General features: G+C 51.8%; 108 protein-coding genes and 3 tRNA genes (2 of these 111 running past the window's edge). 49 read left to right on the top strand and 62 right to left on the bottom strand.

What is annotated here, in order from left to right; all coding sequences use genetic code 11:
• On the top strand, positions 1 to 269 hold the final stretch of the coding sequence (locus SC127_RS12255) for a U32 family peptidase (RefSeq protein ID WP_243078709.1). It extends 616 nt beyond the left edge of the window; 269 of the gene's 885 nt are visible here — the last part of the coding sequence; the start codon falls outside the window, past its left edge; it ends in the stop codon at positions 267 to 269.
• A gap of 113 nt (positions 270 to 382) precedes the next feature.
• Positions 383 to 1,393 carry a luciferase-like monooxygenase gene (locus tag SC127_RS12250; protein WP_243078710.1) on the top strand — a complete coding sequence of 337 codons (1,011 nt, stop codon included), beginning with the start codon at positions 383 to 385 and terminating at the stop codon, positions 1,391 to 1,393.
• A 271-nt stretch (positions 1,394 to 1,664) separates the two neighbouring features.
• Here the strand turns inward: SC127_RS12250 and SC127_RS12245 are convergent, their stop codons facing one another.
• The 17 genes from SC127_RS12245 to rlmE all read right to left on the bottom strand — a co-directional run bounded on the left by SC127_RS12245 (position 1,665) and on the right by rlmE (position 19,668).
• Positions 1,665 to 3,590: a DEAD/DEAH family ATP-dependent RNA helicase gene (locus SC127_RS12245; protein WP_215847789.1), complete on the bottom strand. Its 1,926-nt coding sequence runs from the start codon at positions 3,588 to 3,590 to the stop codon at positions 1,665 to 1,667.
• Positions 3,591 to 3,606: 16 nt separating this feature from the next.
• Positions 3,607 to 3,663, bottom strand: a complete 57-nt coding sequence (yrbN, locus tag SC127_RS22595; RefSeq protein ID WP_139810663.1) for a protein YrbN — start codon at positions 3,661 to 3,663, stop codon at positions 3,607 to 3,609.
• Between the two features lie 104 nt (positions 3,664 to 3,767).
• Entirely contained in the window at positions 3,768 to 4,652 is an 885-nt protein-coding gene (nlpI, locus tag SC127_RS12240; RefSeq protein ID WP_243078711.1) for a lipoprotein NlpI, read from the bottom strand.
• Between the two features lie 129 nt (positions 4,653 to 4,781).
• A complete protein-coding gene (gene pnp, locus SC127_RS12235) occupies positions 4,782 to 6,917 on the bottom strand; it encodes a polyribonucleotide nucleotidyltransferase (protein WP_243078712.1) in 2,136 nt (711 codons plus the stop codon).
• 305 nt (positions 6,918 to 7,222) lie between these two features.
• Positions 7,223 to 7,492: a 30S ribosomal protein S15 gene (gene rpsO / locus SC127_RS12230; RefSeq protein ID WP_006121766.1), complete on the bottom strand. Its 270-nt coding sequence runs from the start codon at positions 7,490 to 7,492 to the stop codon at positions 7,223 to 7,225.
• Between the two features lie 126 nt (positions 7,493 to 7,618).
• Entirely contained in the window at positions 7,619 to 8,563 is a 945-nt protein-coding gene (truB, locus tag SC127_RS12225) for a tRNA pseudouridine(55) synthase TruB (protein WP_243078713.1), read from the bottom strand.
• Positions 8,563 to 8,970, bottom strand: coding sequence for a 30S ribosome-binding factor RbfA (gene rbfA, locus SC127_RS12220; RefSeq protein WP_215847791.1), 408 nt, complete (start codon positions 8,968 to 8,970; stop codon positions 8,563 to 8,565). The genes truB and rbfA overlap by 1 nt, the downstream gene beginning before the upstream one ends.
• Before the next feature lie 61 nt (positions 8,971 to 9,031).
• On the bottom strand, positions 9,032 to 11,725 hold the full coding sequence (gene infB, locus SC127_RS12215; protein WP_215847792.1) for a translation initiation factor IF-2: 2,694 nt from the start codon (positions 11,723 to 11,725) through the stop codon (positions 9,032 to 9,034).
• A gap of 17 nt (positions 11,726 to 11,742) precedes the next feature.
• Positions 11,743 to 13,230 carry a transcription termination factor NusA gene (gene nusA, locus SC127_RS12210; RefSeq protein WP_243078714.1) on the bottom strand — a complete coding sequence of 496 codons (1,488 nt, stop codon included), beginning with the start codon at positions 13,228 to 13,230 and terminating at the stop codon, positions 11,743 to 11,745.
• A gap of 24 nt (positions 13,231 to 13,254) precedes the next feature.
• Complete coding sequence (gene rimP / locus SC127_RS12205) at positions 13,255 to 13,707, bottom strand: ribosome maturation factor RimP (protein ID WP_243078715.1); 453 nt, start codon at positions 13,705 to 13,707, stop codon at positions 13,255 to 13,257.
• Between the two features lie 209 nt (positions 13,708 to 13,916).
• A tRNA-Met gene (locus SC127_RS12200) sits at positions 13,917 to 13,993 on the bottom strand.
• A gap of 59 nt (positions 13,994 to 14,052) precedes the next feature.
• A tRNA-Leu gene (locus SC127_RS12195) sits at positions 14,053 to 14,139 on the bottom strand.
• A 49-nt stretch (positions 14,140 to 14,188) separates the two neighbouring features.
• Positions 14,189 to 14,524, bottom strand: coding sequence for a preprotein translocase subunit SecG (gene secG, locus SC127_RS12190; RefSeq protein WP_215848349.1), 336 nt, complete (start codon positions 14,522 to 14,524; stop codon positions 14,189 to 14,191).
• 217 nt (positions 14,525 to 14,741) lie between these two features.
• Positions 14,742 to 16,076 (bottom strand): phosphoglucosamine mutase, encoded by a 1,335-nt coding sequence (glmM, locus tag SC127_RS12185; RefSeq protein ID WP_243078716.1) that lies wholly within the window; start codon positions 16,074 to 16,076, stop codon positions 14,742 to 14,744.
• A gap of 6 nt (positions 16,077 to 16,082) precedes the next feature.
• Positions 16,083 to 16,916: a dihydropteroate synthase gene (folP, locus tag SC127_RS12180; RefSeq protein WP_332626654.1), complete on the bottom strand. Its 834-nt coding sequence runs from the start codon at positions 16,914 to 16,916 to the stop codon at positions 16,083 to 16,085.
• A gap of 80 nt (positions 16,917 to 16,996) precedes the next feature.
• Complete coding sequence (gene ftsH, locus SC127_RS12175; RefSeq protein ID WP_215847795.1) at positions 16,997 to 18,925, bottom strand: ATP-dependent zinc metalloprotease FtsH; 1,929 nt, start codon at positions 18,923 to 18,925, stop codon at positions 16,997 to 16,999.
• Positions 18,926 to 19,038: 113 nt separating this feature from the next.
• Positions 19,039 to 19,668, bottom strand: coding sequence for a 23S rRNA (uridine(2552)-2'-O)-methyltransferase RlmE (rlmE, locus tag SC127_RS12170; protein ID WP_243078718.1), 630 nt, complete (start codon positions 19,666 to 19,668; stop codon positions 19,039 to 19,041).
• Between the two features lie 126 nt (positions 19,669 to 19,794).
• Here rlmE and yhbY point away from each other — a divergent pair, with 126 nt between their 5' ends.
• Positions 19,795 to 20,088, top strand: coding sequence for a ribosome assembly RNA-binding protein YhbY (gene yhbY / locus SC127_RS12165; protein WP_215847796.1), 294 nt, complete (start codon positions 19,795 to 19,797; stop codon positions 20,086 to 20,088).
• 106 nt (positions 20,089 to 20,194) lie between these two features.
• Here yhbY and greA read toward each other — a convergent pair whose 3' ends face one another.
• Positions 20,195 to 20,671, bottom strand: coding sequence for a transcription elongation factor GreA (gene greA, locus SC127_RS12160; protein WP_215847797.1), 477 nt, complete (start codon positions 20,669 to 20,671; stop codon positions 20,195 to 20,197).
• Positions 20,672 to 20,918: 247 nt separating this feature from the next.
• On the opposite strand from greA, the gene dacB reads away from it, so the two are divergent.
• Positions 20,919 to 22,352: a serine-type D-Ala-D-Ala carboxypeptidase gene (gene dacB, locus SC127_RS12155; RefSeq protein ID WP_243078823.1), complete on the top strand. Its 1,434-nt coding sequence runs from the start codon at positions 20,919 to 20,921 to the stop codon at positions 22,350 to 22,352.
• Positions 22,353 to 22,412: 60 nt separating this feature from the next.
• On the opposite strand, the gene SC127_RS12150 is transcribed toward dacB, so the two are convergent.
• Entirely contained in the window at positions 22,413 to 24,680 is a 2,268-nt protein-coding gene (locus SC127_RS12150; protein WP_243078719.1) for a TonB-dependent siderophore receptor, read from the bottom strand.
• A 252-nt stretch (positions 24,681 to 24,932) separates the two neighbouring features.
• Here SC127_RS12150 and fes point away from each other — a divergent pair, with 252 nt between their 5' ends.
• The 3 genes from fes to SC127_RS12135 are packed head-to-tail and all read left to right on the top strand — an operon-like array spanning position 24,933 to position 30,325.
• Complete coding sequence (gene fes / locus SC127_RS12145; protein WP_332626652.1) at positions 24,933 to 26,150, top strand: enterochelin esterase; 1,218 nt, start codon at positions 24,933 to 24,935, stop codon at positions 26,148 to 26,150.
• A gap of 40 nt (positions 26,151 to 26,190) precedes the next feature.
• Positions 26,191 to 26,412 carry an MbtH family protein gene (locus tag SC127_RS12140; protein ID WP_215847799.1) on the top strand — a complete coding sequence of 74 codons (222 nt, stop codon included), beginning with the start codon at positions 26,191 to 26,193 and terminating at the stop codon, positions 26,410 to 26,412.
• The gene (locus SC127_RS12135) at positions 26,405 to 30,325 is read left to right on the top strand and encodes an enterobactin synthase subunit F (RefSeq protein WP_332626651.1); all 3,921 of its coding nucleotides are present in this window, start codon (positions 26,405 to 26,407) and stop codon (positions 30,323 to 30,325) included. Before SC127_RS12140 ends, SC127_RS12135 begins: the two co-directional genes overlap by 8 nt.
• Positions 30,326 to 30,465: 140 nt before the next feature.
• Here SC127_RS12135 and SC127_RS12130 read toward each other — a convergent pair whose 3' ends face one another.
• Genes SC127_RS12130 through fepD form a run of 3 tightly spaced genes read right to left on the bottom strand, consistent with a single transcriptional unit; the run spans position 30,466 to position 33,226 of the window.
• Positions 30,466 to 31,263: an ATP-binding cassette domain-containing protein gene (locus SC127_RS12130; protein WP_215847800.1), complete on the bottom strand. Its 798-nt coding sequence runs from the start codon at positions 31,261 to 31,263 to the stop codon at positions 30,466 to 30,468.
• Positions 31,260 to 32,240 carry an iron-enterobactin ABC transporter permease gene (gene fepG, locus SC127_RS12125; RefSeq protein ID WP_332626650.1) on the bottom strand — a complete coding sequence of 327 codons (981 nt, stop codon included), beginning with the start codon at positions 32,238 to 32,240 and terminating at the stop codon, positions 31,260 to 31,262. Before fepG ends, SC127_RS12130 begins: the two co-directional genes overlap by 4 nt.
• Positions 32,237 to 33,226, bottom strand: a complete 990-nt coding sequence (gene fepD, locus SC127_RS12120; RefSeq protein WP_332626648.1) for a Fe(3+)-siderophore ABC transporter permease — start codon at positions 33,224 to 33,226, stop codon at positions 32,237 to 32,239. The genes fepG and fepD overlap by 4 nt, the downstream gene beginning before the upstream one ends.
• Before the next feature lie 145 nt (positions 33,227 to 33,371).
• On the opposite strand from fepD, the gene entS reads away from it, so the two are divergent.
• The gene (entS, locus tag SC127_RS12115) at positions 33,372 to 34,622 is read left to right on the top strand and encodes an enterobactin transporter EntS (RefSeq protein ID WP_332626646.1); all 1,251 of its coding nucleotides are present in this window, start codon (positions 33,372 to 33,374) and stop codon (positions 34,620 to 34,622) included.
• Here the strand turns inward: entS and fepB are convergent.
• A complete protein-coding gene (fepB, locus tag SC127_RS12110) occupies positions 34,617 to 35,585 on the bottom strand; it encodes a Fe2+-enterobactin ABC transporter substrate-binding protein (protein ID WP_332626644.1) in 969 nt (322 codons plus the stop codon). The genes entS and fepB overlap by 6 nt on opposite strands.
• Positions 35,586 to 35,762: 177 nt before the next feature.
• Here fepB and SC127_RS12105 point away from each other — a divergent pair, with 177 nt between their 5' ends.
• The 5 genes from SC127_RS12105 to SC127_RS12085 are packed head-to-tail and all read left to right on the top strand — an operon-like array spanning position 35,763 to position 40,619.
• Positions 35,763 to 36,941 (top strand): isochorismate synthase, encoded by a 1,179-nt coding sequence (locus SC127_RS12105; protein ID WP_243078725.1) that lies wholly within the window; start codon positions 35,763 to 35,765, stop codon positions 36,939 to 36,941.
• A gap of 10 nt (positions 36,942 to 36,951) precedes the next feature.
• Positions 36,952 to 38,568 carry a (2,3-dihydroxybenzoyl)adenylate synthase gene (locus SC127_RS12100; protein WP_215847804.1) on the top strand — a complete coding sequence of 539 codons (1,617 nt, stop codon included), beginning with the start codon at positions 36,952 to 36,954 and terminating at the stop codon, positions 38,566 to 38,568.
• Positions 38,569 to 38,586: 18 nt separating this feature from the next.
• Positions 38,587 to 39,438, top strand: a complete 852-nt coding sequence (locus SC127_RS12095; RefSeq protein ID WP_243078726.1) for an isochorismatase family protein — start codon at positions 38,587 to 38,589, stop codon at positions 39,436 to 39,438.
• Complete coding sequence (gene dhbA, locus SC127_RS12090; protein ID WP_215847806.1) at positions 39,438 to 40,196, top strand: 2,3-dihydro-2,3-dihydroxybenzoate dehydrogenase; 759 nt, start codon at positions 39,438 to 39,440, stop codon at positions 40,194 to 40,196. Before SC127_RS12095 ends, dhbA begins: the two co-directional genes overlap by 1 nt.
• Before the next feature lie 3 nt (positions 40,197 to 40,199).
• Complete coding sequence (locus tag SC127_RS12085) at positions 40,200 to 40,619, top strand: hotdog fold thioesterase (protein WP_215847807.1); 420 nt, start codon at positions 40,200 to 40,202, stop codon at positions 40,617 to 40,619.
• 46 nt (positions 40,620 to 40,665) lie between these two features.
• Here the strand turns inward: SC127_RS12085 and cgtA are convergent, their stop codons facing one another.
• The 3 genes from cgtA to rplU form a co-directional block, all read right to left on the bottom strand.
• Positions 40,666 to 41,838 (bottom strand): Obg family GTPase CgtA, encoded by a 1,173-nt coding sequence (gene cgtA / locus SC127_RS12080; RefSeq protein WP_243078728.1) that lies wholly within the window; start codon positions 41,836 to 41,838, stop codon positions 40,666 to 40,668.
• A gap of 243 nt (positions 41,839 to 42,081) precedes the next feature.
• Complete coding sequence (rpmA, locus tag SC127_RS12075) at positions 42,082 to 42,339, bottom strand: 50S ribosomal protein L27 (protein ID WP_243078729.1); 258 nt, start codon at positions 42,337 to 42,339, stop codon at positions 42,082 to 42,084.
• A gap of 15 nt (positions 42,340 to 42,354) precedes the next feature.
• Complete coding sequence (gene rplU, locus SC127_RS12070; protein ID WP_193405201.1) at positions 42,355 to 42,666, bottom strand: 50S ribosomal protein L21; 312 nt, start codon at positions 42,664 to 42,666, stop codon at positions 42,355 to 42,357.
• A 257-nt stretch (positions 42,667 to 42,923) separates the two neighbouring features.
• On the opposite strand from rplU, the gene ispB reads away from it, so the two are divergent.
• Positions 42,924 to 43,895 carry an octaprenyl diphosphate synthase gene (gene ispB / locus SC127_RS12065; RefSeq protein ID WP_215847809.1) on the top strand — a complete coding sequence of 324 codons (972 nt, stop codon included), beginning with the start codon at positions 42,924 to 42,926 and terminating at the stop codon, positions 43,893 to 43,895.
• Between the two features lie 239 nt (positions 43,896 to 44,134).
• Positions 44,135 to 44,437 carry a helix-turn-helix domain-containing protein gene (locus SC127_RS12060; RefSeq protein WP_243078730.1) on the top strand — a complete coding sequence of 101 codons (303 nt, stop codon included), beginning with the start codon at positions 44,135 to 44,137 and terminating at the stop codon, positions 44,435 to 44,437.
• A gap of 75 nt (positions 44,438 to 44,512) precedes the next feature.
• On the opposite strand, the gene murA is transcribed toward SC127_RS12060, so the two are convergent.
• The 7 genes from murA to mlaF all read right to left on the bottom strand — a co-directional run bounded on the left by murA (position 44,513) and on the right by mlaF (position 49,315).
• Positions 44,513 to 45,772, bottom strand: coding sequence for a UDP-N-acetylglucosamine 1-carboxyvinyltransferase (gene murA / locus SC127_RS12055; RefSeq protein WP_215847810.1), 1,260 nt, complete (start codon positions 45,770 to 45,772; stop codon positions 44,513 to 44,515).
• 67 nt (positions 45,773 to 45,839) lie between these two features.
• Complete coding sequence (gene ibaG / locus SC127_RS12050) at positions 45,840 to 46,097, bottom strand: BolA family iron metabolism protein IbaG (protein WP_215847811.1); 258 nt, start codon at positions 46,095 to 46,097, stop codon at positions 45,840 to 45,842.
• A 113-nt stretch (positions 46,098 to 46,210) separates the two neighbouring features.
• Positions 46,211 to 46,516, bottom strand: a complete 306-nt coding sequence (gene mlaB / locus SC127_RS12045; protein ID WP_215847812.1) for a lipid asymmetry maintenance protein MlaB — start codon at positions 46,514 to 46,516, stop codon at positions 46,211 to 46,213.
• Positions 46,517 to 46,518: 2 nt separating this feature from the next.
• Entirely contained in the window at positions 46,519 to 47,148 is a 630-nt protein-coding gene (gene mlaC, locus SC127_RS12040; protein WP_332626640.1) for a phospholipid-binding protein MlaC, read from the bottom strand.
• A 17-nt stretch (positions 47,149 to 47,165) separates the two neighbouring features.
• Positions 47,166 to 47,708: an outer membrane lipid asymmetry maintenance protein MlaD gene (gene mlaD / locus SC127_RS12035; RefSeq protein WP_215847814.1), complete on the bottom strand. Its 543-nt coding sequence runs from the start codon at positions 47,706 to 47,708 to the stop codon at positions 47,166 to 47,168.
• Positions 47,709 to 47,712: 4 nt separating this feature from the next.
• Positions 47,713 to 48,495, bottom strand: a complete 783-nt coding sequence (gene mlaE, locus SC127_RS12030) for a lipid asymmetry maintenance ABC transporter permease subunit MlaE (protein WP_215847815.1) — start codon at positions 48,493 to 48,495, stop codon at positions 47,713 to 47,715.
• A gap of 4 nt (positions 48,496 to 48,499) precedes the next feature.
• The gene (mlaF, locus tag SC127_RS12025; RefSeq protein ID WP_215847816.1) at positions 48,500 to 49,315 is read right to left on the bottom strand and encodes a phospholipid ABC transporter ATP-binding protein MlaF; all 816 of its coding nucleotides are present in this window, start codon (positions 49,313 to 49,315) and stop codon (positions 48,500 to 48,502) included.
• A 226-nt stretch (positions 49,316 to 49,541) separates the two neighbouring features.
• On the opposite strand from mlaF, the gene SC127_RS12020 reads away from it, so the two are divergent.
• The 11 genes from SC127_RS12020 to npr all read left to right on the top strand — a co-directional run bounded on the left by SC127_RS12020 (position 49,542) and on the right by npr (position 57,526).
• Positions 49,542 to 50,522, top strand: coding sequence for a calcium/sodium antiporter (locus SC127_RS12020; protein WP_215847817.1), 981 nt, complete (start codon positions 49,542 to 49,544; stop codon positions 50,520 to 50,522).
• A gap of 16 nt (positions 50,523 to 50,538) precedes the next feature.
• The gene (gene kdsD / locus SC127_RS12015) at positions 50,539 to 51,525 is read left to right on the top strand and encodes an arabinose-5-phosphate isomerase KdsD (RefSeq protein WP_215847818.1); all 987 of its coding nucleotides are present in this window, start codon (positions 50,539 to 50,541) and stop codon (positions 51,523 to 51,525) included.
• A 13-nt stretch (positions 51,526 to 51,538) separates the two neighbouring features.
• Positions 51,539 to 52,105 (top strand): 3-deoxy-manno-octulosonate-8-phosphatase KdsC, encoded by a 567-nt coding sequence (gene kdsC / locus SC127_RS12010; protein ID WP_332626637.1) that lies wholly within the window; start codon positions 51,539 to 51,541, stop codon positions 52,103 to 52,105.
• Positions 52,102 to 52,677 carry an LPS export ABC transporter periplasmic protein LptC gene (gene lptC / locus SC127_RS12005; protein WP_215847820.1) on the top strand — a complete coding sequence of 192 codons (576 nt, stop codon included), beginning with the start codon at positions 52,102 to 52,104 and terminating at the stop codon, positions 52,675 to 52,677. Before kdsC ends, lptC begins: the two co-directional genes overlap by 4 nt.
• The gene (lptA, locus tag SC127_RS12000) at positions 52,646 to 53,200 is read left to right on the top strand and encodes a lipopolysaccharide ABC transporter substrate-binding protein LptA (protein WP_243078732.1); all 555 of its coding nucleotides are present in this window, start codon (positions 52,646 to 52,648) and stop codon (positions 53,198 to 53,200) included. The genes lptC and lptA overlap by 32 nt, the downstream gene beginning before the upstream one ends.
• Before the next feature lie 5 nt (positions 53,201 to 53,205).
• Positions 53,206 to 53,931 (top strand): LPS export ABC transporter ATP-binding protein, encoded by a 726-nt coding sequence (lptB, locus tag SC127_RS11995; RefSeq protein ID WP_243078733.1) that lies wholly within the window; start codon positions 53,206 to 53,208, stop codon positions 53,929 to 53,931.
• Between the two features lie 48 nt (positions 53,932 to 53,979).
• Complete coding sequence (gene rpoN / locus SC127_RS11990) at positions 53,980 to 55,413, top strand: RNA polymerase factor sigma-54 (protein WP_332626634.1); 1,434 nt, start codon at positions 53,980 to 53,982, stop codon at positions 55,411 to 55,413.
• 21 nt (positions 55,414 to 55,434) lie between these two features.
• The gene (gene hpf, locus SC127_RS11985) at positions 55,435 to 55,722 is read left to right on the top strand and encodes a ribosome hibernation promoting factor (protein WP_215847822.1); all 288 of its coding nucleotides are present in this window, start codon (positions 55,435 to 55,437) and stop codon (positions 55,720 to 55,722) included.
• A gap of 153 nt (positions 55,723 to 55,875) precedes the next feature.
• The gene (gene ptsN, locus SC127_RS11980) at positions 55,876 to 56,355 is read left to right on the top strand and encodes a PTS IIA-like nitrogen regulatory protein PtsN (protein ID WP_215848351.1); all 480 of its coding nucleotides are present in this window, start codon (positions 55,876 to 55,878) and stop codon (positions 56,353 to 56,355) included.
• 47 nt (positions 56,356 to 56,402) lie between these two features.
• A complete protein-coding gene (gene rapZ / locus SC127_RS11975; protein ID WP_010251920.1) occupies positions 56,403 to 57,257 on the top strand; it encodes an RNase adapter RapZ in 855 nt (284 codons plus the stop codon).
• Positions 57,254 to 57,526, top strand: coding sequence for a PTS phosphocarrier protein NPr (npr, locus tag SC127_RS11970; RefSeq protein ID WP_243078735.1), 273 nt, complete (start codon positions 57,254 to 57,256; stop codon positions 57,524 to 57,526). The genes rapZ and npr overlap by 4 nt, the downstream gene beginning before the upstream one ends.
• Here npr and mtgA read toward each other — a convergent pair whose 3' ends face one another.
• A complete protein-coding gene (gene mtgA, locus SC127_RS11965; protein ID WP_215847824.1) occupies positions 57,527 to 58,246 on the bottom strand; it encodes a monofunctional biosynthetic peptidoglycan transglycosylase in 720 nt (239 codons plus the stop codon).
• A gap of 869 nt (positions 58,247 to 59,115) precedes the next feature.
• Complete coding sequence (gene arcB / locus SC127_RS11960; protein ID WP_332626611.1) at positions 59,116 to 61,467, bottom strand: aerobic respiration two-component sensor histidine kinase ArcB; 2,352 nt, start codon at positions 61,465 to 61,467, stop codon at positions 59,116 to 59,118.
• An 889-nt stretch (positions 61,468 to 62,356) separates the two neighbouring features.
• Here arcB and SC127_RS11955 point away from each other — a divergent pair.
• The gene (locus SC127_RS11955) at positions 62,357 to 67,888 is read left to right on the top strand and encodes a glutamate synthase-related protein (RefSeq protein WP_332626609.1); all 5,532 of its coding nucleotides are present in this window, start codon (positions 62,357 to 62,359) and stop codon (positions 67,886 to 67,888) included.
• 56 nt (positions 67,889 to 67,944) lie between these two features.
• Here SC127_RS11955 and SC127_RS11950 read toward each other — a convergent pair whose 3' ends face one another.
• Positions 67,945 to 68,073, bottom strand: a complete 129-nt coding sequence (locus SC127_RS11950) for a hypothetical protein (RefSeq protein ID WP_332626607.1) — start codon at positions 68,071 to 68,073, stop codon at positions 67,945 to 67,947.
• Between SC127_RS11950 and SC127_RS11945 the strand changes: the two genes are divergently transcribed.
• Positions 68,072 to 69,829: a sulfite reductase subunit alpha gene (locus SC127_RS11945; protein WP_332626606.1), complete on the top strand. Its 1,758-nt coding sequence runs from the start codon at positions 68,072 to 68,074 to the stop codon at positions 69,827 to 69,829. The genes SC127_RS11950 and SC127_RS11945 overlap by 2 nt on opposite strands.
• Positions 69,830 to 69,964: 135 nt before the next feature.
• On the opposite strand, the gene sspB is transcribed toward SC127_RS11945, so the two are convergent.
• From sspB to zapE, 5 genes are all read right to left on the bottom strand, one after another.
• On the bottom strand, positions 69,965 to 70,450 hold the full coding sequence (gene sspB, locus SC127_RS11940; RefSeq protein ID WP_332626604.1) for a ClpXP protease specificity-enhancing factor: 486 nt from the start codon (positions 70,448 to 70,450) through the stop codon (positions 69,965 to 69,967).
• A 3-nt stretch (positions 70,451 to 70,453) separates the two neighbouring features.
• Positions 70,454 to 71,095, bottom strand: a complete 642-nt coding sequence (sspA, locus tag SC127_RS11935; RefSeq protein WP_215847828.1) for a stringent starvation protein SspA — start codon at positions 71,093 to 71,095, stop codon at positions 70,454 to 70,456.
• A 331-nt stretch (positions 71,096 to 71,426) separates the two neighbouring features.
• On the bottom strand, positions 71,427 to 71,819 hold the full coding sequence (gene rpsI, locus SC127_RS11930; protein ID WP_215847829.1) for a 30S ribosomal protein S9: 393 nt from the start codon (positions 71,817 to 71,819) through the stop codon (positions 71,427 to 71,429).
• A 15-nt stretch (positions 71,820 to 71,834) separates the two neighbouring features.
• Positions 71,835 to 72,263, bottom strand: a complete 429-nt coding sequence (gene rplM / locus SC127_RS11925; protein ID WP_067427471.1) for a 50S ribosomal protein L13 — start codon at positions 72,261 to 72,263, stop codon at positions 71,835 to 71,837.
• Positions 72,264 to 72,491: 228 nt separating this feature from the next.
• On the bottom strand, positions 72,492 to 73,619 hold the full coding sequence (gene zapE / locus SC127_RS11920) for a cell division protein ZapE (protein WP_243078741.1): 1,128 nt from the start codon (positions 73,617 to 73,619) through the stop codon (positions 72,492 to 72,494).
• A gap of 177 nt (positions 73,620 to 73,796) precedes the next feature.
• Here zapE and zapG point away from each other — a divergent pair, with 177 nt between their 5' ends.
• The 3 genes from zapG (at position 73,797) to degS (ending at position 76,888) form a co-directional block, all read left to right on the top strand.
• Positions 73,797 to 74,198 carry a Z-ring associated protein ZapG gene (gene zapG / locus SC127_RS11915; RefSeq protein ID WP_215847830.1) on the top strand — a complete coding sequence of 134 codons (402 nt, stop codon included), beginning with the start codon at positions 73,797 to 73,799 and terminating at the stop codon, positions 74,196 to 74,198.
• 111 nt (positions 74,199 to 74,309) lie between these two features.
• The gene (degQ, locus tag SC127_RS11910) at positions 74,310 to 75,683 is read left to right on the top strand and encodes a serine endoprotease DegQ (RefSeq protein WP_215847831.1); all 1,374 of its coding nucleotides are present in this window, start codon (positions 74,310 to 74,312) and stop codon (positions 75,681 to 75,683) included.
• Positions 75,684 to 75,826: 143 nt separating this feature from the next.
• Positions 75,827 to 76,888, top strand: coding sequence for an outer membrane-stress sensor serine endopeptidase DegS (gene degS / locus SC127_RS11905; protein ID WP_215847832.1), 1,062 nt, complete (start codon positions 75,827 to 75,829; stop codon positions 76,886 to 76,888).
• 148 nt (positions 76,889 to 77,036) lie between these two features.
• Here the strand turns inward: degS and epmA are convergent, their stop codons facing one another.
• Positions 77,037 to 78,014 (bottom strand): elongation factor P--(R)-beta-lysine ligase, encoded by a 978-nt coding sequence (epmA, locus tag SC127_RS11900; RefSeq protein WP_215847833.1) that lies wholly within the window; start codon positions 78,012 to 78,014, stop codon positions 77,037 to 77,039.
• Positions 78,015 to 78,148: 134 nt separating this feature from the next.
• On the opposite strand from epmA, the gene SC127_RS11895 reads away from it, so the two are divergent.
• On the top strand, positions 78,149 to 78,676 hold the full coding sequence (locus SC127_RS11895; RefSeq protein ID WP_332626598.1) for a lipocalin family protein: 528 nt from the start codon (positions 78,149 to 78,151) through the stop codon (positions 78,674 to 78,676).
• A 41-nt stretch (positions 78,677 to 78,717) separates the two neighbouring features.
• On the opposite strand, the gene SC127_RS11890 is transcribed toward SC127_RS11895, so the two are convergent.
• From SC127_RS11890 to efp, 3 genes are all read right to left on the bottom strand, one after another.
• Positions 78,718 to 78,852 (bottom strand): entericidin A/B family lipoprotein, encoded by a 135-nt coding sequence (locus tag SC127_RS11890; protein ID WP_215847835.1) that lies wholly within the window; start codon positions 78,850 to 78,852, stop codon positions 78,718 to 78,720.
• A gap of 104 nt (positions 78,853 to 78,956) precedes the next feature.
• Positions 78,957 to 79,088 (bottom strand): entericidin A/B family lipoprotein, encoded by a 132-nt coding sequence (locus tag SC127_RS11885; RefSeq protein ID WP_193405234.1) that lies wholly within the window; start codon positions 79,086 to 79,088, stop codon positions 78,957 to 78,959.
• A 54-nt stretch (positions 79,089 to 79,142) separates the two neighbouring features.
• On the bottom strand, positions 79,143 to 79,709 hold the full coding sequence (efp, locus tag SC127_RS11880; protein ID WP_215847836.1) for an elongation factor P: 567 nt from the start codon (positions 79,707 to 79,709) through the stop codon (positions 79,143 to 79,145).
• A gap of 43 nt (positions 79,710 to 79,752) precedes the next feature.
• On the opposite strand from efp, the gene epmB reads away from it, so the two are divergent.
• Entirely contained in the window at positions 79,753 to 80,781 is a 1,029-nt protein-coding gene (epmB, locus tag SC127_RS11875; RefSeq protein ID WP_243078742.1) for an EF-P beta-lysylation protein EpmB, read from the top strand.
• Between the two features lie 55 nt (positions 80,782 to 80,836).
• On the opposite strand, the gene SC127_RS11870 is transcribed toward epmB, so the two are convergent.
• From SC127_RS11870 to SC127_RS11855, 4 genes are all read right to left on the bottom strand, one after another.
• Entirely contained in the window at positions 80,837 to 81,190 is a 354-nt protein-coding gene (locus SC127_RS11870; RefSeq protein ID WP_215847837.1) for a DUF4156 domain-containing protein, read from the bottom strand.
• 193 nt (positions 81,191 to 81,383) lie between these two features.
• Positions 81,384 to 83,033 (bottom strand): chaperonin GroEL, encoded by a 1,650-nt coding sequence (gene groL / locus SC127_RS11865; protein ID WP_243078743.1) that lies wholly within the window; start codon positions 83,031 to 83,033, stop codon positions 81,384 to 81,386.
• Positions 83,034 to 83,082: 49 nt separating this feature from the next.
• A complete protein-coding gene (locus SC127_RS11860) occupies positions 83,083 to 83,376 on the bottom strand; it encodes a co-chaperone GroES (protein ID WP_052898812.1) in 294 nt (97 codons plus the stop codon).
• Between the two features lie 245 nt (positions 83,377 to 83,621).
• A complete protein-coding gene (locus SC127_RS11855) occupies positions 83,622 to 84,083 on the bottom strand; it encodes an FxsA family protein (RefSeq protein ID WP_215848352.1) in 462 nt (153 codons plus the stop codon).
• Between the two features lie 343 nt (positions 84,084 to 84,426).
• Here SC127_RS11855 and aspA point away from each other — a divergent pair, with 343 nt between their 5' ends.
• The 6 genes from aspA (at position 84,427) to SC127_RS11825 (ending at position 90,165) form a co-directional block, all read left to right on the top strand.
• Positions 84,427 to 85,863: an aspartate ammonia-lyase gene (gene aspA / locus SC127_RS11850; protein ID WP_243078744.1), complete on the top strand. Its 1,437-nt coding sequence runs from the start codon at positions 84,427 to 84,429 to the stop codon at positions 85,861 to 85,863.
• A gap of 108 nt (positions 85,864 to 85,971) precedes the next feature.
• Positions 85,972 to 87,273: an anaerobic C4-dicarboxylate transporter gene (locus SC127_RS11845; RefSeq protein WP_215847838.1), complete on the top strand. Its 1,302-nt coding sequence runs from the start codon at positions 85,972 to 85,974 to the stop codon at positions 87,271 to 87,273.
• Between the two features lie 75 nt (positions 87,274 to 87,348).
• Positions 87,349 to 87,663 (top strand): divalent cation tolerance protein CutA, encoded by a 315-nt coding sequence (cutA, locus tag SC127_RS11840; protein WP_332626588.1) that lies wholly within the window; start codon positions 87,349 to 87,351, stop codon positions 87,661 to 87,663.
• The gene (locus SC127_RS11835; RefSeq protein WP_332626586.1) at positions 87,639 to 89,339 is read left to right on the top strand and encodes a protein-disulfide reductase DsbD; all 1,701 of its coding nucleotides are present in this window, start codon (positions 87,639 to 87,641) and stop codon (positions 89,337 to 89,339) included. Before cutA ends, SC127_RS11835 begins: the two co-directional genes overlap by 25 nt.
• 64 nt (positions 89,340 to 89,403) lie before the next feature.
• The gene (gene dicD, locus SC127_RS11830) at positions 89,404 to 89,982 is read left to right on the top strand and encodes a division control transcriptional repressor DicD (protein WP_215847841.1); all 579 of its coding nucleotides are present in this window, start codon (positions 89,404 to 89,406) and stop codon (positions 89,980 to 89,982) included.
• 107 nt (positions 89,983 to 90,089) lie between these two features.
• Positions 90,090 to 90,165: transfer RNA gene (locus tag SC127_RS11825), tRNA-Phe, on the top strand.
• Between the two features lie 237 nt (positions 90,166 to 90,402).
• Here the strand turns inward: SC127_RS11825 and SC127_RS11820 are convergent.
• From SC127_RS11820 to SC127_RS11810, 3 genes are all read right to left on the bottom strand, one after another.
• Positions 90,403 to 91,572 (bottom strand): Gfo/Idh/MocA family protein, encoded by a 1,170-nt coding sequence (locus SC127_RS11820; protein WP_332626584.1) that lies wholly within the window; start codon positions 91,570 to 91,572, stop codon positions 90,403 to 90,405.
• 10 nt (positions 91,573 to 91,582) lie between these two features.
• On the bottom strand, positions 91,583 to 92,506 hold the full coding sequence (locus SC127_RS11815; RefSeq protein ID WP_243078747.1) for a TIM barrel protein: 924 nt from the start codon (positions 92,504 to 92,506) through the stop codon (positions 91,583 to 91,585).
• A gap of 150 nt (positions 92,507 to 92,656) precedes the next feature.
• Positions 92,657 to 93,685, bottom strand: a complete 1,029-nt coding sequence (locus tag SC127_RS11810) for a LacI family DNA-binding transcriptional regulator (RefSeq protein WP_332626583.1) — start codon at positions 93,683 to 93,685, stop codon at positions 92,657 to 92,659.
• Between the two features lie 354 nt (positions 93,686 to 94,039).
• On the opposite strand from SC127_RS11810, the gene SC127_RS11805 reads away from it, so the two are divergent.
• From SC127_RS11805 to SC127_RS11790, 4 genes are all read left to right on the top strand, one after another.
• Positions 94,040 to 95,074 carry a Gfo/Idh/MocA family protein gene (locus SC127_RS11805; protein ID WP_243078749.1) on the top strand — a complete coding sequence of 345 codons (1,035 nt, stop codon included), beginning with the start codon at positions 94,040 to 94,042 and terminating at the stop codon, positions 95,072 to 95,074.
• A 38-nt stretch (positions 95,075 to 95,112) separates the two neighbouring features.
• Positions 95,113 to 95,994, top strand: coding sequence for a sugar phosphate isomerase/epimerase family protein (locus SC127_RS11800; protein ID WP_215847844.1), 882 nt, complete (start codon positions 95,113 to 95,115; stop codon positions 95,992 to 95,994).
• A 335-nt stretch (positions 95,995 to 96,329) separates the two neighbouring features.
• Positions 96,330 to 97,193, top strand: a complete 864-nt coding sequence (yghU, locus tag SC127_RS11795) for a glutathione-dependent disulfide-bond oxidoreductase (protein ID WP_332626582.1) — start codon at positions 96,330 to 96,332, stop codon at positions 97,191 to 97,193.
• Between the two features lie 11 nt (positions 97,194 to 97,204).
• Positions 97,205 to 97,498: a DUF1330 domain-containing protein gene (locus SC127_RS11790; protein ID WP_215847845.1), complete on the top strand. Its 294-nt coding sequence runs from the start codon at positions 97,205 to 97,207 to the stop codon at positions 97,496 to 97,498.
• A gap of 51 nt (positions 97,499 to 97,549) precedes the next feature.
• Here SC127_RS11790 and SC127_RS11785 read toward each other — a convergent pair whose 3' ends face one another.
• The 3 genes from SC127_RS11785 to SC127_RS11775 all read right to left on the bottom strand — a co-directional run bounded on the left by SC127_RS11785 (position 97,550) and on the right by SC127_RS11775 (position 100,398).
• A complete protein-coding gene (locus tag SC127_RS11785) occupies positions 97,550 to 98,644 on the bottom strand; it encodes a YncE family protein (protein WP_332626581.1) in 1,095 nt (364 codons plus the stop codon).
• 331 nt (positions 98,645 to 98,975) lie between these two features.
• Positions 98,976 to 99,287, bottom strand: coding sequence for a hypothetical protein (locus SC127_RS11780; protein ID WP_332626580.1), 312 nt, complete (start codon positions 99,285 to 99,287; stop codon positions 98,976 to 98,978).
• Between the two features lie 154 nt (positions 99,288 to 99,441).
• Positions 99,442 to 100,398 (bottom strand): LysR family transcriptional regulator, encoded by a 957-nt coding sequence (locus tag SC127_RS11775; protein WP_332626578.1) that lies wholly within the window; start codon positions 100,396 to 100,398, stop codon positions 99,442 to 99,444.
• Positions 100,399 to 100,483: 85 nt separating this feature from the next.
• Between SC127_RS11775 and SC127_RS11770 the strand changes: the two genes are divergently transcribed.
• Positions 100,484 to 101,554, top strand: a complete 1,071-nt coding sequence (locus tag SC127_RS11770) for a tartrate dehydrogenase (RefSeq protein WP_243078754.1) — start codon at positions 100,484 to 100,486, stop codon at positions 101,552 to 101,554.
• 15 nt (positions 101,555 to 101,569) lie between these two features.
• On the opposite strand, the gene SC127_RS11765 is transcribed toward SC127_RS11770, so the two are convergent.
• From SC127_RS11765 to SC127_RS11750, 4 genes are all read right to left on the bottom strand, one after another.
• Positions 101,570 to 102,901, bottom strand: coding sequence for a glycoside hydrolase family 28 protein (locus SC127_RS11765; protein ID WP_332626574.1), 1,332 nt, complete (start codon positions 102,899 to 102,901; stop codon positions 101,570 to 101,572).
• A 124-nt stretch (positions 102,902 to 103,025) separates the two neighbouring features.
• Positions 103,026 to 103,841 (bottom strand): carbohydrate ABC transporter permease, encoded by an 816-nt coding sequence (locus SC127_RS11760; RefSeq protein WP_332626572.1) that lies wholly within the window; start codon positions 103,839 to 103,841, stop codon positions 103,026 to 103,028.
• Entirely contained in the window at positions 103,841 to 104,713 is an 873-nt protein-coding gene (locus SC127_RS11755; RefSeq protein WP_215847848.1) for a carbohydrate ABC transporter permease, read from the bottom strand. The genes SC127_RS11760 and SC127_RS11755 overlap by 1 nt, the downstream gene beginning before the upstream one ends.
• Positions 104,714 to 104,770: 57 nt before the next feature.
• Positions 104,771 to 106,108 carry an ABC transporter substrate-binding protein gene (locus SC127_RS11750; protein ID WP_332626569.1) on the bottom strand — a complete coding sequence of 446 codons (1,338 nt, stop codon included), beginning with the start codon at positions 106,106 to 106,108 and terminating at the stop codon, positions 104,771 to 104,773.
• A 529-nt stretch (positions 106,109 to 106,637) separates the two neighbouring features.
• Here SC127_RS11750 and SC127_RS11745 point away from each other — a divergent pair.
• Complete coding sequence (locus SC127_RS11745) at positions 106,638 to 107,237, top strand: GNAT family N-acetyltransferase (protein ID WP_332626770.1); 600 nt, start codon at positions 106,638 to 106,640, stop codon at positions 107,235 to 107,237.
• 12 nt (positions 107,238 to 107,249) lie between these two features.
• Positions 107,250 to 108,341, top strand: a complete 1,092-nt coding sequence (locus SC127_RS11740; RefSeq protein ID WP_332626567.1) for an ABC transporter ATP-binding protein — start codon at positions 107,250 to 107,252, stop codon at positions 108,339 to 108,341.
• A gap of 61 nt (positions 108,342 to 108,402) precedes the next feature.
• Here the strand turns inward: SC127_RS11740 and SC127_RS11735 are convergent, their stop codons facing one another.
• Positions 108,403 to 109,521, bottom strand: coding sequence for an ROK family transcriptional regulator (locus SC127_RS11735; protein WP_215847851.1), 1,119 nt, complete (start codon positions 109,519 to 109,521; stop codon positions 108,403 to 108,405).
• Between the two features lie 12 nt (positions 109,522 to 109,533).
• The gene (locus tag SC127_RS11730; RefSeq protein ID WP_332626564.1) at positions 109,534 to 110,400 is read right to left on the bottom strand and encodes a BadF/BadG/BcrA/BcrD ATPase family protein; all 867 of its coding nucleotides are present in this window, start codon (positions 110,398 to 110,400) and stop codon (positions 109,534 to 109,536) included.
• 287 nt (positions 110,401 to 110,687) lie between these two features.
• Between SC127_RS11730 and SC127_RS11725 the strand changes: the two genes are divergently transcribed.
• The gene (locus SC127_RS11725) at positions 110,688 to 111,836 is read left to right on the top strand and encodes a Gfo/Idh/MocA family protein (protein ID WP_215847853.1); all 1,149 of its coding nucleotides are present in this window, start codon (positions 110,688 to 110,690) and stop codon (positions 111,834 to 111,836) included.
• Positions 111,837 to 111,931: 95 nt separating this feature from the next.
• On the opposite strand, the gene SC127_RS11720 is transcribed toward SC127_RS11725, so the two are convergent.
• On the bottom strand, positions 111,932 to 113,170 hold the full coding sequence (locus SC127_RS11720; RefSeq protein WP_332626562.1) for an MFS transporter: 1,239 nt from the start codon (positions 113,168 to 113,170) through the stop codon (positions 111,932 to 111,934).
• Between the two features lie 414 nt (positions 113,171 to 113,584).
• On the opposite strand from SC127_RS11720, the gene SC127_RS11715 reads away from it, so the two are divergent.
• Together SC127_RS11715 and SC127_RS11710 are read left to right on the top strand one after the other, a co-directional pair.
• A complete protein-coding gene (locus SC127_RS11715; RefSeq protein WP_332626560.1) occupies positions 113,585 to 114,193 on the top strand; it encodes a hypothetical protein in 609 nt (202 codons plus the stop codon).
• Between the two features lie 272 nt (positions 114,194 to 114,465).
• Positions 114,466 to 115,343, top strand: the start of a protein-coding gene (locus SC127_RS11710; protein WP_215847856.1) for a glucose/quinate/shikimate family membrane-bound PQQ-dependent dehydrogenase. It continues 1,513 nt past the right edge of the window; the window shows 878 of its 2,391 coding nt (coding positions 1-878); the start codon lies at positions 114,466 to 114,468; its stop codon lies beyond the right edge, outside the window.

Raw genomic sequence — 115,343 nt, 5'->3', positions numbered from 1 at the left:
TGATGTCACAAGAACGCCAGCAGGTGTTTGTGCTTAACGGCATTCAGACCATGAGCGGCTACTGCTATAACCTCGGCAACGATCTGGTTGGCATGCATAATTGGGTTGATATCGTGCGCTTATCGCCGCAAAACGTCGGTACGCTTTCAGAAATTAAGCGCTTTCGCGCTAATGAAGAGGGCCAGAGTCCATTGCTGCTAGCAAAAGGCAATGACTGTAACGGTTACTGGCGCAAGCTCGCCGGTATGGCATTAACGCCGCAACCCTGAAAGGCACATAGAGGCTATATTTCGGTCAGTGTTAACAGTTTTAATATGGGTAATGATGCGTAATACTGGTTGGAGAAGGGTTTAACGCCTGCGCCATACACTTTGGAGTACCCATGTCTGAGAAAAAAAACGTCCGCCTTTCCGTATTGGATCTGGCCCCAATTCCGCAAGACGCCACGGCGCGTGACGCTTTCCATAATTCGCTGGCGCTGGCCCGCCAGGCTGAAACTTTAGGCTTCCAGCGTTACTGGCTGGCTGAGCACCACAATATGACCGGCATTGCCAGCGCAGCAACCGCTGTGCTGATTGGCTATCTTGCCGCGAATACCGAAACACTGCAGTTAGGTTCCGGTGGCATCATGTTACCTAACCATGCGCCATTGGTGATCGCTGAGCAGTTCGGTACGCTCGCTTCACTTTATCCTGGCCGTATAGATTTGGGACTGGGCCGAGCGCCAGGTTCGGATCAGCGGACCATGATGGCGCTGCGTCGCCACCTTTCGGGGATTCATGCTGATACTTTCCCGGAAGATGTACAGGAATTGATCAACTGGTTCGATGCAGAAGAAGGCGAACATCCCGCTGTACAGCCCGTACCCGGTTTAGGGATGAAGATTCCCGTCTGGTTACTCGGTTCCAGCCTGTATAGCGCGCAGCTTTCTGCCAAAATGGGTTTGCCGTTTGCTTTTGCCTCGCATTTTGCGCCCGATCAGTTATTCCAGGCTTTGCATGTTTATCGCGAGAACTTCCAACCTTCTGCGCGACTGGCCAAACCTTACGCGACAGTGTGCATTAACATCGTCGCTGCTGATAGCGACAGCGACGCACGCTTCCTGTTTACGTCACAACAGCAGCAGTTTATAAATCTGCGTCGCGGTAAACCAGGTCCGCTGCCTGCTCCAGTTAAGAACATGGATAATCTGTGGTCGCCTTCTGAACAGTATGGCGTGCAACAAGCACTGAGCATGTCTTTGGTGGGTGACGTTGACAAAATACGTCACGGATTAGCAGCCTTGCAGCGTGAAACGCAGGCAGATGAAATTATGGTTAACGGCCAGATTCATGATCCTCAAGCACGTTTGCGGTCGTTTGCCATTGCCATGGAAGCCGCTCGAACCCTGTAATTATTCTGGTGGTGGCGCTTTTTATCGCCGCTTATTGACGAAAGTTTGGACCGGGATTTTCTCGTTGAAATGCTTGAAGGCTGCTGAAGTGCAATGCGCTTTGTTTGCTGGGGAATGAAGCGCTGATCAGAATGATGCTGGATTTTAAAAAGGTTCGCGTCGTCAGCAGGCGACCAGCGCTATTCCGGACGGGTTAAATGCATAAAAAAAGGAAGCCACATGGGCTTCCTTTTTTATTGCAACTCAGTGGGCGTTACCGCCCAGCAAAGTCTTATGCATCACGACGACGTGGTGCTACTGCGGCACCGTCTTCACGACGTGGGCCACGGCTACCTTCACGGTTGAAAGTGCGTCCGCCTGCTTCACGACCGCCAGCTGGGCGCTCGGAAGAGAAACGACGACCGCCTTCACGACCTTCACGGTTTGCACCGGCTGGACCGCCACGACGCTCGCCACCGCCATCACGACCGCCTGGACGACGTTCGCCGCCACGGCCTTCGTTTGGCTGTGCATCACCCAGCAACTGCATATTCATCGGCTTGTTCAGAATACGCGTACGAGTGAAGTGCTGAAGCACATCGCCAGGCATGCCTTTCGGCAGCTCGATTGTTGAGTGCGTACCAAACAGCTTGATGTTACCGATGTAACGACTGCTGATATCGCCTTCATTAGCAATAGCACCAACGATGTGACGAACTTCAACACCATCATCACGGCCTACTTCGATACGATACAGCTGCATCTCACCGACATCACGACGCTCGCGACGTGGACGATCGCCACCTTCACGGTTTTCGCGTGGACCACGTGAATCACGGCTGTCACGGCGGCCATCACGCTCATCACGATCGCGGAACTCACGACGTGCTGGACGCGGTGCTTCTGGTGGCAGAATCAGTGGACGTTCACCCTGTGCCATTTTCAGCAGCGCAGCAGCCAACGTTTCTAAATCCATCTCATCTTCCGGCTGCATCTTAGCCAGCAGCGCGCGATACAGATCCAGATCGCTGCTTTCCAGCTGCTGCTGAACTTTAGCAGCAAATTTAGCCAGACGACGTTCACCCAGCAGCTCTGCGTTAGGCAGCTCAACTTCTGGAATAGTCAACTTCATGGTGCGTTCGATGTTGCGCAGCAGACGACGCTCGCGGTTCTCAACGAACAGCAGCGCGCGGCCAGCACGACCCGCACGACCGGTACGGCCGATACGGTGAACGTAAGATTCTGCGTCCATCGGGATGTCGTAGTTGACAACCAGGCTGATGCGCTCAACATCCAGACCACGTGCAGCAACGTCGGTTGCAATCAGGATATCCAAACGACCATCTTTCAGGCGCTCCAGAGTCTGCTCACGCAGCGCCTGGTTCATGTCACCGTTCAATGCAGCACTGTTGTAACCGCTACGCTCCAGCGCTTCGGCCACTTCCAGTGTTGCGTTTTTGGTGCGCACAAAGATGATAGCGGCATCAAAATCTTCAGACTCAAGGAAACGAACCAGCGCGTCGGTTTTACGACCGTAAGCGGTCCAGTAAGACTGGCTGATGTCCGGGCGCGTGGTCAGGCTTGACTGAATACGCACTTCCTGAGGATCTTTCATGAAGCGTTTAGTAATACGACGAATCGCTTCTGGCATGGTTGCAGAGAACAGAGCGGTCTGATGACCGGCTGGAATCTGAGCCATGATGGTTTCAACGTCTTCGATGAAGCCCATACGCAGCATTTCGTCAGCTTCGTCCAACACCAGACCGCGCAGGTTAGAAAGATCTAACGTGCCGCGCTTCAGGTGGTCCAGCAGACGGCCAGGTGTACCCACAACGACTTGTGGTCCCTGACGCAAAGCGCGCAGCTGTACGTCATAACGTTGGCCGCCGTAAAGGGCCACAACGTTCAGTCCACGCATGTGTTTAGCAAAATCAGTTACAGCTTCAGCAACCTGAACCGCCAATTCGCGGGTCGGTGCCAGCACCAGAATTTGTGGTGCTTTGACGGTTGGATCAATGTTGTTTAACAGCGGCAGAGAAAAGGCCGCGGTTTTACCACTCCCGGTCTGCGCCATGCCTAACACGTCACGGCCCGCCAGCAGGTGAGGAATACACTCAGCCTGGATAGGGGATGGCTTAACGTAGCCCATACCGTTCAGTGATTCGAGGATGTCGGCGTTCAGGCCAAGGTCAGCAAAAGTGGTTTGAATATCAGTCATGTAGTACACGTGCCTCTTAGATTGCGGCGGCCAGTCTACATAACTCGTCGTGAAAACTTTCAGTTATTTTCATCAAAAAGTGTGAACCGGCTCAAATTAGAAGTTTTGACGAACAGGAAAGCCCTCACCTATCAAGATGATGACTTTACAGGTTTTTAGGCAATAAAAGTTCGTCAGCTATTGCTGGTCAGATTCTGATAAATCGTCTTGTGCCTGGCCGAGTTGCGCCAGTTCCAACAATGCGTATCGGTGTTCAACAAAGTTATTTACATTGTTGGCCACCGCCAGTTTGAACAACGCTTTCGCGTCGTCCTTCTCCCCCAGACTTAGGTAGTACTTACCTAAATAGAAGTTGGTTTCACTGAGATGTTCAGCGAGCGAGGTGTTATCCGTTGCGTCCATCTTGAGACGTTCCATCAGCGTTTTTTCGCTGATATCGCCCAAGTAGAACTCGACAATGTTCCATCCCCATTGATCTCGAACCGCTTTGTCGTAACGCTGTTGCAAAGTTACTTTTGCTTTGTCGACATCCATCTCGCGTTCAACGAGATAAAGCCACAAACTGCGGAAAGGATCGTTAGGATCGTCTTGATAAAACGCCAGCAGATCATCTTGCGCTAACTTGTATCGACCGCCGTAATAGAGGGCGATACCACGGTTTAAATGCGCATAGTTGTAAGTTGGATCAAGCTCAAGTACAGAATCAAACGCTTCATAGGCGGCATCAAAGTTGCCAGCCTGCGTTAAGTATATGCCGAGGTAATTAAATACTTCTGGCATATCCGGTCTTATAGACAGCGCTTGCGAAAAATCGTTTCGCGCTAATGCCCTCAGACCTAAACTATCATACAACACTCCGCGCTCATATAACAGCTGTGCGCGTTCATCATCGGTGAGGGCTCGACTGGCAAGAATTTGTTCCATGCGCGCCAGAATCACTTCTTGCTGCAGTGTGGGCTGTAAAGGTACTGCAAGAACTTCGTTCTTACGCCAATTGGAGTTGCTGCATCCTGCCAGCGTCAAAGCTGTCGCAACAAAACACCAGCGCAAAAAAGGCTTCATTTCCCACTCCCGAATACAAACATTAGGATAACCGTCCTGTCATCCGCCTGCTGCGCACAAGGATTCCCGCCCTCGCGATAACACAAACGCCTCTCCCTGCTAAGCAAGGAGAGGCAAATCAGGAACGTCTTACTCTGCGTCAGGTGTGCTCACAGCTGCAGCTTCTTCAACCTGCGGTTTTGTCTCTGTGGCTTCTTTGATGCTCAGACGTACGCGGCCTTGGCGATCAACTTCCATCACTTTAACGGGCACTTCTTGACCCATCTGCAGATAATCGGTGACTTTCTCAACGCGCTTGTCAGCAATTTGAGAAATATGCACCAGACCTTCTTTACCACCACCGATAGCGACGAAGGCACCAAAATCTACGATGCGGGTGACTTTACCGCTGTAGATACGGCCTACTTCGATTTCAGCTGTAATCTCTTCGATACGGCGAATCGCTTCTTTCGCTTTCAGACCGTCGGTTGCCGCGATTTTCACGGTGCCGTCGTCTTCAATTTCAATGGTAGTGCCGGTTTCTTCAGTCAATGCACGAATTACTGAGCCGCCTTTACCGATGACATCTTTGATCTTGTCTGAACTGATCTTGATGGTGTAAATGCGTGGCGCAAATTCAGAGATTTCAGTACGCGGCGTGCTGATAGCCTGTTCCATCACGCCCAGAATGTGCAGACGCGCACCCTTAGCTTGATTCAAAGCCACTTGCATGATTTCGCGCGTGATACCTTCGATTTTGATATCCATTTGCAGCGCAGTGATACCTTCACGGCTACCCGCTACTTTGAAGTCCATGTCGCCAAGGTGATCTTCGTCACCCAGGATGTCTGACAGCACGACAAATTTTTCGTCTTCTTTAACCAAGCCCATCGCGATACCCGCAACGGCCGCTTTGATCGGTACACCCGCATCCATCAGGGCCAGCGATGCACCACATACAGAAGCCATTGAAGATGAACCGTTAGATTCGGTGATTTCAGACACAACGCGAACGGTGTAAGGGAAATCTTCCGCTTTTGGCATAACTGCCAACACACCGCGTTTTGCCAGACGACCGTGACCAATTTCACGACGCTTAGGCGATCCCACCATACCGGTTTCACCTACGGAGTACGGAGGGAAGTTATAGTGGAACAGGAAGCTGTCGGTACGTTCACCCATCAGCTCATCCAGATTCTGCGCATCACGTGTCGTACCCAGCGTGGCTGTTACCAGCGCCTGAGTTTCACCACGGGTAAACAGAGAGGAGCCATGAGTACGCGGCAGTACGCCAGTGCGCACATCCAGACCACGAATCATATCTTTTTCGCGACCATCGATACGCAATTCACCGTTCAGGATGCGAGTACGTACAACGTTTTTCTCGATAGCGTGCAGCAGATCGCTGATTTCACCTTCATCCAGCGTTTCTTCTTCAGCGAGCAGAGCAGCCGTAGTTTCGCTCTTGATCAGGTTAACCTGCTCATAACGCTGCTGTTTTTCAGTGATGCGATAAGCATCGCTCAGGCGAGTTTCAGCCAGAGCTGCAATGCGTGCATTCAGTGAAACGTTTGGCGCTTCTGGCTGCCAATCCCAACGTGGTTTACCTGCTTCAGCAACCAGTGAGTTAATGTTTTCGATAACGATTTGCTGCTGATCGTGGCCAAATACTACGGCACCCAGCATTTGCTCTTCAGACAGGATCTCTGCTTCAGATTCAACCATCAGTACAGCATTCTGCGTACCTGCAACCACCAGATCCAGACGAGATTCTTTGAGCTCATCTGCAGTTGGGTTCAGCACATACTGATCGTTAATGTAGCCTACGCGTGCAGAACCGATCGGGCCGTTGAAAGGCAGACCAGACAGCGACAGCGCTGCTGACGCACCGATCATCGCAACGATGTCAGGGTGAACTTGTGGGTTTACAGAAACAACAGTCGCGATAACCTGAACTTCGTTAACGAAACCTTCTGGGAACAGCGGGCGAATCGGACGGTCAATCAGACGCGCGATCAGCGTTTCGCCTTCGCTTGGACGGCCTTCACGACGGAAGAAACTGCCCGGGATGCGACCTGCTGCATAGGTACGTTCTTGATAGTTTACAGTCAGCGGGAAGAAATCCTGGCCTGGTTTAGATTTTTTCTGGCCTACAACGGTAACAAATACCGCAGTGTCATCCATGCTTACCATAACAGCTGCAGTGGCCTGGCGTGCCATCATGCCAGTTTCCAGCGTGACGGTATGCTGACCATATTGGAATTTGCGTACGATCGGGTTCAGCAAAATTAAAATCCTTAACTTCGGGGCAAGCCATCTTTAGCCTGCCATTGATTACCGATCTTCTGTTGCATCCTCGCGACTAATGACAACCTTAACCGCCCATGCGGTAAAGCCTCTCATTAGCCGCGCGAACCTCTGCAATCGAAGATCACTCTAAGCAACAATACATGAGTTTGGCCCGGATTGCTGCGGATTGCTCGAAAAAAGGGGCCATAAAGGCCCCCTTTTCGCGAAACTCGCACAAATCTGATCGTATGAGATGTTCTTTGCAAATTACTGCGCAGCACCTTCGATCAGATTCTTCAGACTTAGCGACGCAGACCGAGACTTTCGATCAGGCTGCTGTAGCGTGCAACGTCTTTACGCTTCAGGTAATCCAGCAGCTTACGACGCTGTGATACCATACGCAGCAGACCGCGACGGCTGTGGTGGTCTTTTTTGTGCTCAGAGAAGTGGCCCTGCAGATGGCTGATCTGCGCGGTCAACAGAGCAACCTGAACTTCAGTTGAACCGCTGTCGTTAGCACCACGACCATATTTAGCAACGATCTCTGCTTTAGCTTCTACGCTTAGAGACATAATAAACTCCAGTTAAATGAATGTATGGGTGCCGATCTCTAATTCAGCATCCCGCTTTAAAGCCGCTCCATTCTACTCTTCGTCCGATAGCAACGCAAATCCCCTCAGACAAAAACAGGGCGTGGCTTAATCTTGATACTCAACCACCAAACGACGTGGCGCCACGCGCCCGTCATCGGCAATTTCAGCCATGCCGATGAATTTGCGCTCATCACCTTCGTAGACGCGAACCAATCCCGAGGCAGGCGAATTGCTGGCGTGCACAGGCTGGCCCTGCTTGAAGTAGGCCGCAGCAGCCAGGGGCAAATTCACTTCAGGAAAATCAGATGCCGGGCTGTCCATCGGTAACAACAGAGGATCAAGCTGTTCTTCTAAAGAAAGACCGGATTCTGTTGCTGCGGTAGCCAGCGCAGTGAGCTGCTCCAGCGTGACCATTTTCTCAAAGGGATAACGCGCAACCTGTACACGACGCAGCATGATGACATGCGCACCACAGCCAAGCTTTTCACCTAAATCGTCGATAATGGTGCGAATATAAGTGCCTTTAGAACAGTGTATTTCCAGCTCAAGCTCATCATCTTGCCAGCGAATAAACTGCAGTTCGTAAACAGTGATGGGACGTGCTTCACGCTCAATCTCAATGCCTTGACGTGCATATTCATAGAGCGGGCGACCTTGATGCTTCAATGCTGAAAACATTGAAGGTACCTGCAAAGTATCACCGCGGAAACTCTCTAGCGCGCTATCGAGTTCAGACTGACTAAATTCTACTGGGCGCGTTTGCACTACGCTTCCGTCAGCATCCGACGTGTCTGTTCGCTCACCAAGACGAGCAATAACACGATAACGCTTATCGGAATCCAACAGGTATTGAGAAAACTTGGTGGCTTCGCCCAAGCAAATCGGCAGCATACCGGTTGCCAGTGGATCGAGCGCGCCAGTGTGTCCTGCGCGGTTGGCGTTGAAGATACGCTTCACTTTTTGCAAGACATCATTGGAAGAGGCACCTTGCGGCTTGTCCAGTAACAGAACGCCATGGACATCGCGGCCGCGACGACGAGGACGACTCATTACGCTTCCTCGTCCTCATCCTTTGCATCTGTACCACGACGTTCAACGTCGCTTTTCACTACGCTGCTGACGAGATTCGACATGCGCATCCCTTCGATCAACGAGTTGTCGTAGAAGAAAGTCAGTTCAGGCACGATTCGCAGACGCATGGCTTTGCCCAGCAGAATACGAATATAGCCAGAGGCTTCTTTTAATGCCTTCAGGCCATTCTTGACCGCTTCTTCATCTTTATCATTGAGGAAGGTAACAAACACTTTGGCATAAGCGAGATCGCGGGAAACCTCAACGCCGGAGACAGTAACCATCATGCCCAGACGTGGATCTTTAATTTCGCGTTGCAAAATCATCGCGATCTCTTTTTGCAGCTCTTGTGACACACGCTGCGGGCGACCAAATTCTTTCGCCATAATTATTTCTCCCAAATAATTCGGGAGGCCAGCGGCCTCCCAAATTGCATCACATCGTCTATTACTCGATGGTGCGTTTAACTTCAATCACTTCAAAGACTTCAATCATGTCGCCGGTACGTACGTCATTGTAGTTCTTAACGCCGATACCACACTCCATGCCGTTACGTACTTCGTTAACGTCATCTTTAAAGCGACGCAGTGATTCGAGCTCACCCTCGTAAATCACCACGTTGTCACGCAGAACGCGAATTGGATTGTGACGTTTAATGTTACCTTCCGTCACCATACAACCTGCGATAGCGCCAAATTTCGGTGATTTGAACACGTCACGTACTTCAGCCAGACCAATAATCTGCTGTTTGTACTCAGGTGCCAACATGCCGCTCATCGCTGCTTTAACTTCATCGATCAAGCTATAGATGACCGAGTAGTAACGCAGATCTACGCTTTCAGCGTCGATGACACGACGTGCTGATGCATCGGCACGTACGTTAAAGCCAAGGATGATTGCGTTAGAAGCTGCAGCCAGCGTTGCGTCGGTTTCGGTGATACCACCCACGCCAGAGCCAACAATCTTCACCTTCACTTCGTCGGTGGAGAGTTTCAGCAAGGAGTCGGAGATCGCTTCCACTGAACCCTGTACATCGGCTTTCAGCACGATGTTCAGTTCGGACACTTCGCCTTCGGTCATGTTGGCGAACATGTTCTCCAACTTCGACTTCTGCTGACGCGCCAGTTTCACTTCGCGGAATTTACCCTGACGATACAGTGCAACTTCACGCGCTTTCTTCTCGTCACGTACAACAGTCGCTTCGTCGCCTGCTGCTGGCACACCAGAAAGGCCCAGGATCTCAACAGGAATCGAAGGACCTGCTTCCATCACTTCGCGGCCCAGTTCGTCACGCATCGCACGTACGCGGCCATATTCGAAGCCACACAGTACGATATCGCCTTTGTTCAGCGTACCTTCACGTACCAGCACGGTTGCAACCGGACCACGACCTTTGTCGAGGAACGATTCGATAACCACGCCGCTCGCCATACCTTCACGGATAGCGGTTAATTCTAATACTTCTGCCTGCAGCAGAATCGCATTCAACAGATCATCAATGCCGGTACCTGCTTTAGCAGAGACATTAACGAACATGTTTTCGCCGCCCCACTCTTCCGGAATGATTCCGTACTGAGTCAGTTCGTTTTTAACGCGATCTGGATCGGCTTCTGGCTTATCAACCTTGTTCACCGCAACAACAACCGGCACTTTCGCTGCTTTGGCGTGCTGGATTGCTTCGATGGTCTGTGGCATTACGCCATCATCGGCTGCAACAACCAGGATTACGATATCCGTAGCCTGAGCACCACGTGCACGCATTGCGGTAAACGCGGCGTGTCCCGGGGTATCAAGGAAGGTCACCATACCGTTGTCAGTTTCGACGTGATAAGCACCGATATGCTGAGTAATGCCGCCCGCTTCGCCAGAGGCGATTTTGGTAGAGCGGATGTAATCCAGCAAAGAGGTTTTACCGTGGTCAACGTGGCCCATGATGGTCACAACCGGTGCACGAGATTCCTGTGCAGCATCGGTGTCACGATCGTCCATTACCGCTTCTTCCAGCTCGTTCTCACGACGAAGGGTAACTTTATGGCCCATTTCTTCAGCAACCAGCTGAGCGGTTTCCTGATCGATAACCTGGTTGATGGTCGCCATAGCGCCCATTCGCATCATCGCTTTGATGACCAGAGAACCTTTCACCGCCATTTTGTTAGCCAGTTCAGCTACAGTAATGGTTTCACCGATGACAACATCGCGGTTCACGGCCTGAGCTGGCTTGTTAAAGCCCTGCTGCAGAGCACTTGGCTTGCGATGTTTTCCGCCTTTACCACCACGAATAGCGGCACGCGCTTCTTCACGGTCAGTTTTGGCTTCAGAATGCTTGTTGCCTTTTTTAGCCGGACGCGTTGCTTTAGCAGTAGTACGCGCACGTGCACGACCCGCTTCAACCTGACGATCATTCTCGTCTTCCGCCTGACGGGCGTGAGTCGAGGTGGTGACGTGATAGTCGCCTTTATCCTCTTCTTCTGGTTTCTCCCATTCGGCCGATTTCTCTTCGGCCAGACGGCGGGCTTCTTCTGCTACGAGGCGGGCAGCCTCTTCGAGTTTACGACGTGCTTCTTCTTCAGCTTTACGCTTAAGTTCGGCAGCTTCTGCTTCGCGACGGGCTTTGTCAGATTGCGCAGCCTTGGTCACGTCATCGGTAGGTTGATTATTCACTTTCTCATTTTCCGCTGCTGCACGTTTGGCCTTGTCAGCGGCTTCGCGCTTGGCTTTTTCTTCGGCTTCACGTTGCGCTTTCTGTTCAGCATCGCGACGGGCTTTTTCTTCAGCCTCGCGTTGCGCCTGCTCTTCCGCTACACGCTGTGCCTCGGCTTCAGCTTCTGCCTGAGCTTGCTCAGCATCTGCATCGCCTTTCACGTATGTACGCTTTTTGCGGACTTCAATTTGCACCGACTTACTTTTACCCCCGGTGCCAGGAATATTCAAGGTGCTACGCGTTTTACGCTGCAACGTCAGCTTGCTTGAACCGGCCTGACCATGCTCACGATTCAAGTGAGACAGTAAGGTTTCTTTCTCGTGCTGGGATACGGCGTCGTTTTCAGACTTAGGGATCCCCGCATCAGCAAATTGCTGTACCAGGCGATCGACCGGAGTCTGAATTTCTGCGGCCAGCGATTTTACGGTTACATCTGTCATGCTGTTCCTTCCTGTTATTACGCGTCATCGCCGAACCAGCAGATATTTCGTGCGGCCATAATTAGCGAGCCTGCTTGCTCATCAGTCATGCCTTCAATATCCGTCAGATCGTCAACACCTTGCTCAGCGAGATCTTCCAGCGTGCAAACGCCTTTTGCTGCCAGGCGATAAGCCAGCGCACGATCCAAGCCCTCAAGATTCAGAAGATCCTCAGCGGGCTCCTGATTACCAAGGCTCTCTTCTTTCGCTAATGCCAGGGTGGTTAACGCATTTTTTGCTCGTTCACGCAGGGCTTCAATGGTCTCTTCGTCGAGGCCGTCAATTTCCAACAGCTCGTCGATAGGCACATAAGCCAATTCTTCCAGCGAAGAGAATCCTTCTTCCACCAGAATGGTAGCGAATTCTTCATCAACGTCGAGATGTTTGGTGAACATATCGATAGCTGCATGTGCTTCAGCCTGATGCTTAGCTTGCAGATCATCGACGGTCATCACGTTCAGTTCCCAACCACTTAATTGGGAAGCCAGACGCACGTTTTGGCCGTTACGGCCGATCGCCTGAGCCAGATTTCCAGCTTCTACAGCGATATCCATGGTGTGATTATCTTCATCAACCACGATTGATGCCACATCAGCCGGAGCCATGGCATTAATAACAAACTGTGCCGGATTGTCATCCCACAGCACGATATCGATACGCTCGCCACCCAGTTCGCTGGATACAGCCTGAACACGCGCACCGCGCATACCCACACAAGCACCTACCGGATCGATACGTTTGTCATTGGTTTTTACAGCAATTTTGGCACGCGAGCCCGGATCACGAGCAGCGGCTTTAATTTCAATCACTTCTTCGCCAATTTCTGGCACTTCGATGCGGAACAGTTCGATCAACATTTCCGGTTTGGAACGCGTCACAAACAGCTGCGCGCCACGCGCTTCAGGTCGTACTGAATAGAGTACGCCACGAATGCGGTCGCCTGGGCGGAAGTTTTCACGCGGCAGCATATCTTCACGCAGAATCACCGCTTCGGCATTGCTGCCTAAGTCTAACGAAATATTGTCGCGGTTAACTTTTTTTACCACGCCAGTAATGATTTCGCCTTCCTGCTCGCGGAATTGATCAACCACCATCGCACGCTCAGCTTCACGTACTTTTTGTACGATAACCTGCTTCGCGGTTTGAGTAGTAATGCGGTCAAAAGTAACCGATTCAATCTGATCTTCAACATATTCGCCCAGATTGAATGCTTCGTCTTCGAAGCGGGCCGCATCCAGTGTGATCTCGCGCGTTGGCTGTGTAACCTCGTTTACGATCTCCCAACGGCGGAAAGTATCGAAATCGCCACTTCTGCGATCAATGCTTACGCGCACCTCAATTTCTTGCTCGTACTTTTTCTTGGTCGCAGTAGCCAGCGCGCTCTCCAGCGCTTCGAAGATTTTCTCACGCGGCAGGGCTTTTTCGTTAGAAACGGCTTCTACAACAGCTAAGATCTCTTTATTCATCCTGGTTAGCCTCAATCCGGACTTTTAAAAGTGGGGGACCAGGTTCGCTTTCTGAATATTACTCAGCGCGAACACTTCATCTTTACCCTCAACGTTTACCGTGATCATCTCGCCTTCTACAGACTTGATGATTCCCTGCCATTTACGGCGGTTTTGAACGGCCATACGCAGCACCAGAGTCACTTCATCACCTGCATAGCGCTCATAATGTTCAGCGGTAAACAGCGGACGATCGAGTCCCGGTGAGGACACCTCAAGGTTGTAAGGCACGGTAATGGGATCTTCAACATCCATTACTGCGCTCACCTGGTGGCTGACATCCGCGCAATCATCGACATTGATGCCATCTTCACTATCAATATAGATGCGCAGGATTGATGTGCGACTCCGAACGAATTCAATTCCCACCAGTTCGTAGCCCAGTGCTTCTACCGGAGCCGATATCAAATCTGTCAATTTTTGCTCTAATGTGGACAAGCCCACCCCCAAGACATAAAAAAAGGGCCTAAAGCCCAGTATTACGATTCGCTAATAACAAAAAACCCCGAAAATTCGGGGCTTTTTATCACTGGACCCTGTATGCCGCGAAGCGGCTCGGACCCAATCCAAAAGAATTTTTTTAAAATTCGCTGCGAATGCGCCCGTGGATGCATACAGTATATTTGAAAAAGAACTCTAAGGGAAAGTGGTTGCGGGGGCCGGATTTGAACCGACGACCTTCGGGTTATGAGCCCGACGAGCTACCAGGCTGCTCCACCCCGCGTCCGAAAACGTGGCGAATATTACGCCGAACATGCATTAAATGCAAGTAATACTAAGATTTGGTACCGAGGACGGGACTTGAACCCGTAAGCCCAATCGGGCACTACCACCTCAAGGTAGCGTGTCTACCAATTCCACCACCTCGGCACTTTTCAGACCGCAACGTGAATCAGTTGCGTCGCAAGCGTTGACGAATTTACTTAGGAATATCGTTACCCGGCGTTGCCGGTTGCGCTGGCTGTTCAGTCTGCTGAGACTGCGCTGGCGCAGAAAGATTTTCCCACTCGCTTCCTTTCGAAGTTTTATTGCTGTTCAAATTACCCAGAACCAAGCTGATGATGAAGAACAATGCCGCTAAGATGCCAGTCATACGAGTCATGAAGTTTCCTGACCCATTTGAACCAAACAACGTACCGGATGCGCCTGCACCGAATGAGGCTCCCATATCAGCGCCTTTGCCTTGCTGCAGCATGATCATACCCACGAGGGCGATAGCTACAATAAGGAAAACAACTAAAAGAGCTTCGTACATATTCAACCTGTTCCTTGCACGGTAATCGTACAGTTAAAGCTTCAACCAGTATTGATGGGATATCTCGTCATCACCCATCAGAAGCGGGTGTGAATACTAACCAAAGGCGCATACCTCTGCAAGTGCAATTTGCAACAGACACGCTGATTGCAGAAAAAAGCGCCATCCCGGTGATTTTACAGGCGGTTCGGCCTATTGCCTACCGCCTTTAAACAGCTTAAACAGCCTTCACTTGATCGGCGATACGATTGGCTAATTCAATTACCTGTGCCTCGTTTTCACCTTCAACCATGACGCGAATCAGAGGTTCAGTTCCTGATTTTCGGAGCAATACGCGACCACGTCCAGCCAGGGCTTTTTCCACTTCTACGGTTACCGCTTTCACTGCTTCGCTTTCCAGCGGATCGTGTTCACCCGTAAAGCGTACATTGACTAATACCTGAGGCAGCATTTTCATACCGCTGCACAAATCGTGCAGGCTCATATGGTTACGCACCATTGCAGTGAGTACTTGCAAACTTGCTACGATGCCATCACCCGTCGTGGTTTTATCCAGCAAAATGACATGACCAGAGTTCTCTGCTCCTAAGCGCCAGCCTTTTTCCTGCATTTTTTCCAGCACATAGCGATCACCGACTTTAGCCCGAACAAAAGGAATGCCTAACTGCTTAAGCGCCAACTCTAAGCCCATATTACTCATCAGCGTGCCGACTACACCGCCGCGCAATTGGCCTTGACGCAAGCCTTCACGCGCGATGATGTAGAGAATCTGGTCGCCATCCACTTTTTCGCCAAGATGATCAACCATCATGATGCGATCGCCGTCGCCGTCATAGGCTAAGCCGATGTCCGCTTTTTCGGCGAGTACACGCTGCTGAAGCATTTTCAGATCGGTCGCGCCGCACTCTTTGTTGATGTTCATCCCATCCGGCTGGGTGGCAATAGCAATAACCGTCGCACCCAATTCGCGCAATACGTTAGGAGCAATGTGATACGTCGCGCCATTCGCGCAATCCACCACAATTTTCAGTCCGTTGAGATTGAGTTCGCTTGGAAAGGTGCCTTTGCAAAATTCAATGTAACGTCCGGCAGCATCGACAATACGGCTTGCGCGCCCTAATGCAGCTGACTCGACACAGGTAATCGGCTTTTCCATTTCTAATTCAATGGCTTCCTCTACTTCGTCAGGCAATTTAGTGCCCTCAGATGAGAAAAATTTAATGCCATTATCGTCAAAAGGATTATGCGACGCGGAGATCACAATGCCAGCTTCGGCACGAAAAGTGCGAGTCAGATAAGCGATGGCGGGCGTAGGCATTGGCCCTGTAAAGGCTGCGGATAATCCTGCCGCGGCTAAACCCGCTTCTAATGCTGATTCCAGCATGTAACCCGAAATACGCGTATCTTTGCCGATAATAATTTTTTTTGAGCCGTGTCGCGCCAGCACTTTACCGGCCGCCCAGCCCAATTTCAGTACAAAATCAGGTGTAATAGGTGCTTCACCCACTTTGCCGCGAATGCCATCTGTACCGAAATATTTACGATTACTCATGCCTAATTATCCTTTTGCTCTACGCGTTGCTTCAACTACGCGCATCGCTTCGACAGTTTCTTTGACGTCGTGTACGCGAATGATTTGTGCGCCTTGCATAGCAGCAATAACCGCACAGGCAAGGCTGCCAGTTAAACGTTGGCCAGGACCGACATTTAATAATTGGCCAATCATCGATTTACGCGACATACCCACCAATAGCGGTAAACCAAAATGGTGATAATCGCTAAGGTGAGCCAGCAGCTCATAGTTGTGGCTCAGATTTTTACCGAAACCAAAGCCTGGGTCGAGTATCAGATTCTCTTTTTTAATCCCTGCGGCTTCACAGCGTGCGATCTGATTAACGAAGTAAGCGTCTACTTCGCTTAAAATGTTTTCATATTCTGGTGCCTGCTGCATAGTACGCGGCTCGCCCTGCATGTGCATCAGACACACAGGTAGTCCCGTTTCAGCCGCTGCTTCAAGTGCACCCGGTTCAGATAATGAACGAATGTCATTGATGATGTGAGCCCCTACACGTGCAGATTCACGAATAACTTCAGGTTTTGAGGTATCGACTGAAATCCAAACTTCAAAACGCTGGGCAATCGCTTCAACAACCGGAATAACACGCTCCAGCTCTTCTTCAACACTGACTTCATCTGCGCCGGGACGTGTCGATTCTCCACCAACATCAATAATGGTGGCACCTGCATTGACCATTTCGTTGGTATGCGTGAGCGCATCAACCAAGACGTTATGTTTACCGCCATCTGAAAAGGAATCCGGCGTGACATTTAAAATACCCATCACATGGGGAAAAGATAAATCGAGATGGGAATCACGAGCGAACAACTTCATGGCGAAAAACTCCTTGAGTAACAATTTCAGAATATAAAAAACCCCGGACCAGCCGGGGTTTTATTTGACGACGTTACAGCTTATTTGTCGAGCTGCTCTGACATAGTATTACCAGGATTTGGCGTACGCGGTTCATCAACCGGACGTGGCGCCTTTGGCGTACCGTTGCTGTCAGAATTGCTGCTGCCTGGATCTTCCCAGCCCGCTGGTGGACGCACTTCGCGGCGTGCCATCAGGTCGTCGATCTGTGGTGCATCAATGGTTTCATACTTCATCAGCGCGTCTTTCATCGCATGAAGGATGTCCATGTTTTCACCCAGAATGCGGCGAGCACGTTGGTAGTTGCTGTCAATCAGGTGCTTAACTTCCTGATCAATGATGCGCGCGGTTTCATCAGACATGTGTTTCGCTTTAGCAACTGAACGCCCAAGGAACACTTCACCCTCTTCTTCCGCATACAGCAATGGACCGAGTTTCTCCGAGAAGCCCCACTGTGTAACCATGTTGCGTGCCAGATTTGTCGCGACTTTGATGTCATTCGACGCACCGGTAGAAACACGTTCAGCACCGTAGATAATCTCTTCAGCCAAACGACCGCCGTATAGCGTAGAGATCTGACTTTCCAGTTTCTGACGGCTGGCGCTGATTGCATCGCCTTCCGGTAAGAAGAAGGTCACACCCAACGCGCGGCCACGTGGAATAATTGTTACTTTGTGAACCGGATCGTGTTCTGGAACCAGACGACCAATAATTGCATGGCCTGCTTCATGATATGCGGTTGATTCTTTCTGCGATTCCGTCATCACCATAGAGCGACGTTCCGCACCCATCATGATTTTGTCTTTCGCTTTTTCGAACTCAACCATCGACACAACACGTTTGTTAGAGCGAGCAGCAAACAGCGCAGCTTCATTCACAAGGTTAGCAAGATCCGCACCGGAGAAGCCTGGCGTACCACGAGCAATGATTGCAGCATCAATATCGGTCGCTAATGGAACGCGACGCATATGTACTTTCAGAATCTGCTCACGTCCACGTACGTCTGGCAAACCAACCACAACCTGACGGTCGAAGCGACCCGGACGCAGCAGCGCTGGGTCAAGCACATCAGGACGGTTAGTTGCTGCGATAACGATAATGCCTTCATTACCTTCGAAACCATCCATCTCAACCAACATCTGGTTAAGCGTCTGCTCACGCTCATCGTGACCGCCGCCTAAACCGGCACCACGTTGACGACCTACAGCATCGATCTCATCGATAAAGATGATGCAAGGTGCAGCTTTCTTCGCTTGTTCAAACATGTCGCGCACACGAGATGCACCCACACCTACGAACATTTCTACGAAGTCAGAACCTGAGATAGTAAAGAAAGGTACTTTAGCTTCACCGGCAATCGCTTTTGCCAACAACGTTTTACCTGTACCTGGCGGGCCAACCATCAAAACGCCTTTCGGAATTTTACCACCCAGTTTTTGGAAGCGGCTTGGTTCGCGCAGGTATTCCACCAGTTCAGCAACTTCTTCCTTCGCTTCATCGCAACCAGCGACGTCAGAGAACGTGGTTTTGATCTGATCTTCTGTCAACATGCGGGCTTTGCTTTTGCCAAAGGACATCGCGCCTTTGCCACCGCCGCCCTGCATCTGCCGCATAAAGAAGATCCACACGCCAATCAGTAGCAGCATCGGGAACCACGAAATGAAGATTGAAGCCAACAGGCTCGGTTCTTCCGGCGGTTCGCCAACCACTTTGACGTTTTTGGTCAAGAGGTTATCGAGCAACTTGGGGTCATTGACAGGAATGTAAGTGGTGTATTTATTGCTGTCTTTTTTAACTACGTTAATTTCACGCCCGTTAATACGTGCCTCGCGGACCTGATCCTGGTTCACTTCCGACAGGAAGGTTGAATAATCAACCCTTCGGCCATTCGACTCGCTGGGCCCAAAGCTCTGGAATACAGACATCAGCACGACCGCGATGACTAACCAGAGAATCAGGTTTTTCGCCATGTCACTCAAGGGATTAACCTCATATTACAACGGTGTTAACAGATAGCGTAGGGTACTATATATCCTTCATACATGGAATCGCAGCGATCTAGCCTACTTCTCCAGCAATTTGGTTATAGTTTGCGCCCAGTCGCCACAATGTACACTTCACGCGAACGTGAACGCGAAGCGTCTGGCTTCCGAATTTTCACTTTCGTAAAAAGGGAGCGAATTTCCCGTAGGTATTCATCGAAGCCATCTCCCTGAAACACTTTCACTACAAAGCTGCCGCCGGGTGCCAGGATATCCCGACTCATTTCCAGCGCCAGTTCCACTAAATACATCGACCGGGGAATATCTACGGCAGGTGTACCACTCATGTTAGGTGCCATATCGGACATGACAACCTGGACTTTCTGATCACCAACGCGTTCAAGCAGCGCTTTGATCACCGATTCTTCACGAAAATCACCTTGAAGGAAATCGACACCGACAATCGGATCCATCGGCAGAATATCACAAGCGATGACCCGACCTTTTGCACCTATCTGCTGTACAACGTATTGCGACCAGCCACCGGGTGCTGCACCCAGATCTACCACGGTCATACCGGGTTTGAAAAGCTTGTCACCCTGCTGTATTTCCTCAAGTTTAAACCAGGCGCGCGAGCGCAACCCTTTTTTCTGTGCCTGAAGCACATATTTATCGCTAAAGTGTTCCTGGAGCCAGCGGCTAGAACTGGCTGAACGCTTTTTACCCGTCATAATTTTTCCAACTAAATCGTCATCGTAGCGATAAACCTGCACGCAATGGGTTGCGTCGATTTGGCGATATACCCGAGATGGCGGTAGAATGAACCGTTTTCAATCCCTGAGTAAGTAAAAAATACGATGAATCTAAGTACCAAACAAAAACAGCACCTGAAAGGTCTTGCCCATCCGCTCAAGCCGGTCGTGATGATCGGTGGAAATGGCCTTACCGAAGGCGTGCTGGCCGAAATCGAATACGCATTAGGACATCACGAATTGATCAAGGTGAAAATTGCCTCGGAAGATCGTGAAACCAAACTGCTGATCGTTGAAGCAATCGTGCGTGAAACACGCGCCAACAACGTTCAGGTGATCGGCAAAACGCTGGTGCTGTATCGCCCTGCTAAAGAGAGCAAAATTTCTCTGCCACGATAATCGGGCAGTGAAAGTGCCATGCTCTCACATAGGATAAAAGGCCGCAGTGCGGCCTTTTTCCTTTCTTTACATTGTGCTTCTGTGCTTTTCAAAGCGTAGCAACATCTTAAAGGTATTCCACCTTCAGGATTTCATATTCCACATCGCCGCCAGGCGTTTTGATGATAGCAACATCATCGGCCTCTTTACCCACCAGCCCGCGTGCCATTGGCGAGTTCACCGAAATCAGATTTTGTTTAAAATCCGCTTCGTCATCGCCCACAATGCGATAGGTTGACTCTTCATCGGTATCAAGGTTCAGCACGCTAACCGTTGAACCAAAAATCACGCGACCGGTTTTAGGCATTTGGGTGATGTCGATCACCTGTGCATTGGAGAGTTTTGCTTCGATCTCCTGAATGCGGCCTTCACAAAAGCCCTGCTCTTCACGCGCAGCGTGATATTCAGCATTTTCTTTCAAATCGCCATGCTCGCGAGCATCAGCAATCGAGGCGATGATGCGCGGGCGCTTCACGGTTTTCAGCTCGTTCAGCTCTTCGCGCAATCTTTCAGCGCCTCTTAACGTCATCGGAATCTGATTCATTTAAGCTCCTCGTCATCTTTCCTGTTTAACGGTGTCATCCTGACCGGTGATTGCAGAAAAAAGCGTTCTGCGACACGTTGTGCCGTTTTGAAAACAAAAGAATCCTGACCCAGATAAGTTTCCAGGCCAGAAAAGGTTTTGCAATTTGATACGTATTTTACCCCAGAGTTCCCTGCGGGTCATCGTTTACTTTGCACCGTCCAGGGACGTAGTATTGACGTCCTCACATGCCAGTTACCGCGAGATTATGCGATTTTCACGACTTGTTACCGGATTAACCTGTGCATTTATGCTGCAGGCACAAGCAGCCCCCGTTGATGAATATATGCAATATTTGCCCGACGGCGCTAATTTGGCGTTGATGGTGCAGAAAATCGGCGCATCAACTCCGATCATCGATTACCACGGCAAGCAAATGGCGTTGCCCGCGAGTACCATGAAAGTGATTACTGCGCTGGCGGCCTTGCTGGAATTAGGCGGCGACTACCGTTTTCAAACCACGTTTGAAACCAAAGGTGCCATTGTTGATGGCACGCTGAACGGCGATTTAGTGGCACGTTTTGCGGGCGATCCTACGCTGAGCCGTCAGGATCTGCGTAACATGGTCGCTGCGTTAAAAAAGCAGGGCGTGACGCATATCAAAGGCAATCTGGTGATTGATACTTCGGTGTTTGCCAGCCATGACATGGCGCCCGGCTGGCCGTGGAACGATCTCACACAGTGCTTTAGTGCGCCTCCTGCGGCGGCAATAGTGGATAAAAACTGTTTCTCAGTTTCACTTTATAGCGCCAATACGCCAGGCGAGAACGCCTTTGTACGCATCGCTTCTTATTATCCTGCACACATGTTTAGTCAAGTTCGCACCCTTGGCCGCAACAGCGGTGAAGGTCAATATTGTGAACTGGATGTGGTGCCGGGTGAATTGAACCGCTATACCTTAACCGGTTGTATGCGACAGCGCGCAGAACCCCTGCCCCTGGCGTTTGCAGTACAGGATGGTGCAGCCTGGGCTGGCGAAATCTTAAAATCGGAACTGCGTGCAGCGGATATCGATTACAGCGGCCATCTGGTTCGTCAAGCGCAAGCCACATCACCAGGCACCGTATTAGCCTCGACGCAATCCGCGCCGCTGCATACGCTGTTGCGCATGATGTTGAAAAAGTCTGACAACATGATTGCCGATACCGTTTTCCGTACCATCGGCCATCACTATTTCAACGTGCCGGGCACTTTCCGTGCGGGTTCAGATGCGATACGCCGCATCCTGAAGCAGAAAGCCAATATTGATCTGGGCAACAGCATTCAGGTCGACGGATCGGGCTTATCACGCCACGATTTGATTTCGCCAGAAACCATGATGCAGGTGCTGCAATACATCGCCAAGAACGACAATACGTTGGATTACATCTCTATGCTGCCGTTAGCGGGCTACGATGGCACATTGCAATATCGCGGCGGATTACATGAAGCGGGACTGGATGGCAAAGTTTCAGCGAAAACCGGTTCACTGCAAGGCGTGTATAACCTGGCAGGCTTTATAACGACCTCAAGCGGTACGCGTGTGGCTTTCGTGCAGTTCCTTTCTGGTTATGCTGTGCCGCCAGAGGATCAACGCCAACGCCGAATTCCGCTGGTGCGTTTCGAGAGCAGGTTATATAGCGATATCAATAAGAACAACTGAGTGAAGTAATACGATCAACGCAGCGGGCTTGCTACCCGCTGCGTTTTTTATTGCGGCTTATTAGAAGTGAGTATTAACACTCACGTAGTACGTACGACCTGACTCGTTATAAGTATTCGCGCCTGCGCCATACATATACGCGCCGGTTGTTTCGTTACCGGTTGTCTGCGCATTCCCTTCGCGGAAATGACGTTTATCGAACAGGTTCTCAATACCCAGCGTCACGCTGGCGTACTTATTGATGTCGTAGGTGCCGCTCATACCAACGATTGAATAAGGACTAACCTGATCCTTCTCACTGCCGGTCACCGCTTCCCCTTTGTAGTTATATTTCTTCGGCGTTTGCGAGCCGTACCACGTTAGGGTTGTTTCCAGCGACAGATCCTGTGTGGCCTGCCAGCTTAGGGAAGAGTTCAAGGTGTATTCAGGAATGATCGACAAGCGATCGCCTGTTTCCTTGTTTTTACTCTGCAGCATATAAGTCAGATTGTTGTTCCACGCCACCGTGTCGGAGAAAGGAATATTCAGCGTGCCCTCTAAACCTTCAACGACCGCTTTCGGTACGTTTTCCCACTTATAGACATCCGTGGTGCCGGAAGTGGACGTTCCGGTCGGCAAATAACCCGCTTCGATTTTGTTGCGATAGTCATTGCGGAACCAAGTCACGCCCGCTTGATAACCGTCATGTTTCCACTCCAGCCCAACTTCTTTATTGATGCTGGTTTCGGCACTAAGGTCATCATTCCCCATCAGATAACAGGCACCCGCGCTGGCCGCACAGCCTTGGCCACGGCTATAAAGCACATAATTCGGGTTGGTCTGATACAGGCTTGGCGCTTTATACGCACGCGCAATCCCTAACTTCAGCGTGAAGTCATCACCCAAACCTTGCGACAGATTCAGCGATGGGCTCCAGTTGTCACCCACAATCGAGTGATGATCAAAGCGCAATGCTGGCGTCAGCATCGTGCTGTCTGTCACTTCGATATTATCTTCGGCAAACAGTGAAAAGATTTCAGCCTGCGAATAAGGACTGCGCGTGCCGGTAGATAAACCGTCAATATTGCCACCCGAAAGCGCCTGGCTGTTAGAGGAACCATCTTTCATGCGCTGCTGGTTCCACTCGGTACCGAAGGTCGCCGTTTGATTAACCAACAACTCAAACGGCACACTGATCTCACTGTGCAGCATCACGTCATCTAACTGAATGGTTGAGAAGCCGTCATCAGAGAAAATGCCCTCTGTTCCGCCCGCCAAACCTTCGTCCATGCGCGAGTTGCGGGTATTTTCATACCGCGCATAGCTACGGGTGCTGATGCCGTTATCCCACGCGCCGGTCCAGGTCACCGCAAAGTTCTGGCGATATAACCGGTTGGTTTCTTCGCCGTATTTGCTCTGCACCAAGGCACTGGTATTGGTGTTTTGCGTATCGCCTGCATACAGGTTGCCCTGACGGCTATAGCCCGCTTCAAATTCAAGCGCCTGCATGGGAGCGAAAGCCCAGCGCAGCAACGCATTGATATCTTTATTTTCTACGCCTTCACGCCCTGCAGGCACGGTATCTGCATAAGAGCCGGTGCGAAGCGACTGATGGCCTTCGTTAATAAACTGGGCATCAGCCTGAGTTTTCGCGAGTCCGCCATAAAGACGAAAGCTAAAGTCATCGCCTAACGGTCCCATCAAACTGAAGTTGGTGCGTTTGGTCGAGCCTTCTTCTTTATGCTCTGGCGCATTGAAGTAGGTATTCCAGGAGCCGTGCCACGCACTGCTCTCTTTCTTGGTGATGATATTCACCACGCCGCCCGCCGCACCGTTGCCGTAACGTGCCGCAGCCGGACCGCGAATCACTTCGATGTGATCGATCATCTCAGGGGGAACCCAGCTGGTATCGCCGCGCGTATCACGTTCGCCACGCCAGCCAAGGCGTACCGAGTTGCGGCTGGAAACCGGCATGCCATCAACCAAAATCAAGGTATTTTCCGGGCCCATACCGCGAATATCTATCTGGCGGTTGTTGCCGCGCTGGCCGCTGGTAGAGTTCCCGGTGAGGTTAACGCCAGGCATGGTACGGATGATCTCAGAGACATCACGTGCCGGCGGGCGTTTTTTGATTTCGTCAGCGGTAATAGTCGAAACACCTGGGGCTTGCAGCGTCTGTTCTGCTGCATTGACCACCAGCGTGCCATTACTACCGTCAGTGGATGCGTTATCGTCGCTGGATGTGTTTGATTCAGAGGTGGTTTCCGCGGCAAGCGCTGCGGGAACAAAAGATGCGGCCAAACCGATTTCAAGCAAAATGGCTAATGAAAGCCGTGATAATTTCTTCATTTTTTATTTCCTGGATTGCCAACAGCATTGCAACTGCTGGCGCGCCGGTGAAAGGTATTTACCTTGCCTGCAACGCATTCCAGATCTAACCGGGCCGTCCTTTGGAGAACATCGTCTCTTCATTAGAGCAGATGCGGTAGACGGAACGCGCGCGCTCCCCGTAGAGCGGAAACACCCTATTGCAAATGCAAATAATTATCAATAGTATTATTCATAACATTCATGAAAGTAACAACGTGCAGTGATCGGCTGATGGTGTATATGACGTGGTTAAATGAAATGACCGGAAGTGAAGGCTGGTGGCAAGAACAACAACAACGTGGTATTCCCTTCGTTGAGGCCAGTGAAACCGGTGATTGCAACGTCACGTTTTTTTGGCGCGACCCGCAAGGTAATGAATCACAGTCATCAACTCAGCGGGTCTGGATCAATATTACCGGCGTGACCGATCACCATCAGCAAGCTGCTCCCCCCTCTTTAGCGCGCATTCCTGAGACCGATGTCTGGTTCTGGCAAACCACCTTGCCTGCAACCTGGCGCGGCAGCTATTGCCTGATGCCCGATGATCAGGCGGATGCCTTTCAGGGGCAGCCCGACATGCATACGCTACGCAACTGGTGGCGCGATAAATTCCCTACGGCACAAATCGATTCGCTCAATCCTCTGCGCGGTTGGTCAGGTGGACGCGGCATGGGCGTTTCTCCGCTGCATCTGCCGCACTCACCGAATCAGGATGTCTGGCGCGCTGTTGATGAAGGCCTTGCGCCAATACTGCCGTTGCAGCATCACATCTGGCGCAGTGAACGGCTGGGCAATGAACGCTCAATTTGGCTATACACCACAGGCGATACGTCTGTTGAACACCGTCCATTGGCACTACTTTTAGATGGCCAGTTTTGGGCACATACCATGCCTGTTGCGGGGCCGTTACAGCAGCTTACCGATGCGGGCGAGTTGCCTGCTGCGGTCTATGTGATGATTGATATCATTGATCGCGAGCACCGCACCCAGGAACTCCCTTGTAACGCCGACTTTTGGCTGGCGATTCAAGAGGAGCTGCTGCCCCAAATACAGCAATGGGCCGCCTATTCTCATGAAGCGGCTGACACGGTTATTGTCGGACAAAGCTTCGGCGGCCTCTCATCGGTTTACGCCACGTTGAGCTGGCCAGAAACCTTTGGTGCCGCCGTCAGCTTATCGGGTTCCTTTTGGTGGCCAGAACGCGGTAAGGCCAACGGCTGGCTGCCACAGCAATTGCAGCAAGGTTTATTGGCTGCGCCACCGCGCCGTTTTTACCTGGAAGCGGGCAAGCGCGAGCGCCTGATATTGGCAGCAAATCAACAACTTCAAAGTGACCTGACTCAATGTGGACATCAGGTCGACTATCACCCGGTCGAAGGCGGTCACGATGCGCTGTGTTGGCGCGGTGGCCTGCTGAATGGACTGAAAGCAATGTGGCAACACCGGTAATCCGCTTATCTCGCTCGCCTTTTATGAGCAGGAGACAGACATGCAACATCTCAACCCATTTGACGATCCCCAGCAGGATTGTCATGTGCTAAAAAATGCGCAGCAACAATACAGTTTATGGCCCGCCTTCAATGCGATTCCCGCAGGATGGCAAACCGTATTCGGCCCGCAACCGCAAGCAGCCTGCCTGCATTGGTTAAACGAAAACTGGCACGACATCCGTCCGGTTACCGAAAACCCAAACCGGAGCGACGATGTCTGAAACCTTGATGAGCCGAAATCCTACTGAACATATCACTCTGCCGCTGGTCGCTGCGCAGCCTGGCATCTGGATTGCCGATCAGCTGTCGAAACACCACAACGCTTACGCGGTCGCACACTTTGTTGAGCTGCGCGGCGAGCTAAACAGTGCCATGCTGGCCAAGGCCATTGTCGCTGGCATGAAAGAAGCGGATACGCTGAATATGGCGTTTGGCGAGCAAGATGGCGAGCCACAGCAGTGGTCTTCTCCGCAGACCTTTAGTGAACCCAATGTCATCGATTTACGTCACGAAACCGATCCCGCAGCAGCGGCTCGCGCCTTGATGCATCAGGATATGTCTGGCGATTTGCGTGTGTTAAGCGGTGCACCCTTGTGGCATCACAGCCTGATGCGTCTTGGCGATCAGCATTGGTATTGGTATCAGCGCTATCATCATCTGGTAGTTGATGGTTTTAGCTTTACCGCTTTGACGCGTCGTATCGCCAATCTTTATACCGCTGGGCAACGTAACGAAGCGCCGGAACCCACGCCGTTTGTGCCATTCAGTGACGTGGTTGAGGAGTATCAGCGTTACCAGCAATCGGCGACCTGGCAGCGCGACCGTGAATTCTGGCGGGAAAAAGGGGCTCAGCTTCCGCCACCCGCCTCGCTGGCCGCACAGCCGCTGGCAGGGCAAAGTGCCAGCACCGATCTGCTGCGTCTGGAACTGGCGCTGGATCGCCCTTCTTTCCAGACGTTGTTGTCACATACGCAGCAACATAATCTCAACGCCGCGGATACCGCTTTTGCGCTGGTCGCGCTCTGGCTGGCACGCCTGAGCGGACAAAATGATTTTGCCGCTGGCTTTATTTTTATGCGCCGTATCGGATCGGCCGCGCTGTGCGCCACCGGCCCGGTGATCAATGTGCTGCCGATGGCAGTGCATTACGATCCTACACAACCGTTGATCACACTGGCGACGCAGCTCGCGAAAGAAGTAAAAAAGATGCGCCGTCACCAACGCTTTGATGCTGAGCAGGTGCAGCGCGATCTGGGTCGCCTTGGCGATACCGATCCGCTTTATGGCCCGGTGATCAATCTCAAAATGTTCGATTACCAGCTGGATTTCGCTGGCATTGAAGGCGTCACGCATCAGCTCGCTTCTGGCCCGGTTCGCGATCTTGAGATCGCCATTTACATCAGCGAAAAAGGTGACTTAACCCTTGAACTGTTGGCAAATGCTGAACGCTACAGTGAAAACACGCTGAAACAGCACCTCAATCGCTTCACTTTACTGTTGAACCAACTCGCTACGCAGCCAGATCGCGCCTGCGGTGAACTGAATCTGCTCACACCTGATGAACATCTTCAGTTGGCAGAGATCAATCAAACTACTGTGACGCTGCCCGCTGAAACCTTAAGCAGCCTGCTGATCAAGCAGGCACAGCGTACGCCGCATGCACCCGCGCTGGCCGATAACCTGCACAACCTAAATTATCAGGAGATGCAGCAACAGGTTCAGGCGCTGGCCAGTGAACTGATCGCTAAAGGCGTTCAGCGCGGTGACATCGTCGCCGTGGCGTTGCCGCGCTCTGTGTTTCTATCACTGGCGCTACAGGCAATTGTTAGCGTTGGCGCCGCGTATTTGCCGCTGGATACCGGCTATCCAGACGATCGTTTGCAGATGATGTTAGAAGATGCCGCACCGAAAACGCTGCTAACCAGCCGCGATCTGGCCCAGCGCCTGGCCGCGATTTCTCCCGTGGAACCGATGTTCTACGATGCACTTTTGGCTCCGGTTGCTGAAATCACCTCTCTCTTGCCGCATCCGCAAGATGGCGCTTACATCATCTATACCTCCGGTTCTACCGGTCGTCCGAAAGGGGTTTTGGTCGGGCATGAAGCGATCGTCAACCGCCTGCTATGGATGCAGGATCACTATCCGCTGACCGCTGACGACGTGGTGTTACAAAAAACCCCGAGCAGCTTTGATGTTTCCGTGTGGGAGTTTTTCTGGCCGCTGCTGGTGGGCGCGCAATTAGTGATGGCCCCACCCGATGCGCATCGCGATCCCGAAGCGCTGCAACACCTGTTCGCACGCCACCGCGTTACCACCACGCACTTCGTTCCTTCAATGTTAGCGGCCTTTGTCGCTTCGCTGCACGATGATAAAGCGGTAGCGCAATGTGCCAGCCTGCGGCGTGTTTTTTGCAGTGGCGAGGCGCTGCCTGCGGATCTGTCACGCCAATGGCAGGCGCTTACTCAGGTTGAACTGCATAATTTATACGGTCCAACCGAAGCCGCCGTTGATGTCAGTTACTATCCTGCTTTTGGCGCAGAACTGGCGGCAGTCCAGGGTGCCAGCGTGCCGATTGGCTTCCCGGTGTGGAACACCGGCTTACGCATTCTCGATGCGCGCTTGCAGCCGGTGCCGCCAGGCGTAGCCGGTGATCTTTACCTGACTGGCGTGCAGTTGGCGCACGGTTATCTTGATCGCCCTGATCTTACTGCCAGCCGTTTTGTCGCCGATCCTTACGGCAACGGCACGCGGATGTATCGCACCGGCGACGTAGCACGCTGGCTGGAAAACGGCGCGGTGGAATATCTAGGCCGCAGCGACGATCAGCTAAAGATTCGTGGTCAACGTATTGAACTGAATGAGATCGATCATGCGATGGCGGCATTACCCGGCGTGGAGCAAGCGGTGACACATGCCGTGGTGCTGGGCAATGCCATTCAGCAAGGCGATGCGCGACAGTTGGTGGGATATGTCGTTGCGGATCACCCGATTGACAGCGAGGCGATGCGCGCCGCCCTCGCCGCTCATCTGCCCGCGCACATGGTGCCGGTGGCAATGGTTCAACTTGACGCTTTCCCGCTGAGTAGCAACGGCAAGCTCGATCGCAAAGCGCTGCCAATGCCGCAAAGCCAGGCTGCAGCCGCAGGTCGTGCGCCGCATCCCGGCCTGGAAACCACGTTGGCCGCTGCATTCTCCGCCTTGCTTGAGCGTGACAATATCAGCGCACAGGATGACTTTTTTGCTCTGGGCGGCCATTCACTGCTGGCGATGCGCCTTGCAGCGCAACTGCGCCGTAGCCTAAACCTGCCGGTTTCGGTTGGGCAAGTAATGGTGGCTTCAACGGTAGAAAAACTCGCTGCGCTGTTAAGCAGTGAGGAAGATGCGGGTCGCGCCGGATTTGAAGCCGTATTGCCGTTACGTAAAGGCGATGGCCCAACGCTGTTCTGCTTCCATCCCGCTTCCGGTTTTGCCTGGCAGTTCAGCGTGCTGCAACGCTATCTGGATGCGCGCTGGTCGTTGATGGGCATTCAATCGCCGGATATCGATAGTCCGTTGAATCAGGCTCAGCATCTTGATGCGGTCTGCGATGCACATCTGGCCACGCTTCGTCAGCAGCAACCGCACGGCCCTTACTATTTCATCGGTTATTCGCTAGGTGGCACGCTGGCGCAAGGCATTGCTGCGCGTCTCGAAGCGCTTGGCGAAAAAGTGGCGTTCCTTGGCCTGCTCGATACCTGGCCACCCGAAACACAGAACTGGGATGAGAAGCGCGGTGAAAATGTCCTGGATCCGGCGGTGCTGGAGGAGGTAAACCGCGAGCGTGAACAGTTTATCGCTGCGCAGCGTCAGCAGGCAGGCGAAGGGATGGAAGCGATGTTTAACACTATCGAAGCCAACTACGCCAGTTCAGTACGTTTGCTGGCGACGGCACGCAGCATCCGTTTCAACGGTCGCGCCACGCTGTTCCTCGCAGAACAAACGCAGCAGCCGGGACAAGATGCCACTCGTGCCTGGTCGCCGTATGTTGCGGAGCTGGAGATCTGGCCAATGGATTGTGCGCACGTTGATATCATCTCGCCACGCATGTTTGAGCAGATTGGGCCGCGCTTGCAGCGGTTACTGGCGACGCTCTGACAATGACGTATAACAACACAGGGCGGCATCACCGCCCTGTGTTGTTTCTGGCGTGTTGTTTTTTTCTCTGGGTCATTGCTTCTGGTTTTTTGGCCTGAATACGTCAGTGACCAACACGCACACTGTCCGTTGAAATCTGTTTATGTGCGTGACCGACCCAGCGGTACAATCATTGGCGTATGCGCGACCGGATCATCAACAATCATGCAGCGCAGTCCATAAATCGATTCAATCAACGCAGGTGTAATGATTTCGCTGGGTTTGCCTTCCGCGATAATGCGCCCATGGCGCATCGCAATCAGATGGGTGGCGTAACGGCACGCCTGATTAAGATCGTGCAGTACCACCACCAGCGTGCGGCCATGCTGCTGATTCAAATCCTGCATTAACTCTAATAATTCAATCTGATGGGTGATATCCAACCAGGTTGTCGGCTCATCCAGCAGCAGCAGCGGCGTTTGCTGGGCCAGCACCATCGCAATCCACACGCGCTGCCGCTGACCGCCAGAAAGTGTATCAACCTGCTGATTAGCCAAATCTGCGACACCGGTTGCCAGCATCGCTTGCTGCACCGCTGCTTCATCTTCGTCACGCCAGCGACCAAATAAGGCTTGATGTGGATAACGCCCGCGCGCCACCAGCTCATTGACGCTGATCCCGGCGGGTGCATTAGAGCTTTGCGGCAACAAGCCCAACCGTCGCGCGACCTCTTTAGTGGCATAACGCGCAATGGCTTCGCCATCCAGCATGACCTGCCCTTTCAGCGGTGCAGTCAAACGACTTAAGGTGCGTAACAGCGTGGATTTACCGCAGGCATTGGGGCCTATAATCACTGTTAATTCGCCATCAGGAATGGCTACCGAGAGATTTTCGGCCACGATTTTCTTATCGTAGCCCAGCGTGAGTGCATCACCTTGTAACCTGGATGTGCCTGTCATTGGCGTCGCGCCTCCCGTATCAGTAAGGCAATCAGATAAAGTCCGCCAAGGCTGACGGTAATCACGCCAACCGGCAACTGGTAAGGCAAGAAAAAGTGCTGTGCGGCGTAATCTGCTGCCGTCAGCAATAGCGCGCCACACAATGCCGCCAGCGGCAAAGCGCCTTTCACGCCGCCCGACAAACGGCGGGCAATTTGCGGTGCCAACAGGGCAATAAACGAGATAGGTCCCACCAATGCAGTAGACGCGGCCGTTAGCACTACGCCGATCAACATCAGCCAGATGCGGCTGCGTTCGACCGGCACGCCCAGCGCACAAGCGGTATCGTCACCCATTTCCAGCAGGCGCATGCGCCGTGCTAATAAGGCGGTTGCTACCATTGCCAACAGCAATACGAGGATAACAGGCGTCGTTTTGGCCCAGGTAATGCCGTTGAGCGATCCGGCGCTCCATAAACCGGCGCTGAGTGCGGCTTCCAGCGAAGCGCTGATGATCAGCCAGCTGTTCAGCGCCATTAATAGGGCGCGCACGCTGATTCCGACAATGATTAACCGAAAGGTATCAACACCGTTTCGCCAGGCAAACAGATACACCACGCCAGCAGTGATCAAGCCACCCAGCAGCGCGGCCAACGTCATGCCTTCGATGTTCTGTTGAAACAGCACCAGCGCCACCAATACGCCGCTGTAAGCGCCAGTGTTAAAGCCGAGAATATCGGGACTGCCCAGCGGATTGCGCAGAAGAGACTGGAAAATCGCGCCGCTGACGCCTAGTGCCGCGCCAATCAACAGCGCCATCAACACGCGTGGCATGCGCCATTCGATCACGATTAACTGGATATTGCGTGCTGCATCACCATTAATCACTTGCCACAGCTGCTCAGCGGAAATCGGTAAGGTCCCGCGCGTTACGCCTAAAAAGGCCAGCAACAGGCACGCGACCAGCAGGACAATGCTGTTGATCATCATCCGACTCATATTTGCCCTCTTCCCAGTTTGCGTCGTACTAACACAATCAACATGGGTGCGCCAAGAATCGCGGTAACAATCGAAACACGCAGTTCACCCGGTACCGCTATGCGGCCCAGAATATCGGCCGCGAGCAGCAGGCAAGGCGTCATCAATAAAGTAGCCGGCAGCAGCCAGCGGTGATCGTTGCCCACCAGCCAGCGCGCTAAATGAGGCGTCATCAATCCAACGAACGCAATCGGCCCAACGGCAGCGGTTGCAGCCCCGCTGAGCAGCGCAATTGCCAGCAGTCCAAACAGTTGCGTGCGTGCCACGCGCGTGCCCAGCGCGGTCGCCATATCACCGCCCATGCTCAGGCTATTTAAGGATCGTGCCAGAAGCAGCGCCACGGCACAGCCAATCACAACCGCAGGAAAGGTGGTTTTCAGGACAGAGAAGTTGCGGATATCGAGCGAGCCGCTGTGCCAAAAGCGCAGATGATCGTAGATTTCAGGATTCAGCAGCGATAAGCCGGAGGTCAAGCCTTCAAGCACTGCGCCGAGCGCCACGCCCGCCAGCGTCAGGCGAACCGGGTTCACGCGGCCGCCGCCGATCGCGCCCGTTAAGGCCACCAGCAAAGAGGCGGTCAGCGCACCGGCAAAAGCAAAGCCGAGCCAGTCCAGCGGTGAATCTGCGCCAAACAGCGCTATGCCAATCACCACGGCAAAGCCCGCGCCAGCGTTAACCCCCAGAATACCGGGATCGGCGAGCGGATTACGCGTCAGGCTCTGCATCAAAGCGCCAGCAATGCCCAGCGCAATTCCCGCTAATAAGCCCGCCAGGGTTCGCGGCAAGCGCGCATCACGTACTATTACGCAGTCGGCGCTGGTGCAGCTTGAAAACAGCGCGTGCGTGACATCATGTAAAGCAATAGATTTTGCTCCCAGCATTAAACTGAGCGCAAGAAGCAGCAGCAACAGCATCCCTGAACCTGCTATCGCACGGAGTTGGCGCATAACGTTTTAAACCTTCACTGATCAACGACACTGCGGGCAAGCCACTTTGATAATGATACTTATTATCGTTATTACTCGTATTTTTGTATGTTACCATGACTTATTCACTCAATGACGAGGAAAATCGGCGTTTATAGGCGATGAAATGAACAAACCCTCCTACTTTATCGATCTCAGCCTGCTTAAAACACATCCCGCTTTTCGCGCCGTGTTTATTGCTCGCTTTATCTCCATTGTTTCGCTCGGCATGCTAGCCGTTGCCGTTCCGGTACAAATTCAACATCTCACCCATTCGCCGCTGTTGGTCGGGTTATCCGTCACGTTGGCAGGCGCGGGAATGTTTATCGGCCTGCTTACCGGTGGCGTATTAGCCGATCGCTATGAACGTCGTCGTCTTATTCTGTTTGCCCGCTCCACCTGCGGCTTGGGTTTTGTCGCGCTGTGCATTAATGCGCTGCTGCCTGAACCTTCGGTAATCGCGGTCTTTGCGCTGGGATTGTGGGACGGCTTTTTTGGCGCGATTGGCGTAACGGCGCTGCTGGCCGCCACGCCCGCGCTGGTAGGCCGTGAAAACATCATGAAAGCGGGCGCGATTACTATGTTAACAGTGCGCTTTGGCTCTATTCTTTCGCCAGCCATTGCAGGATTAGTGATTGCCCACGGCAGCGTCGCCTGGAATTATGGGTTAGCCGCTTTCGGTACGCTACTGACGGTGTTAACGCTGTTGAGATTACCGGCGTTATCTCCGCCGCCTCAGCCGCGAGAACATCCGCTTAAAGCCTTAGCCACCGGCGTGCAATTTCTGTTTGCCAGCCCGATTGTCGGCATGGTTGCGCTGATTGGGGCGTTGGTCACGTTAGCCAGCGCGGTACGGGTGCTTTATCCATCGTTGGCACCGCATTGGCAGGTTGACCTTGATCAGCTCGGGCTGATGTATGCCGCCGTGCCGCTCGGCGCTGCCGTAGGCGCGCTGACCAGCGGGCGACTGACCCATTCGTCGCGTCCGGGTCTCTTAGTATTAGCCAGCGCGATTGCAGCCTTTATCGCCCTCGGCTTGTTTAGCCTGATGCCACGCTTTGAATTGGGGTTGGTTTGTTTAGTGGCGTTTGGCTACTTCAGCGCGATCAACAGCCTGGTACAGTACGCGATGATCCAAACCTTGACGCCGGATGCGCTGTTAGGTCGCATTAATAGCTTGTGGACGGCGCAGAACGTCACAGGCGATGCAATAGGCGCTGCCATCCTTGGTTCAATGGGTTCTTTGCTGCTGCCGCAACAGGCGGCAAGCCTGTTTGGTTTTGCTGCCGCGCTGTTGGGTGTGCTGATGTGGATGGTAATGGGACAGTTGCGACGTTATCAACCGCCAGCGCCAAAGCTGGCGGAACAAAGCTTATGATTTAACAAACAGCTGCTCAAGACGCGTCAGCAGGTTGCTGGCGCTGTAATAATCGAGGCGAAACGTGTCCAGACCTAGCGCATAGACCTGCTTTTTTTCTACCGCAGGCGTTTGCTTCAGGAATGGATTATTCATCACCGCATGGGCGGTTTTATCCTCGGCGGCAAACAGCATGTAACTGTTGCCGTTTAGGCCAGCCGCCAGGTTTTCACCCGATAACTGAATAATGTCTTTGCGCTGCCCCATGCTGTGCCCTTGCTGAATATTGACCGGCGGCGTCGCCAGCGTGAAACCCAACTGTTGCAGCAACTTGCCCTGCGCAGATTCAGCAGTCCACAGATTTACCGCGCGCCCATCTCCGTTCCACACCATGGCAGAAACAGGTTGTGGTGGCAGCGTTAATTTACTTTTCAGCGCGTTTTCATGATCGTCAAAAGCTTTGACGCGCGCCGTTGCCTGGGCTTCGTGCCCGGTCGCTTCACCCAAAACACCCACCAGCTGCTGCCAGCTTTTATCGTCATAATTCACCACCAACACCGGCGCGATGGCTGAAAGCTGATCAACCAGCTTGATGGCTGAATCATTGCCTGTTGCACTGACGACGATCAGATCAGGCGCTTCAGCGGCGATCGCTTCTGCACTGGGTTCGCCAATGTATAAACGTTTTACCCCGCGCTGTTTTGCGACATCGCCCCACTGACGAAAGAAACCTTGTGCATCAGCGAGTCGACTATTAGGTGCTGTCGCGCCGCTGGCGATCACTGGTGCATCAATCGCCAATAAAGAACCGGTGAGCGTGACGCTGGTGGAAACAATGCGCGTGGGTGCCTGCTGCAAAGTGATACTGTTTTTGGCGCCCTGCACCGTGCGCGGCCAGCCATTTTCAGCGTGAGCAACGCCACTGAGAACCAGCATGCTGGCGAAAAAGAGGGCGATCATCGCCCAAAAATCCCGTTTATACATAAGATCCAATCCACCTTTAGCTGTGACAAAAACCCTGCTCAATATGCTGATTTAGCATGAAAACGCAGTCGAAACCCCGCGAATTTATTGACACTCCAAACTAATCAACGTAGCTTACAGAGCCACAATACAAATGATAATCATTATTAATTATCTTATCATTTATAGGTGAAAATTATGGTGGAAACGTTGACGTTTGAAAATCCCTTGTTGCAGGATTTCTCGGCGCTGTGCCGTGGCTTTCTGTTTACTTCCCCGTGGCGCAGTCTGACAACCCAAGGCTGTTTCACTACCATTACCACGCCGGTAAAAGATGGCGCGGCGTTGGGCGGGGATTTTCAACAACAATTGCAGCAGCACTTTGCATCTGCAAGAAAACAGGGCATTGCGAATCCGATTCTGGTGGGCGCAATCCCGTTTGACGTCAATCAGCCTTCTGCGCTGTTTATTCCTGAGTCTTATCAAACCTTCAATCGTGCAGATTTAAACGTGCCGCAAACGGCGCCCGAAGAGACGTTGCCGCATGTGCGCCGTCGTACTGCGGTGCCGGATCACGACGCTTTTACTTCGATGGTGGCGCAAGCTGTTGCGGCAACGCAGCGCGGCGATCTGGATAAAGTGGTGCTGTCGCGCTTGATGGATATCGCTACCGAACAGCCCGTTGATACGGCGGCGTTGATGCAACGTATTGTCGCGCAAAACCCTAACAGCTATCACTTCCACCTGCCGCTGCCGGAAGGCGGCGCGTTGGTCGGCGCGAGCCCGGAATTGATGCTGCGTAAACAGGGCCGCGATTTCAGCTCTTGTCCGCTGGCGGGTTCTGCCCGCCGTGAGAATGATAGCCAACGCGACCGCGCCGCCGGCGAAACCTTGATGAACTCTGATAAAGATCGTCATGAACACAAATTAGTGACCGATGCGATGCGCGAAACGCTGCAACCGCGTAGCCGTTTGCTTTCAGTGCCCACTGTTCCCTCATTAATCACCACATCGACCTTATGGCACCTTGCCACGCAGATTGATGGCGAAGTGCTGGATGAGCAGGAAAATGCGTTGTCGCTGGCGTGCCTGCTGCATCCAACCCCGGCGTTAAGTGGCTTCCCGCACCAGCGCGCTCAGCGCCTGATTCAGGCATTGGAGCCGTTCGAACGCCAGCTGTTTGGCGGTATCGTCGGTTGGTGTGACGATCAAGGCAACGGTGAGTGGGTTGTCACGATTCGTTGCGGCACGGTTAAAGGTGCACGCGTTCAACTTTTTGCTGGCGCAGGTATTGTTGCCGATTCACAACCTGAATCAGAATGGCGTGAAACTGGCGTTAAACTCGATACCATGCTTCGCGCATTTGGACTGCAATAAAGGGTATTCCATGACAATTTCATACAGCCGCTGGCCTGAAGATCTCGCCGCGCGCTACCGCGAAAAAGGTTACTGGCTTGATGTGCCGATGACCGACATTCTGGCACGACATAAAAACAGCGATGCCGTGGCAGTAATCGATGGCGATCGTCAGTTCAGCTATCGTCAGCTCGCTGAACTCAGCGATAACCTGGCTGCTGCGCTGCAAAGACGCGGCCTAAAAAATGGTGATACTGCGCTGGTTCAACTCGGCAACGTGGCGGAGTTTTACCTGACACTGTTTGCCCTGTTTAAAATTGGCGTTGCGCCCGTGAATGCGCTGTTCAGCCATCAACGCACCGAACTCAGCGCCTACGCCAGCCAGATCGAACCGAAACTGTTGATCGCCGATCGCAGCCACGCGCTGTTCGCTGATGACCGCTTTATTGAACAGCTTTGCCGTGAACACGCTTCACTGCAACAGGTTATTCTGCGCAATGATACTCAACCGGAAAACACCCTGGAATCCTTGCTGGCAGAAGCGGCAGGAGAATTCAACGCGACGCCAACAGCGGGCGATGAAGTGGCCTTTTTCCAGCTCTCCGGCGGCAGCACCGGTACGCCAAAACTGATTCCGCGTACCCATAACGACTACTATTACAGCATCCGCGACAGCAATGTGATTTGCCACGTTACGGCAGAAACGCGTTATCTGATCGCCCTGCCCGCTGCACATAATTTTCCAATGAGTTCGCCGGGCGCGCTTGGCGTATTTGACGCAGGCGGGCAAGTGATTTTAGCGGCTGACCCCAGCGCGACGCTCTGCTTCCCCTTGATCGAAAAGCATCAAATCACTGACACCGGTTTAGTACCGCCCGCGGTGAGTCTGTGGTTACAGGCCATCCAGGAATGGGGAACCAACAAGCCGTTGGCATCTCTGCAACGCATTCAGGTTGGCGGTGCCAAGCTAGGCGAAACCTTAGCCGCGCGCATTCAGTCTGAGATTGGCTGCAAGCTGCAACAGGTGTTTGGCATGGCCGAAGGCTTAGTCAACTACACCCGACTGGACGATGATGAGAAAACCATTCTCACCACTCAAGGCCGCCCGATCTCTCCTGATGATGAAGTCTGGGTGGCTGATGAGAACGGTAATCCGCTGCCCGTTGGCGCAGTTGGCCGCCTGATGACGCGTGGCCCTTATACCTTCCGCGGCTACTACAACAGCCCGGAACACAATGCCGCCAGCTTTGATGAAAATGGATTTTATTGCTCCGGCGATCTGATCGAAATGACGCCAGACGGCAACATTATTGTGCAGGGGCGTGAAAAAGATCAGATCAACCGTGGCGGCGAAAAAATCGCGGCGGAAGAGATAGAGAACTTGCTGCAACGCCATCCAGATGTGATCCATGCGGCGTTGGTTTCAATGAACGATGAGCTGATGGGCGAGAAAAGCTGTGCCTTTATTGTCGCCAGCCAACCGATCAAACCGGTGGTGCTGCGTCGCCACCTGCGTGAGCTGGGCGTTGCCGAATTTAAACTGCCCGATCGTATTACCTGCGTAGATGCCCTGCCGCTGACCCCCGTCGGCAAGGTGGACAAAAAACGTCTGCGCCAACAACTTGCTGATCAACAAGCGCAAGCCTGATTTGTTCTGGAGATTTTAATGGCTATTCCAAAATTGACCTCATATTCGCTGCCAACTGCCACCGAGTTGCCAAACAACAAAGTGAAATGGACGCTGGAGCCTCAGCGCGCAGCTTTACTGATTCACGATATGCAGGCCTATTTCCTTAACTTCTGGGGCGAAAACAGCCCGCTCGTCAATCAAGTGGTCGAGAACATCGCCCGACTGCGCCGCTACTGTAAAGCGCAGGGTATTCCGGTGTTTTATACCGCGCAGCCCAATGAACAAAGCGATGAAGATCGCGCCCTGCTCAATGATATGTGGGGACCGGGACTGAACAAGCATCCCGATCAGCAGAAAATCGTTGAGGCGCTAGCCCCGGATGCAGATGACCATGTGCTGACGAAGTGGCGTTACAGCGCTTTTCATCGTTCGCCACTGGAAGCAACGCTGAAAGAGATGGGCCGCGATCAGTTGATCATCACGGGTGTCTACGCGCACATTGGCTGCCTGACGACCGCAACGGATGCCTTTATGCGTAATATTCAGCCCTTTATGGTGGCGGATGCGCTGGCAGATTTTACCCGCGACGAACACATGATGGCGCTGACTTATACAGCAGGCCGCAGCGGAAAAGTGGTAATGACCGCCGACCTAATGCCGTTGCCGCTCAGTAAAGATGATCTGCGTGCGCTGATCCTGCCGCTGCTGGAAGATGATGACGTGCCAGAAGATGACGAAAACCTGATCGATTACGGTCTGGATTCAGTGCGCGTAATGTCGCTGGCGGCACGCTGGCGTCAGGTTCATAGCGATATTGATTTCGTCAGCCTGGCAAAAAATCCGAGCATAGATGGCTGGTGGGCGCTGCTTTCACGGGAGCCAGCGTAATGAATAACACGTTTGATTTCAGCGGGAAGATTGTGTGGGTAACCGGTGCCGGACAAGGGATTGGTTATCATACTGCGTTGGCTTTTCACCAGGCTGGGGCGAAGGTAGAAGCATTCGATCTGCGTTTTCACGAGCATGATTATCCGTTTCCTTGCCACACCATGGATGTCGCCAACCCTGACCAGGTGAAAACAGTTTGCCAGCGTGTTCTGACCGCGCAGCCGCGTATTGATGTGTTGGTCAATGCAGCGGGAATTTTACGCGTTGGTGCAACCGATGAACTGACCTTCGCTGACTGGCAAGCGTGTTTGGCGGTGAATGCTGGCGGCGCATTTAACCTGTTCCAGCAAACCTTGCCGGTGTTCCGTGAACAACGTGCGGGCGCTATTGTCACCATTGCCTCTAACGCAGCACATGCGCCGCGCATCGGTATGTCTGCTTACGGCGCATCGAAAGCTGCGCTACGCAGCCTGTGTTTAACCGTTGGGCTAGAAATGGCGCCATACGGTGTGCGTTGTAATATCGTTTCGCCAGGATCGACCGATACCGATATGCAGCGCAGCCTGTGGCACACGCCAACCGGCGAGCAGGAGATGATTGAGGGCTTCCCGGAACAATTCAAGCTGGGTATTCCGTTGCGTAAAATCGCTAAGCCACAAGAAGTTGCGGCTAACGTGCTATTCCTCGCCTCTGATCTGGCCAGCCATGTGGTGCTGCAAGATATTGTGGTCGACGGCGGCGCAACGTTAGGAGCGTAAGGCATGGCAGCGATCTGGAAACGATCCATCGGTTTAGACGCATTGAATGCGCTGGGTGAAAATTCACTGGTGGCGCATGTGGGGATCGTTTTCACCGTGATCGGTGATGACTATCTCGAGGCCACAATGCCAGTAGACGCGCGTACTCATCAACCTTTTGGTCTGTTACACGGCGGTGCGTCTGTGGTATTGGCTGAATCAATGGGGTCGATTGCGGGGTACATGTGCGTGGATGAAGGCAGCAGCGTGGTGGGCGTTGAAGTCAATGCCAGCCATCATCGTGCGGTTTCCAGCGGCGAGGTGCGCGGCATTTGTCGTCCACTGCATTTGGGTTCGCGTAGTCAGGTATGGCAGATTGAAATTCGTAACAAGCGGGATCAATTGTGCTGTAGCGCGCGGCTCAGTGTGGCGGTGCTAGGATAAAACGAAACTTGCCCCGATGGGGCAAGTTTTGATGAGACGTAAATGCTTAACGCTGGTAGACAGTTTCGACGCCTTCGTCGTCTTCTTCATCCCAGTCGTCCCACTCTTCGTCATCTTCTTCTTCAACCGTATTCTCAATGGTTTCACGGTGGTAATCATCCCACATGAACTCCACTTTCTCCGGCTGTTTCTCTTCGACATCGGCTTCTTTTGGATTGGCGTTGATGAAGCTCATCACGTCCCAACACAAATCAGTAACGCCATTGCGGCTGGCAGCAGAGATCAGGTAATACTTATCTTCCCACCCCAGCGCTTCAGCAATCGCTTTAGCACGCGACTGCGCCTCTTCTTCGCTCAGCAGGTCAGTTTTGTTGAACACTAACCAGCGTGGCTTGTTGAAGAGCTTCTCGCTGTATTTTTCCAGCTCACCAAGAATAATGCGCGCGTTTTCAACCGGATCGCTTTCATCGATTGGCGCGATATCGATCAGATGCAGTAATACGCGGCAGCGCTCGAGGTGCTTCAGGAAGCGAATGCCTAAGCCTGCGCCTTCCGCTGCGCCTTCGATCAGACCCGGGATATCAGCGACCACGAAACTCTGCTCGCTATCCATACGCACGACGCCAAGGCTTGGTACCAGCGTAGTAAACGGATAATCCGCAACTTTAGGTTTAGCGGCAGAAACAGCACGGATAAATGTCGATTTACCGGCATTCGGTAAGCCAAGCATACCGACGTCTGCCAGCAGCATCAGCTCCAGCTGCAAGTCGCGCTTCTCACCAGGCGTACCCATGGTTTTTTGGCGTGGACTGCGGTTTACCGAGGATTTGAAGCGGGTATTGCCTAAACCGTGCCAGCCACCTTTGCCGACCATCAGCTTCTGCTCATGGCGCGTCATGTCGCCCAGCGTTTCACCGGTGCCTTGGTCAATTACTCGCGTCCCTACAGGGACTTTAATAACGATGTCTTTGCCGCGTTTACCGGTACAGTCACGGCTTTGGCCGTTCTGTCCACGTTCTGCGCGGAAGGATTTTTCGAAGCGATAGTCGATCAGCGTGTTCAGGTTTTCATCAGCGAGCAGATAAACATCACCGCCATCGCCACCATCACCGCCGTCTGGACCCCCTTTCGGGATATATTTTTCGCGGCGGAAGCTGACGCAACCATTACCGCCATCGCCTGCAACAACCAAAATTGTTGCTTCATCAACAAACTTCATTTTCTCTCTCCGTCACACAATCGTCTGCAACACAGTTGCAAACGGGTCCGCCAGGGTCTTCTGCGCTGACCAGCGGCGGATAAATCAGGATTGGCTTTCGCCAGTGCGTACATAAAGTGTACAGCAAACTTTTGTGATGCGTCGCCTTTAAGGCAACCAAGCGCAGAATGTAAAAAGCCCCGCATGAGTTGCGGGGCCTTCAATTCGTGCGTTCAGACGTTAAACGTCTGCGTCACGACAACCTTACTCAGCAACGATGCTGATGTATTTACGGTTGTTCGGACCTTTGATTTCGAATTGTACTTTGCCGTCTGCGGTAGCAAACAGGGTATGGTCACGACCACAACCTACGTTGTTACCTGCGTGGAATTTGGTTCCACGTTGACGAACGATGATGCTACCTGCCAGAACAGATTCACCACCGAAACGCTTAACACCCAGACGTTTTGCATTGGAGTCACGACCATTTCGAGTCGAGCCACCAGCCTTTTTATGTGCCATTTCTCAGATCTCCTGTTAGGCAGTGATGCCAGTGATTTTCACGTCAGTGAACCACTGACGGTGGCCTTGCTGCTTACGGTAGTGCTTACGACGACGAAACTTAACGATCTTAATTTTCTCGCCACGACCATGAGCAACGATTTCAGCCTTGATAACACCGCCTGAAACCAGTGGCGCGCCGATTTTCACGTCTTCGCCATTTGCAATCATCAGAACCTGGTCAAACTCAATGGTTTCACCGGTTGCGATGTCCAGCTTTTCCAGGCGAACGGTCTGACCTTCGCTTACTCGGTGTTGTTTACCACCACTTTGGAAAACCGCGTACATATAAAACTCCGCTTCTGCGCTTGCCTTTTTAGTTGATCAGGCGGCGCGCTAAATATTCACAATAGGGCGCGAATTCTACGCAAAACTCTAGGAGAAGACAAGAGCACTTTGCACTCTCTTGCAGAAAAAAAACACAGGCTGAACGCAAACGTTTATCAACCTGAAAATTCAAGTACAATCAGTAACAGATAACCTGAACGCTGGCTGGGTAAAAGCAATTACCATGGCAGAGAAACGAGTCATAGCTGAAAAGACGAATGAACTTAGAACAGATAAATGAATTAACCGCGCAGGATATGGCTGCCGTTAACCAGACCATCCTCGACCAGCTCGATTCAGATGTCTCGCTCATCAATCAGCTGGGATATTACATCATCAGTGGCGGCGGAAAGCGCATCCGTCCGATGATTGCCGTGCTTTCCGCTCGCGCAATGGGCTATCAGGGTGACCTGCATGTGACCAATGCGGCGCTGATCGAATTTATCCATACCGCCACGCTGTTGCATGATGATGTGGTGGATGAATCCGATATGCGCCGTGGCAAAGCGACAGCGAATGCTGCATTCGGTAATGCAGCAAGCGTGCTGGTAGGCGATTTTATTTACACTCGCGCCTTTCAGATGATGACCAGCATGGGCTCGCTGCGCATACTGGCATTGATGTCTGAAGCGGTGAATGTGATTGCAGAAGGTGAAGTCTTACAGTTGATGAACGTCAACGATCCCGACATCACCGAAGAGAGTTACATGCGCGTGATTTACAGTAAAACTGCGCGCCTGTTCGAAGCTGCATCTCAGGCATCCGCGATTCTTGCTGAAGCCACACCTGCAGAGGAAAAAGCGTTGCAGGATTATGGCCGTTTTCTTGGTACCGCTTTCCAGTTAATTGATGATTTACTGGATTACAGTGCCGACGGTGAAACGCTAGGCAAAAACACAGGCGACGATCTCAGCGAAGGCAAGCCAACTCTGCCACTGCTTCATGCCATGCAGCACGGCACGCCGGAACAGGCGAAGATGATCCGCGAAGCGATTGAGCAAGGCAACGGACGTCATTTGCTGGAGCCGGTGCTAGAAGCAATGCATCAATGCGGTTCATTAGAATGGACGCGCTCGCGCGCAGAGCAAGAAGCGGATAAAGCGATTGCTGCGTTGAAAATCCTGCCGGAAACACCGTGGCGTCGCGCGCTGGAATCGCTCGCGCACATGTCAGTACAACGCGATTTCTAATCCTCACGGAGCCTTAAACGGCTCCGTTTCTTTGATTTCCCCCCTTCTTCTGTCTGGCTTACATCTTTTGCAAGGCTTTTGCGCCAGGCCGCGCAGTTCTATGCGTTCGATCCGAATATTACTGGAACTTAATGGAAATTATTTGCTATAAAGACCCAGAACTTTCCAGTTATGATATTCAAAGAGAATGAGGATCGCCCTCAGGGTGACGCATTAACAAGGACAAGGAGAACAGGTTTATGCAAAAAAGGAATGAAGACTGGCACCCCGCCGACATTATCGCGGCACTACGTAAACGTGGTACGACTTTGGCCGCGCTTTCCCGCGAAGCAGGGTTGAGTTCATCAACGTTGGCAAATGCGTTATCGCGCCCTTGGCCCAAAGGCGAATGGCTGATCGCGGATGCGATCAAGGTCCATCCTGCAGAAATTTGGCCAAGTCGCTATTACGATCCCATCACCCAATGTTTATTGGATCGGAAAAAACGTATCCGGCCCTTGGCCGATAGCGCAGCACTAAAAGCCGAATCGGACTCAGAATAGATTGTTGGATAGTGCACAAAAAAAACCAGCCGCGGAAACCGAGGCTGGCTTGTTCAACCAAAGCTTTAGGCGTGCTTATTCGCCACTGACGCGCTCAATATCCGCACCCATCGCTTTCAGTTTGTCTTCAATGTGTTCGTAGCCGCGATCGATGTGATAAATACGATCAACAAACGTCGTGCCTTCAGCAATACAGCCTGCCAGCACCAGGCTTGCAGAAGCACGCAAATCGGTGGCCATAACCTGCGCACCCGATAACGTCTCTACACCATGACAAATCGCCGTGTTGCTTTCTATCTCGGCATGACCGCCCATACGAATCAATTCTGGGATATGCATAAAGCGGTTTTCAAAAATGGTTTCGGTAATAACACCGGTACCTTCTGCAACCATGTTCAACAACGTGAACTGTGCCTGCATATCGGTTGGGAAACCTGGATGTGGCGCGGTACGCACGTTAACCGCTTTCGGGCGGTTGCCATGCATATCGAGACTGATCCAGTCTTCACCGATTTCGATATCGGCACCAGCATCACGCAATTTTGCTAACACCGCATCCAGGGTGTCAGGTTTCGTGTTACGGCACAGTACTTTCCCGCCAGAGATGGCCGCTGCTACCAGGAACGTACCGGTTTCAATACGATCGGGCAGAACACGGTAAACACCGCCACCTAAGCGTTCAACACCTTCGATGGTAATTTTATCACTGCCCGCTCCGCTGATTTTTGCGCCCAGCGTGTTCAGGAAGTTCGCGGTATCGACGATTTCCGGCTCGCGAGCGGCATTTTCAATCACGGTGGTGCCGGTTGCCAATGTTGCAGCACTCATGATTGTCACGGTTGCGCCAACGCTGACTTTATCCATGACAATAAGCGCGCCTTTCAGGCGGCCATTCACAGAGGCTTTAACATAGCCCTCTTCCAGCTTGATCTCTGCACCCAGTTGCTCAAGACCGGTAATGTGCAAATCAACCGGGCGCGCGCCAATTGCGCAGCCGCCTGGCAGTGAAACCTGTCCTTGACCAAAACGTGCAACCAGTGGGCCAAGCGCCCAGATAGAAGCACGCATGGTTTTAACCAAATCGTAAGGCGCACAGAAAATATCAACTGCACTGGCGTCGACGTGTACGGAACCGTTGCGCTCAACCTTTGCACCCAGCTGGGTCAGCAGCTTCATGGTGGTATCAATGTCCCGCAGCTTTGGCACATTTTGAATTTCAACCGGCTCTTCAGCCAACAACGCGGCAAACAGGATAGGCAGCGCGGCATTCTTCGCCCCAGAGATGGTTACTTCACCACTTAAGCGGGTGGGGCCTTGCACACGAAATTTGTCCATTAACACGGCTCTCAATTAACTAGCTAAAGATTGGGCTCGCCAGTGGCGAGCTCGCCACGCTGACGACTCAGAAACCGTTGAGTTTACGGTCACGTGCCCATTCAGCGGGAGTATAGGTTTTGATGGAGACAGCATGGATGCGATTATCCGCAATATATTCCATCAGCGGCGCGTAGACAGCCTGCTGTTTCTTTACGCGGCTAAGATCGCCAAACAGCTCGCCCACCGCGATAACCTGGAAGTGGCTGCCATCATTGCTCATCACATGGACTTCGTCCAAAGGCAGTGCTTGCATTAGCACAGCCTGAATTTCACTGTTTTCCATTGCTTTTAACTTCACTTGATAATAATAAGGATGACATCTTAGAGGAAAGCGCCTGACTCTTAAATACGCAAAAGCCCCTGTACAAAACAGGGGCTTAGCTTAACAGAAGGAAATCAGGCGTTTTTATCCGCAGAAACAATAATCTGCTGCAGATTGTAAAGGGTAATCAAAGATTGCAGTTTATCGCTGATCCCACTGAAACATGGCGTGATGCCTTGAGCGCGGGCAATTTCTCGTAGATGCACCAACAAAGCTAATCCTGCCGTATCTACGCGCTCCAGCGCGGCAACATTGATGGTTTGAACATCCTTGATCAATGTATCTCGCTGCTGCCATAGGGACAGCAACGTATCGCGATCAAGCTCGCCGCTGAGCAACAGCGTGCTGGCATCACGCTGCCAGCGAAGTGATTCGCCCATTGTTACTGTTTATCCAGCGTGATCGGCTGAGCAGCAGAACGCTTCAGTTGCGCCGTCAGACCGTCAATACCTTTGGTGCGCAGCAGATCGCTCCATTCATTTTGCTTAGTCGTAATCATGCTAACGCCTTCAGCAATCATATCGTAAGCCTGCCAGTTTCCTGTTTGGCTATTTTTACGCCACTGGAAATCCAGGCGAACCGGTGGGCGGCCATTGGGGTCAATTATCGACACACGGATCGCCACGATATTGGTATCGCCAATCGGCTGCTCTGGTTGAATTTGATAGGATTGGCCGTTATACAACGCCAGCGCCTGACCATAAGCCTGCGCCAGATAATCACCAAATGCACTGAAATAGGCTTCACGCTGCGCCGGAGTCGAATCACGATAGTAGCGACCCAGCACTAATGCGCCTGCATATTTAATCTGCACATATGGCAGAAGCTCCTGACGTACGATTTCACGTAAATAATTGGGGTCCTGCTTGATCTTCGGCTGCTCTACTTTCAAGCGCGTAAAGGTTTTCTGCGCCGCCTCATTCATCATTTTATAAGGATTGCTCTGATCGGCGGCATTCGCTGCTAACGGTGTTAACACCAACATGGCAATCATCAGTAAACGTTTAAACATCGTGTGTGACCTCTTTCTTAAGGTTGAACCGGTGCCGCAGCAGCATTGGTACTGCCCTGCGCATCCTTATTATCGTTATTGTCTTTATTATCGCCGCTCTTATACAGGAATTGACCGATCAGGTCCTCCAGCACCAGCGCCGACTTAGTATCGCGTAATGTATCGCCATCTTTCAGCATCGCCGAGCCCAGCTCGGGATCGTCAAACCCTAAATTCAACGACAGAAATTGCTCACCTAACAAGCCTTGCGTACGAATCGCCAGTGAACTGGTATCGGAGATTTTATCCGCGTACTGGTCGCTGATATCCATGGTGACACGCGGCAGCAGCGTTTTCGGTTCAAGAGAAATATCTGTAACGCGACCAATAACCACGCCACCCACTTTGACGGGTGAGCTGACTTTCAAGCCACCAATGTTGTCGAAGGTCGCGAACAGCTTCCATGTGGGATCGGTCCCCATAGATTTAAGATCTGCTACGCGCAGGCAGAGAAATAGCATGGCCAGTAACGCCATGATCATGAATACGCCAACCCAGATTTCGCTTTTTTTGCTTTGCATTGCATCAATTCCCAAACATCAGTGCTGTCAGCACAAAATCCAAACCGAGCACCGCCAGTGAAGCGTGCACTACGGTGCGCGTCGTCGCGCGACTGATTCCTTCAGAAGTCGGAATCGCATCATATCCATTAAATAAGGCAATCCAGGTTACCGTCACGGCAAACACGGCGCTTTTAATGATGCAGTTGACCACGTCGGTACGAAAGTCGACGGCGTTCTGCATCGCAGACCAGAAGAAACCCGGATCGATGCCTTTCCAGCTCACGCCAACCAAGGCACCACCCGCGATTCCCACCGCCGTAAAGATTAGCGCTAACAACGGCATACTGATAAAGCCGGCCCAGAAACGCGGTGAAACCACGCGACGTAACGGGTCTACCGCCATCATTTCCATGCTGGAGAGCTGTTCTGTGGCTTTCATTAACCCGATTTCAGCGGTCAATGCTGAACCCGCACGACCGGCAAAGAGCAACGCGGTAACCACCGGCCCCAGTTCACGCAGCAGCGACAAAGCCACCAGCATGCCGAGGCTGGTTTCTGCACCGTACGTAGTGAGCACCAGATATCCTTGCAGCCCAAGGACCATGCCGATGAATAAACCGGAAACCACGATAATGAGCAATGACAGGACGCCGACGCTATAAAGCTGCTTTATCAGCAGCGGCGCGTGTTTGCGAAACGCTGGCTTACCCACCAGTGCGTGAAACAGCATTAAGCCTGCGCGGCCAAAGCTGGCACAGGTTTCAATTCCCTGACGTCCAAATGACGCCAGTGCCTTCAATAACATCAGCTTAAATTCTCCCTGAGCCGGTTAAATCGGCAAGATAATCGCCGGCCGGAAAACGAAATGGGACAGGTCCATCCGCAATCCCATCAATAAACTGGCGCACGCGTGGGTCGGGATTTGCCCGCAGGTCCGGCGTGCTACCCTGTGCAATAATTTTTTGTCCTGCCACGATATAAGCGTAATCCGCAATACTTAACACTTCTGGCACATCATGCGACACGACGATGCAGGTCAGACCTAAGGCGTGATTCAATTCATCGATCAATTTAACCAGCACGCCCATAGTGATGGGATCCTGGCCGACAAAAGGTTCGTCAAACATGATTAATTCAGGTTCAAGCGCAATTGCACGCGCCAGGGCCACGCGACGTGCCATACCGCCGGAAAGCTCGGCGGGTTTCAGCTGGGCCGCGCCGCGCAAACCCACCGCTTCTAGCTTCATTAGCACCGTGCTGTGTAGCAGAGCCGGCGGCAATTGGGTATGTTCACGCAGCGGCCAGGCCACGTTTTCATAGACGGTAAGATCGGTGAACAACGCGCCAGACTGAAACAACATGCTCATTTTTTTACGCGCTTCGTACAATTTAGCGCGTGAAAGCGTGGGGATATTTTCGCCACGGAACCAGATTTCTCCGCCATCAGGCTGAAGCTGGCCGCCAATCAAGCGTAGCAACGTAGTTTTACCTATCCCCGATGGTCCCATTATCGCCGTCACTTTACCTTTCGGCACCGTGAGCGAAATGTCATCAAAGATTTTGCGATCTCCGCGCGAAAAACTCACGCCACGAACCTCTACCAGATTCGTTTGCTGCTGGATCATTCTTACCTCTTATGCAGATCGGGCGTAAACATGGGGTACGATGGTAGCCTGTTCAACCTTGTTGCACGATAGCTTTACAGAAACTTACCGCTAAGATTTAGCGAAAACGGGCATAAAATTTACTTTTGTCGTTTAGGCGGTCAAAATCAGCGCCTGTTTCAGCACACAGAATCTTAAATCAGTCGGACAAAGCGTGCCGACCCCGATTTACACGCAAGGATTTTTAATGTTCGTAGCTACCGCACTGCTGATTATCGGTCTGCTTTTACTGGCTTATGGTGCCGATCGTCTGGTGTTTAGCGCCTCGATTCTCTGCCGCTCATTTGGCATACCACCGTTGATTATAGGCATGACGGTGGTCGGCATGGGTACGTCGTTGCCAGAAATCATTCTCTCCTTCTCAGCGGCGCAGCATGGTCAAATGGATCTCGCTGTTGGCACCGCGCTGGGCTCGAACATTACTAATATATTGCTGATCTTGGGAGGAGCGGCTTTACTGCACCCGCTGACTGTCCATTCAAATCTGATTCGCCGCGAACTGCCGCTAATGCTGCTGGTCTCATTACTGAGCGGTATTATGCTGTTTGATAATCATCTTAGTCGACTTGATGGTCTGGGATTGATTGCCATTGCCGCCCTCTATTTGATCGTGGTGATCCGCATTGCTCGTAAAGCCGAACTTAATAACAATGACACGTTAACGCGTGAACAATTGGCTGAACTGCCACGCGAAGAGGGCAATAACACGGTAGCCTTTCTCTGGCTGGCCGTTGCGCTGATTATTTTACCGATGTCGACACGTATGGTGATCGATAACGCCACGGTATTTGCAGACTATTTCGGCGTCAGTGAACTCGTCATGGGCCTGACGATAATTGCAGTCGGCACCAGTTTGCCAGAGCTGGCCACCGTCATCGCGGGTGCGCTGAAAGGTGAAGATGATATCGCTATCGGTAATCTGATCGGTGCCAACATTTATAATATTGCCATTGTGCTGGGCCTGCCGGCACTGATGCATCCTGGCAGCGTAGATTATCACGCCTTCGCACGTGATTATTGGGTCATGCTCGGCGTAAGCGCCCTCTTTGCTCTGCTTTGCTTACTGCGCCGCCGCCGTATAGGCCGCACCGCAGGTACACTTTTACTCTGTGGGTTCATCGTCTGGGTTACGCTGCTGTGGTTACAGCCGGCGTTTATAGACGGATAAAAAGGACAGATTTGCCATGTCACATCAGCAATCGATCGGTGATTTTGATTTCCAGCAAGCAGGAAAAGCGGTGCTGCGCATTGAGCGTGAAGGACTGGAACAACTCGACCAATATATCAATGAGGATTTCGCGCGTGCTTGCGCCATGATTTTCGCCTGTAAAGGCAAAGTTGTGGTCATGGGAATGGGCAAATCGGGTCATATCGGTAAAAAGATGGCAGCAACGTTTGCCAGCACCGGCACCCCAGCATTTTTTGTTCATCCTGGCGAAGCCAGTCATGGCGATCTTGGCATGGTGAGCAGTAATGATGTTGTCATTGCCATTTCAAACAGCGGTGAGTCTAACGAAATTCTGGCGTTGATCCCGGTGATCAAGCGTCAAAAAATCAAACTCATTTGCATGACTAGCCGCGCTGAAAGCGCCATGGGACGCGTGGCTGATGTGCATTTATGTATTAAGGTGCCGCAGGAAGCTTGTCCGCTCGGCCTTGCGCCCACCACCAGTACTACCGCCACCCTGGTCATGGGTGATGCATTAGCCGTTGCGCTATTAGAAGCACGCGGTTTCACGCCTGAAGATTTCGCCCTTTCACACCCAGGCGGCGCGTTGGGTCGCAAACTGCTGCTGCACGTCAGTGATATTATGCACAGCGGTGATGAAATGCCGCATGTCACGCACGACGCTTCTCTGCGTGATGCGCTGCTGGAAATTACGCGTAAAAACCTCGGGTTAACCGTTATCGTTAACGATCTGATGAAAATTGAAGGCATCTTTACCGATGGTGATTTACGCCGCATCTTCGACATGGGCATCGATTTCCAGCGGGCAACCATTGCAGAAGTAATGACGCGTGGCGGCATTCGCGTTCGCCCTAATGTCCTGGCGGTGGATGCCTTGAATTTGATGCAAACCAAAAACATCACCGCGCTACTGGTGGCCGATGACGATCGTCTGCTCGGTGTGGTACATATGCATGACATGCTGCGCGCAGGCGTGGTCTGAACAGGAAAAGAGAATGCCGTTAGAAAGTGCCACCGTTGAAACGTGTTACGGACCGGTTAGTGCCGCTGTAATGGCGCGCGCCAGTGAGATTCGTTTGCTGATTTGTGATGTTGATGGCGTGATGTCAGATGGCGTCATTTACATGGGAAATAACGGTGAAGAGCTGAAGGCTTTCAATGTCCGCGACGGTTACGGCATTCGCTGCCTGCTGACCTCCGATGTAGAAGTGGCTATTATAACCGGCCGCAACGCTCGACTGATGGAAGATCGCTGCAAAACCCTCGGCATACGTCATCTTTATCAGGGCCAGTCGGATAAGCTTTTGGCCTATCGTGAACTTCTGGATAAACTGTCTCTTTCTGATGAACAGGTTGCCTACATCGGTGACGATCTCATCGACTGGCCGGTTATGGCCAAAGTAGGTCTGAGTGTTGCTGTTGCAGATGCACATCCTGTTTTACTGCCACGCGCCAATTACGTGACGCGTATCGCCGGTGGACGCGGTGCGGTACGTGAATTATGCGATCTGATCTTAATGGCGCAAGATAAATTTGAGGATGCCAAAGGGCAATCGGTATGAGTAAAAGCAGGCGTTGGATAACGCTGATTCTGACTTTGATTGCACTGGTTCTTATCGGCTGGAATCTGACTAATCAGGACGACACTAGCGCGCCCGTTGCTAACGATCAGGCGCCAACTTACACCAGCGCAGACTCCAATACGGTGGTGTATAACCCGCAAGGTGCCCTGACGTACAAGCTGGTTTCAGACAAGGTGACCTACTTTTCAGTCGATGAGTTGAGCTGGTTCGATAATCCAGTGATGACCACTTACGATGAAAACAAAGTGCCAACCTGGTCGGTACGCGCAGATAAAGCAAAGCTGACCAAAGATCGTATGCTTTATCTGTATGGACATGTTGAGCTCACTACGCTGACGCAGGATTCTCAGCTTCAGCGTATCAAAACTGACAACGCTCAAGTGAACCTTGTCAGTCAGGACGTGACGTCTGACGACCAGGTAACGCTCTATGGCCGCAGCTTTAACTCTACCGGCATGAAAATGCGCGGTAATTTACGGACAAAAAACGCCGAGTTAATCGAAAAGGTCAAAACTTCTTATGAAATTCAAAATGAACAAAAACAGCCTTAAGTATTTACTGGCCAGCGTGCTGCTTGCGACCAGTGTTCCAGCGCTGGCCTTGACCGGTGACTCGGATAAACCCGTGAATATCGATTCGCAGAACCAGGCGCTGGATCTGCAAGGCAACGTGGCCACCTTTACCGGCAATGTTATCGTGACGCAAGGCTCGATCAAAATCACTGCGGACAAAGTGGTGGTTACGCGTCCTGGCGGCGACAGCAAGAAAACCATTGTTGATGCTTACGGTAACCCCGCCACTTTCTACCAAATGCAGGACAGCGGCAAACCGGTTCAGGGCCATGCCTCAAAATTGCATTACGAACTGGCCAACGATTTCGTTGAGTTAACTGGCAATGCGTACATCGAACAGCAAGACAGCAACATCAAAGGCGATCGCATAACGTATCTGGTTAAAGAACAAAAAATGCAGGCGTACAGTCAGGGTCAAAGCAAACGAGTGACCACCGTGCTGGTGCCATCGCAGTTGCAAGATAAGCAAGGTTCGTCCAACAGCGGAAAAAAGAGTAACTGATAGCTATGGCCACATTAATCGCAGAAAACCTGGCGAAGGCATATAAAGGCCGTCGCGTGGTAGAAGACGTTAGTCTGCAAGTGAAGTCCGGCGAGATTGTCGGCCTGCTGGGTCCCAATGGTGCGGGCAAGACCACGACTTTTTATATGGTCGTGGGCATTGTGCCGCGCGATGCGGGCCGCATTATCATTGATGATGAAGATATCAGTATCCTGCCGCTGCATGCGCGCGCGCGTCGTGGCATCGGGTATCTTCCTCAGGAAGCGTCCATTTTTCGCCGCCTGAGCGTGTTCGACAATCTCATGGCGGTGTTACAAATCCGTGATGATCTGACTGAAGAGCAACGTCAGGATCGTGCTAACGAGCTGATGGAAGAGTTCCACATCGAACACCTGCGTGACAGCATGGGACAGGCATTGTCTGGGGGTGAACGTCGTCGCGTCGAAATTGCGCGTGCCCTGGCCGCAAATCCAAAATTTATTCTGTTAGATGAACCGTTTGCCGGTGTTGACCCCATCTCAGTTATCGACATCAAAAAGATCATTGAACACTTGCGTGATAGCGGCCTTGGCGTGCTAATCACCGACCACAACGTTCGTGAAACGCTGGCGGTATGTGAACGCGCCTATATCGTGAGCCAAGGTCACTTGATTGCCCACGGCACGCCTACAGAAATTCTTGCAGATGAGCAAGTTAAGCGGGTTTATTTGGGCGAAGAGTTCAGACTCTGATAAGGTGTCGCTAACACTGACGTTTGCTGAGGAAAATCAATCCTGTCTATGAAGCAAGGTTTACAACTCAGGCTCAGCCAACAGCTGGCGATGACACCACAGCTGCAACAGGCCATTCGTCTGCTGCAGCTTTCAACGCTTGAACTTCAGCAAGAGCTACAACTCGCGCTGGAAAGTAATCCGCTGCTTGAACAAACCGATCTGCACGACGAAGTTGATTCCCGCGAATATCAAGAAGCCGAAGCGCTGGATACACGTGAAGCGTTAGAGCAGAAAGATATGCCGGAAGAGCTGCCGCTTGATGCAACCTGGGACGAGATTTATACCGCAGGCACGCCTTCAGGCACCGGAACCGATTATCAAGATGATGAATTGCCTATTTATCAAGGCGAAACAACACAATCATTGCAAGATTATTTGATGTGGCAGGTGGGATTAACACCTTTTACCGATAACGATCGCGCGATTGCGACCTCCATTGTCGATGCCATCGATGATACCGGGTATCTTACCGTTTCGCTTGAAGAGATCCTCGACAGCATCGGCAATGAAGAGCTTGAGCTTGATGAGGTTGAGGCCGTATTAAAACGTATCCAACGTTTTGATCCCATCGGCGTTGGCGCTCGTGACTTGCGTGATTGCTTACTGGTGCAGCTTTCACAATATGCTCCTGATACGCTGATGCTGGCAGAGGCGCGACTGATCGTTAGCAACCACCTCGACTTATTGGCTAATCACGATTTCCGCAGTCTGATGCGCGTAACGCGTTTAAAAGAAGATGTGTTGAAAGAGGCCATGCAGCTGATCCAATCACTGGATCCGCGTCCTGGCCAATCGGTGAATACCGGCGAACCTGAGTATGTGATTCCCGACGTGCTGGTACGTAAAGTCGGCACACGCTGGACAGTGGATCTCAACGCTGACAGCGTGCCACGTTTAAAGATCAACCAGCAATATGCTGCGATGGGGGGTTCATCGCGCAACGACAGCGATAATCAATTTATTCGTAGTAATTTGCAGGAAGCAAAGTGGCTCATTAAAAGCCTGGAAAGCCGCAACGATACGTTGCTAAAAGTGACTCGTTGTATTGTTGAACAACAACACGCTTTTTTTGAACAAGGCGAAGAGTTTATGCGTCCAATGGTATTGGCAGATATTGCGCAAGCCGTTGAAATGCATGAATCGACAATTTCCCGCGTTACCACGCAAAAATATTTACATAGCCCGCGTGGCATCTTTGAATTGAAGTATTTTTTCTCCAGTCACGTGAATACCGAAGGTGGCGGCGAAGCATCGTCTACTGCGATTCGTGCATTGGTCAAAAAATTAATTTCGGCGGAAAATCCTGCCAAGCCCTTGAGCGACAGTAAGCTCACCTCCATGTTATCTGAACAAGGGATCATGGTGGCGCGTCGAACCGTCGCTAAGTACCGCGAGTCTTTATCCATCCCGCCATCGAACCAGCGTAAACAGCTGGTTTGACAGAAATGAGAAGGAAGACCTATGCAGCTGAACCTCACTGGGCAACATGTCGAAATCACCGAACCTCTGCGTGAATTCGTTAACGGTAAGTTTGCCAAACTGGAACACTACTTTGATCGTATCAATCAGGTTTATATTATTCTGAAAGTCGAGAAGGTCAATCAAATTGCCGAGGCGACTTTACACGTCAGCGGTGGCGAACTGCACGCCACGTCGGAAGCGGAAGATATGTATGCGGCTATTGACGGTTTGATTGATAAACTCACCCGTCAACTGACCAAACACAAAGACAAACTGAAAAAACACTAACCTTCACGCTGGTTAAGCGCTTAACGCGCTAGAGCGCACAGGATGGGGCGGATTAACCGCCCCGTTTTGTCATCTAAGCCAGCGCCATCTGACGTCAACATAGCGGTTATATGCGAACGTGAGTGGCTAAGTGAACTCGCAAGTGAAACGATGATGAACAACGATCTGACACTGGAATTGAGCTCCGTACTTTCGCTGGACTGCACCCGCAGCAGCGTACATTGCCAGAGCAAAAAACGGGCGCTGGAAATTATCAGCGAACTGGCCGCCAAGCAGCTCAACCTGCCGCACCAAACGCTTTTCGAAGCAATTCTTACCCGTGAGCGCATGGGAAGCACCGGTATTGGCAATGGAATTGCGATTCCTCACGGCAAGCTGGATGAAGATACATTGCGCGCGGTAGGCGTGTTCATTAGTCTTGAACAGCCCATCGCCTTTGACGCGGTGGATAATCAGCCGGTCGATCTGTTGTTTGCCCTTCTGGTTCCCGCAGATCAATGCAAAACGCACTTGCATACTCTTTCACTGGTGGCGAAAAGACTGGCAGATAAAACCGTCTGTCGTCGCCTGCGAGCGGCGCAAAGTAATGAAGAGCTCTACGCGATTATTACAGAAGGCCAGTCAGAACAGTAAAGCGTCTTTACCGGCCCGGTGCCGGTTTTAAAACGGGAGAGAAGGTCATGGTGCTGATGATCGTTAGCGGTCGGTCAGGCTCAGGAAAATCAGTGGCGTTGCGCGCACTGGAAGACATGGGGTTTTACTGCGTCGATAATCTGCCGGTGGTCTTGCTGCCGGAGTTAGCAAACTCGTTGGCAGAACGCAACATCTCCGCTGCTGTCAGCATTGATGTGCGTAACATGCCAGAATCGCCGGAAATCTTCGAAACCGCTCTGAATAATCTGCCTGATACGTTTTCACCGCAGCTGCTGTTTCTCGACGCTGATCGTAATACGTTGATTCGCCGCTACAGCGATACGCGTCGTTTGCACCCTCTTTCCAGCAAAAACTTGTCGCTGGAAAGTGCCATTGACGAAGAGAGCGATCTGCTGGAGCCGCTACGCTCGCGTGCCGATTTAATTATCGATACGTCAGAAATGTCCGTGCATGAACTGGCTGAAATGCTGCGTACCCGTCTGCTGGGCAAGCGCGAACGCGAACTGACCATGGTATTTGAGTCGTTTGGCTTCAAGCATGGTATTCCGATAGATGCTGATTATGTCTTTGATGTTCGGTTCTTACCGAACCCGCATTGGGATCCCAAATTACGTCCGATGACCGGTCTTGACCGTCCGGTAGCGGCTTTTTTGGATCGCCACACTGAAGTGCACAACTTTATCTATCAGACGCGTAGCTATCTTGAATTGTGGCTACCGATGCTGGAAACCAACAACCGCAGTTACCTAACCGTAGCCATCGGTTGTACCGGGGGAAAACACCGTTCAGTTTATATTGCTGAACAGCTAGCAGATTATTTCCGCTCCCGCGGTAAAAATGTACAGTCTCGTCATCGTACGTTGGAAAAACGCAAATCATGACCGTCAAACAAACTGTAGAAATCAAAAATAAGCTGGGCATGCATGCGCGCCCGGCAATGAAGCTGTTTGAGTTGGTACAAAGTTTTGACGCAGAAGTACTATTACGCAATGAAGCGGGTACTGAAGCCGAAGCCAGTAGCGTTATTGCGTTACTGATGCTGGACTCTGCCAAAGGCGGCCATATCGAAATTGAAGCCAGCGGCCCGGAAGAAATTCAGGCGCTAGCTGCTGTCATTGAGCTGTTTGATGCAGGTTTTGACGAAGACTGATTAATCCAGCTTATTGCGTTGCAGGAATCCCTCGCCGCCCAGCTGGCGCATTTGCCGCATGATCCATTGCTGACGTTGCCGGATATAACCTGAAGGCGCATCGGCACGAAAACGAATAGGATTAGGCAGCACAGCAGCCAGCAGCGCGGCTTCCGACATACTGAGGCGGCTGGCAGGTTTATGAAAGAAACGCTGCGATGCCGCTTCAACGCCAAAGACTCCGTCCCCAAACTCAGCAATATTCAGGTAAACCGTCAGAATGCGGCGTTTGGTCCACACGGTTTCAATTCCCACGGTCAAACCGGCTTCCAGACCTTTACGCACCCAACTGCGTCCATCCCACAGAAACAGATTTTTGGCCGTTTGCTGTGACAGTGTAGATGCACCGCGCATTTTTTCATTGCTGTTATCCAACACAGACTCTATAGCTGCTACATCAAATCCCCAGTGCACCGGAAATTTTTGATCTTCTGATGCAATCACGGCTAATGCCATCCATGGTGAGATTTCGTCGTGCCCTACCCAATCCGAATGCGCCACATAATCGAACCGGCCATTTATCCAGGCGACCAGTTGTCGCTCAACCATGACGGCGGAAAAAGGAACCGGCAAAAACGAAAAAAGCACAATGCCTGCTACCCAAATCCCTAACCATGCCAACAGCATGCGGACAACAATGCGCTTAATACGTTGTCCGAGGCTTCCTTTATACTTACTCATGCAATCTTCTCTTACTTGTTTTAGGCATTAATCAATTGCTGTAGAAATCACAGGCTTAAAATGGATTTATCAGGCAATAAAGCCAAACCATACGGGTTATTTTACAGACAGATTACGCAGTAAAATTGCAAATCAGCGTTAACAGATCCAGTTACTTCAAGCACTTCCAGCAAAAAGGAATCGGTTCCATTACCCTGCTTCAGTTAGACTTTTTTCAAAAAAACACTTAACAATTTGTGATATACGCCATCATAAATGTTTCACTACACTTAACTATCGCAAAATGATTAGTTCGTTACTCTTCATTGATTGATCGATAAATTCTAAAGAATGTGCAAATTCCGATCTTTAATCCTTTTACTTTAAACAAAAAAAGTTAAAGTTTTCACCTAACGTTAGACGGAAATCAATTGGTAGAACCTTTAACTGGAAATTTCTCTTTAAGGTTTCCAAAACGTTTTGGATAACCCATGCCCGATGAAACATTTAGCTTTATTTTTTATAAACTTAACTAAGAAAATATCCCAATTTGCTGTGTGAGCGTTAAATTGCCGTTTGGCTTTTTCTTTTAAGCTTCTCAAGTGACGCAAAAGCGTGCAAAAAACCCCACATCTGGTTAAAAATAAAGCAATGCATCGCAGAAATTAATTCCTTACTTGACTGTGTTGCCAAATTAATGTTTTCTGTATTTAAACGCTGCTCAACATCACACATTTTAATGAATCTTGTCACAAGTTAAGATGAATTTGCTAAGGTGATGACAGTGTTAACCAATACCACGCTGTTGCGCTCAAATACTCTAAGCATAGCAGCAGCGCCTTTTTCCCTGGTGTTGGCGCAGTATTCGCGCACCCCGGCCTCGGCTGGGGTCATTTTTTTCTAGCGATCTGCTTTTCTTTCTCAGCTACCCATTCGCGTAGCACCTGTACATCATGACGCCATTCATGTTTCAGCTCTTCAATCCACTCAGCCACGTTATCCCACCATGCAGGAAGCTCAGGGCTTTGAATCTGCTTCGCCAGCATCTGTAAATGCTGTAAACCCACCGAACCCGCCGCACCTTTAATTTTATGCCCTTCTTCAGCAATACCTTTCTGGTCGCGCGCCATCAAATTGGACTCTAAAATATCTACATATCCCGGCATCATTTTTTCGAACATGTCGAGGCTTTGCGTGATCAAGCTTGGGCCAACCAGCTCGATATATTGCTCAAGCATCGGCACATCAAGCAGCGTAAGCGTTGTCTCTTGCGCGGATTCGGTTTCTTCTTCATCAGTCTCGGTTTGATAATCCCAGAACTTTTTGATGATTGCCGTTAACGCGGGTACGGCCAACGGTTTGCTCAGCACATCATCCATACCGGCATCGAAATATTCTTTCTTGTCTTTGAGCACATTGGCGGTGAGCGCGACCAGCGGCGGCAGGTCGCTGTTTTGATAACGCTGATGAATGGCGCGTGAAACGTCCAGGCCGGTCATGTCAGGTAGTTGGATATCCAGCAGGACTAAATCAAATTCCAGTGGATCAAACATGGCCAGCGCCTCGCCGCCCGTCATGGCTACTTCAACGCTACAGCCTAATTTCTCAAGGACCGAACGCGCGACAATTACGTTGAGCTCAATATCCTCAACCAGCAATACGTGTAACGCAGGCAGCGGCATGTTGTCATCAACGCCATCATCTTCCACCTCTTCAGCGACACGCGGCGCTTTGATCTTCACGGTAAAGCAAGAACCTTGGCCTGGTGCGCTGCTAACGGTGATATCCCCGCCCATTGCCTGTGCCAGCCGACGTGAAACGGCCAGACCAATACCGGTACCGGTTGCAGGTTTACCGCCATGCTGATCTTTCACCTGATAATACATCGCAAAAATCTTGTCCTGCTCTTCCTGGCGAATACCTAAGCCAGAATCCTGAACCTCGAAGCGCAACGTTTCATCCTGCTCGTAAGCAACGCGCACGACAATTTCACCTTGTTGGGTAAACTTCACGGCATTACCAATAAGGTTCCAAAGAATTTGGCGCAGACGCGTGCCATCAGTGGCAATTTTATGCGGTAAAGGCAACTGCGGCGCCATGACAAACTTCAGCCCCTTTGGCTGAGCCAGCAAGCCAGAAAGATTTTCTAAATCGGCAAGGAAACTGGTGAAGTCGATCGGCTGATTATCAAGTTGTACTTTGCGCCGCTCAATTTTGTCGACTTCAATAACATCGTTGAAGATATTGCCGAGCGTGATGGCGGAAACATGGATGGTTTTGAGGTATTTGAGCTGTTCTTGATTGAGATCGGTATCCAGCAAAATGCGGCTGAGACCGACAATGCCATTAAGCGGCGTGCGCAGCTCGTGGCTGATCGTAGAGATAAAGGTCGTCTTCTCCCGGCTGGCGTTCTCTAAAGCGTCCTGGTAGCGCTTACGCTCCGTTATATCGCGTCCAAAACCCATTAGCCCACTACGCTTACCTACGCGGTCATAATAAGGCACTTTTCGAATTTCAAAACAGGCCTTGCGACCATCAGGATATTGCAGCCATTGTTCGTAAGTCAGAGAAACATTATGACGGAAGACCTTCTCATCGGTTTCCAGCACTTTTGTCGCCGCATCGTCATCATAAATATCGCGTGGCGTCAGACCAATCAGCTGCTTCTCGCTTTTTCCGGTTAACAATTCCATTGCCCGATTACAGCCAGAAAATTGCTTATCAATATTGCGGTAAAAAACCAAATCGGGAGAGGCATCCAGGAAAGAACGCAGGAAGGAGGATTGTTGCTCAAGCTCAATTTGTGCCTGCTCACGTCGCGCCACTTCTTCACGCAGCTTATCCATAACCTGCTCGCGCGCCAGTTCAGCTTTTTTACGGTCAGCGATCTCTTGATTCAGCTGTGAAATGGTCTCTTTCATCTGCTGATTGAGTTCAAGATCGCGGGTACGCATCTCTTCCAGTTTATCAACCAGCCGTGCCAGTCGCTGCCGGGATTCTTCCAGTTGATCGACCACCACCGATAAGAAATAGACCGCCCAAGGTGTAATGAGCAGGCCAAAAAATACCGATCGCACCATGTCGATACTTTCGACATGCCCACGCAGCACCATCGTGACTGCCATTTGGACAATCATCGCCAATACCACCAGCGCTGAGGCCAAAAGCAGCGAAAAGCGTATCAAGCCAAGCTTAACCATCAAATCAACGTAATATTGCGCCAGCAGGCGAATTTGTTTCATAAAGACTCCCTGAAAGAGAAACAGGCACATGATAGCGTAATTACGCTTCTGGCGGCGTCATGCATCAGCGGGTTAAAGACGTGATTGCTCTATTTTGGTGCATCAGCCGCATCAATCGCCGACGTTTATGACATTAAGCTTAAAACCCTTGACTAATTGTGCTAACTGAATAATCTGTAGGGCCGCCTGAACGATGGCGACCGATTAGCATTCCCCTTTTTCAATATCCTGGCAGCGTTCTGTTGCACAGGCTTACTTATCTATTTGCATACTCATTCATCTTAAGCACTGTTTTAAGCATATTCGGCTTAATTAATTTTACTTATAACATCGCCATATTTCATTCAAATATACCCATATAAGAAAAACAGATACATCCTGTGCATGAAATGGCCGTAACAGCATTTCATGCTGTTAAAGACCCTATCACCAGCATGGTGCAGAGATTTGATCGCTGCACCACAGTGAGACAGTTCACATTTATGGGCCATTAACGTACCGGCTAACAGCGATAAATTTAGCTGTTTAATACTTTAAAATCATGTATTTAATGACGAAAAGACTCAAATAACCCTGACAAGTATCGTTATTTGACCTGTTTCCGCTTTCCCGATAAGTTGGAAATCCGCTGAAAGCTTTCCTGACGGGCCAGTGTCTCGGCATATCTATGCAATCAGAAGACTCCCGCGTGGTGTAAGTCATCTCCTTTAAGAGACCGGAAATCTAAGAGCAGCTCAATCAAGGACGTTTTAAACCTGTCTGGAGTGAACTGCTCGGAGCAATAATGCCCGCTCGACAGCGTGTGGCAATGAAAATGAAACTGCGCTCATTGGCGCTTAGTGTTTGAAATAATGCAGGTAATGTCTAAAGCAGTTTAAGGAGACCCTCAATGTCCAATAAAAAACCTAATCCCTATGGCTTGTATGACCCAGCAGCAGGGAGTGATAGCTGTGGTGTAGGTTTCATTACGCGTAAGGACGGCGAGCAGACCCATGAGATCCTGCAGATGGCGCACAGCGCCCTTTGTACTGTACCTCACCGCGGGGGCATGTCGGCTGAAGGCGTCGGTGACGGTGCTGGGGTAAACGTTGACCTTTCATTGCACTTCTTCCGTAAGATTACGGGCCAGGCGCTGGAAGCGGGCCGTTTTGGCGTCGGTAACTTCTTTGTGCCAAAAGATGCCGAGCTGCGTGCAAATGCTGAACGTCTGGTAGAAGAAGCGTTGAACAGCTTTGGCCTGTCTATCATCATGAAACGTGACATGCCGCTAGACAGCAGCGTGACGCGTCCGGCCGCTGTGCAATTCCAGTTACCGATTGTGCAGTGGATTTTCACTGCACCGCAGGATGTCGTCGATCAAAACGACTTTGAACAACGCATCTATCGCGCCCTGCTGGCTATCGAAGCGCGTGCCTTTACTGAAAGCGAGTTTGGTGGGCTTTATCCCCTTTCGCTCTCATCACGGACGCAGGTATTCAAGGCGCGTCTGAACTCAAACGAAGTGATTCCTTACTTCAAAGACCTGACCGATCCCGATCATCAGGTACGTGGATTATTCTTCCATACCCGTTTCTCTACCAATACCGATCCGCATACCACCATGGCGCAGCCGTTCCGCCTGATGGCGCATAACGGCGAGTTAAACACCGACCGTAAAAACCGCATTGCGGAGTCGGCTCTGGCGCTGGCGCGGGGTAAGAAGATTGTGCGTCCAAAAGGCCAATCCGACAGCTCGCGTCTCGACCAAAGTATTCACAGCCGCTTGATGGAAGACAGCCTCGATCTGATCACCGCCGTTGTTTCCATGATGCCGCCAGCCTGGGAAAACGACACCTCCTTATCCAATGAGGTGCGTGACATGCTGGAGTACTTCTCGCTGTATGAAGAGAAGAACGATGGCCCGGCTGCGTTGATTTTTGGTAATGGTGAAGTCATCGGTGCACGCCTCGACCGTCTTGGCCTGCGTCCACTGCGTTCTGTTGAAACAGTAGATTATATTGGCGCGATGTCCGAAGCGGGCCAAATTGCTTTCCCACCGGAAAGTGTTCTGCGTCGCGGCCGTATCGAAGCAGGCGGTATGCTCTATTTCGATCATCGCGAAAAACGCAGCTACACCACGCATCAGGCGCTGGAAAAACTGGCAGCTGAAAAAGATTATTCTGCCCTGCTGGCTACAGCCCGTGTCGATCTGCAAGATCTGCCGGTGATCCCAGCAGAGCAGCAAGGCTCGCCGCTGCGCTATCGTGGCGACCTGAAAGCCTATCAACGCTTCGTGGCGTACTATTACAACCAAGAAAGCTTCAAATTCATGATGGATCCCATGCTGGCAACCGGCGCAGAGAAAATCTCCGCGATGGGTTACGGCAACGCCATTAACGGCTTATCCGATCATGAAGGTGGGATGGCGCACTACTTCTCTCAACGTTTTGCGCAGGTTACTAACCCGCCGCTGGACTCGATCCGTGAAGTAGATGGCATGACGCTGCGCGTAGCGCTGGGTGCGAAACCGCATCTGGGCCGCAGCAAAGGCCGCCAAATCATCGTGCCAACGCCGATTCTTAGCCATCTCGATATGCTGCAGTTGCGTGAGCAAGACGTTGCACCTTACGCACGCTTTGAGATGCTGTACGAGCCAGTCGTTGGCAAAGATCTGCTGAGCCGCACAGCAAATGCCAATGCGCTAGAAAAAGCCATTGACGATTTGGCGCAACAGGTCGTTGATTTTGCCCGCACCCAAGGCGGCATTGCGGTGCTTACCGATCGCCACATCTCTTCAACTCAAGCTGCGATTCCAATGCTGCTGCTGGTTTCTGCTATCAATCAGCGTCTGGTGCAGGAAGGTTTGCGTCTTGATGTTTCGCTGGTGGTTGAAAGTGGCCAGAGCATCTCTTCACACCATATCGCGGCAGCCTTGGGCTTTGGTGCTTCCGCTATTTATCCGCTTGGCGTGCAGATGCGTGCCGAAGAGAAATATGGCGAAGGTGAAGAAGGCAATAAAGCGTTTAAACGCTATGCCAAAGCGGCCGAAAAAGCGCTGATGAAAACCATGGGTAAAGTTGGCCTGTGCACCGTAGAAAGTTACAGCTGCGGTGAGTTCTTTGAGCCGAACTTCCTTAATACTGACGATCCAGTACTGAAAAAATATTTTCCAAATATCCGCACCCCGGTCGGTGGCGCAGGTTTTGCCACTATCGCGCAGATGGCGGTTGACTGGCATCAGAGCGCCCTGAAAATTCAGGGCGAGTCCGAAGTGCCATTGCTTGGCCTGTTTAAAGAGCGTGCTGAAGGTGCCGGTCACTCTTATGGCACCATCGCTGTTCGCACCTTTATCGACATGACTGAAGAGCCTATTCGCTTTGCCGACAAAGCGCGTGAAGAAGATAACTTCATCCGTTTGATGACGCTGGCCAAGCTGGATAACGCGTTTGGAATCAAAGCGGAATCCTTTAAGGACAGCAGCTTTGAGCGTATCCCAAATGAAGTGATCAACAACTTCGCCATCACTTCAGATTATCGTCAGTTCTCTAGTCTGATGTATGAAGAACGTAAGCGTCGTCCAGCTGCACTGCGCGATATTCTGGCCTTTCCGGCGGATTTGACGCACATCGACAGTGAAGCAGAATTCCGTCGTAAGCTGGGACGTTACTCGTTGACCAACAACGGTTTTGCTATACGTGGTTTGGTCTGTGAAGCCGTTGACGGCAGCCTTAACCACTTTACGCTGCGTTTAACGGATGCGATCAACGGCCTGAAGCCGGAAAGCGAACGCCTCGCAGCGCTATCACGTGCGTTGAAATCACGCTTCAATGATGAAATTGAAAGCACCGAAGTGGTGAGCAATGGCTTGAATGTCACCGCTTATGGCAAGGCCGCAGATTATCTGTCACGGATTTTCACCACGCTGCCTTCACTGCCACTGAACGAAATCCAGCCAGCCTGTGAAATCACCCGCACCTTTGCTTCCGGTGCGATGAGCCACGGCGCGCTGGTCGCTCCGGCCCATGAAGCGGTTGCACACGGCACCAATATGGTTGGCGGCATGAGCAACTGCGGTGAAGGTGGTGAACACTATTCACGCCACGGCACCATCCGTGCATCACGTATCAAACAGCTGGCCTCGGGCCGTTTTGGCGTATGGGCGGCTTATTTAGCTGACCCGATGCTGGAAGAGCTGGAGATCAAAATTGGCCAAGGTGCGAAGCCAGGCGAAGGGGGTCAGTTACCTGCGCCTAAAGTCACCGTGGAAATCGCAGCAGCCCGTGGCGGTACGCCGGGTGTCGAGCTGGTTTCACCGCCACCTCACCACGACACCTATTCTATCGAGGATTTAGCGCAGCTGATCCACGACTGTAAAGCCGCTCGCGTTCGCGTCATCGTTAAACTGGTTTCATCGGAAGGCATCGGTACGATTGCGGTTGGCGTAGCGAAAGCAGGCGCAGACGTTATCAACGTTGCAGGGAATACTGGCGGCACCGGCGCAGCTTCCGTTACCAGTCTGAAATACACTGGACGCGTGGCGGAAATCGGCATCGCGGAAGTACATCAGGCGCTCTGTGCTAACGGCCTGCGTGAGAAAGTCTTGCTGCGTTGCTCTGGCGCACAGCAGACCGGCAGCGATGTCGTGAAATCGGCGCTGCTGGGTGGCGACAGCTTTGAATTTGGTACCACCGCACTGATGATGTTGAAATGTGTGATGGCGAAAAACTGTAACGTTAAGTGCCCGGCAGGTTTAACCACTAATGCCGAAGCCTTTGATGGCGATCCCCGTCAGCTGGCACAGTATTTCATGAACGTTGCGCATGAGGTGCGTGAAATCCTGGCGCGCATGGGCCTGCATTCGCTGCGTGAAGCACGTGGACGCTCTGATCTGCTGCACTTAATGGATCACCCATTGGAAGTCGGTAAACTCGATTTCCGCGCCATGTTAACCGTGGTGCCCGAGCTGAAAATCGATCGTCCCGTGTATCTGGAAAAAGATTTCGAACTGGATGATGCCTGGATTGAGCAGCTGAACACTGAACTGGTTACTCAAGGCAAAAATGACATTTCGTTGGGCAATAACATCACGTTGAACAACCGCAACAAGAGTGTCGGCGGCCAGCTAGCGATTGATATTGAACGCAAGCTCAATCATCAACTGACGGCTGAGCAATTGAGCGCAATGCCAGCGGTGTTGCAGGATGATCGTGGTCGTCGCTATCTGGCACCTGAAACGGTGAAGATCAGCACTTCTGGTTCTGCGGGCCAATCTTTCGGCGCCTTCTGCAATGACGGTATGCAAATAAAGCATTACGGCACCTGTAATGATGGTGTTGGTAAAGGTCAATGTGGTGGCGAGCTGGTGGTAATGTCTCCGGGCGGCGGCGCACAAGACAGCGATGGTAACGTGCTGATCGGTAACTTTGCGCTGTTTGGCGCAACGGGTGGACGCCTGTTTGTTCAAGGTCAGGCGGGTGACCGTTTTGCCGTACGTAATTCAGGCGCAACCGCAGTAGTTGAAGGTGTGGGTGACTTCTGTTGCGAATACATGACTAATGGCGCAATCCTGAACCTGGGTACATTTGGTACAGGCTTCGGCAACGGCATGAGCGGCGGTTTTGCTTACCAGTATGACCCGTATGGATCACTCGCCAGCCATGCCGCAGGTGACTCAGTACTGTTCGGTTCTATCGCCGATCAGGACGAGATGGCGCAAACGCACAAGCAAGCGGTGCTGACGATGCTGAACTGGCATTTGGAAGCGACCCACTCACCACGCGCTGCCTGGCTGTTAGAGAATTGGGAAACAGAGTGTCACCACTTTGTTTACGTGATGCCGCGCTCACTGCTGCTGTATCAAGATGGTGGCGAAATCCTGAAGGCGAAATCACGTAAAGATTTGCTGGAAGAGTTATCAACTGCGCTGGCTGGACATCAGGTTGCTAAGTTCAAATCAGCCTGGCGTGAAGGCAAAACTATCGCTAATGGCGCGGTGCCGGCTTATGGCGCAACCGATACGCTGGAAATGTTCGTACTGCTGAACAACTACACCGTGTTGAGCTTTGCACAACAGCTGGCGCTGGGTAAATTACCTAAAGGCACTTCTGTGGAAGATCCTGCGGTAGAGAAAGCGGTACGTAACCTGTTGATGACTGAAGACTTCTCGTTGATCAGCAAACTTCAACGCCACGCACGTGCGGCGATTGAGAGCTACACCGACGATGAGCTGGCTAGCCTGATCGGCACTAAACGTATGACGGATTACAAGGCTGCGCTGACGCAACGCAACATTCGCTCAATGGACAGCCTGGCAACCTATGGCTGGATCATGTATCAGGACGCCTGCAACCGTGAGGTGTTAGGTCATCTGCCTGATTTCGAAGAGCTGTTCGCACGCGCTGCTTTGCCAGAAATTGCTGCTGCTGTCGGGAAACTGTCCTAACAGCAACACTGACGAAAACGAATATGAACATTAATAATTGCCTTAAATAGTTTGTGTTACAGGCAGTTGGCTAACGACGAATCCCCAGCAACAGCAATCATGTTGTAACTGGGGAAACGACGCAGCCCACACTTCTGCAACACGAAATAGGATGGGTAAGAACGGGATTGAGTAAAAGTATCCATGAAAATTCCTTACATTCCTGAAGATGCGCCATTTAATGGCGACCAGAAGTATTGGCTGGCGGGCTTTCTCGCCGGTCTCCACTCCCGTCTGTTAGTGTTAGAAGATAAACAGCAGGTCGCAGCGGGTACTGGTGCAGCCGCGACAACTCAGCTGCATGTTCTGTACGGTTCCCAAACCGGTAATGCAGAAGCGCTGGCACAAACTGCAGCTAAATCTGCACGCGCTAAAGGTTTGGTGCCGGTGGTTCAGGCATTGGGTGAAGTCGATCTCGATGTGTTCGCGACAATGCGTCACGTGCTGATTGTTACCTCCACTTATGGTGAAGGTGAGATGCCAGATAACGCACAGCTGTTTTGGAATGCAATTTCTGCCAGCACCGCGCCGCGTCTGGAGCAGATGCATTTTGCCGTGTTGGCCATTGGCGATACTGGCTACGATGGTTTCTGCCAGGCCGGTAAATTTATTGATATGCGTCTTGAGCAGCTGGGTGCGAAGCGTGTCTATGATCGTATTGATTGTGACATCGACTACGAAGAGCCCTCTAACGCGTGGTTAAACAGCTCAATGCCGCAGTTTGCGTCAAGTGCTGGCAGCAGCGGTACCGTGCTGGATAGCGCACCAGAAGCACCGGTCATTCCAGGTAGCAATAAATCCAACCCGTATGCCGCCGCGCTGGTTACCAATAAGCGTCTGTCAGGCGAACAATCCGCTAAGGACATCCGTCACTTCGAGTTTGATTTGACCGACAGCGGCCTGAAATATGAAGCGGGCGATGCGCTGGGTGTGATTCCTGTAAACGAACCTTCACTGGTTAGCCTGCTGTTAACGCAGTTAAATGCGGATTACCAAACGCCTGTTTCCGGCTTCGACAGAAGCTTGGGCGATCTGCTGACTTATCAATTTGAGATTTCAGAGCCGTCGCGCAAACTCATTGAGTGGGTAGGACAAAATACCACTAACCAGGAACTGCGCCACGTACTGCAACATGATGACAAAGATGCGCTGGGCGTTTGGTTGTGGGGCAAGGACACATTAGATCTGCTGCAACTTGAACTGACACGTTCGCTGTCAGTATCAGAATTTGTTGCCTTGCTGCGCCCTTTACAGCATCGCGCCTATTCCATCTCCTCCAGCTCCAAAGCGCATCCGAATCAGGTGCACTTAACGATAGCTTCTGTGCGTTATCACAGCGGTGGACGTAATCGCAGCGGTGTTTGCTCAACCTACCTGGCCGAACGCGTCCGTCGTGGTGAAAAGCCAGCTATCTTCATTTCGCCTAACAAAGCGTTTCGCGTACCGTCGAATACTAATGCGCCGCTGATCATGGTGGGTCCAGGTACCGGTATCGCGCCGTTCCGTGCTTTCCTGCAGGAACGTCAGGTTGCCGGTGCCCAGGGTAAAAACTGGTTATTCTTCGGCGATCAGCATCAGGAACATGACTTTATTTATCGTGATGAGCTGACGGCATGGCAGGAAAGCGGCTTACTGACTCGTCTTGATCTGGCGTTTTCTCGCGATCAAGACAAAAAAGTCTATGTGCAAAGCCGTATGTTAGAGCAAGGTGCAGAGTTATACGCCTGGCTGCAGGAAGGTGCTTACTTCTACGTATGTGGCGATGCTTCGCGCATGGCCAAAGATGTGGACAGTGCGCTGTATGAAATCGTTCGTCAATATGGCGGACTTTCCAGCGAGCGTGCCGCTGATTACATCGATCAGTTGAAGAAAGAGAAGCGCTATCTGCGTGACGTTTATTAATCGTCACCGCGATGACTAGCGAATAAAAAAATCCGGGTAACGTGCGCGTTCCCGGATTTTTTTTGCCGTTATTATTATCTTTAGCGCAAAAAAAAGCCCATCAGCGAGTGACAGGCATTTATCATATTGCTTTGCTTACTTCACTACACGCAGTGAAGGTCTGCCACCACGCGGCGGCGGCTCATCATCAGGCGGCGTTTCATTATCGCTGGCATCATCAGGACGATCACCATCAATCACTGACATCACAGTCTCTTCCTGCGCTTCTGACTCTTCCGGTGCGGAATGTTCGTAAGCGGGTTCAGGTTCGAACATGGTGCCTGCGCCGTTTTCACGGGCATAGATTGCCAGAATTGCCACCATTGGCACGTTTACCTGACGTGGAACGCCACCAAAACGTGCATTAAATGACACCTGATCATTGGCCAGATCCAAGTTACCGACTGCACGCGGCGCGATGTTCAAGACAATCTGTCCATCACGCGCATACTCTAACGGAACCTGCACACCGGGCAAATTGATGTCGACCACCAAATGCGGCGTTAACTGGTTATCGAGCAACCAATCATAGAAAGCACGTAACAGATAGGGACGACGTGCAGTGAGTTGCGACATTTCCATAAATTAGCCCCGGACTTGCAGGCGCATTTCACGTTCGGCTTCAGTCAATGAAGCAAGGAAAGAGTCACGCTCAAATACGCGATTCATGTAGCCTTTCAGATCTTTAGAACCTGAACCAATCAGATCGATACCCATTGAAGGTAAACGCCACAGCAAAGGAGCCAGGTAGCAATCAACCAGGCTGAACTCCTCGCTCATGAAGAACGGCGTACGACCAAACAACGGTGCAATGGCCAGCAACTCTTCACGCAACTGCTTACGTGCTGCTTCAGCTTCCTGACCGCTGCTGTTCTCAACCTTTCTCATCAGGCTGTACCAGTCCTGCTCGATGCGATGCATCATCAGGCGGCTTTCACCACGCGCAACCGGATAAACCGGCATCAACGGTGGATGTGGAAAACGCTCATCAAGATATTCCATGATGATACGTGATTCATAAAGCGTCAGTTCACGATCTACCAGCGTCGGCACGGTGCGATACGGGTTGAGGTCAATCAGATCCTGCGGCAGGTTATCCATTTCGACCTGCTCGATCTCTACGCTGACACCCTTCTCCGCCAGGACAATACGTACCTGATGGCTGAAAATGTCAGTAGGACCAGAAAACAGCGTCATTACCGAACGTTTGTTGGCAGCGACAGCCATGAAAACCTCCAAGTTTGTTCACAAAAAGTTACTGCGAATAGCCAACCACTCGGCGACTCACCTGCTTATAGATCTCGCACGCAGCCCGCGTTAGCAGCGTCGACTGACGTCCCGACCGAGGGGAAAGCGCATAACGCGCCGGCTCAGCGGGCGCAAAGTGACACAGAGTTTACCAGATTTTAGGCAGCTTGTGGGCGAGGAATGAATTTTTGAGGGTATTTTGCGAGCAGCGTGGGCGTTTTAGACACTATTTGATGAAAAAAGCCCAAAAATAAAAAACCCGCCGAAGCGGGTTTTTTGAGCCAATTGACGTTGCCGAAGCAACAAACAATTAACGCTTGGAGAACTGTGGACGACGGCGTGCTTTACGCAGACCGACTTTCTTACGTTCAACCTGACGCGCATCACGGGTAACAAAGCCCGCTTTACGCAGTTCAGCACGCAGAGAATCGTCGTATTCCATCAGAGCGCGGGTGATACCATGACGGATCGCACCTGCCTGACCAGAAATACCACCACCTTTAACAGTGATGTACAGATCGAATTTACCAACCATATCAACCAGCTCCAGCGGCTGACGCACAACCATGCGTGCAGTTTCGCGGCCGAAGTATTGCTCCAAAGAGCGTTGGTTAATTACGATGTTACCGCTACCCGGCTTGATGAAGACGCGTGCGGATGAGCTTTTGCGGCGACCAGTGCCGTAGTTTTGAGTTTCAGCCATTGCCTTTAATCCCGATTAAATGTCAAGAACTTGCGGTTGCTGTGCCGCATGGTTGTGCTCGTTGCCTGCGTAAACTTTCAGTTTACGGTACATAGCACGACCCAACGGGCCCTTCGGCAGCATGCCTTTAACCGCGATCTCAATCACACGCTCAGGACGGCGAGCAATCATCTCTTCAAAGGTCGCCTGTTTGATACCACCGATGTGACCAGTGTGGTGATAGTAGATCTTGTCAGAACGCTTGTTGCCGGTTACAGCAACTTTTTCTGCGTTCAGAACAATGATGTAATCACCGGTATCAACGTGCGGAGTGTATTCCGCTTTATGCTTACCACGTAGACGGCTGGCCAGTTCAGTCGCCAGGCGACCCAAAGTTTTGCCAGTTGCGTCAACAACATACCAGTCACGTTGGACGGTTTCTGGTTTAGCTGTAAAAGTTTTCATCGAAAAGCTTACCCAAATTAAGTTACACGTTGGTGAAATCCCAAACGCTTAAGTAAACGATTGAGGCTCACACGACCATTTTGACCAGCAAGCCACCCCTTCGGATAGAGTTACTGGAACACAGAGGATTTGGGAAAAAAATCCTTTGCTGTAACGTGGGGTCGCAAGATTATAGAGAAGTCGATTACAAAAATCGAACCCTATTTCACCATTTCCCCACTTTATTGCTCAAGGCAGATGCTTAAGGCGAAGATATTCCTCGCTCTGCATTTCCTGCAATCGCGACAGGCAACGCTGATACTCAAACTTCAGACGTGAACCTTGGTAGATTTCAAACAGCGAGGCTTCTGCCGCAACCACTAATTTGACATGGCGCTCATAAAATTCATCGACCAGCGCCAGAAAGCGGCGCGCCTGATCTTCGGTTTTATAGATCATCACCGGCACATCATACAGCAACACACTGTGAAAACGGCGCGACAACTCAATGTAGTCATGTTGGCTACGCCCTTCGCCACATAGCGTCAGGAAATCGATAGCTAATACGCCTTCGCTAACGCCCAACGTTGCCATACTGCGATGGTTGATTTCCAGGACCGGCGCCGCTTCCCGTTTGCTGCCCGACAACGCCAGGAACATCTGTTCCATCTCTTTGTGGGTTTGGTCATTCAAGGGGAACTTCCACAAATGCGCGGACGTTAAGGTGCGCAAGCGATAATCGATACCCGCATCCACATTCATCACGTCGCAATGCTTTTTGATCTGCTCAATAGCGGGCAGGAAACGGGCACGTTGCAGGCCATTACGATATAGATTGTCAGGCGGGATGTTAGAGGTGGCAACCAATGCAATGCCGCGCTCAAACAGCGCTTCCATCAACGTACCCAGCAGCATGGCATCGGTAATATCGGAAACAAAAAACTCGTCGAAGCAGAGGATATCGGTTTCAGCTTTGAAACGATCGGCGATGATAAGTAACGGATCGCTTTGGCCTTGCAGGGCCGTTAATTCTTCATGTACCCGCAACATAAATCGGTGGAAGTGCAAACGCAGTTTGCGATCGCCAGGAATAGACTGAAAAAACAAATCCATGACCCAGGTTTTACCGCGCCCCACGCCGCCCCACATATACAGACCTCGTACCGGCGGTTGCACTTCACTTTTCTCTTTACCTATCAGTTTTGACAGGCGGCCAAACAGGCCCTGAGCAGATGGCGCAGCGCTATTCTTACGTGCTATTAATCCTTGCTGGAGCACGTCTAATCGAGTGATAGCGTCGCGTTGGACATCATCGGGCTTAAACTCGCCTTGCGATAACGCTTGCTCATAGCGTGCAAGCGGAGATGAAGTTTGCATTGTTCTCTCACAGTCCCTGAAATTTGTCTTATTCACACAGCAGTTGTCGAAAAAAAGGCCACTCTACACTAAGCGATGCCGCTCCAGAGTTCCACATCCATAAGATTAACGGGTATAGTGACTATTATGGAAAGGTGCAATGCCCTACGGAACAACGGAAATTACACGGGAGTCATTATGACCTGGGAATACGGGCTAATTGGTTTAGTGGTAGGCATTATTGTCGGCGCGGTTGCAATGCGTTTTGGCAACAAAAAATTGCGTGAGCAACGCAGCATGCAGTACGAACTGGAAAAGACCAAAGCGGAGCTTTCGGACTACCGCGAAGAGCTAACCAACCACTTCGCTCAAAGCGCGGAGTTACTGGATAATATGGCGCGCGATTACCGCCAGCTGTATCAACACATGGCAAAAGGCTCCAATGACCTGCTGCCAAATCTGCCAGGCGAGAAAAACCCTTTTGCTTATCAGCTGACTGAAGCGGAAGCCGATAATGATCAAGCGCCTGTTCAGATGCCGCGTGATTATTCGGAAGGTGCTTCCGGCCTGTTGCGTGGCGAACGAGCAGCACGCGATTAATCATTTTGGGGCGCAGCGAGTCTGCGCCCTTTGTTTTTACGAACCCTGGCCTCAAACGACTGTCACACTCTTTTATTCCCCCCCACTTTTTGCAGCGAGAGCGTTGTAGCAATGAAAAAACAAGCACGACTGTTTAGCGCATTAGCCTTGAGTATTGGGATGAGTCTTGCCGCCGCGCCTGGCGCGATGGCGACGCTGCCAGCACAAATCCAAGGTCAGCCGCTTCCAAGCCTGGCCCCAATGCTGGAAAAAGTGTTGCCTGCTGTGGTTAGCGTTCATGTTGAAGGCACTGAATCTGCTGCACAAACGCAGGAGATTCCCGAACCGTTAAAACGTTTCTTTGGCCAGATGCCGGGTGGCAATAATCAGCCGCAGCCGTTTGAAGGACTGGGTTCGGGTGTGATTATTGATGCCGCAAAAGGCTACGTGCTAACGAACAATCACGTGGTGAATGGCGCAGACAAGATCAATGTCCAACTGGGCGATGGCAGCGAATATGACGCCAAGCTGATCGGCCATGATGAGCAGACTGATATTGCACTCATCCAGATCGAAGGAGCAAAAAATCTGACGCAGGTGAAAATTGCCGACTCAGATCAGCTCAAAGTGGGTGATTTTGCCGTGGCCATTGGCAACCCGTTTGGCCTTGGTCAAACCGCAACCTCCGGGATTATTTCTGCGCTGGGCCGTAGCGGCTTAAACCTTGAAGGGCTGGAGAACTTTATCCAAACCGACGCAGCCATTAACCGCGGCAACTCTGGCGGCGCGCTGGTCAATCTCAATGGTGAACTGATCGGTATCAACACCGCTATTTTGGCATCAAGCGGTGGCAATATCGGTATTGGTTTCGCGATTCCAAGCGACATGGCGATGAATCTGGCGCAGCAGCTGATCAAATTCGGTGAAGTGAAGCGCGGCCAGTTAGGCATCAAAGGCACAGAAATGACCGCCGATATGGCGAAAGCATTTAACGTTGATGCACAACGCGGTGCCTTTGTTTCTGAAGTGCTGCCGCAGTCAGCAGCGCAGAAAGCGGGGCTTAAATCTGGGGATATCATCACTTCAGTGAATGATAAACCGATTACCAGCTTCGCTGAATTGCGCGTCAAAATTGGCACCACCGCACCGGGCGAACAGGTGAAGTTAGGACTGCTGCGTGAAGGCAAGCCAATTACGGTTAACGTAACGCTTGAGCAAAGCGCGCAGAGTACCGCCAGCGCACAACTGATGTCGCCAGCCTTACAAGGCGCTACGTTGAGCGACGGCCAGACCAAAACCGGTGATAAAGGCGTTAAAGTCGATACCATCGAAAAAGGTACGCCTGCCGAGCAGGTTGGCCTGCAGAAAGAGGATGTGATTGTTGGCGTTAACCGCAATCGCACGCAATCTATCGCAGAAATGCGCAAGGTACTGGAAGGTAAACCGCCAGTACTGGCTCTGAATGTGGTACGTGGCGATGAAAATATCTATCTGCTTTTAAGATAAGCGGCTTTTAAGGTAAGTCGCTTTTAAGACAAACCGGCCTGTCGAGATAGATAAACCCTCTACTGCGGCGGACACAAGCACGTGTGTGTCCGCCGCACTCATGTTATTCTCCCCAGCGATCTCCCCTGGCGTGATTTAACACCATGTTTCTTAAACTTTTGCGTTCGGTTGTGTTGGGCCTGATTGTTGCGGGTATTTTACTTGCGGCCTTGCCTGCACTGCGCATGGGCAGCGAAGCCCTGCACATCCAAGATAACAGCAATGACGAAACACCCTTTAGTTTCAATCAAGGGGTGCGCCGCGCCGTGCCTGCGGTAGTGAATGTTTATAACCGCAGCGCGCACGGTAATAACAATCGTGGCATTACTACGCTGGGTTCTGGCGTAATCATGAACGCAAAAGGCTACATCCTCACCAATAAACACGTTATCAATAACGCGGATCAAATTATTGTCGCGTTACAAGATGGCCGTTTTTTCGAAGCCACCTTGGTAGGTTCCGATGCAATGACCGATTTAGCGGTGCTAAAAATTACCGCTTCCGGCCTGCCGGTAATTCCAATTAATTCGCAACGTATTGCGCACATTGGCGACGTGGTGATGGCGATTGGTAACCCCTACAATCTCGGTCAAACCGTGACCCAAGGCATTATCAGCGCAACCGGACGCGTGGGCTTGAGTTCATCCGGGCGGCAAAACTTTCTGCAAACGGATGCCTCAATCAACCAAGGTAACTCCGGCGGCGCACTGATTAATTCGCTGGGCGAGTTAATGGGCATTAATACCTTAACGTTCGACAAAAGTAACGATGGTGAAACGCCGGAAGGGATTGGTTTCGCCATTCCCACCGCGTTGGCGTCAAAAATCATGGATAAACTGATCCGCGATGGTCGTGTGATTCGTGGTTATATCGGGATTACAGGCCGTGAATTGCCGCCGCTACATGGTCAGGGCAGCAATCTGGATCGCGTACAAGGCATTATTGTCAGCGTGGTGACGCCAGATGGGCCGGCAGACAAAGGCGGCATTCAGGTCAATGATGTGTTGTTGAGTGTGAATAATAAACCGGCCATTTCCGCACAGGAAACCATGGATCAGGTGGCGGAGATTCGCCCGGGTTCAGTAATAGACGTGCAGGTTTTACGTAACGATCAGAAATTAACGCTACCGGTGACCATTCAGGAATTCCCAGACAACAGCCAGTAACGTTGTTATCTGTCGCTCCCAATTCAATGATAAGTCAGGGATGACATATCAAATCACCTACATCCTTGTAGGAGCCGCGTTTTTACCTGCCTTTTTCAGTGCGCATCGCATCGGGAACAGCTGCGCATTGCCGCATGAGATAAAGCCTTTAGCAACGATCGACTGGAAAAGCGATCACTTCATTCAGCGACTGCGCTTTCAGAGCCAGCATAATTAATCGATCAACACCCAGTGCAACGCCAGAGCAAGCGGGCATACCATGCGCCAACGCGTCTAACAAATTGGTATCGATAGGATGTTGCGGTAAGCCTCGCGCGGCACGGCGGCGGTTATCTTGTTCGAAGCGCTGACGCTGCTCACGGCTGTCGGTCAGCTCACGGAAACCGTTCGCCAGCTCAATGCCTTTGTAATAAACCTCGAAGCGCTCTGCTACACGGTGATCTTCCGTGCTGATTTCTGCTAATGCTGCCTGGCTGGCAGGGAAGTGATAAACAAAGCAGGGTTTATCCTGTCCGATTTTTGGCTCAACGCCCAGCATAAACAGCAGCATCAGCAGCGTATCGCGATCGTCTTCTGCACGCGCTAATTCGCCCTCGCCCAGCTTCTCTGCAACTTCACGCAGTTGCGCTTTATCGGCTGAAAGCGGATCGATTTCAAGATGACGAATAAACGCCTGCTGATAAGAAAGTGATTCAGCGCTGTCGCACTCCAGCACTTGCTGCATCAGGTCGTCAACTTCATTCATCAGCCGGTACATATCATAGTGTGGGCGATACCACTCCAGCATGGTGAATTCTGGATTGTGATGGCGTCCCGCTTCTTCATTACGAAAGCTGCGGCTCATTTGGTAGATCGGACCGCTTCCCGCTGCCAGCAGGCGTTTCATATGATATTCCGGGCTGGTCATCAACCAAAGATCGCGCCCTTGCGCCGCGCCGGGCCCGACAAATCGTGTCTGGAAAGGCACCAGATGGATATCGGTAATCGTGGCTTGGCTCATGGCAGGCGTATCAACTTCTAATACGCCGCGATCGGCAAAGAAACGCCGTATTTCCGCTAAGATAGCGGCGCGTTTCAACAAATTGGCAATGGATGCGCTAGGTTGCCAGCTTGCCGTTTCGCTCATGGTGATGACTCCTGATACAAATAAGGGAGGGAAGTCTACCCGCATTGCCTGCGGCAAACAATCTCATGCCGAAGCGGGAAAAAATATCGGCAGCTCTTCTATACTTAAGCAGTTAAATCACAAAGGAATCGCACATGTCACCATGGAAAACTCTCGTCGCCAGCCTCAGCGCTTTTCTCTCTGTAGCCTGCAGCACCACGCCGCCGAAGAATGTTACCGTTATCGAAAACTTTGATAGTCAGCGTTATCTCGGTAAATGGTATGAGATCGCCAGATTAAATCATCGGTTCGAGCGTGGGCTTGAGCAGGTCACAGCAAACTACAGCCCGCGAGAAGATGGCGGCTTGAAGGTCGTAAACCGCGGCTTTAACGCCCAGAAACAGCGCTGGCAGGAAAGTGTAGGTAAAGCCTACTTTACTGGCGACAAGCAGCGAGCCGCGCTGAAAGTCTCTTTCTTTGGCCCGTTCTATGGCGGATATAACGTTATCGCGCTTGACCCGGAATACCGTTATGCGCTGATATGCGGCCCGAATCGTCACTATTTATGGATTTTGTCTCGAACGCCTCAGCTTGAGCCAGCCGTTAAACAGAAATTGGTTGAGCAGGCGCGTCAGGCCGGTTTCCCGGTAGAGGAATTGATCTGGGTGAAACAAGGTAGCTAAGAAAATCCGGTACGAAACGCGCTGTTTCGCACCGGTTAGAATTACTTCGTGCTGTTTTGAATAGCCTGGCCGCCTGCTTCTACATCTTCACCAACGCCACGCGTGGTATTGCATGCCGAAAGCAATGAAGAGAGCAGCAATACAGAGAAGATTGTGACAATACTTTTCTTTAACATACTAATTTCCTTTTTTTGGTTGCAGTAAAAGTACAGCGATTTAAGCATAGCCGGAATTCAGCGCGTTGCTGCTGTCAGTACCACAAAAGAAAACAGTCGGGAAATTAGTTTGCTGCGCGCGAAATCGCTCCGCCTAAATGGGAAACGTCTTCACCAAAACCGTGGAAAGTGTTGCAGGCGCTCAGCGCAGAGGAGACCAGCAACGCGAATGCGATAAATTTTGCCAGCTTTTTCATTTTCTCAACTCACACAAGAAAAAGGCGCATCGATGGATGCGCCTGATTATGTACTTATTTAACGCGTGACACGTATTCGCCAGAGCGGGTGTCAACTTTAACCACTTCACCTTCTTGAACGAACAATGGCACTTTCACCACTGCGCCAGTAGAAAGCTTAGCTGGCTTGCCGCCGGTACCTGCGGTGTCACCTTTCAGGCCCGGATCGGTTTCGATAACTTCTGCTTCGATAAAGTTCGGCGGCTGAACAGCGATCGGACGACCGTTCCACAGCGTAACGATACATTCAGCATTGTCTTGCAGCCATTTCGCTGCTTCAGCAACGGTCTTCTCTTCAACCTGGAACTGCTCAAAGCTTTCCGGGTGCATGAAGTGATAAAACTCACCGTCGTTGTACAAATAGTTCAGGTTGGTATCCACTACGTCTGCGCCTTCAGCGGAGTCGGTGGATTTGAAAGTTTTCTCAACGCGAGAACCCGTCAGCAGGCGACGCATTTTAACGCGTGCGAATGCCTGACCTTTACCCGGTTTAACGAACTCACTGGATTCGATGGCATATGGTTCGCCTTCGAACATGATTTTAAGACCGGGACGGAAATCGTTGCTAGAATAAGTCGCCATGAAGGCCCTCTACGAAAATTGATACTGGTACTTAGCCAAAAAAATGGCACACATTGTAACCCTAAATACACCTTCCAGAGAAGATTGGTTGCAGCAACTTGCTGATGTTGTCACTGAACCTAATGAATTACTGCAAATTTTAGCCCTGGATCAGCATGCAGAGCTGGCGCAAGGTGCAGATGCACGTCGCCTCTTCGCCCTGCGCGTGCCCCGCGCGTTCATTGCCCGTATGAAAAAAGGCGATGAACAGGATCCGCTGCTGTTGCAGGTACTGACCAGTCGTCAGGAATTCATTGATGCGCCAGGTTATAGCACCGATCCGCTGGATGAACAAAATAACGTTGTGCCCGGTTTACTGCATAAGTATAAAAACCGCGCACTTTTATTGGTAAAAGGCGGCTGCGCAGTCAACTGTCGCTACTGCTTTCGCCGTCATTTCCCCTATCAGGATAACCAAGGCAACAAGCGCAACTGGCAAGCGGCGCTGGAGTATATCGCGGACCACCCGGAACTGGATGAAATCATTTTCTCCGGCGGCGATCCGTTGATGGCAAAAGATCATGAATTGGCATGGCTCATTGCCGAGCTGGAAAAAATTCCGCATCTCAGACGCTTGCGTATTCACAGCCGCTTGCCGGTGGTGATTCCGGCGCGCATCACTGACGTATTATGCCAGCTGCTGGGCGAAACACGGTTACAGGTGCTGCTGGTAACGCACATCAACCATGCGCAGGAAATTGACGATGCGCTGCGTGATGCGATGCACAAGCTGAAGCGCGCAGGCGTCACGCTGTTGAATCAGAGCGTGTTACTGCGCGGCGTGAATGACAACGCGCAAACGCTGGCAACCTTAAGCAATGCGCTGTTCGACGCCGGTATTCTGCCCTATTACCTGCACGTACTGGACAAAGTACAGGGCGCGGCGCATTTCTTCGTTTCTGATGAAGAAGCGCGTGCGCTGGTGCGCAATCTCTTACCGTTGGTATCGGGGTATTTGGTGCCGAAGCTGGCACGTGAAATCGGTGGCGAGCCGAGCAAAACGCCGCTGGATCTGCAACTCAAGCAGGAATAAAAATGGCCGGAGTCAAATCCGGCCAGTAGAAAAATCTTTTCGCATCAAACGCGGTTTAGCTTTGCGAGCACTTATAGACTTGACCACTCATTTTGCTGTCGAGCGGTGCAAAGGCAGACAAGATATTTTGTGTTGGGCTGGTTGCACCGTAAATAACGTTGCCACCCATTTCTGCTGCGCGATTACGCAAATCATTGGCTGCTCCACGCAGTGCGCTGGTTTCGCCACCCGCACCGGTCAGCCAGTTGCTTTGTGAGCCGGTAAGGTTACCCAGAAGCTGACACTCGTTGCCGGGCTGCTGATCGGTAAATGTTACACGTTGGCCGCCAGAAGAGAGTTGAGTTGAGCTGCTGCAGCCCGCCAGCAGTAACGCGCCAGCCGCCAGTCCGAGCAAGAGGTTAATCCGCATTGTAATCCCCATTTATTATCATCAGAGTCGGGTGGCAGCGTAGCAGAAAAGCGCACTTTTTTTCTGAACATTCATTGCCCTAATCCCGTTAAGCCCAACTATTGCGCCACTACTTATACTATTTTCCATACAAAAAGAAAAACCCCCGACCGTTTCCGATCGGGGGCTTCGTGACTTAAGCAGTCAACGGCAATTACATCATGCCGCCCATACCGCCCATGCCACCCATACCGCCAGCGCCACCACCTAAATCAGGGGTATCGCCTTTAGGCGCATCAGTGATCATACATTCGGTGGTGATCATCAGGCCCGCAACAGAAGCCGCGTACTGCAGAGCAGAACGGGTTACTTTGGTTGGGTCCAGGATACCGAAGTCGATCATGTTGCCATATTCCTCAGTCTGCGCGTTGTAACCGTAGTTACCGTCGCCTGCTTTAACGTTGTTAGCGACAACAGAAGGCTCTTCACCGGCGTTAGAAACGATCTGACGCAGTGGAGATTCCATTGCGCGCAGCGCAACTTTGATACCTACGTTCTGGTCTTCGTTCTGACCACGCAGATCAGCCAGCTGTGCTGCAACGCGAACCAGCGCTACACCACCACCAGCAACCACGCCTTCTTCTACCGCAGCACGGGTTGCATGCAGGGCATCTTCAACGCGCGCTTTCTTCTCTTTCATTTCAACTTCAGTCGCTGCGCCCACTTTCAGTACGGCCACGCCGCCTGCCAGTTTCGCTACGCGCTCCTGCAGTTTTTCTTTGTCGTAGTCAGACGTTGCTTCTTCGATCTGCTGACGAATCTGAGTTACGCGGTTCTGAATGGTCGCTTCTTCACCCACGCCATCGATGATGGTGGTGGTGTCTTTGTTGATCACAACACGTTTTGCCTGACCCAGATCTTCCAGAGCTGTTTTTTCCAGCTCCATGCCGATCTCTTCAGAAATCACGGTACCGCCGGTCAGGATAGCAATATCCTGCAGCATGGCTTTACGACGATCGCCGAAGCCAGGTGCTTTAACCGCAGCCACTTTAACGATGCCGCGCATGGTGTTCACCACCAGCGTTGCCAATGCTTCACCTTCAACATCTTCAGCGATGATCAGCAGTGGTTTGCCTGCTTTCGCAACGGCTTCCAGCACAGGCAGCATTTCGCGGATGTTAGAGATTTTCTTATCAGCCAACAGGATGAACGGGGTTTCCAGCTCAATGGCGCCTGTTTCTGGCTTGTTGATGAAGTACGGAGAGAGGTAACCGCGGTCAAACTGCATACCTTCAACCACGTCCAGCTCGTCTTGCAGACCGGTGCCTTCTTCAACGGTGATAACGCCTTCTTTACCCACTTTTTCCATCGCCTGAGCGATCAGGGTGCCAACGGTTTCATCAGAGTTAGCAGAAATGGTACCAACCTGTGCGATAGCTTTTGAATCAGAGCAAGGAACAGACAGTTCTTTCAGCTTCTCAACTGCAGCGATAACCGCTTTGTCGATGCCGCGCTTCAGATCCATTGGGTTCATGCCCGCAGCCACAGCTTTCAAGCCTTCGTTAACGATAGACTGAGCCAGAACGGTTGCGGTGGTGGTGCCGTCGCCTGCAGCGTCGTTCGCTTTAGAGGCCACTTCTTTCACCATCTGCGCGCCCATGTTTTCGAACTTGTCTTCCAGTTCGATTTCACGTGCGACAGAAACACCATCTTTAGTGATGGTAGGTGCACCAAAAGATTTATCCAGAACTACGTTACGGCCTTTTGGACCCAAGGTAACTTTTACTGCATCTGCCAGTACGTTTACGCCACGCAGCATTTTTACGCGTGCGTCATTACCGAATTTTACGTCTTTAGCTGCCATTTCAAATATCCCTTAAATTCGTTTCGTTCAGTGAATTACGCGTAAAAAATTACGCTTCAACAATTGCCAGAATGTCGCTTTCAGAAATGATTAGCACTTCTTCATTGTCGATTTTTTCCGTTTTCGCGCCGTAACCTTCGCTGAAGATCACTACATCGCCAACTTTCACGTCCAGCGGCTTAACGTCGCCACTTTCAAGGATGCGGCCGTTGCCGACAGCCAGCACTTCACCACGAGTGGATTTAGCGGCTGCAGAACCGGTCAGCACGATGCCGCCAGCTGATTTGGATTCAACTTCTTTACGCTTGACGATAACGCGATCGTGCAATGGACGAATTTTCATTTGATAGCTCTCCTTTGAGAAGTCCAATCATTCATTTTTGGGTTGAACGCCGGTCTGTTTGGCTTCCGGCCTCGTGACCAGAGAAGTAGGGGCGGGCTCTTGTGCTTTCAAGGGGCTGGACAACAATTTTTTTACTTGAATGTGATAACCGACCACTTTTTGACCGATCAATGCGTCTTTGAAGCAGGAATGTGAACGGATAAATAAAAAACGCGACTTTCGTCGCGTTTTATCAGCTGCTTATATTAACGATCCTTGGGATCGTCTTTATGCTCAATGCGATCGCCCTCTTTGCGTTCGAATTCACCATCCATCGTGTAACCGCTGTCTGGGCCTGCTCCCGGCCCACGCCAGACGCGCAGATGCGGCATCAACTTCAATGTCAGGTGTTTTTGCACCGGTGGCAACAGCAGCAGCAAACCGAGGAAGTCGGTGAAAAAACCCGGCAGCAGCAGCAAAAAACCGGCGATAATCAACGAAACGCTTTTGATCATTTCGTTAGCCGGACTTTCATTACGTGCGAGTTTTTCCTGCATCGCCATGAAGTTTTTCATGCCCTGATTTTTCACCAGCGACACACCAATACATGAGGTAAAGATCACCAACAACATGGTGAACAGCACGCCGATGACGTGCGCAACCTGGATGAAGAGGGAAATCTCAATCCAGGCCAATACAAAAAAGATCACTAACGGTAACCAGCGCACCGAATACTCCTGTGAGTTGTGGCTGCCCGGCGTCATGCCAAACAGCAGAAAGCGTTCATCAGAGTGATGATATGAAAAGAGATGGGCTCCCGCCGCCGCGATTTCAACCGATCCTGCCAAATTTTTACTTTGGGGTTAATTTTGTAACCAACTTCACATATCGTTAACCCGGCGACATCGGTAAGGTGATCTGCATTCATGCTTTTTAGATGCATCAGAATATGATCGTGCTCGCCCGTTCGAAGATGGATAAAATGACGGTGCTGGCTCTTCAAGACAAAATAAAACAGATCATCTGTGATGGATAGCGGCATTTCAAAGCGGCAACAACAAGAAGGTTACCATGGCGAACAACATTCGTATCGAAGAAGACCTGTTAGGTATGCGCGAGGTTCCGGCGGATGCCTATTATGGCGTTCATACTCTGCGTGCGATTGAAAATTTTTACATTAGCAGCAGCAAAATCAGCGACATTCCCGAATTCGTTCGCGGCATGGTGATGGTAAAAAAAGCCGCTGCAATGGCAAACAAAGAGCTACAAACCATTCCACGCAACATTGCTAACACCATCATTCAGGCTTGTGATGAAGTCTTAAATAATGGTCGCTGCATGGATCAGTTCCCGGTGGATGTTTACCAAGGCGGCGCAGGCACTTCGGTTAACATGAACACCAACGAAGTGCTGGCGAATATCGGGCTGGAGTTGATGGGACATCAGAAAGGTGAATACCAGTATCTGAACCCCAACGATCACGTCAATAAATGCCAGTCGACTAATGACGCTTATCCCACCGGTTTTCGCATTGCGGTTTACAGCTCAATCCTGAAACTGCTCGACGGCATCCATCAGCTCAGCGAAGGCTTTCAGCGCAAATCTGACGAATTCCAAACCATCCTGAAAATGGGGCGTACACAGCTGCAAGATGCGGTGCCAATGACGCTGGGCCAGGAATTCCACGCCTTTAGCGTCCTGCTGAATGAAGAAACCAAAAGCATTCTCCGCACGGCGGAATTGCTGCTGGAAGTTAACCTTGGCGCGACGGCCATCGGCACGCGCCTGAACACGCCAGACGGTTATCAACATTTGGCGGTACAGCGTCTGGCGGAAGTCAGCAACCTGCCGGTTATCCCGGCTGAAGATTTGATTGAGGCGACGTCAGACTGCGGCGCCTACGTCATGGTGCACTCTTCATTGAAGCGTCTGGCGGTGAAGCTATCCAAAATCTGTAACGATTTGCGCCTGCTCTCTTCAGGTCCGCGTGCCGGGCTGAACGAAATCAACCTGCCAGAATTACAGGCCGGCTCTTCAATCATGCCAGCCAAAGTGAACCCGGTGGTGCCTGAAGTGGTGAACCAGGTTTGCTTCAAGGTCATCGGCAATGACATTACCGTGACGATGGCCTCTGAATCGGGTCAGTTGCAGCTGAACGTAATGGAACCGGTGATTGGTCAGGCGATGTTTGAATCGATCAGCATCCTGACCAATGCCTGTTACAACCTGCTGGAAAAATGCGTTAACGGCATTACCGCCAACCGAGCAGTATGTGAAGCCTATGTCTTCAACTCTATCGGCATCGTGACCTATCTCAACCCCTACATTGGTCATCATAATGGTGACATTGTCGGTAAGATCTGTGCCGAAACCGGTAAGAGCGTGCGTGAAGTGGTGCTGGAGCGCGGTCTGCTGACGGAAAGCGAATTGGACGATATTTTCTCGGTGCAGAACCTGATGTATCCGGTATATAAAGCAAAACGCTATACCGATGAAAGCGAGCAGTAAAACTTAAATTAACTCTTTTCTTAAAGGCACGCCGCGATCAACGCGATGTGCCTTTTTTTTTGCCAAGCTACACGCCATTTTTCGCAGGTCAATTTTTGGAGTGGCAGGATGGTATTCGTTGAGCTGGCAATTGTCTTATTGGCGATCTGGTTAGGTGCACGCCTCGGCGGCATTGGTATTGGTTTCGCCGGCGGTTTAGGCGTACTGGTTCTGACGCTGTTCTGCGGCCTGAAGCCCGGCGTGATCCCCTTCGACGTGATTGAAATCATCATGGCGGTGATCGCCGCGATTGCTGCCATGCAGGTGGCAGGCGGCATGGATTATCTGGTCAGCCTGGCCGAACGCCTGCTGCGACGGCATCCACGCTACGTCACCTTTCTCGCCCCGCTGGTCACCTACGTGATGACCTTGCTGGCAGGAACCGGCCACACCGCTTTCTCAACGCTGCCGGTGATAGCCGAAGTTGCCAAAGAGCAAGGCGTGCGCCCTTCTCGTCCACTTTCCATCGCCGTGGTGGCTTCACAAATTGCGATTACTGCTTCACCTATTTCTGCTGCGGTGGTGTTTTTTGCCACACTGCTGGAACCGCGCGGCGTCAGCTATATTACCCTGCTGGCTATCGCCATTCCGGCAACCATGGTCGGGATTTTCCTTGCCGCGCTGGTGACCAATTTCCTTGGCAAAGAGTTAAAAGATGATGAGGTTTACCAAGCGCGATTAGCCAAAGGTGAAGTGGTGCTGCGCGGCGCGACGCATTTTGTGGCTAAACCCGGCGCGAAAAAGTCCGTTTGGCTGTTCTTAATCGCCATTGTTGCGGTGGTGCTGTATGCCACCGCAACCAGTGAAAGTGTCGGGCTAATCGCCAATCCGGTGCTGCCACGTAACGAAGCGATTGTGGTGTTTATGCTTACCATCGCGACCTTGATCTGTTTGACCTGCAAGATCGATACCGGGGAAATTCTCAGCGCCAGCACGTTTAAATCGGGCATGAGCGCCTGTATCTGCGTGATGGGTGTTGCCTGGTTGGGCGACACCTTTGTCAAAGCGCACCTTAGCGATATACAAACGCTGGCGGGCGATACGCTGCAAACTTACCCGTGGATGCTGGCTTTGGTGCTGTTCTTTGCCGCGACGCTACTTTATTCACAAGCGGCCACCACCAAAGCGCTGATGCCCGCCGCGCTGCTGCTGGGCGTCTCTCCACTGACCGCAATTGCTTCGTTTGCTGCTGTTTCTGCACTGTTTGTTTTGCCTACCTATCCTACTTTGCTGGCGGCGGTTGAAATGGATGACACCGGATCCACCCGCATTGGCAAGTTTGTCTTTAATCACTCGTTTATCATTCCTGGCGTGCTGGCGATTACGCTGTCGGTTTTGTTCGGCTTTGTCTTTGGTGGATTGGTGTTATAGCGCGGTTACAACCTGTAAACGTTGTTGCCCCTGGAGCGTGCTATCATCGGCGCTCTTTTACTCAGGAGCCGCGCGATGAATGCCGCCATTATCCTTTGCACCGCACCCGATCAAGCTTGTGCTCAACAGCTAGCCAAAGTGGCGTTAGAAGCGAAACTGGCTGCCTGCGTGACCTTGCTGCCTGGCGCAACCTCTTATTACGTCTGGCAAGGCAAGCTCGAACAGGCTAACGAGGTGCAGATGCTGTTGAAATGCGACAGCAATCATCAGCAAGCGTTAATGGATCTGCTTAAAGGTGCACATCCTTATGATGTGCCCGAACTGCTGGCGTTGCCGGTTCAACATGGAGACAGTGAATACTTGTCATGGCTGCACGCATCTCTCGCCTAATCACGCTATTTTTTGCGCTGTTTATCTGCCTGCAGGCGCAGGCGTCGCTTTTTTCTCCCAACAACAGCAGCCGCTTTGTGCCGGTCGATCAGGCGTTTACTTTTGATTTCAATCAGCAAGGTTCACAACTCCAGCTCAGCTGGAAGGTGAAATCGGGTTATTACCTTTATCGGCAGCAGATTCATGTCACACCGCAAAATGCGCAGATCGCTCCGCTCAATCTCCCGGCTGGTCAGCCGCATGAAGATGAGTTCTACGGCAAAAGTGAAATCTATCCGCAAGATTTGACGATCCCCGTGACGCTGCAACAGGCCGCGAAAGGGGCGACGATCAGCGTTACTTACCAAGGTTGTGCTGCAGCCGGTTTCTGTTATCCACCTGAAACACGCACCGTTCCTTTAAGTGCGGTTGCGGCTAACAGCACGCCGCCTGTCGCCCATGCGCAACCCGCACCCACCGATTCGCTGCCTTTCTCGCCGCTTTGGGCGCTGTTAATTGGCATTGGCGTCGCGTTTACGCCTTGCGTACTGCCGATGTACCCGCTGATTTCGGGCATTATTCTTGGCGGTCAGCGTAACTATTCGTTGGGTCGATTATTTGCTCTGGCGATGGTTTACGTACAGGGCATGGCGCTGACTTACACGCTGTTAGGCGTGATCGTGGCGGCGGCGGGATTACGTTTTCAGGCCGCGCTCCAGCATCCTTACGTATTAATCGGTTTATCCGCCCTGTTTATTATTCTGGCCTTGTCGATGTTTGGGCTGTTCTCCTTGCAGCTGCCCTCGACGCTACAAACACGCCTGACACTCTGGAGCAATCGCCAACAAAGCGGCTCGTTAATTGGCGTATTCCTGATGGGCGCACTGGCCGGATTGATCTGCTCGCCCTGTACCACCGCGCCGCTCAGCGCCATTCTTCTCTATATTGCTCAAAGCGGAAATCTCTGGGCCGGCGCAGGCACGTTGTGGCTCTATGCGCTAGGAATGGGGCTACCGCTGGTTGTTGTCACGATGTTTGGCAATAAGCTGCTGCCGAAAAGCGGGCCGTGGATGCAAATGGTCAAAGAAGGCTTTGGCTTTGTTATTCTCGCCTTGCCGGTGTTTTTGCTGGAGCGGATTTTAGGTGACATCTGGGGATTACGGCTTTGGAGTTTGCTTGGCGTGGCCTTCTTCGCGTGGGCGTTCAGCGCTAGCCTGCGCGCCCACAGCGGCAAATGGCGTGTGGTGCAAATCATCATGCTCGCCGCCGCGTTGATCAGTGCGCGCCCATTACAAGAGTGGGCCTTCGGTAACAGCGTGGCGCAACAAAGCGTGGCTCATCTGCCCTTCTCATCGATTGCGTCTGCCTCACAGCTCGACAACGCTTTACAGCAGGCGCAAGGGCGTATCACTATGGTCGACCTGTATGCCGATTGGTGTGTCGCCTGCAAAGAGTTCGAAAAATATACTTTTAGCGACCCCTTAGTTCGCGATCAGCTGAGTAAAGTGCAGTTACTTCAGGCCAACGTTACCGCCAATAGCGCCAGCGATAATGCGCTGTTAAAACGTCTTAATGTACTGGGCTTGCCCACCATTTTGTTCTTTGACGCTACAGGCACAGAAATTCCTGATTCGCGGGTCACCGGCTTCCTCAATGCCGCTGATTTCCGCGCACATTTGCAGAAACTGGGCCAGTAAACAAAACTGGATTCAGGACACCGCCCGCGCGTATCAGCGGGTTCGCATACCAGAGGAGAGTCACTTGCAACGTGAACAAATACTCGAGCATGCGTTGAATGTGCTTGAACAGAACGGCCTTGCCGCCACCACATCGCTGCAACAGTTGGCAGGCGAGAGTCAATTTCCGATTGAACAATTGCAGCGTTTTTGGCCCGACCGTGATGCCTTGCTGTACGATGCCCTGCGTTATCATGCTCAGCAAATTGATACCTGGCGCCGACAGATTTTGCTGGATGAGACGCTCAGCCATGAACAGAAGCTGATGGCGCGTTATCAGGTACTCAGCCAACAAGTCAGCATTGGACGCTTTCCTGGTTGCCTGTTTATTGCAGCTTGTAGCTTCTATCCACAACCCGATCAGCCGATACATCAGCTGGCAGAGCAGCAAAAGCGTGCTTCATGGCAATTTACCCACGACATTTTAGTTGCGCTAGCGTTGGATAATCCGTCCATGGTTGCCGATCAGATTGAACTGATACTTGAAGGTTGTCTGAGCAAACTGCTGGTGAAGCGGAATGTGCAGGATGTCACGACAGCGAAAAGCCTGGCCGAAGATGTTTTGGGTATCGCGTTGTGCCGCAAAAATGGCGCATTAGCCTGATATTTCACCGCCCTTGCCTGAAATTCAGGCAATCAGTCACGTTTCCCACGGTTTTTTCATGAAAGCCGTTGACGGGCCGAAGCCTTTACGGTTTAATGCGCCCCGTTGCCCGAATAGCTCAGTCGGTAGAGCAGGGGATTGAAAATCCCCGTGTCCCTGGTTCGATTCCGGGTTCGGGCACCATATTTAAAGAACCCGCCTCTGGCGGGTTTTTGCGTTTCTGCGGGCCGAACCCGTTCATCGAACCGTTCGATGATCTCGCCACATCCCTGTGGCTCGCCCTGCGGGTCATCGCGCAGGCGCGCTGAGCAAAAATGCTCCCGGCATTTTTGTCCGGGTTCGGGCACCCTATTTAAAGAACCCGCCTCTGGCGGGTTTTTGCGTTTTTGCGGTCGAACCTATTTTCGACCCTCCTTTACGTCAAAAATCTACCCATACCGCGCCGGCATCTGCTGATTTCACGCATTGCTCCACCCAGCGCACGCCCATCAAGCCAGCATGGACATCGGGATACCAAAAATCTTGCAGGAAAGCACTGTCGCCACGGTCGGTGGCATCAATGGCCTGCGCGAAACGATGATAGAGATTTGACCAGGCTTCAAATAACCCTTCAGGATGACCCCCACCAATGCGGTCGTCAGCAAGCGCACGCTCATTGAGATACCCCATCCCGCGCTCCATGATGCGCACCGGCTCGCCCTGAATCTCATAGCGCAGCTGGTTAGGTTGCTCATCCCACCACTCCAGGCTGGCTTTTGCGCCCACGACGCGGACTTTCTGGCCATGCATCGAACCGGCATTCACCGCTGAAGCCCACATGGTGCCCACCGCACCGTTATCGTATTCCATCATCACAAAGGCGTTATCTTCCAGCGGCGCACGCGTAGCAACAAAACTTTGCCGTGAACAGAGCAGCCGCTTCACCTGTAAGTTTGGCACCATGGTTTCGGCAATAAACAGCGGATGCGTCGCCAAATCGCCCAGCACGTAACTGGGCCCGACAAAACGCGGATCCACGCGCCATTTCGTGCTCTCACTCTGCAACTCAACCGCTTCATTGTGAAAACCGTGGGCAAATTGCATGTTGATGATACGGATCTCACCCAACAACCCGGCGGCGATCATCTCACGCGCCTGATGAATCAGTTGATGCCCGGCATAGCCGTAGGTAACGCCAATGATTTTGTTCTTCTCTGCACACAAGCGCTCCAGTTCATCCGCCTCGGCGGTAGTGAAACAGAGCGGCTTTTCACACACCACATGCAGCCCAGCGTTGATGGCAGCGCAGCAGATTGCAAAGTGCGTATTGTTTGGGGTAGCAATCGAGACCACTTCAATGCCATCTTCACGTGCTGCTTCCGCCGCGAACAGCGTTTCATAATCGGGATAGCAGCGCTCCGCCGCCACGCCGAGCGCAACCCCGAAATCTCGGCCACGCTGCGCATCAAGATCAAATGCGCCCGCTAACAGTGAAAAGTTACCATCACGCAACGCTGCCGAGCGGTGAATATAACCAATTTGGCTGGTTCCGCCGCCGCCTACCATGCCCCAGCGTAGTGAACGGCCAATCGCTTTTTTACCATTGATCATAGTGTTTCCCCTAAAATCCGACCGACTGGAGATAATGCAGACTGGCGGTCACATCACGCAGGCTGGTATCCGCATTACGCGGATCGCGCTCCTGCTCGATGGTGATCCAACCTTGATAGTTGCGCTCCGCCAGAAAGGCGCGCACCGCAGGATAATCAATCGCCCCTTTGCCAATCGGACACATCACGCCTTCGGCACAAGCGGTAAAGAAATCGAGTCCGCGCGCAATGGCATCACGCCACACCGCATCGTTAATATCCTTAAAATGCAGGTAATCGATACGCTCCCAATAGCGTTGCAGATAGGTAATGGGATCCATGCCGGAGTAGTAAAGATGCCCGGTATCGAGACACAAACCCGCTACCTCGTGAGGAATGTCGTTTACCAGCTGCGCCAGCTCATCCGCATATTCAATGCAGCCACCCGCATGCGGATGAATCACCGGCCTTACGCCATATTCGCGCCAGGCGATGTCACTCAACATGGTGATGTGCTGCATCATACGCTGCCACTCTTCGGTAGAAAGGCGCGGCGCTTTGTCAGATTGTCCGGCATATTTAGCGCGTTCAGGATTACCAAAGTCGATAATCACCAGATAAGGTGCCGGCGCATTCTTGCCATGGACTTTTTCTGCGGTGGGCACGTTGGAGAGATTGCGACAGATATTGTGCGTTAACTCCACTATTGCCGGGAAATGAGCTTCACTGACTAAATCGTCAAATATCGTTCCCGCGACCAACGACAACGAAAAGTTGTTCAACTGTTTAGTGAGTTCGGCGGGTTCAGCAGGCAGATAAGCCCACGGGCCCAGTTCAATACTCTTGTATCCAGCCAGAGCCGCTTCGCTCAGGACCTTCTGCCACGGCGGTAAAAAGGGATTTTTGGGATTATCCACGCCCCAACTACAAGGCGCATTGGCAATATGAATTGTCATGATATCTGTCCATGCTATGAGAGTTGCCGACAGTATCAAACGAAAATTTCATATCAGACAACAATGGAAGTTTCGTTTTTTGATAACGATCGCATTGTTTTATTTCATTTTTTGATAGCTTACTATCATTGATAAGATAACCGATTAAAACTAAAAGTTTTCTCGCGTCACCACGTCAAATGGCAATGTCACCTGGGAAAAATGCCCACTGTTTTCAGTCTGCGCATTCACACAGGTGTTAATGACCACTTTAGCCATCTCTTCAATACGATGCCTTAGCATCAGCGTAATTGTGCCATCAATCAGCGCCAGCTCATCATCCTGAATCGGGCCGTGACACAGCAGCGTAATCCCTTTCCGTTGGCTTTGTCGTAATGCCCGCACCACGCCTTCGATCCCCCCGCAGGGCGCATAGATCATCACCAAATCATCATGATCTTTTAGCAGTTGCTGAGCGGCCAAATATCCGCCCTCAATCGATTCGTGCGTTTTTAAGGGTTCAAGCACCCGCTGGGTGACGCCCGCTTCACGTAGGTAAGAACGAAAGCTGATTTCGCAACGCTCCTGACAGATGAATCGATGGTCGCCAAGCAACACGCCTACGCAGCCTGGCTTTTTCAGCAAATGCTGTGCCATCCACGCCGCCGTGCGGCCCGCTTTTTGGTTATCAAGGCCAATAAAACCCGCATGACCGCAGGGTGAAAAATCAGAAAACAGCGCGTAAACATGTACGCCCTTGCGCGATACATCCTGAATAGCGTGACGGATTAACGGATGATCCAGCGCAACGATACCGATGACATCAACGCGCTGTGCCAAATTGCGCAGCGACGTTGCTACCGCTTCCACTTCGTTGATGTCATGCCAGCAAAATTCAGCTTCGCTACCCGGCGGCTGGAAAGGTTCCGCCTGTTCACGTAACGCATCACTGAGCGGCTGATAAAAGGAGTATCTTGCCGACAGCAGAATAAAGCCCATGCGCAACGCAATGGCAGCGGCAGGCTGGTTCGGATGTAAAATGCGTGACTGCTCCAGCCGGTAGCCCAGCCGATTTGCCGCCGCTAACACTTTCTGTTCGGTTACGCCGCGTACCGGTGCTCGTCGGTTAAGCACGCGATCCACTGTGGCCACGCCAACTCCTGCTTCATGCGCAATCGCGGTCATGGTGACTTTCGACATCACTCTCTCCAGACATTTTATTCACTCTCATCAGCATTTTGATAAACGTCGGCGACGATCTTTCCGCCTGTCACGTTGTATCTCATTTATACCCTGACTTTATTATCCCATTACGGGCCAATTTCCTATCATAATTTTGATAGGAAACACCTCATAAAGTTGATCCTCTTCGCAAAATGAAACATTCATTTCTTTTTGGGTTCATTCCAGAACACGCATTTGCTAAAAAGAGATGAATCCATCGATGTGCGACAGCTAAAGGGTGAAAACGGTGTCGTACGTTCTGAAATGAAAGGCTGTTGAACGTATCGGCCTGCGAGTGACCCAACGCGAACACCTGTAAATGGAGATGTTATGTTCCCTTCAACGCTGCCTGTTCCACGTTTGCCCGATGCCAAACAGATTCCGGTGCTGCGCTGGGGCATTGTCGGCCCCGGCTGGATCGCCGATCACTTTGCCCATGCGCTGCGCAATCATACCGATCAGCAATTGGTTGCCGTTTCATCACGTAGCCGTGACAAAGCGCAGCGCTTTGCCGACAAATGGTCAATTGCCCACGCCTGCGGCGGCATTGATGAATTACTGGCGCGTAACGATGTTGATGCGATCTATATCGCTACGCCGCACAACCATCATTTCCCGGACGGCCTGCGGGTGATTGAAGCGGGCAAAAATGTATTGATTGAAAAGCCATTGGCGCTGAATGCCGGCCAGGCTAAGCAGCTGAAACAAGCGGCTGCGGCGCGTAACGTCTTGTGTATGGAAGCCATGTGGTGCGATTTCGCGCCTAAATATGATGTCATTCGCCAGTTGCTCGATGATGGTGCCCTCGGCGATGTTCATACCTTGATTGCCGATCATGGCGAATTTTTCACGCCGGATCACCGCATCTTTAACCAAGAGCTGGCAGGCGGCCCAATGCTGGATCTTGGCAGCTATCTGGTGGGCTTCAGCGTATTTGTCGGCGGCGCACCCACCAGCATCGTGGCAAAAGGTCAGGATGCTGGTGGCGGCGTCAATGGACAAACGTCAATGCTCTTTACCCACGCGCAAGGCATGCATTCGGTATTGCATACCACGCTGTTCAGCAATACGCCCGGCACTGCCGTCATTGCGGGTCGCGGTGCCAGCATTGTCATGGATGGCCAGTTTTATGCCCCAGGCCATTTCCGCCTCACGTCCAGTGACGGCAGTCGTACGCTGCATTGGGAAGAACCGAATAACCGTTATGACCAGCTGTGCCATGAAATTAACCATTTTGCCTGGTGCATTGGTCAAAACCGGATTGATTCACCGCGCCACTCTCTCGACACCGCGATTCTCACCTTGAGCGCGATGGACGAAGTCAGAAAGCAGATCGGCATTGTTTTTAACGAAGAGTTGCTTTAACGAAGAACTGCAACCTTAAACGCCCCCGGAGTAGACAGATGAAAATCGCTTTTGATGTGGATGTGATTAGAGATATGGGCATCACCCGCATGGTTAATCAGGTAGCCGATTGGGGATATAAATACATCGAACAGTCGCCGCATCCGCAGATTAACCCGTTTTATAAGCATCCCAAAGCCAGCCGCGAAATCATGACGGAGTACAAGAACGCCTTGCGCTCGACCGGCCTTGAAATCTCCTCTTTTATTGTGGTGTATCGCTGGTCTGGTCCAGATGAACTGCGTCGTCAAGCGGCGGTGAAAAACTGGAAACGCATGATCGAGATCGCAGTCGAAATGGGCGTTCAGGTAATCAACACCGAATTATCAGGGACGCCAAACGAACCGGAAATCTGTGAAGAGATGTTCTATCGCTCAATGGAAGAGTTGCTGCCGATTATCGAACGTGAAGGCATCCGCGTCGAAATCCAGTCACATCCGTGGGATTTTTGCGAAGAGAACAACGAAACCTCCGATATCGTGAAGTCTTTTCGCAGTGAGAACGTCAAATACGTTTACAGCGTGCCGCACACCTTCTTCTACGACAAAGGCAAAGGCGACGTGAAAAGCATGCTGCAATATGCCGGAGACGATCTTTCGCACGTACTCATCGCCGATACAATGAACCACACCAAACATTGCCGCTACATTGTTAACCCGCCTGGTGTGGATGCCACCATTCACCAACACGTGGGCGTGGGCGAAGGTGAAGTCGACTTCCCGACGCTGTTCCAGACGCTGCGCGATATGGACTTTGCTAACCGCAGCTACAAAGTGGGCGGCGAATCGATCATCGCCTCTTCGCTGTTTGGTTATCCGGAAAAAATGAAAGTGCAGGCAGTTGAAACGCGCGAGCTGATTGAGCGCGAACTGCTGGGTTAAAATAGAGAGATAAACACTAAAAAGGCAGCTCATCCGCTGCCTTTTTGCGTTCAGCAATGCGCCTGACATTGCCAACCAGCCCGCACCGGTAATCCACCCCGCAAAGTCGGTAACTCTTTAGCCTGAACAGGCAACACCCCGCAGGCGGGTATAGAGCCTGCTTTTGCAACGGCTGAAAAAGGGAATCCCCTTTTGTTCCTATGTCGAAGGCAGCGTCGACTTTATGCTTTATCCCAGCCATACATCCATCGTTCACCGCCAGCAGGGTTAAACCGGCTTTTAGCCACCTGCTACACTCGAAAGAAAACTCAATCACAACAAGGCGAACCTTTACCATGTCGGAAAATACGTATCAGCCCGCGAAAGTCTGGACCTGGGATCCCGAAGCCAAAGGCAACGGCGCAAAAACTAACCGCCCTTTCGCTGGCCCTACGCACGAAAAAAGTCTGCCGGTTGGCAAACATCCGCTTCAGCTCTATTCACTGGGCACACCAAACGGCCAGAAAGTCACTATTCTGCTGGAAGAACTGCTGGCGCTGAACGTCAATGACGCTGAATATGACGCGTGGTTGATTCGCATTGGCGAAGGCGATCAGTTCTCCAGCGGCTTTGTTGATGTTAACCCTAACTCAAAAATTCCCGCGCTCAGCGATCACTCGGCAACGCCACCGATCCGTGTGTTTGAATCGGGCAATATCCTGCTCTATTTGGCAGAAAAATTTGGTCACTTCCTGCCGAAAGATATCGCTAAGCGCACTGAAACGCTGAACTGGTTGTTCTGGCTACAAGGTTCTGCGCCCTATCTTGGCGGCGGCTTGGGTCACTTTTACCATTACGCGCCAGAAAAAATTGAATACGCCATCAACCGCTTCACGTTAGAAGCCAAGCGTCAGCTTGACGTGTTGGATCGCCAGCTTGCCGAGAACCGCTATCTTGCCGGTGACGATTACACTATCGCCGACATCGCCACCTGGCCTTGGTACGGCAATCTTGTGCTTAACGATCTGTACGGTGCTGCTGAATATTTGGATCTTCAATCCTATAAAAACGTGCAGCGTTGGGCGAAAGAGATTGCGCAACGTCCTGCGGTGATTCGTGGCCGCAAAGTGAACCGCGTGATGGGTGAACCTGCCGATCAGCTGCATGAGCGTCATGATGCTGCCGATTTTGATACCAATACCGAAGATAAAAAAGCTTAAGGAGAATTCTGTTGAGCGCTTACGTTGTATTTATTCGTGATGAAACCCTGAATGACGCCGAAATGGCAACCTACGCCGAGAAAGCGGGCAAAGCTCGCGGCGATCATCCCATTAATGCCCTCGCCTTTTACGGCGCGCTGGAAACGCTGGAAGGCCCGGAAGCAGAAGGCGTGGTGGTACTGGAGTTTCCCAGTGTGGAAGCGGCTCACGCATGGTATGACAGCCCGGAATATCAGGCGGCTAAAGAGCATCGCCTGAAAGGTGCCCACTATCGTGTGGTGCTGGTTCAGGGCGTAGAAAAATAAAAAAGGACGCCGCAGCGTCCTTGTCATCAGGCGGCAGCGATGCCGCCTTTTTTATTTCAGTGCGATACGCGCCACGCTGTCAGGGCCTTTGGTGCTGTGGTCCTTGTTAAACTCTTGCTTCACAGTAACGTAAAGCGTCTGTCCATCCGGCGACACGAATAGGCTGTTTGGATGGCTGTCGAATGACCAGCTGTTTTTCACCGCGTAAGTGGTGGCATCCAGTTGCAGCACTTTCTTCGATTCACGCTGGCTGATATAGATCTCATTGCGCTTAGCGTTGAATTTAATGCCCAACGAATCACCCAGATCCAGGCGCTTGATCACTTTGCCGCTGCGCTCATCAAACACCAGTGTGTTCTTCGCTTTAGAGTTGTCCGTCACGAACAGACGGCCGGTAGCCGGATCTTCTGCCATGTTCAGGAACAGATACTCTTTGCCATCGCCTGCGGTCAGACGTTTTTCAATTTTGTGGCTGCGCGGATTGATCACCAGGATTTCGCCGCCGCCGTTCGCTGCGTAAATACGATCAGTAACGGATGAGTAGATGATACCAGTGACCCATTTGCCGGCATTTTTGATGCGGGTTTTCAGCTTCATGGTTTTGGCATCAACCACCCAAATCACACCCGGATCGCCTACCCCGCCGATATAGAGCTGGCCTTCGTGCCAGAAGATTTCACGCGCGCCAAACGGGAAGCCCTTGTCGTTTCTCTCGCTGAACATCAGACGCTTCAGCACTTTGCCGTTTTCTGGATCGATTTTAGAGATGCCACCATCCAGCGAGTTGGTCGCGTACAATGCGCTGCCGTCTGGATCGATCAACATGCCGAAGTTTTTCAGATCGGTATGCGCTTCGCCGGTGGTTTTCAGCGTGGTTGCATCCAGACGATAAATCATGCCGCCGCTGACATCTTTGAAGCCCTGCGCGCTGGCAACGTAAAGCGCGTTTTTCGCTGGCAGATAGGCCATTTCATACAAACCATCGCCCAGCTCGCGCTGTGTCAGGTTGGTATCGGCTGGTGCTTGTGCGGCTGCTACTACCGGTTCTTCGGCTTTTTTCGCAGGCGTCTGGCAAGCAGTCAGGCTAAAAGTCGCGGCAACGGCCAGCGCGAGCGCGGCTTTATGCGAGCTGAACAAAGATTTCATTCTTAACTCCATCAATGGACGAACGGCTCCCGTCAGGCCGCAGCGCGGCGGGAAATATAAAAAGAATGAGAATCATACGCATTAGTAAAAAATATGTAAACGCAACGCGTTAGCCTTACGTGCCTGATCTACCCGGCTTTTCCACAGCGGAACAGCAAAATCACGCACTTGCAAATCCGCATGCACAGTAGTCCGCGAGAGTGCGCAGCAAGGGTCAATATCACGGATGCAGATAAGCAGAAAAATATCGGCGAGGGCTAAAAGGTGAGGAATGATGCGTGGGATAGACACAGCGGGTCACAGGTTATTATGACCCTGTCCAGTGCGTTGCTTAACGTCGCTTACCGCGATCAACAGAGGCTGACCAACTGAAATCGTTGACTTCACTGGCTGCCATTGAAGAGGGTTTCTTTCTGCGGGCCGGTTTTTTGGCGGTGCGTTCGGCTTTCTCTTTTTCGCGTGCCAACTTAGCGGTCATCACCACTTCGCGTGCTTCTGCGCTGAGCTCTTTCTCTTTTTTGCTGTCCGGCTCTTTGCCTGACTTAGTGCGATATTTTTGCATCAGCGCCTGCAATGCTTCGTCAACTTCAACACGTTCCGCTGTGTTGAACTGATCGATAGAAATCATTTTCTTGTCGTTCATAAGATCCACTCCGTTATGATGCGTGCTCCCAGTGTAGAGGAAAGCGCCACTATTAACGGCTTAATTCGTCGCAGAACACTAAAAAGCTGCAAGCTATGATTACCAACAATTCACTACGTAGAACGTGAGGCGATCGCACCATTGCGCCAGCACGTCATTTAACAGGATGATTCTGCGACTCCTGCTGTTGTACCTGAAGATCCGCTGCTAGCCTGAGCTGCATAAAATCCACAAATGCATGAATACGCGCCGGAAGCTGGCGCTGCGCCTGCCAGACAGCAAAAATATCGCCATCGGGCGCGTGCCATTCAGGTAGCACATGCAGCAAGTCACCGCGATGGATGCTGTGTTGCGCATCCCACCATGAACGCAGCAAAATCCCGTGACCATCCAGCGCCATGCGCATCGCCACTTCGCCATCATTGGTGATCAAGCTTCCGCGTACTTTTTGATTCAGGCTCTGTTCACCCGAGACAAAACGCCACAAGGCAAAATCACTCTCATACTGACGCAGCAAGATGCAGTTGTGTTGGGCGAGTTCGCTAATCGATTGCGGTAAACCCTGTTTTTGGGCGTAAGCGGGTGAGCAGCACAACACGCGCGGATTGGTATGCAGTTTACGCGCCACCAGCCGCGAATCGGGCGGTTCGCCGACGCGAATATCCACATCCACCTGCGCATCCAAAAAGTTAAGCGGCTGGCTACTCAGTTGCAGCGACAGTGACAGCTGCGGATGCAAGGCAGCAAATGCCGAGACGCAAGGTGCAACGTAGCGACGTCCAAAGCCGAAAGAGGCGTTGATGTTGAGCGTGCCGCGTAACTGTTCGGTTTCGCCGCTTACCGCTTCTTCCAGCGCCATGAGTTGATCTAACAGCGGACGCGCACCGTCGAAATAACGCCTGCCTTCCACTGTCAGCTCCAGCCGCCGCGTGGTGCGACGCAATAACTGCACGCCTAGCCGTTGTTCAAGCAGGCTAAGACGTTTGCTGACTGCCGCCAGCGATAAACCCAATTCGCGTGCCGCTGCCGTCAAACTGCCCAAACTGGCAATACGAATAAAAAAGGCTAAATCGTCGGTCGATGTACGGGATTCTCTACTTTGATTCAACATTGGCTTAATTTTCAGGCTAATTATTTCCTCAAGATGCACAGTTATACTGTGGCTATAACTCAAACAGCAAATCCAAAGGTACCCTATGTCAGACAAAATCCATCGTATTGCGGTTATTCCCGGAGACGGCATCGGTAAAGAGGTGATGCCAGAAGGCATTCGCGTTATGAACGTGGCGGCAGAGAAATTTAATATTCCGCTGCGCTGGGAGTGGTTTGACTACGCCAGCGCCGAGTATTGGCAGCAGCACGGAAAAATGTTGCCGGATGACTGGTTTCCGCATCTCAAAACCTTTGATGCCATCTACTTTGGCGCAGTGGGTTGGCCGGACGTTGTTCCCGATCACGTGTCGTTGTGGGGTTCGCTGTTGCAGTTCCGCCGGGAATTTGATCAATACGTTAACCTGCGTCCTGTGCGCCTGATGCCCGGAGTGAAAGCGCCGTTGGCGAATCGCGAACCGGGTGATATCGACTTTTATGTAGTACGTGAAAATACCGAAGGCGAATATTCCAGCGTAGGCGGCACCATGTTCCCTGGTACCGATCGCGAAGTGGTGATTCAGGAAACGGTGATGACGCGGGTCGGCGTCGATCGCATTCTGAAATTTGCTTACGAACTGGCACAGCGTCGTCCGAAGAAGCATCTCACTTCCGCCACCAAATCGAACGGTATTGCGATCACCATGCCCTATTGGGACAGCCGCGTTGAAGCGATGAGCGAGCATTACCCTGAAGTCAACGTCGACAAGTATCACATCGATATTTTGACCGCTAACTTTGTGCTGCATCCTGACTGGTTTGATGTGGTGGTTGCCAGTAACCTGTTTGGCGACATCCTGTCAGATCTTGGTCCCGCCTGCACCGGCACCATTGGCATTGCGCCTTCCGCCAATATCAACCCTGAAGGCAAATTTCCCAGCCTGTTCGAGCCGGTTCATGGTTCTGCCCCTGACATTGCCGGCAAAGGCGTTGCCAACCCGATTGGACAGATTTGGTGTGGCGCAATGATGCTGGAACACCTTGGCTATAAAGAGGCGGGCGACGCCGTGCTCAACGCGATTGAGCGTACGCTGGCTGCGGGGAAAAACCTGACACGCGACCTTGGTGGCAGCGCCAGCACCGAAGAACTGGGTGCTGCTATCGCCGCCGCGCTCTAAGCTGCTCTGTCACGGTTATTCCGTTAACACCCGCACGCTATCGGAATGCCAGCCTGGCGGTAACGGTGAAGGCCGTTCAATCGCCAGGTTATGCAACTGAAGATTCTCTACACCACGCGCATACAGTCCCGGTAAACCGCCGGGATAACGCTCTACGCCAAATGCTTCACCGGTCTCTGGGTTGAGCTTGTAGGCGTTATCCAGTCCCATGCCTGTCGGTGAATCGGGGTTACAGGGTGGACGCACGTCATAATAGCCTTGCTCAACCTGCGCCACGGTTTGCCTTAACTGAACCTGGGTAATCAACACATCACGGATCCAACCCGGCTGCGCGGCGTGCAGATTGATCGCGCCTTCAGCGACGCCGCTGACGTTAGCAAATTGCAGTTGCTCAACGATCCCGGGTTGAATCAGGGGATCGCGCGAGCGCACCGAAACAAACAGCGGATCTGCTTTGCCCCAGTGACACGGCGGTGCGTAATGGCAAGCAAAAGTGATATTGCTGAACAGCAGACGTCGCATCGCGCCGCCGTCACGCGACAAAATACCAATGCCGCGATTCGAGTCAAAAATAGTGCAGCCGGTCACGGTGACATCTTCAATATCATCCCAGGTTTCGGTGCCAATTTTGAAAGCGCAACTGTAGGAACGCAGCAAACAGTTCGTGATCATGATTTGCCGCGCGGGACGACGCAGCGATGCCGGTTTGTGGGAAGTTTTAATGCAGATTGCGTCATCGGCTGCGCTTAAATAACTGTTGCTGACGAAGACGGCTTCACAGCTGTCGATATCCAGCGCATCAGTATTTGGCATGGTCATGCTGTTATCGATGGTTAAGTGATCAATATGTACGTGGCGGCAGCTGACTAAATGCACGGTCCACATCGGTGCCTGTACAATGCTGAACGCCTCGAGCGTGACCTGCTCACAGGCTTCAAACACGATAATGCGCGGACGATCGGCTAAGGGCAGACGATAGCCCTGATCGTCGCGTTCCGCAGCAAACCAGGCTTCGCCATCACCATCAATGCAGCCTTTGCCACTGATAGTGATGTTGCGGCGGTTCAGCGCGTAGAGCAACACGTTATGTGACTTCTCAGCGCTGCTTTGTGCTTGAATGCCTTGATAATCTGCAACGTCGCGGCTGGCGATTAACACCGCGCCCGCCTCTAAATGCAGCTCGAAATTTGAGGGTAAGGTTAGCGTGCCGCTGCGATAGCGACCTGGTGGAATCGTCAGGCATCCACCGCCAGCGGCCATAACGTGATCGATAGCGCGTTGCAGCACTGCGGTGTCGAGGGTTTCACCATCAGCGGCGGGATGAAAATCTGCCAAAGAAAGGGGCATCGTGCGTCTCCCGAAAGGTTAAAGAAGAGGAATTGCAACACGCTTCGGCGCAGCGCACCTTTGTCTGGTCGCCACCGCACCGATTTGGGTGACTTAATGGCTGTTTTGTGCGATGTCTCGCAAATTACTTCACCGCGCCCTCGGTCACGCCACTGATAAATTTGCGCTGGAAGATCAGGAATACCGCCACCAACGGCAAAATTACAATCATCGCGCCCGCCATCAGCACGGGAATATCGATGGTGTTTTTGTTCTGAAAGAACATCATGCCGATCGGCAGCGTACGCAACTCATCTTTGTTGACCAGAATCAGCGGGATGAGGAACTCATTCCACGTCCAGATAAACAGCAGCAGCGCCAGCGTCGACAACGTCGGCCAAATGGCTGGCACCAGAATGCCCCACAGAATTTTCACTCGCGATGCACCATCCATAACCGCTGCTTCAACCAGCTCCTTCGGTACCTGCTGAAAGGCGCTGGCAATCATCAACGTGGTAAAGGGCAGCGACAGCGCGATTTGCGGCAGGATCAGCGCCAGATAGGTATTGGTTAGTCCCATCCAACGCAGCTCATGATAGAGCGGAATAATAAAGGCTTCACTCGGCAGCACCATGCCCAACGCCAGCATTGCAGCGATCAGTTTTTTGCCGGGGATTTTTAGCCAGGCAAAACCAAATCCAGCCAAAATGCCCAGCAGAATGCTGCACAGCACGACCGGGATCACCACCAGCACCGAGTTAAAAAAGTAGACGTTAAAATGGCCTTGCTGCCAGGCGGTGACATAATTTTTGAAGTTGATGGAAGCGGGCAGCGTGAACACGCCCTGAAACAGTTCCATCTGCGTTTTGAATGAGGTCATTAATGCCATGATAAAAGGCAGAATGGTCATCAGCGCCACAATCCAGATCAGCGTGCGGGAGATTACCGGTGTGCTGCGCATCAGTAACGCTCCTTTAAAGCCAGATGAATAAGGTAGTTAATGATCAACACAATCATCATGCTAAACACGGCCACCGATGAGGCGTAACCGAAATAGTGCAGATCGAAACCCTGCTTATACATAAAGATATTGGTGACCATGGTTGACGTTCCCGGCCCGCCTTGCGTCATCACATAAACCAGATCGAAGGCTTTTAGGCTGGCGATCACGGTCAACAGCAGTGCAATACGCAGCTCAGGACGTAAGCCTGGCAAGGTGATGCGCATGAATTTTTGCCGACGGGATGATCCATCTAAATCGGCCGCTTCCAACAATGAGGGATCCATACGCTGCAAGCCCGCCATAAACAGCACCAGACAAAAACCAAAGAAATACCAGGTAGCGACCATGCCAACGGCGGGCAGTGCCCAGGTAAAATCACCCAACCACGAGAGGGCTAATTGTGGCAAGCCTATGGCGCGTAACACCTGATCGATGGGGCCAAAAGCCGGATTGTAGAGCCAGCGCCACACCACGCCCAACACCGCCATCGGCATGATATAAGGCAGGAAAAACAGGATACGCAGCACGCTGCGCTCTTTGTTATTGCGGGTGTCGTAGAGAAAGCTGCACAGCAACAAGCCAATGCTGATGGGCAGCAGCGTGTAAAACAGCATTAATACCGCATTGTTGCCCAACGCCACCCAAAATATCGGATCGCTGAACATGCGCATATAGTTGCTGATACCGGTAAAAATCGGCAGCGACGTGCCATCCCATTCGGTAAAACTCACACCCAACGACGCCAGCAGCGGTAATAACAAAAACACCGCATAAACCAGCACCGCCGGCAGAAAATAGAGAAAATTACGCCAACCGCTTTGATTCAACATAACCGTACTCGTGGTCAGAACAACGATCTGGCCCGACGCAGAGCCGGGCCGCTCAGCTTACTTTTTCAGAGTTTGCAGGTAACGCTGATAGTTGTTATCGAAATTGTTCACCATCTGATCGGCAGTTTGACGCCCGCCCAGCAGCAGTTGCACATTCTGATTCAACTCGGCGTTCATGGTTGGCGTAGCCCAGTCCACGTAATGCCCTAAACCATCATGGGCGTTAAGCGTTAACCAAACCTGATAAGCTTCAGCCAACAGCGCATTATCCGCTGGCATTTTGGCCTCTTTGTTGGTGCTGGCGGGCAGGAAGCCTACGCTTAACCAGCGGTTTGCCATGGTGTCTGAAACCATGTAATCGATGAATTTCGCGGCCGCATCTTGCTGCTCTTTGCTTTTAGCCGTGCTGGTAACAGAGAAAGCTAAATCGGTGCCGCCCACCATTAAGGCATGCTGCACGCCCTCGCCCGCTGGCATGGCAGCAAAATGAATATCTTTGTTGTCTTTAAACTGGCCGAGATACCAGGTCCCGCTGATCAGAAAAGCTGACTGTCCATTTTGGAACAGCGTAGCGGCATCATCATGACCAATGCCTTGAAAACCCGGGAAAATATAGCCTTTCTCATTCCAGCTTTTCATCATATTGGCGGCTTTGACCAGCTTGTCATCTTTAAAGGTGCCGCCCACGTCGTAGATAAGATCATCCAGTTTTTTACGATCGCTGCTTTCAATTTGCGCCTGCCAAATCGTGCTGAGCAGCTGCTGACCCATGTTGCCATCCAGCAAGCCCAGCATCATCGGTGGAACGCCCTGCTCTTTAAGCTTCGCCATCGCGCTTTCCAGCTCAGGCAACGTTTTTGGCACTGCAATGCCCGCTTTATCCAGCAGCGCTTTGTTGTAATAGAGGCCGACCATTTCACCGAGGCTCGCCACGCCATACAGTTTGCCGCTGCCGAAGTCGCCGCTGTCGGACCAACGGTTACGTTTGAGAATGGAATCGGGGAAGCGCGTGGTCCAGCCGTCGCTGCTGGCATAGCTGTCGAGTGGCACCAGCAGTTTATCTTTCACCAGCGAACCCATATCGCCACCGCCTTGATTGACCTGCGCGATCTGCGGGCCGTCACCGGCCGTTAATGCCAGCTTGAGCGGGATGCGCGTATCTTCAAACGAGTGAACCGAGCGATTGATCACAATGCCAGGATTCTGCTGCGAAAACGCTTTAATGCCCTGATCCACCGCTTCGGTCTGCTGCGGATAGTTGTAGATATCCCATTCATTCAGGGTGACGGCGGGTGCAGCATATGAAACGCTGCTCACCAGCAGGCCCGCCGCTATCAGGCGCGACAGCGCACGCACATTACGGATTCGGAACGAACGAACTGAGGAACTAGACATAATGCTCGGTTTCTCCATCACAGAACGGGCATCCCTTCATTTCACCGTCTGCCAATCCCGCAGACTGAAGCCGCACAGAAATTGCACTCCCACATACTTACTTTAATAAAAAAATAAAGTCAAACAGACGATACGGAGATACGTTGAGTTGTGAACTTGCGCAAATAAACACCATCACGTCGCCCTTACACGTCGTGTGTACTGGTTAACGGCAACACAACCGATGAAAAACCAACCATCCGCGTCAATTATCAGCATCTTATCTCGTACTTATCACATCAAAATAACCCCATGATAAAACATATGAAAATCCTATCACGCTCACATTTCCGATGTTTAATCACGCCTTAAATGCGCCACAGACGGCGCAGCATGGGCGTGTTAGCGATCACAGATGTACTCGCCGTTGCGCTATAAACATTGCTTCCGGCCCCACTCCTGTGCGACAAGGTAATTATTCCATCTTGAAAACTAAGTCAGCTTTCATTAACGTAAAAACTGTTCATCTCCTGACCAACGAGAAACGATGATGGCGAATCAACCTGTTATTCGTCCGGCAACCCCAGCGGACTTCCCGGCGCTTTACCGCATCTGCCTGCAAACAGCGAATGCGGGAACCGATGCCAGCGCGCTTTATGCCGATCCTGAATACCCTGGCCAGCGCTTTGCAGTGCCTTATGCACGCTTCGCGCCTGACTTTGCTTTTGTATTAGAGAGTGAAAGTGAAGTGATGGGCTATGTGGTGGCTGCGCCAGACACACGCGCTTTTGAAGCGCAGTTAGCGGCTGAATGGTGGCCGGTCTTGCAGCAAAAATACCAGCATCGCCAGCCGGTTGCGGCATTCGACAGCAAAATACTCGACAGCATTAACCATCCCGACGCAGCTGCCGAACAACTGGTAAAACACTGGCCCGCGCATCTGCATATCAACCTGTTACCGCCGGTGCAAAAAGGCGGCTGGGGACGCAAATTAATCGAGCATGAACTGGCGGCGCTGCGCGCTGCGGGCGTCAACGGCGTGCATCTTGGCGTGAGCCTGCAAAATGAGCAGGTTTGCGCTTTCTATCAGCGCCTGGGGTTCAGTCACATCGTGCGCAACAACGCCATTTATATGGGCCAGTTACTCTGAGTGAGGTAGTTCATGACCAGCCTGCGCTTGCAGAATGTTAAAAAGTCGTATGAGCACGTTAACGTCATTCATGGCATCGATCTCACGATCAACAGCGGCGAATTTGTGGTCTTTGTCGGCCCTTCAGGCTGTGGTAAATCTACCTTGCTCCGTATGATCGCCGGGTTAGAAGAGATCAGCAGCGGGCAGTTATTGATTGAAGAAAAAGAGATGACGCACCAGCCTGCAACCGAACGCGGAATTGCGATGGTGTTCCAGTCTTACGCGCTCTACCCGAATATGACAGTGCGCGGTAACCTGGCCTATCCGCTTGAGGTGATGAAAAAGCCGAAAGCGGAGATCGCCAAAGCGATTGAACAGACGGCGGCGCGTCTGCATCTGACCGAATTACTTGATCGTCTGCCGCGCGCCTTATCGGGCGGGCAGCGGCAGCGTGTGGCTATTGGGCGCGCCATCATTCGTCATCCACGCATCTTCCTGTTTGATGAGCCGCTCTCCAATCTGGATGCTGAGCTACGTTTGCAAATGCGTATTGAAATTGCGCGTCTGCATACCTCGCTGGGCAACACCATGATTTACGTGACGCACGATCAGCTGGAAGCGATGACGCTGGCGGATCGCATCGTAGTGCTGCGTCAGGGACGCATTGAGCAAGTCGGCGCACCGCTGACGCTGTACAAAGATCCCGACAACCTGTTTGTCGCCGGGTTTATTGGCTCGCCAAGAATGAATTTTCTGGCGGCTGAAATCAGTGCGGTAGGTGATGGTGAAGTGCAGTTACGCGTGCCGGAGCTGAATATCAGCGATTTGGTGCTAAAGATTACGGCGCCGTGTCGTGAAGGGCAGCAGCTCAAGCTGGGTATTCGTCCCGAACACTTTCAGCCCGTTGAACAAACCGCACCAGCATTGCAGTTTGAAAGCGAGTTGTCCTTTAGCGAGCTGCTCGGCCACACCAACTATCTCTATCTCGATATTGGTCGCGAGCAGATGTTAGTGGTGGAAGAGCGAGAAACGCATCAGCGTGAACTGGGTGCACGGGTGCGGCTGGGCATTTCAGCAGCGCATTGCCTGCTGTTTGATGAACAAGGCCAGCGTCTGCGTTAAACCGCAGCTTGAAAACATGACGTAAAAAAGGGCGCCGGGGCGCCCTTTTACCTTCTGAGATTCAGGTGACGGGCTCTTCATCGGCCTCGGCAGCCAGCAGATCAAGCAGCTTATTGATGGCGAAGCCTGCCGCACCCAACGCCCACATGCGATTTGATTCGGTAAGGAACTGCAATGGCGTCATCTGCGGCGTCAACTTTAAGCGATAGGCCTGAAAACTTTGGGTGATGTGATCAAGCAGAATACGTGATGCCATGTGCGGCTCCATCGCCAGATAAACCACGTCAGGATCGTAAGCCACAGAGAGGTTTGCCAGCGAAATACCCAGTTCGCGCCCCGCTTCTTCCAGCGCCGCTAAAACATCAGGCGTAGGCCGTAGATCTAATGCCTGTAACGTCAGCGCCTCGTCCTGCTCGTCGCGGGCCACACGCTGCAAAATGGCTTTAGAAGAGGCAACCTCCTCCAGCAGACGCATCGAGCCATCCCCAAGCAGTGCATTACCAATCTCACCCGCTTTGCCGTGGCGTCCGCGATAAAGCTGACGATTCAAGACAATCCCCGCACCAATCCCTTTGCCATAAGTCGCGATAATCGCGGATTGTGCCGTGCCCAGCTGACCAAACACCAGCGCCGCCATCGCCATCGCGTTGGCGTCGTTTTCAATGAAAACCGGCAGAGAAAAACGCTCTTCTAAAAGCCGTGCGATGGGAACGTTATCCCAGTCCAACACTTTGGAGCGAATACAGTAGCCGTTTTCGGCATCCACCAGCCCCGATAACGCCAGGCCAATGGCACCAACGCGTTTCCCTTCTACACTGCGCAGGAATTTTGCCAGCGCATCACCGAGTTGGCGTGGCGTCATAGCACCCGACGGCATTTGCTGTTCACCCAGCAGATTGCCGTTGAGGTCGGTCGTAACGATCAGGTTGCGTTCGGCGTTGAGCTGAATGCCAATCACGCTGGCGCGATCGGGATTAAGACCCAGCAGAGTTTTAGGGCGGCCCATGGAGACGCGGCGTAAACCCAGCTCCTGCACCACTTCCTGAGCCAGTAAGCGATTAGTGGCTTGTGATACCGTTGACATGCTGAGTCCGCTGCGCACTTTCAGATCGGATTGACTAATAGGAGCATTTTCAACAATCAGACGCAGGATGCGTGCGGTAACGTTCGGCGCGGTCATAAATCCCTTATGTTATCGATTAACGCGTTGAGCCAGGCTTATAGCACCCGCTAGCGCATCGCATTGCGGGGCCACCAACAGCGCCTGAATGTCTTCAGCAAGCCAGGTTTGAATCGGATCGGCGAGTCCGCCCATCAGCGCTAAGCGCCCGGCGCTCAAGGTGGTTAGGCGGCGCACCATCAAGCCGATATCGTCAGCGGTCTGTTGCAATAATGAACGCGCATGCGCATCACCCGCGTTAGCCGCTGCGAAGACAGGCGGCACAACGCGAGCCCAGTCAGCGGGAACAGCATTACGCGTCCACAGCAGCATGGTTTCCGGGCTGCGATCAAACTGCGCCATCAGGCTGTCGGTAAAATCGGTTTTTGGAATAATGTCTTCGTGGGCCAGCAGCGCCAGTCGCAACGCACGGCGTCCTAACTCGGCACCAGAGCCTTGATCGGAAAGCGCAAATCCCCAGCCGCCAAGCAGTGTGAAGTGTTCACCATCCCAGGCGGCGCCCTGGCTGCCGGTGCCGATGATAAATACCGCACCCGGCTCTCCCGCGTGTGCACCCGCACAGGCAATTTCTACATCACTTACTACCTGCAACGCGGCACACGGCGGTTGCCAACTCGCTAGCCGTGCTTTAACCGACGCGACATTCGCACCCGCCAGGCCTGCGACAACAGTGGTTTGTGTCAGCGCCTGCGAAGGTAATCCAGCTTGAGCAATAACCTGGGCAATAAGCTGTTCGGCGCTTTTCAACGCCGCATCATAATCTGACCAAACGTTGGCGGGGCCGCCAATGGCTTCTGCTAACACCGTGCCGTTCGAGGTGAGTCGTGCACGGCATCGTGTACCGCCGCCATCAATGCCAAGGAGATAGTGTGATTGCACGCGCTTCCTCCCGCCTCCACCGTTTTTAGGGTTGTTTCATTAATGACCGAACGATAGGGGAAAAAAACTTAAATCGCAATAACAAATAAATATGGCAAAGAAAAAATACAGATTAATCATTATAAAACAATCTATTATCAAAAATCACTCTTGTACCGCTCGCAGCAAGTTATTGACATTAGTTTTTCTATCGTAATAAGTTGATGGTCAGATTATCAGCAGCTGCGGTGATTCAGCGGCGAGCTTCCACTCTTCAATGTTCAAGAATTTTCCGTCAGGGGTTTAACATGAAAGTAGGCATTATCGGTCTTGGCTTTCGCTTGTCCCATGTAGTGAAAGAGTTCAATAAAGCCGATTCATCATTTTCGGTTGTCGGCTACTGCGATCCAGCCCCCGCCGGGCTACCCAATCTGCACAGTTTTGGCATCGATCCTGGTAAAGCATTTGATTCTATTGAAGCGCTATTGCAGCACGGCGGTTTTGATCTGCTGTTAGTGGGTTCGCCCAATTTCCTCCACCTTGAGCATGTCGGCAAAGCGCTGGCTGCCGGTTTTACCGTGTTTACCGAAAAGCCTGTGGTAATCAATGAAGAACAGACCATGGCGATGGCGAAGCTGGTTAATCAGTATGGCGAGAATAAAATTTTGGTCGGTTTGGTGCTGCGCTATTCGCCGCTGTATCACGATTTGCTGGCGGCGCGCGATGACCGTCGATTAGGTGAAATTACCTCCATTGAAGCGACCGAGCATATCAAGCCTTATCACGGTGCGTTTTTCCAGCGCGACTGGCGTCGTCTGGAGAAATACGCCGGCCCGTATATCCTGGAAAAGTGCTGTCACGATATCGATCTCTACCAAGGCCTCATGGGTGAACGCCCGGTACGCGTAGCCAGCTTTGGTGGACGCAAATCGTTTACGCCGCAACACGCCCCACAAGGTGCGGTGACTGCAGATTCAGAGGTTTATCACGTGAAACCCAGCGGTTGGTCCAGCACCGATGCCGTGTTTGATAGCGATGCCGATATCGTCGATTACCAAACGGCGATCATTGAGTATGCCAGCGGCGCAACGCTGGCTTTTCACGCCAACCTCAACGTACCGGACGAGTTTCGTCGGTTCTGTGTAATGGGAACGGATGGCATGGCGGAAGGCGACTTTGTACGTAACTATTTCCGCGTGCACAATGCCCGAACCGGCGAAAAGGAAGTGGATACCGCTTACAGCGGCAATGCCTACGACGGACACTACGGTGCCGACGCCTTAATGGCTGAAGAGATTGTGAAACACATTAAACAGGGAACGCCACTGAAAGTTTCGGTGGTGGACGCGCTGGAAGCGGGACTCACCGCCATTAAAATCGATGAGGCTCGCAAAACCCGCAGCGTAGTGGATATGACAACAAGCTGGAATACTTTTGACGCCAACCTGGGAAAATAGGCGGCATGTTTTGCCTCCCCTGACGCACGCTTTTCTCCGCGCACGTCAGGCTACAGTTACTGGACTCTCACTCAACCGGCCTTAAGGCCGGTTTTTCATAGCACCGTTTCATTTTCCAGCTTTTGTCGTTTACGCAAATGTGGGAATAACTTCATCCACAATGCCACCACAATCAGCGTACCGATGCCGCCAATCGCAGCGGCGGGCGCAGCACCCAACCAGGCGGCTAATAAGCCCGACTCAAACTCACCCAGCTGGTTAGAGGTGTTAATAAAGATAGCGTTGACGGCGTTGACTCGGCCGCGCATATCGTCTGGTGTATCAAGTTGCACCAGCGATCCGCGAATCACCATGCTGACCATATCGAAGCCGCCGAGCGCCGCTAATGCAATCAACGACAACCAGAGCTGGCTCGAGAGCGCAAATACCAACGTCGCCACGCCGAAGCCCGCCACCGATCCAAACATAATCATGCCGACGTTCTTTTCCAGCTTGTTACGGCTCAGCCATAAACCGACTAATAGTGCACCGATGGAAGGCGCACCGCGCAACATGCCTAATCCCCAAGGTCCGGTATGCAGGATATCTTTGGCAAAAATCGGCAGTAGCGCAGTGGCACCGCCCAACAGCACGGCAAACAGATCGAGCGAAATCACACCCAATACATCTTTGCGCTCACGGATAAAGTGAATACCGGCAAACAGGTTTTTCATGTTCATCGGCAGCCGAACTTGCGGTGGACGCTCGTAGCGCAAACGGCTCACCAGAATCAATGAGATCAGATAAAACAAGCCTGAGACGCCATACACCACATCGGGACCCGCAACGTAAAGCAAGCCGCCCAAAGTCGGCCCGACGATGACCGCTGCCTGGCCGCCAACCGCATTAGAAGCCATGGCACGCGCTAACATCGACGGTGGCACCAGCGCTGGCAGCATGGATGACATAGCCGGCCACTCCAGAGCTTTCGCTACCGAAATCATAAAGACTAATCCCCACAATGCGGTTTTATCCGCCCAGTGGAACAGCGTTAGCATCACCAGCGCCGCTAATGCCGCGAACTCAATCAGCTGACCACAGAGCACAATTCGGCGGCGATCAAACTGATCGGCTAAATGTCCGGCAGGCAAGGCCAATAATACCGAGGGCAAAAACTGCATGAGTCCAATCATGCCCAACGCTAACGCGCTGTTGGTGAGCGCGTAAATCTGCCAGCTGATCGCCACCGAAAACATCTGAAAACCAAACGACGAGCAGGTTCGAGCCAGCCAGAAAGCCACAAACGCGCGATGTCGCAGCAGCGAATCTTCCGCTGCCGATGCCATAAATCCCATTTTTCCATCCCATTTTTAAGTGGCCTAAAACGGCCTGTCCCGCGTCGTTGCACGGTGTTCTGTGTGGCGCAGCCGCACCTTGTCATGCTTTTACTCAGCTTTAGGGTGCGTGAAAATAGCCTGCCAGGCAACGGCATCCCGTGCGAACGATCGTTGACGTTCATTCACTTACGCGATGTTATTTTGATAATTCAATTAACGTCCTACTTGTTCCGCTTGTTGAATATATTTGTCGTAATTATCGGAAGCCAAGCGGTAATTCTCCGGTTTAATGCCAGATATAAATTAATTAACGCAATAAAAAGGGTGATTTGACTTACAAAATTGTTTTATATTTAGCCGCGTTTTTAACGTAAAAATGTTTATATCAATAATTAATATCCAATTAATTTTTATAATTTTTTAATAGAGATAATGGAAAACAGTTTATACAATCCTTATGTTACTGAACAAATTCATCACGTGAATAGTAATGTCGCTGGCATTTGCTATAGCGTGCCTTATCTCCATTCAACCCGTTCAACCCAGGACAATCCAAACATACTTAATACGCGCAACATAATTTCATTACATAACCAACTCGCTAATGAAGCAACATTAATGATTATCCCGTTTGAAGAAATTAGATTACAGGGAATGATTAAGGTGCCTCAGGCTTATTCTCATTTGAAAAACAGCCGCGTTAGGCTTGGTATCAATTATTTCAGTTTAAAAGCGCATTACGCGGCACTGCTTGAATTATCAAACGATTTTAGTTTCTGGCTCTATGACTTTGCACCGCCTGGCGCAGACTGGCGCGTGATGGATTCTTTTCCCCTCTCTGGCATTGTGCTGAATGAAAGTTTCTTTAATGAAAATTATCAAAAATTCACCTTTCCTTTTTTTATGGCGTCATTTCGTGAAAGAGACGCTGAGGTGATTGTCCGCAGTCATGAACCGCGATTATCGACTGAACAATTGGCGGCGTTGAATATTACTGGTTGGCAGCAACAGCGCTCTGAAGGTGAACTGCTGGAGATATAACGCTAAATATGGCTTCGTTGTCTTAAGGGCGCATACTCGCGCCCTTACCTCGCATATAACCCCATAAAATGTCGCATTATTCATTACGTTAAGAGCATTAAGCTAAAAAAATCAAACCTCTTAACGATTTTGCTATAACATTTACTTCACAGGGATCTAAAGACTTATTGGAAGAGTCAGATAAGAACACCTTTTCCATCAGTATCTTATAACTGAAAACAGCTTATACGGTTGTTTTCTCATGTTTATGGCAACGAAACGAGGTCGATATTATGGGGAAAAACTCCTCATCTTTTGGCGTAATTCGTCTCCTGACAGTGCTGTTCGCAGTGCTGACGGGTGCGTTTATGTTGATTGGCGGTATTTGGTTAGCCGCCATTGGTGGTTCCTGGTATTACATCATCGGCGGTGCAGCGATGCTGCTTACCGCTTTCCTGATTTGGCGTCGCAACAGTGCCGCGCTGATCGTTTACGCTTTGCTGCTGCTCGCCACATTGGTGTGGGGTGTTTGGGAAGTCGGCACTGACTTCTGGGCGCTGGCACCGCGTACCGACGTACTGGTGATCTTCGGCATTTGGCTGATTCTGCCGTTTGTTTATCGCGGCTTTAACAGCGTCGGCAAAGGTGCGTTAGGCGCAATGGGCGTGGCGTTGGTTGCCAGCGTTCTGGTTCTCGCCTATGCCGTCTTCAACGATCCGCAGGTTATTGAGGGTTCAGTGCCGGCGACTGCCGACAATGCTCCTCAAGCCCAGCCGCTGAGCAACATCGCTGACGCTGACTGGCCAGCTTATGCCCGCGACCAGCAGGGTACGCGTTTTTCTCCGCTGAAGCAGATCAACAATCAAAACGTTAAAGAGCTGCAGGTTGCCTGGCAGTTCCAGACCGGCGATTTGAAAACCGCGAACGATCCGGGTGAAATCACCGATGAAGTCACGCCGATTAAAATCCGTGACACGCTTTATCTCTGTTCCCCGCATCAGATTCTGTTTGCGCTGGATGCAACAACCGGTAAGCAAAAATGGAAATTTGATCCCGGCTTGAAGCCGAACCCAACATTCCAGCATATTACCTGTCGTGGCGTCTCTTACCATGAAGTTCCGGCCGCAGCGGATGCAGCAAACAGCCAGCCTGCGCTGTGCTCGCGTCGTGT

The organism is Pantoea sp. T14, from assembly GCF_036663535.1.
GTDB classification, from domain to species: Bacteria; Pseudomonadota; Gammaproteobacteria; order Enterobacterales; family Enterobacteriaceae; genus Pantoea; species Pantoea phytostimulans.
Note: the sequence above shows the minus strand (reverse complement) of the source record. Positions and strands in the feature narration are given on the sequence as shown.

Coding starts and splice junctions, on each gene's coding strand:
- SC127_RS12250 (WP_243078710.1), top strand. CDS start 383: ATGTCTGAGAAAAAAAACGTCCGCCTTTCCGTATTGGATCTGGCCCCA.
- SC127_RS12245 (WP_215847789.1), bottom strand. CDS start 3,590: ATGACTGATATTCAAACCACTTTTGCTGACCTTGGCCTGAACGCCGAC.
- nlpI (WP_243078711.1), bottom strand. CDS start 4,652: ATGAAGCCTTTTTTGCGCTGGTGTTTTGTTGCGACAGCTTTGACGCTG.
- rpsO (WP_006121766.1), bottom strand. CDS start 7,492: ATGTCTCTAAGCGTAGAAGCTAAAGCAGAGATCGTTGCTAAATATGGT.
- truB (WP_243078713.1), bottom strand. CDS start 8,563: ATGAGTCGTCCTCGTCGTCGCGGCCGCGATGTCCATGGCGTTCTGTTA.
- rbfA (WP_215847791.1), bottom strand. CDS start 8,970: ATGGCGAAAGAATTTGGTCGCCCGCAGCGTGTGTCACAAGAGCTGCAA.
- infB (WP_215847792.1), bottom strand. CDS start 11,725: ATGACAGATGTAACCGTAAAATCGCTGGCCGCAGAAATTCAGACTCCG.
- nusA (WP_243078714.1), bottom strand. CDS start 13,230: ATGAATAAAGAGATCTTAGCTGTTGTAGAAGCCGTTTCTAACGAAAAA.
- secG (WP_215848349.1), bottom strand. CDS start 14,524: ATGTACGAAGCTCTTTTAGTTGTTTTCCTTATTGTAGCTATCGCCCTC.
- glmM (WP_243078716.1), bottom strand. CDS start 16,076: ATGAGTAATCGTAAATATTTCGGTACAGATGGCATTCGCGGCAAAGTG.
- folP (WP_332626654.1), bottom strand. CDS start 16,916: ATGAAGTTGTTCGCTCGTGATTCCCATCTCGATTTATCTTTTCCCCAT.
- ftsH (WP_215847795.1), bottom strand. CDS start 18,925: ATGGCGAAAAACCTGATTCTCTGGTTAGTCATCGCGGTCGTGCTGATG.
- rlmE (WP_243078718.1), bottom strand. CDS start 19,668: ATGACGGGTAAAAAGCGTTCAGCCAGTTCTAGCCGCTGGCTCCAGGAA.
- yhbY (WP_215847796.1), top strand. CDS start 19,795: ATGAATCTAAGTACCAAACAAAAACAGCACCTGAAAGGTCTTGCCCAT.
- greA (WP_215847797.1), bottom strand. CDS start 20,671: ATGAATCAGATTCCGATGACGTTAAGAGGCGCTGAAAGATTGCGCGAA.
- dacB (WP_243078823.1), top strand. CDS start 20,919: ATGCGATTTTCACGACTTGTTACCGGATTAACCTGTGCATTTATGCTG.
- SC127_RS12150 (WP_243078719.1), bottom strand. CDS start 24,680: ATGAAGAAATTATCACGGCTTTCATTAGCCATTTTGCTTGAAATCGGT.
- fes (WP_332626652.1), top strand. CDS start 24,933: ATGGTGTATATGACGTGGTTAAATGAAATGACCGGAAGTGAAGGCTGG.
- SC127_RS12140 (WP_215847799.1), top strand. CDS start 26,191: ATGCAACATCTCAACCCATTTGACGATCCCCAGCAGGATTGTCATGTG.
- SC127_RS12135 (WP_332626651.1), top strand. CDS start 26,405: ATGTCTGAAACCTTGATGAGCCGAAATCCTACTGAACATATCACTCTG.
- SC127_RS12130 (WP_215847800.1), bottom strand. CDS start 31,263: ATGACAGGCACATCCAGGTTACAAGGTGATGCACTCACGCTGGGCTAC.
- fepG (WP_332626650.1), bottom strand. CDS start 32,240: ATGAGTCGGATGATGATCAACAGCATTGTCCTGCTGGTCGCGTGCCTG.
- fepD (WP_332626648.1), bottom strand. CDS start 33,226: ATGCGCCAACTCCGTGCGATAGCAGGTTCAGGGATGCTGTTGCTGCTG.
- entS (WP_332626646.1), top strand. CDS start 33,372: ATGAACAAACCCTCCTACTTTATCGATCTCAGCCTGCTTAAAACACAT.
- fepB (WP_332626644.1), bottom strand. CDS start 35,585: ATGTATAAACGGGATTTTTGGGCGATGATCGCCCTCTTTTTCGCCAGC.
- SC127_RS12105 (WP_243078725.1), top strand. CDS start 35,763: ATGGTGGAAACGTTGACGTTTGAAAATCCCTTGTTGCAGGATTTCTCG.
- SC127_RS12100 (WP_215847804.1), top strand. CDS start 36,952: ATGACAATTTCATACAGCCGCTGGCCTGAAGATCTCGCCGCGCGCTAC.
- SC127_RS12095 (WP_243078726.1), top strand. CDS start 38,587: ATGGCTATTCCAAAATTGACCTCATATTCGCTGCCAACTGCCACCGAG.
- dhbA (WP_215847806.1), top strand. CDS start 39,438: ATGAATAACACGTTTGATTTCAGCGGGAAGATTGTGTGGGTAACCGGT.
- SC127_RS12085 (WP_215847807.1), top strand. CDS start 40,200: ATGGCAGCGATCTGGAAACGATCCATCGGTTTAGACGCATTGAATGCG.
- cgtA (WP_243078728.1), bottom strand. CDS start 41,838: ATGAAGTTTGTTGATGAAGCAACAATTTTGGTTGTTGCAGGCGATGGC.
- rpmA (WP_243078729.1), bottom strand. CDS start 42,339: ATGGCACATAAAAAGGCTGGTGGCTCGACTCGAAATGGTCGTGACTCC.
- rplU (WP_193405201.1), bottom strand. CDS start 42,666: ATGTACGCGGTTTTCCAAAGTGGTGGTAAACAACACCGAGTAAGCGAA.
- ispB (WP_215847809.1), top strand. CDS start 42,924: ATGAACTTAGAACAGATAAATGAATTAACCGCGCAGGATATGGCTGCC.
- SC127_RS12060 (WP_243078730.1), top strand. CDS start 44,135: ATGCAAAAAAGGAATGAAGACTGGCACCCCGCCGACATTATCGCGGCA.
- murA (WP_215847810.1), bottom strand. CDS start 45,772: ATGGACAAATTTCGTGTGCAAGGCCCCACCCGCTTAAGTGGTGAAGTA.
- ibaG (WP_215847811.1), bottom strand. CDS start 46,097: ATGGAAAACAGTGAAATTCAGGCTGTGCTAATGCAAGCACTGCCTTTG.
- mlaB (WP_215847812.1), bottom strand. CDS start 46,516: ATGGGCGAATCACTTCGCTGGCAGCGTGATGCCAGCACGCTGTTGCTC.
- mlaC (WP_332626640.1), bottom strand. CDS start 47,148: ATGTTTAAACGTTTACTGATGATTGCCATGTTGGTGTTAACACCGTTA.
- mlaD (WP_215847814.1), bottom strand. CDS start 47,708: ATGCAAAGCAAAAAAAGCGAAATCTGGGTTGGCGTATTCATGATCATG.
- mlaE (WP_215847815.1), bottom strand. CDS start 48,495: ATGTTATTGAAGGCACTGGCGTCATTTGGACGTCAGGGAATTGAAACC.
- mlaF (WP_215847816.1), bottom strand. CDS start 49,315: ATGATCCAGCAGCAAACGAATCTGGTAGAGGTTCGTGGCGTGAGTTTT.
- SC127_RS12020 (WP_215847817.1), top strand. CDS start 49,542: ATGTTCGTAGCTACCGCACTGCTGATTATCGGTCTGCTTTTACTGGCT.
- kdsD (WP_215847818.1), top strand. CDS start 50,539: ATGTCACATCAGCAATCGATCGGTGATTTTGATTTCCAGCAAGCAGGA.
- kdsC (WP_332626637.1), top strand. CDS start 51,539: ATGCCGTTAGAAAGTGCCACCGTTGAAACGTGTTACGGACCGGTTAGT.
- lptC (WP_215847820.1), top strand. CDS start 52,102: ATGAGTAAAAGCAGGCGTTGGATAACGCTGATTCTGACTTTGATTGCA.
- lptA (WP_243078732.1), top strand. CDS start 52,646: ATGAAATTCAAAATGAACAAAAACAGCCTTAAGTATTTACTGGCCAGC.
- lptB (WP_243078733.1), top strand. CDS start 53,206: ATGGCCACATTAATCGCAGAAAACCTGGCGAAGGCATATAAAGGCCGT.
- rpoN (WP_332626634.1), top strand. CDS start 53,980: ATGAAGCAAGGTTTACAACTCAGGCTCAGCCAACAGCTGGCGATGACA.
- hpf (WP_215847822.1), top strand. CDS start 55,435: ATGCAGCTGAACCTCACTGGGCAACATGTCGAAATCACCGAACCTCTG.
- ptsN (WP_215848351.1), top strand. CDS start 55,876: ATGAACAACGATCTGACACTGGAATTGAGCTCCGTACTTTCGCTGGAC.
- rapZ (WP_010251920.1), top strand. CDS start 56,403: ATGGTGCTGATGATCGTTAGCGGTCGGTCAGGCTCAGGAAAATCAGTG.
- npr (WP_243078735.1), top strand. CDS start 57,254: ATGACCGTCAAACAAACTGTAGAAATCAAAAATAAGCTGGGCATGCAT.
- mtgA (WP_215847824.1), bottom strand. CDS start 58,246: ATGAGTAAGTATAAAGGAAGCCTCGGACAACGTATTAAGCGCATTGTT.
- arcB (WP_332626611.1), bottom strand. CDS start 61,467: ATGAAACAAATTCGCCTGCTGGCGCAATATTACGTTGATTTGATGGTT.
- SC127_RS11955 (WP_332626609.1), top strand. CDS start 62,357: ATGTCCAATAAAAAACCTAATCCCTATGGCTTGTATGACCCAGCAGCA.
- SC127_RS11945 (WP_332626606.1), top strand. CDS start 68,072: ATGAAAATTCCTTACATTCCTGAAGATGCGCCATTTAATGGCGACCAG.
- SC127_RS11950 (WP_332626607.1), bottom strand. CDS start 68,073: ATGGATACTTTTACTCAATCCCGTTCTTACCCATCCTATTTCGTGTTG.
- sspB (WP_332626604.1), bottom strand. CDS start 70,450: ATGGAAATGTCGCAACTCACTGCACGTCGTCCCTATCTGTTACGTGCT.
- sspA (WP_215847828.1), bottom strand. CDS start 71,095: ATGGCTGTCGCTGCCAACAAACGTTCGGTAATGACGCTGTTTTCTGGT.
- rpsI (WP_215847829.1), bottom strand. CDS start 71,819: ATGGCTGAAACTCAAAACTACGGCACTGGTCGCCGCAAAAGCTCATCC.
- rplM (WP_067427471.1), bottom strand. CDS start 72,263: ATGAAAACTTTTACAGCTAAACCAGAAACCGTCCAACGTGACTGGTAT.
- zapE (WP_243078741.1), bottom strand. CDS start 73,619: ATGCAAACTTCATCTCCGCTTGCACGCTATGAGCAAGCGTTATCGCAA.
- zapG (WP_215847830.1), top strand. CDS start 73,797: ATGACCTGGGAATACGGGCTAATTGGTTTAGTGGTAGGCATTATTGTC.
- degQ (WP_215847831.1), top strand. CDS start 74,310: ATGAAAAAACAAGCACGACTGTTTAGCGCATTAGCCTTGAGTATTGGG.
- degS (WP_215847832.1), top strand. CDS start 75,827: ATGTTTCTTAAACTTTTGCGTTCGGTTGTGTTGGGCCTGATTGTTGCG.
- epmA (WP_215847833.1), bottom strand. CDS start 78,014: ATGAGCGAAACGGCAAGCTGGCAACCTAGCGCATCCATTGCCAATTTG.
- SC127_RS11895 (WP_332626598.1), top strand. CDS start 78,149: ATGTCACCATGGAAAACTCTCGTCGCCAGCCTCAGCGCTTTTCTCTCT.
- SC127_RS11890 (WP_215847835.1), bottom strand. CDS start 78,852: ATGTTAAAGAAAAGTATTGTCACAATCTTCTCTGTATTGCTGCTCTCT.
- SC127_RS11885 (WP_193405234.1), bottom strand. CDS start 79,088: ATGAAAAAGCTGGCAAAATTTATCGCATTCGCGTTGCTGGTCTCCTCT.
- efp (WP_215847836.1), bottom strand. CDS start 79,709: ATGGCGACTTATTCTAGCAACGATTTCCGTCCCGGTCTTAAAATCATG.
- epmB (WP_243078742.1), top strand. CDS start 79,753: ATGGCACACATTGTAACCCTAAATACACCTTCCAGAGAAGATTGGTTG.
- SC127_RS11870 (WP_215847837.1), bottom strand. CDS start 81,190: ATGCGGATTAACCTCTTGCTCGGACTGGCGGCTGGCGCGTTACTGCTG.
- groL (WP_243078743.1), bottom strand. CDS start 83,033: ATGGCAGCTAAAGACGTAAAATTCGGTAATGACGCACGCGTAAAAATG.
- SC127_RS11860 (WP_052898812.1), bottom strand. CDS start 83,376: ATGAAAATTCGTCCATTGCACGATCGCGTTATCGTCAAGCGTAAAGAA.
- aspA (WP_243078744.1), top strand. CDS start 84,427: ATGGCGAACAACATTCGTATCGAAGAAGACCTGTTAGGTATGCGCGAG.
- SC127_RS11845 (WP_215847838.1), top strand. CDS start 85,972: ATGGTATTCGTTGAGCTGGCAATTGTCTTATTGGCGATCTGGTTAGGT.
- cutA (WP_332626588.1), top strand. CDS start 87,349: ATGAATGCCGCCATTATCCTTTGCACCGCACCCGATCAAGCTTGTGCT.
- SC127_RS11835 (WP_332626586.1), top strand. CDS start 87,639: ATGGCTGCACGCATCTCTCGCCTAATCACGCTATTTTTTGCGCTGTTT.
- SC127_RS11820 (WP_332626584.1), bottom strand. CDS start 91,572: ATGATCAATGGTAAAAAAGCGATTGGCCGTTCACTACGCTGGGGCATG.
- SC127_RS11815 (WP_243078747.1), bottom strand. CDS start 92,506: ATGACAATTCATATTGCCAATGCGCCTTGTAGTTGGGGCGTGGATAAT.
- SC127_RS11810 (WP_332626583.1), bottom strand. CDS start 93,685: ATGTCGAAAGTCACCATGACCGCGATTGCGCATGAAGCAGGAGTTGGC.
- SC127_RS11805 (WP_243078749.1), top strand. CDS start 94,040: ATGTTCCCTTCAACGCTGCCTGTTCCACGTTTGCCCGATGCCAAACAG.
- SC127_RS11800 (WP_215847844.1), top strand. CDS start 95,113: ATGAAAATCGCTTTTGATGTGGATGTGATTAGAGATATGGGCATCACC.
- yghU (WP_332626582.1), top strand. CDS start 96,330: ATGTCGGAAAATACGTATCAGCCCGCGAAAGTCTGGACCTGGGATCCC.
- SC127_RS11785 (WP_332626581.1), bottom strand. CDS start 98,644: ATGAAATCTTTGTTCAGCTCGCATAAAGCCGCGCTCGCGCTGGCCGTT.
- SC127_RS11780 (WP_332626580.1), bottom strand. CDS start 99,287: ATGAACGACAAGAAAATGATTTCTATCGATCAGTTCAACACAGCGGAA.
- SC127_RS11775 (WP_332626578.1), bottom strand. CDS start 100,398: ATGTTGAATCAAAGTAGAGAATCCCGTACATCGACCGACGATTTAGCC.
- SC127_RS11770 (WP_243078754.1), top strand. CDS start 100,484: ATGTCAGACAAAATCCATCGTATTGCGGTTATTCCCGGAGACGGCATC.
- SC127_RS11765 (WP_332626574.1), bottom strand. CDS start 102,901: ATGCCCCTTTCTTTGGCAGATTTTCATCCCGCCGCTGATGGTGAAACC.
- SC127_RS11760 (WP_332626572.1), bottom strand. CDS start 103,841: ATGCGCAGCACACCGGTAATCTCCCGCACGCTGATCTGGATTGTGGCG.
- SC127_RS11755 (WP_215847848.1), bottom strand. CDS start 104,713: ATGTTGAATCAAAGCGGTTGGCGTAATTTTCTCTATTTTCTGCCGGCG.
- SC127_RS11750 (WP_332626569.1), bottom strand. CDS start 106,108: ATGTCTAGTTCCTCAGTTCGTTCGTTCCGAATCCGTAATGTGCGTGCG.
- SC127_RS11745 (WP_332626770.1), top strand. CDS start 106,638: ATGGCGAATCAACCTGTTATTCGTCCGGCAACCCCAGCGGACTTCCCG.
- SC127_RS11740 (WP_332626567.1), top strand. CDS start 107,250: ATGACCAGCCTGCGCTTGCAGAATGTTAAAAAGTCGTATGAGCACGTT.
- SC127_RS11735 (WP_215847851.1), bottom strand. CDS start 109,521: ATGACCGCGCCGAACGTTACCGCACGCATCCTGCGTCTGATTGTTGAA.
- SC127_RS11725 (WP_215847853.1), top strand. CDS start 110,688: ATGAAAGTAGGCATTATCGGTCTTGGCTTTCGCTTGTCCCATGTAGTG.
- SC127_RS11720 (WP_332626562.1), bottom strand. CDS start 113,170: ATGGGATTTATGGCATCGGCAGCGGAAGATTCGCTGCTGCGACATCGC.
- SC127_RS11715 (WP_332626560.1), top strand. CDS start 113,585: ATGGAAAACAGTTTATACAATCCTTATGTTACTGAACAAATTCATCAC.